This is a genomic window from Geopseudomonas aromaticivorans (assembly GCF_019097855.1).
GTDB classification, from domain to species: Bacteria; Pseudomonadota; Gammaproteobacteria; order Pseudomonadales; family Pseudomonadaceae; genus Geopseudomonas; species Geopseudomonas aromaticivorans.
The window spans coordinates 109,616-218,527 of the sequence record NZ_JAHRGL010000057.1 but is presented as its reverse complement, the minus strand read 5'-3'; the positions used below and the strand labels follow the sequence as shown (position 1 = coordinate 218,527).

Sequence of the window (108,912 nt, the reverse complement as noted above, 5' to 3'; positions counted from 1 at the left end):
TTGCGTCGCTCGGAAATATCCATGGCCGACATCACCTTAAGGCGCGCGGCGATGCGGCTGGCCAGCTGCAGTGGAGGCTTGGCGACCTCGAAGAGAATGCCGTCGGTACGGAAGCGCACTCGGTAGCTTTTTTCGTAGGGCTCGAAGTGCAGGTCGGAGGCGCCGCCGCGGATCGCGTCCAGCAGCATCTTGTGGACGAACTTGACCACCGGCGAGTCGTCGGCCTCGTTGGCCGCCGCTTCCTCCTTCTTTTCGCCGCCCTGCTCCATTTCGACGCCATCCAGATCGACATCGCTGAGCTCTTCCATGCCGCTGGCGCCGCTATCGAAGAACTTGTCGATGGCTTCGCCGAGCTTGTCGTCTTCCACCAGCAGGGTTTCCACCGTCAGCCCGGTGCTGAACTGGACGTCGCGGATGGCCTGCTGGTTGGTGGGGTCGGAGACGCCGACGAACAGCAGGTTGCCGCGGCGCAACAGCGGCAGCACCCGGTGCTGGCGGATCAGCTTCTCGCTGACCAGCTCCTTGGGTTGCTGCTCCTTGTCCAGCGCCTTCAGTTCCAGCAGCGGCAGGCCGAACTGCTCGGCGGCCATCTCGGCCAGCGCACGCGGCTTGACCAGCTTGTTCTGCACCAGATGGCTGACCAGCGGGATCTTGTTGCGCAGCGCTTCGGCCTGGGCCTGCTGCGCCGTCTTGGCATCGAGCAGCTCGGCGAATACCAGCTGGCGGGCCAGGCCGGTGAGGGCGATGGAGTCGTTCATGGAGAGGCAACCTGCTAATCCGGTGGCTGCCTTATAGCGTACTGACGCCTGGCTGCCAAATCCCTGCGTTTGGTGTGACAAAAAACGGCACATCCTGCCGCGGTGTCGACCTGTTGATCCGGTGTGGGCGTGCTGCAGCCCGCGGAATGGGCGGTTGCAAAAGTTGGCACGCCACCTGCATTGATCCATTCAGGTCCAACAGACCGACCCACTTTTCAAGGAGAGCCTCCCATGAAAGACCTGCAGAAAAAGGCCCAGAAGGGCTTCACCCTGATCGAACTGATGATCGTGGTTGCCATCATCGGCATCCTGGCTGCCGTGGCCATCCCACAGTTCCAAGACTACCAGGCCAAGGGCTACGACAAGTCGGCCCAGTCCGATGCCCGTAACATCCTGACCGGCGGCATCGCCAACTCCAACTAATTGAAGGGAATTCATGCGATGAAAAAGATTATTGCCGCGACCCTGTTCGCCAGCGCTTTTGTCTCTGCAGTTGCCAATGCTAGCGGCTCCGCCACTACTACCGACGTTCAGCTGGCTGCGGGAACTTACAAAGGGATCGGTAGTGTGACTACCGATATCAACTTGGCTCGCAAGATCAATATCTTGGCCATTGCCAGCCGTGCCGGTTTCGTCAAGAACGATTTCGAGGCCACCCTGTCGGCCAACGTGGTTGCCGGTGTAATTGACAGCGCTGCTACTAATAGCATGGGCGTGGCTGCCGGCTCCAACAAGGGCTATACCGTGTTCACCGGATCTTCCGTCGGTGGCAGCGTTGCCCAGTGTGGTGATCCGCTTCCCAAGACCACCGCGAATCTGGCAGCTGCCGCGATTAAAGCTGGCGTAATTAATTTGGCTGCAGCCAACGGCTGCGGTACTGTTTCTGGTGCTTGATTTACCAAAAAGTTGCTGTCCAGACAGGCCCCCATTTGGGGGCTTGTTTTTTGTGGAGAAAGGCATGTTCGAACTGACCCGCCTGGGGGTGCGCATGGGGCTGCGCGGCCTGGGCTTCCGCATCCTGCTGCTGGTGACCCTGGCACTGCTCGGCGCCGCCTTGCTGGCCGGCAACTTTTCCGGGCGCCAGCAACTGACGGTGACCCTCGACGTGGCCTTCAGTGGAATGCGCATCGTCCTGCTGCTGATGGTGCTGGTCTGGGTCCAGGACCTGCTGGCCCGCGACATCGAGCGCAAGTCGGTGTACTTCATGCTGGCCTACCCGATTTCCCGGCGCCAGTTCCTGCTGTCGCGCTTCTTTGCTGTGGCGCTGCTTGGCGGCGCCAGCCTGCTGTTCATCGGCGCGGTATTCTGGGGGCTGTTGTATTTCTTCGGCTCCGAATACCCGCAGCTGCGCCCGCCGGCGCTGGGCTGGCCCTACTGGCTGGTTCTGTTGGGCATCTGGCTTGACGTGCTGGTAGTGGCGGCCTTCGCCTTGCTGCTGGCGACCCTGTCGACCACGCCGTTCCTGCCGTTCCTGCTCGGCCTGGCCTTCGCGCTGGCGGCGCGCGGCCTGGGGCCGACCATCGATTACCTGCGCGGCGAACGTTCCGACCCGCTGCACCAGAGCCTGTTCGGGCCGTTACTGGAGCATGCCTACGTCTGGCTGCCCGATCTGTCCCGCCTGGACTGGCGCGTGCTGGCGCTCTACGGCCTGCCGGTTGAGCCAGCCGCGATGGGCCTGGCGCTACTCAATGCCTTGGCCTATATCGGCGCCCTGCTGGCGCTGGCCATCGTGATCTTCCAGCGGCGCAACTTCACATGAGAACCCTGCTCGCTCTGACGGTGATGCTGCTGGCCTGGGCGGGTTTCGCCGCGACCGGCCTGCTGCTGCGCGATCATCCCAGGCCGGATGCCGGCGCTGAGCTGCTGCGGGTGCGCCTGCCGATTCCGGTGCAACTGGCCTATTCGGCCGGCGATCCCTTCCTGGCCGCCAACCTCAATGTGTTCCGCAGCCTGATGGTGGAAGCGCGGGTGACCGAGCAGGAAACCTACCGGGTGCAGGGCCAGCTGCAGGCCGATGCGGCCTTCTTCAACCCGCGGCATGAGGACAACTATTACGTCGCTGCGGCCATCCTGCCGTGGAACGGCCAGGTGGCAGCGGCTCAGACCGTATTGCTCAAGGCAGCGCAAAGCCGCGAGTGGGACATGTGGCCAGCGTTCTACTATGCCTTCAACGCCATGTACTTCGAGCACGACATGAACAAGGCTGGCCACTGGGCCGAGGTTGCCGCAGAGCGCCATCCGCGCAACGCCGCGGCCTTGCGCGACATGGCAGCTAAATGGTACGAGCGCGGCGACGATCCGGCGATCGCCCTGAACATCCTGGTTGCCATGTTCGAGCAGAGCAAGGACGAGAACTTCCGCGCCCTGCTGGCTGCGCGCATCGTGCGTCTGCAGGGCTTGCAGAAGTTGCGCGAGGCGGCCGGCGAATATCGCCAGCGCCAGGGCCGGGTGCCGTCGCGGCTGGAAGATCTGATCGGTCATGCCGGGCTTGAGGCATTGCCCGAGGATCCTCTGCAACTGGGCTATCTGTTGTCCGCCGAGGGCCAGCCGCAGCTGGCCGATCACGTGAAGAAGCAGGATTCGCAATGAAACCGATCGAGGTGCAAGGGCTGCACAAGTCCTTCAAGAGCAAGGGCAAGTCCATCAAGGCCCTGGATGATGTGAGTTTTACGGTCGAGGTCGGCCAGTCGGTAGGTTTCATCGGCCAGAACGGTGCCGGCAAGAGCACCAGCATCAAGATCCTGTTCGGCGCCTTGCGCGCCGATGCCGGCCAGGCCCTGCTGATGGGCTGCGCCGCGGAAGATCCGCGCTCGCGGCGGGGCGTCGGCTATGTGCCGGAAAACCCCTACCTGTACGAGCAACTGACCCCGCGCGAAGTGGTCAGCAGCGGCCTGCGCCTGCATGGCATCAAGGGGCCGGAGAACCATCGCCGCACCGAGCACTGGCTGGAGCGCCTGGACATCGCCTATGCGGCAGACAAGCGCATCCGCAATCTGTCCAAGGGCATGACCCAGCGCACCGCGCTGGCCCACGCCTTCGCCATCGAGCCGCAACTGCTGGTGCTGGACGAGCCGATGTCCGGTCTCGACCCCATCGGCCGCCGGCAGGTCGCCGACCTGATGCAGGAATACCGTCAGGGCGGTGGTACGCTGTTCTTCTGCACGCACATCCTGCACGACGTGGAGCGCTTGGCCGACCGTTTCGTGATGATCCACAAGGGCCGCCTCCGCGCCCAGCAGAGCATTGCCGACATGCTGGCCAGCCAGAACACCCTAGTGGTGCGCTACTACGGCGCCACCGGGTTGCCGGGCTTTGCTGAGGATGCTCGGATGATCTGGAAGGGCGCCTGTGAGCGCTCCCAGGTACCGGCGGTGTTGGCGACCATCGCCGCTGCGGGAGGTACCCTGCTCAATGCCCATCCGCAGAATTCCCTGGAGGAGTTGTTCGACAGTATCGCCAGCGAGGCGGTGTGAGTACGGCCAGGTCATTCCGGCTCTGGTCCAGTGATCCGAGGGAGAGATGTTGTGTCGGAACAGGGAGTGGCGGGCAAGGCTCGCGTTTTCGATTTTTCGGGAATTGCCTGGGCAGCCCTGCTGTTCCTGCTGCTTCCGAATGCGCTCTTCAGCATGCTGGCGTTCTTTGCCGGCGTGGGCCGCCCTTATGTCAATCTCGACTATTGCTTGCCGATTTTCCTGATGCTGGCCGGGCTCAGGAGGATCGGCGTCCTGGGTTTTCTGCTGCTCATGGTGGTCGATCTGCTGTTGATCTCCGGACAGATTTTTCCCGTGGTCCGGCTGGGCGACATACTCTACTTGAGCAAGTTTTTCCTGCTGTCTTCCGGTAATTATCAGGCGATTGCGCTGCTCGTCGTGCTGCTCGTCCTGTTGAAGTGCCTGGCGCTCTACAGATTCGGCGACAAGGTCAATGAACGATTCGCGGCCATGATCTTTGGGGCGATGGTGTTGCTCTACCTGATGGATGTACGAGCTGGGCCTTCTGATCAGCCGCACGATATCTGGAAGTTCTCCAGCGATTATCCTGTTGCCAGCCAGTTGCAGAACTTTCTGGACTATCGCAGCAGCAAGTTTCTCGAGAATGTCCAGCAGGATGGCGAACCTTTCACGTCAATCCCCGCGGATGCTAGCGCCGTATCTTCCTGGAGTGCCTTGCAGGGGGAGCAGGGTCCTGCCGATCGGTTGCTCCTGGTCGTTGTCGAGTCCTGGGGAGTGCCGCGCCAGCCGGAGATCCAGACGGCCTTGCTCAAGCCCTTGCGGGCGCTGGCTGGCGCCCGTTTCGGGCAGGGGGTATTGCCCTTCGATGGCGTCACCGTCGGCGGCGAGTTGCGCGAGCTTTGCCAGCTTGCACCGAATCACTTCAACCTAGCTCCCGTGCTGCATGGATTCGAGAACTGCCTGCCCAACCGGTTGAAGGCCCAGGATTATAGAACCTTAGCGATGCATGGGGCGGTGAGCCTGATGTACGATCGGCGCGACTGGTATCCGCGGGCAGGGTTCGAGGACAGCATCTTTTACGAAAGTCGGAACTGGCCTACTCGTTGCCATTCCTTCCCGGGCGCCTGCGACCTCGACATGATGGCAGAGGTTGCCGATTACTTTTCCGCAGATGGTAAGCGCTTCCTGTACTGGCTCACCCTGAATTCGCACTCCATGTATGACGCAAGGGATATCCGGGTTGATGCCTTCGATTGTGCGGAATTTTCCATTGCCGCCGATTCGCGGGCTTGCCGCCATCTCAAGTTGCAGGCGCAGTTCTTTGATGGGCTGGGGCGTTTGCTACGTGATGACTCGATGCGTGGCGTGCATGTCCTGCTGGTTGGTGATCACCGGCCGCTTATGATCGAAAGCCAGAATCATAAGGCCATGTTTGAATATGGACAGGTTCCGTGGCTCGCTGTCGTCGTCGATTGATGGATTGATGGCGTAGGGTTACTGGTCGGGCCGTTGGCAAGAGTGCCAGGTTTGCCAGCATTGAAGGCGTGACAGGAAGGAACGATAGCTATGCCCTATTGCGCGGCACTCGACGGCCTGCGGGCCGTCGCCATCCTGCTGGTGCTGTTGTTCCATGCGCAGGTGCCTATTTTCCCGGGGGCCAATGTCGGGGTGGACGTGTTCTTCGTCCTCAGCGGCTATCTGATTACCCGTATCTTGCTGGCTGAGCACCAAACCGGCGGGGCTCTTGATCTGCGACGTTTCTATCGCCAGCGGTTGCTGCGTCTGACTCCACCGTTATTGATTTTGCTGCTTCTCTATGCGGTTTTCGCACCGCTGCTGTGGCCGGACTACTACTTCCATGTTCGCGATTGGGTCACGGTACTGATTTACCAGGCCGATCTGGCACTGGTATTCGGCATGGGGCCGGAAAAGATGATTCATGCTTGGTCGCTGGGCATCGAGGAGCGCTTCTATCTACTCTGGCCGTTGGCTTTGCTCGGCTTGCTGGCGCTAAGGAGCCAGTGTGCGGCGTTGACGGTGTTGCTTGCCGGCGCCTTGCTGGTTGGGCTGTGGCGGTTAGCTGCCCTGCAACTGTGGAGCATGGATAGCAGCGAAGCTTACTACCGCTTCGACATGCGCATCAGCGGCCTGTTGCTCGGTGCCGGGCTGGGCATCTGGATCGGTCGTGGCCTGCCGGTGTCGGAGCGGTTGCTGCGACGCCGCTGGTTGGTGCTGGCTTGGCTGGCACTGGTTGCAGTTGTACTGTATCCGACCAATGATAAGGGCCGGTTGAGTTTCGGTCTGCCGCCGGTCGAGGCGGCCGTGCTGTTCACGCTGCTCTGGCTGCACTGCCGTCCGCAGGGATTGCTTGGCAGGACGCTCGCCTGGCGGCCCCTGGTGTATGTCGGCCAGCTGTCCTATGGCCTTTATCTGTTCCATTACCCGGCCATGGAGTACCTGAAGCTTCAGCAGCCGTGGTGGGTGGTCCTGCTGGGGGGGACGGGCGCGACGTTCATTCTTGCGGTATTCAGTCATCACTTGATCGAGCGGCCGATCCGCCGCTGGCGCAAGGCCGGGGGGAGGATTTGGGTTTCGGCAGCCGCTTAGTGCCAAGCCCGACTGCTGCGAGCTTGCCATGCCGTTTCCGCCTGTGGCCTGATTCTCTCATCCAAATTTCCGGGGGAGTCACCACTATGAAACCGCACTGGGCCGAGCGCTTGCGCCACGCCATGCACCACCAGGCCGATGCCTTGGGCAACCTACTGGTGGAGGGCTTCCACTATCTGGCGCTGTTCGCTATCGGCGGGGCGGTGGCCTGGGCGGCGGGGCATACCTTTCTCGGCATGTTCGAGCGCGGCCAGGCGACCATCGACGATATCCTGCTGCTGTTCATCTACCTCGAGCTGGGTGCGATGGTCGGTATCTACTTCAAGACCAACCACATGCCGGTGCGCTTCCTGATCTACGTGGCGATCACCGCGCTGACCCGGTTGCTGATCGGCGATATCCAGCACAACCACAAGCCGAACATGGGCATCGTCATGGTCTGCGGGGCGATCCTGTTGCTGGCGATTGCCACCCTGGTGGTGCGCTACGCCTCGACCAAGTTCCCCTCGCCGCCAGCGAATGTGCCGGGGCGCAGCAAGGTGGGCGATTCGGCGAGCTTGGGCGATCAGTCCTGAGTGGCAGCCGGCGAGTGATTCACTCGCCAAATCGCCCACGCAGCTGCTCGGCACGAAACTCCAGCGAGCTGGCGCGATAGCCCGGGCGCAGCGGCGGCAGCGGCAGGCACTCCTGCCAGCCGCTGCCGGGCAGGAGTGCCTGCGGGACGCGGTAGTGCGGGCTGTCGTAGTGCAGGGCAGCGAGGTTGATGCTGTCGCCAGGCTGGTAGGCGCCCACCTGCCAGCGCAGCTCGTGCAGCACGGCATCGCTGCCGTTGCGCAGCCTCGCGCGCAGCGGTAGGTCGGCGGGGCAGCTGGCGTCCAGCGCCAAGCTCAGTTCGAGATGTTCGAGGCGGCGCTGCTCGCGGCTGTCCTGCCAGAGCACAGCGAGCGCCAGCAGAGCGAGGCCGACTAGAGCAGCCAGCGAGATCGCCAGCGCACGGCTCGGGTAGCGGACCAGCAGAACCAGCCAGGTGAAGGTGAGCAGGGCGCCGATCAGCATGGGGGCTCCTCGTGCCAGTGTCAGTCTTCGGCACCGTCGCGCAGGAACACCAGTTTGTCCGGGCTCGACTGGGCTTGGGCGTAAGAGTAGCCGGCCAGATCGAAGTCCTTGAGCGCCTCGGGATCGCGCAGGCGGTTCTGGATTACGTAGCGGGCCATCAGGCCGCGGGCCTTCTTTGCGTAGAAGCTGATGATCTTGTACTGGCCGTTCTTCAGGTCCTTGAACTCAGTGTCGATGATCCGTGCCTTGAGCGCCTTGCGCTTGACCGCGCCGAAGTACTCGGTAGAGGCGAGGTTTAGCAGGATGTCGTCGCCCTGCTCGGCCAGGGCCTGGTTCAGCCAGCCGCTGATGCGTTCGCCCCAGAAGGCGTAGAGGTCCTTGCCGCGGGCGTTGGCCAGCTTGGTGCCCATTTCCAGGCGGTAGGGCTGCATCAGGTCGAGCGGGCGCAGCACGCCGTACAGGCCGGAGAGAATGCGCAGGTGCTGTTGGGCGAAGTCGAAGTCGTCTTCACCGAAGCTTTCGGCATCCAGCCCGGTGTAGACGTCGCCCTTGAAGGCGAGCAGGGCCTGCTTGGCGTTCTCCGGAGTGAATTCCGGCGACCACTGCGCAAAGCGCGCGGCATTGAGGCCGGCGAGCTTGTCGGAGAGGCTCATCAGCTCGGCGATCTGCGCCGGGGTCAGTTCGCGCAGCTGGGCGATCAGTTCGACGGAGTGTGCGAGGTGCTCGGGCAGGGTGTGCCGTGTGGTCACCGGCGCGGTGGTGTAGTCGAGCGTCTTGGCGGGGGAAATCACCATCAGCATTGCGGGTCTCCTCTGGCTGTCGCGCGATTCTAGCAGTAGGCTCAAGGTGCATGGCCGTTCAGGCACTGCACTCAGAGGGCAGGCGGGCGACTAGACTCAAATCGGCAACACTTCACGAGGGGGGAGCAGCAGTTCGGTGGTGGTAACTTGGTTGTAATCGTTGGGACGCTATGTGGGGGACAGGTCGCCGCGAGTTGTTGCAGCACAACGGGACGGCGGCCCCTGATGGCGGAGCGCCTGCGGGCATTCCGTCGCATGACCGACAGGATTGAGGTGACCGACCATGGATAAACGCGCCAGCAAGACCACGCATCCCCGGCTGTATGTGCTCGATACCAATGTCCTGATTCACGATCCGAATGCCCTGCTGAACTTCCAGGAGCATCACGTGGCCATCCCGATGACCGTGCTCGAGGAGCTCGATCATCTGAAGACCGGCAAGCACAGCGTGGCGGCCGAGTGTCGCCAGGCCATCCGCCTGATCGATCAGCTGCTCGGCGAGGCTTCGCCCGAGCAGGTCGAGCAGGGCGTGCCGATCCAGCGTGGCAAGAGTGCGCCGCGCGGCAGTCTGTCGATCCTCATGAGCCGGCTGGATACCGCTCTCAGTGGCCTGCCGGAGCACCTCAACGACAACAAGATCATCAACCAGCTGGTGGAGCTGCAGGGCCGGCGCCCGGACGTGGGCGTGGTGCTGGTCAGCAAGGACATCAACATGCGCCTGAAGGCGCGCGCCTGCGGCGTGGCGGCCGAGGACTACCACACCGACCAGCTGGTGGATGACGTGGCGCTGCTGCCACACGGCTATCACGAGGTCAGCGGCTCGTTCTGGCAGAAGGTCGGCAAGGTCGAGACCTACCAGGAGATCGGTCGTACCCTGCACCGCGTGCAGCTCAACGGCAGCCTGCCGAACGTGCACGTCAACGAGTTCATCCTCGACGAGCAGGGCTTCGTCGGCTGGGTCAAGGAGGTCGACAAGCGCCAGCTGCTGCTGCTCGACCTGCATCAGGAGCCGCTGCTGCACCAGGAAGCCTGGGGCCTCAAACCGCGCGACATCTACCAGGCGCTGGCGCTGTATGCGCTGCTCGATCCGGACATCCATCTGGTCAACCTGACCGGGGCGGCCGGTTCGGGCAAGACCATCCTGGCGCTGGCCGCGGCCATCGAGCAGACCATGGTCAGCAAGCGCTACCGGCGCATCATCGTCACCCGCAGCGTGCAGGGGCTGGACGAGGACATCGGCTTCCTGCCCGGCACCGAGACGGAGAAGATGGAGCCGTGGCTCGGCGCCATCACCGACAACCTGGAGGCGCTGCACATGGACGACGAGAGCGCCCATGGCAGCGTCGACTACATCCTGCAGCGGGTGCCGCTGCAGTTCAAATCGCTCAACTACATCCGCGGGCGCAGCTTCCAGCAGAGCCTGATCCTCATCGACGAGTGCCAGAACCTCACACCGCACCAGATGAAGACCATCATCACCCGCGCGGGCAACGGTTCCAAGGTGATCTGCCTGGGCAACCTGGCGCAGATCGATACGCCCTACCTGTCGGCCCCCAGCTCCGGGCTGACCTACCTGACCGAGCGCTTCAAGGACTTCCCGCAGGGGGTGCACATCACCCTGCAGGGCGTGCCGCGCTCGGTGCTGGCGGAGTATGCGGAGGCGCATCTGTAGCGCTGAGGGTGCGTAGGGTCGAAAACGCGCACAGCGATTTTCGACCAACTCCCTGCGCGGTGGCTGGATGGTAGGCAATCGCTGGTGCGAGTTGCCTACCCCACGCGCCGCCGCAACTGCACCGTAGGGTAGAAAACTCGTGCAGCGATTTTCTACCGATGCTTGTGCGTGGTCAGGGCAATTGCAGCTCGATAACGCCGTCGGCGTTGACCGCCAGTTCGCTGTTGCCGCCCTCGATCTGCGGCACTGGCGCGCGCTCCATGCTCATGTCCTTCATCGCCATGGTCGCGCGCATCAGCGGTGGTCGCGGTGCGCCGCTGGCGTTGAGGTCGAGGCGCACCAGCTTGTAGCTGTTGGCGCCCATGGCCTGGCTGACCAGTTGGGCGCGGGCCTTGAAGGCGGCCACGGCCTCCTTGATCAGTTGGTCCTCGTGCTGTTTGCGGCTGTCGCTGGACAGGCTGAAGTGCATGTCGGCCATTTGCAGCTCGTCGAGCAGTGCGCTGCTGAGCTGGGCCAGGGCGGCGAAGTCTGCGCTTTCCAGGCGTAGCTCAGCGCGTTCGCGCCAGGCGACGACCTTGCGCCCCTGGTCGTCGTAGACCGGGAAGCTCTGGCGGCTGCCGAGGCTGACCATGACTGGCTTGACCGTGCGGGCGCGAGCCATGGCGCGGTTGAGGGTGTCGGTGATCTGCATCGCCAGCTTCGCCGGGTCGCTGTGCTGTGCCTCGCGGTAGAGGATGACGTGCATGCGGTCGTGGGCCACCTCGCGGTTGACCTCGGCGCGCAGGCTGATCTGGTTGTAACGGGGTGGCTCATCGGCCAGGGCCGGAAGGATGCACAGGCTGGCGCCCAAGGCGAGCAGGGCGGAGACGCGGGGCAGGGTGGGCATGGGGGACTCCTGTCGGGGGCTGAGGCATTGCCGACAAGGATAGCCGGCCATGCAGCGGTGGACCGGAGTCGGCGGCCTGGGTTCCGTGGCGCAGGGCAGCGCGCGTATTTGCCGCAGCATCCACCCCCGGGCACTGGTTATACTTTTCCCCGGTCCTCGGAATCACTTATGCAAGCACCCGTCCAGTTACTCTCCGCCAGCCTGCAGAACCTCGGCCGGCTGGTCCTTATCCGTCTGCTCGTGCTGGCTGCCCAGGCCGGTTCGGTGGGCTTCGCCTGGTGGTCCGACCGCCTGCCTCTGCCGTGGACCGAGCTGGGCATCACCCTCGGCGTCTCCGGGCTGCTCAGCATCTTCACGGCGTTGCGCCTGCGCGCCTCCTGGCCGGTCACCGAGCTGGAGTATGCGGTGCAGCTGGGCTGCGACCTGGTCATCCACAGCGTGCTGCTGTACTACACCGGCGGCTCGAGCAATCCCTTCGTCTCCTACTATCTGGTGCCGCTGACCATCGCCGCAGCGACCCTGCCCTGGCTGCATACCCTGACCCTGGCGGGGCTGGCGCTGGCCAGCTACACCCTGCTGCTGGTCTGGTCGCATCCGCTGGATCTGCCGGCCGGGCCGCAGGAAAGCCTGCTGGTCTATGGCATGTGGCTGAGCTTTGCCCTGGCGGCGGCGCTGGTGACTTTCTTCGTCGCCAAGATGGCCGAGGAGCTGCGTCGCCAGGAGCAGTTGCGCGCCCAGCGCCGCGAGGAGGGCATGCGCGATCAGCAGCTGCTGGCCGTGGCCACCCAGGCCGCCGGCGCGGCCCATGAGCTGGGTACGCCGCTGTCGACCATGAGCGTGCTGCTCAAGGAGCTGCGCCAGGAAAACCGCGACCAGCCGGCGCTGCAGGAGGACCTGGCCCTGCTGCAGGAGCAGGTCAAGCTGTGCAAGGAGACGCTGCAGCAGCTGGTGCGCGCGGCCGAGGCCGAGCGCCGCCAGTCGGTCAGCGAACAGACCGCCCGCGAATGGCTGGAGGCGGTGCTGCAGCGCTGGCACCTGATGCGTCCGGAGGCGACCTATCGCTACCAGTGCGTGGGGGTCGGCACGCCGCCGCGGCTGATGCCGCCGACCGACCTCAGCCAGGCGCTGCTCAACCTGCTGAACAATGCCGCGGATGCCTGTCCGGACCAGCTCGACATCCGCCTGGACTGGGATGCGCGGGAGATCTGCCTGAGCATTCGCGACCATGGCGTCGGCGTACCGCTGGCGATCGCCGAGCAGCTCGGCAAGCCGTTCTTCACCACCAAGGGCAAGGGCTTCGGTCTCGGCCTGTTCCTCAGCCAAGCCAGCGTGACCCGCGTCGGTGGTACAGTGAAGCTCTACAACCACGAAGAGGGCGGCACGCTGACCGAGTTGCGACTGCCGCGCAATTACGGCGTCGCCTGAACGCCGATCCTGCCCTGCGAGGAATGAAATGAGCGAAGAAGCCCTGTTCGATACGGAAGAACAGCCGCATCTGCTGCTGGTGGACGACGACGAGACCTTCACCCGCGTGCTGGCGCGCGCCATGAGCCGGCGCGGCCTGCGCGTGTCGGTGGCCAACTCGGCGGAAGAGGGGTTGCTGCTGGCCGAACGCGACATCCCCGACTATGCAGTGCTGGACCTGAAGATGGACGGCGACTCCGGCCTGGTCCTGCTGCCCAAGCTGCTGGAGCTGGACGCCGAGATGCGCGTGGTGATCCTCACCGGCTACTCGAGCATCGCCACCGCCGTGGAGGCGATCAAGCGCGGTGCCTGCAACTACCTGTGCAAGCCGGCGGACGCCGACGACGTGCTGGCGGCGCTGCTCTCCGAGCATGCCGACCTCGACAGCCTGGTGCCGGACAATCCGATGTCGGTGGATCGCCTGCAGTGGGAGCACATCCAGCGCGTGCTGACCGAGCACGACGGCAACATCTCCGCCACCGCCCGCGCCCTGGGCATGCACCGGCGCACCCTGCAGCGCAAACTGCAGAAGCGCCCGGTGCGGCGCTGAGCCAGATGCGCTGATGGGGGGCGGTGGCGGACGGCACCCAGCCGCCGCGCCCAGCCTGCGGGTGATGCCTTGGCGCCGTGCCGGCTCGCCAGTGCACGGCCTCCTGCCGGCGCGGCGCTCTAGCCGCTAGCCGCTAGCCGAAGCGGCGCCCTGCTGGCGCTGGCCAAGCAAATCGTCCGGCAGTGCCTGTTAAGATGGCGTCCTCTCGCGCCATCCGGATGCCCCCATGCTTGCCCAGTTCCACGCAACCCTCGGCGTCACCGCGCCGGTGTTCGCCATGCTGTTTCTCGGTGTGCTGCTCAAGCGCCTTGGCTGGATCGACGACGCCTTCATCAATACCGCCTCGGCGCTGGTGTTCAAAGCCACCATGCCGACCCTGCTGTTTCTCGGCATCCTCCGCGCCGACCTGTCCACGGCCCTGCAGCCCGTATTGCTCGGCTATTTCGTCCTGGCGACCTTGGGCAGTTTCCTGCTGGTCTGGGGCTGGGCGGTGTGGCGCGTGCCGTATGCCGAACGCGGGGTGTTCACTCAGGGGGGCTTTCGCGGCAACTGCGGGATCGTCGGCCTGGCCCTGGCCGCCAGCCTCTACGGCGATTACGGCCTGTCGCTCGGCAGCGTGCTGGCCGGGGTGGTGATCCTCTCCTACAACGTGCTGTCGGTGATCGTGCTGGCGCTCTACAGTCCGGGCGTCAAGTCCGACCCCTGGAGTTTGCTTAAGGGCGTGTTGAGCAATCCGCTGATCATCAGCGTGCTGGCGGCGCTGCCGCTGGCCGGGTTCGAGATAGCCCTGCCGCACTGGCTGCTGACCTCCGGCGGCTACTTCGCGCAGATGACCCTGCCGCTGGCACTGATCTGCATCGGCGGCACCCTGTCGTTGGCCTCGATTCGCGAGGGCAGCGCGCTGGCGCTGGGCTCCAGCCTGTTCAAGCTGGTCTGGCTGCCGCTGCTGTGTACCCTCGGCGCCTGGCTGTGCGGCTTCAGCGGACGCGAGCTGGGCATCCTGTTCCTCTACTTCGCCAGCCCGACAGCCGCGGCGAGCTTCGTCATGGCCCGTGCGGTGGGCGCTAATCACCAGCTGGCGGCGTCGATCATCGTGCTGACCACGCTGGGCGCGGTGTTGAGCATCAACCTCGGCCTGTTCGTATTGGCCGCGCTGGGCTGGATCTGAGGACGATGGTGCCGCTGGGGTGCGCATGACGCACCCGGCAGGGAGGGCGCTGGCTAGCGCTGCTGTTGCCATGCCCTCCCGCCGATCACCAGCAGGGTGACGAGCGTCAGCGGCAAGACGAACCAGGCCATCGCTTGGCTGAACATCGCCAGGCCCGGCGCATCGGTGCTGTGCATCACCAGCCAGGCGGTGTAGATCAGGTAGTAGGCGAAGAACAGCGCGCCTTCCCAGCGGCGGATGCAGTAGCCGGCGAAGAACACCGGCAGGCAGGCCATGGCCACGGCGATCATCACCGGGTAGTCGAAGGCGATGGCGTTGGCCGACACGCCGAGCGGCGTCGGCGACACCAGCGAGGCCAGGCCGAGCACGGCCAGCAGGTTGAAGATGTTGCTGCCAACCACGTTGCCCACGGCGATGTCGCGTTCGCCCTTGAGGGCAGCGATCACCGAGGTGGCCACCTCCGGCAGCGAGGTGCCGGCGGCGATGATGGTCAGGCCGATCACCAGTTCCGACAGGCCCAGCGCCTTGGCCAGGCTCACCGCGCCGTCCACCAGCAGCCCGGAGCCGTACACCAGCAGGGCCAGGCCGACGGCGATGAACGCCAAGTGCCTGAGGCTGGCGAAGCGCCCGGCCGGCGCCTGGAGGCCGTATTCATCCTCGAACTCCTCGCTGGCGCCGTGGTTGCGCGCGCGCAGGCTGCCGACGATCAGGAAGCCGGTGTAGGCCAGCACGCCGCCGAACAGCAGCACGCCATCGAGACGTCCATAGTGCTGGTCCATGGCCAGGAACCAGGCCAGCAGGCTGGCGCCGATCATGATCGGCACGTCGAAGCGGATCAGCTGGCGCGATACCAGCATCGGCGTGATCAGCGCCGACAGGCCGAGGATGAACAGTACGTTGAAGATGTTGCTGCCGACCACGTTGCCGACGGCGATGTCGCCCTGGCCGGCGAAGGCCGACTGCACGCTGACTGCCATTTCCGGGGCGCTGGTGCCGAAGGCGACCACGGTCAGGCCGATGATCAGCGGAGGAATGCCGAACTGGGCGGCCAGGCGCGCGGCGCCGCGTACCAGTACTTCGGCGCCGGCGACCAGCAGGATCAGGCCGGCGAGCAGCTGGACGAAGGTCATCAGGGTCATGGCGGGGATGCTCTGGACAAGTTTTGCGCCAGCTTAGCGTTTTGCCACCGCGCTGCCAGCCCCGGGTCAGCGCCGATTGTTACCGCGTGCTGCGTTGCCGGTTCAGTCGGGCAGGCGCTCCAGGCGTACCTGCGTCACGCCGCTGCCCAGCATGCCCAGGCGTTCGGCCGCCTTGCGCGAGACATCGATGATCCGCCCGTGGGCGTAGGGGCCGCGGTCGTTGATGCGCACCACCACGCTGCGCTGGTTGTTCAGATTGGTGACCTTGACCTGGCTGCCGAACGGCAGGCTGCGATGGGCAGCGGTCAGTGCGTGCATGTTGAAGCGTTCGCCGCTGGCGGTGCGCCGGCCATGGTGGCGGCTGCTGTAGTACGAGGCCTGCCCTTCGGCGCGGTAGTCGCCGGGGGCGGGGGCCTGGTCGCGGCTGGCACAGCCGGCCAGCAGGACGAGGAGGAGGGTGGGCAGTGCTCGGCGCATGTGTCGGGGCTCCGGAAAATCCGCCGCCGGGTGAATCCGGCGGCGGGGGAGTTTCGGGGTGGAGCGGACATCCGTGCCGCGACATCGTACCTGTCGGCAGCTCCGGCCCGGCCATGCCTGGCCGGGCGCTTGCGAGGGCAACCCGGAGGTTGCCCGTTGGCTCAGCCTTCGAGCTTCTTCTTCAGCAGCTCGTTGACCTGGCCGGGGTTGGCCTTGCCCTTCGAGGCCTTCATCGCCTGGCCGACGAAGAAGCCGAACATCTTGGCGCGCTTGGCTTCGTCGCTGGCGCGGTACTGCTCGACCTGACCGGCGTTGGCGGCCAGCACCTCATCCAGCATGGCCTCGATGGCGCCCGAGTCGGTAACCTGCTTGAGGCCCTTCTTCTCGATCACCTCGTCGGCACTGGCGCCTTCGCCGGCGGCCAGCGCCTCGAACACCATCTTGGCGATCTTGCCGCTGATGGTGTTGTCCTTGATGCGCAGGATCATCCCGCCCAACTGGGCGGCGGAGACCGGCGACTGCTCGATTTCCAGGTTGTCCTTGTTGAGCAGGCTGGACAGCTCGCCCATCACCCAGTTGGCCGCCAGCTTGGCGTCGCCGCAGACCTGCTGGACCTGCTCGAAGTAGTCGGCCAGCTCGCGGCTGGCCGACAGCACGCTGGCGTCGTAGGCGGACAGGCCATGTTCGCTCTCGAAGCGCGCGCGTTTCTCGTTGGGCAGTTCCGGCAGGCTGGCACGCACGGCCTCGATGAAGTCGTCCTCCAGCACCACCGGCAGCAGGTCGGGGCAGGGGAAGTAGCGATAGTCGTTGGCTTCTTCCTTGCTGCGCATCGAGCGCGTTTCGTCCTTGTTCGGGTCGTACAGGCGGGTTTCCTGCACCACCTTGCCGCCATCCTCGATCAGCTCGATCTGCCGCTGCACCTCGTGGTTGATCGCCTTCTCGATGAAGCGGAACGAGTTGACGTTCTTGATCTCGGCGCGGGTACCGAACTCGGTCTGGCCCTTGGGGCGCACCGACACGTTGCAGTCGCAGCGCAGCGAGCCCTCAGCCATGTTGCCGTCACAGATGCCCAGATAACGCACCAGCGCATGGATGGCCTTGACGTAGGCGACCGCCTCCTTGGCCGAGCGGATGTCCGGCTCGGAAACGATCTCCAGCAGCGGGGTGCCGGCGCGGTTGAGGTCGATGCCGCTCATGCCGTGAAAGTCTTCGTGCAGGCTCTTGCCGGCGTCCTCTTCCAGGTGCGCGCGGGTGATGCCGATGCGCTTGACCGTGCCGTCTTCCAGGGTGATGTCGAGGAAGCCCTTGCCGACCACCGGGTGGTCCATCTGGCTGGTCTGGTAGCCCTTGGGCAGGTCGGGGTAGAAGTAGTTCTTGCGCGCGAACACGTTGGTGCGGCCCAGCTCGGCGTCGATCGCCAGGCCGAACTTCACCGCCATGCGCACCGCCTCTTCATTGAGCACCGGCAGGGTGCCGGGCATGCCGAGGTCGACCAGGCTGGCCTGGGTGTTCGGCTCGGCGCCGAAGGTAGTGGCGCTGCCGGAGAAGATCTTCGATTGGGTGCTGAGCTGGGCGTGGATTTCCAGCCCGATCACGGTTTCCCATTGCATGTGTGTCGTCCTCAGAATCCGGCCGGGGTGCGGGTGTGCCAGTCGCTCACCTGCTGGTACTGGTGTGCCACGTTGAGTAGGCGCGCTTCCTGGAAGTACGGCGCCAGCAGCTGCACGCCCACCGGCAGGCCGTCGACGAAGCCGGCCGGCATGGACAGGCCGGGGATGCCGGCGAGGTTGGCGGTGATGGTGTAGATGTCTTCCAGGTAGGCGGAGACCGGATCGCCGCTCTTTTCGCCGAGCTTCCACGCCGGGTTGGGCGTGGTCGGGCCGAGGATCACGTCGACCTCGTTGAACGCGGCGACGAAGTCGTTCTTGATCAGCCGGCGGATCTTCTGCGCCTTCAGGTAGTAGGCGTCGTAGTAGCCGGCGGACAGTGCATAGGTGCCGACCATGATGCGGCGCTTCACTTCCGCGCCGAAGCCCTCGCCGCGCGAGCGCTTGTACAGGTCCTCGAGGTTGACCGGGTTCTCGCAGCGATAGCCGAAGCGCACGCCGTCGAAGCGCGACAGGTTGGAGCTGGCCTCGGCCGGGGCGATCACGTAGTAGGCCGGGATGGCGTGCTGTATGTTCGGCAGGCTGATCTCTTTCACCGTGGCGCCGAGCTTCTTCAGCTCCTCGACCACCGCCAGCACCTTCTCGGCGATGCGGGCGTCGAGGCCGGCGCCGAAATATTCCCTGGGCAGGCCGATGCGCAGGCCGGCCAGCGGCTGGCTCAGCGCCGCCAGATAGTCGTCCAGCGGGGCGTCGACGCAGGTGGAGTCCTTGGCGTCGAAACCGGCCATGGCGCCGAGCAGCAGGGCGCAGTCCTCGGCGGTGCGCGCCAGCGGCCCGCCCTGGTCGAGGCTGGAGGCGTAGGCGATCATGCCCCATCGCGATACGCGACCGTAGGTGGGCTTGAGGCCGGTGAGGTTGGTCAGCGCCGCCGGCTGGCGGATCGAGCCGCCGGTGTCGGTGCCGGTGGCGGCCGGGATCAGCCCGGCCGCCACGGCGGCGGCGGAACCGCCGGAGGAACCGCCCGGTACGCGGGACAGGTCCCAGGGGTTCTTCACCGCGCCGAAGTGGCTGGACTCGTTGGCCGAGCCCATGGCGAACTCGTCCATGTTCAGCTTGCCGAGGCTGACCGCGCCGGCGCTCGCCAGCTTGGCGACCACGGTGGCGTCGTAGGGCGCCTTGAAGTTGTGCAGGATCTTCGAGGCGCAGGTGGTCAGCACATCCTTCGTGCAGAACAGGTCCTTGTGCGCGATCGGCGCGCCGAGCAGGGCGCCGTTCTCGCCGCTTGCGCGGCGGGCATCGGCGGCCGCCGCCTGGGCGCGGGCCGGCTCGGCGGTGACGGTGATGAAGCTGTTCAGTTGCGGGTCGAGCTGGGCGATGCGCGCCAGCAGGGTGTCGGTCAGCTCCGTGGAGGAGAAGTCCTTGGCGGCCAGGCCGCGGGCGATTTGCGCCAGAGTCAGTCGATGCATCACTCGATCACCTTGGGAACCAGATACAGGCCGTTTTCCACAGCCGGGGCGATGGCCTGGTAGGCGTCGCGCTGATTGGTTTCGCTCACCACGTCGGCGCGCAGGCGCTGGGTGGCTTCCAGGGGATGGGCCAGCGGCTCGATGCCGTCGGTATCGACCGCCTGCATCTGGTCGATCAGGCCAAGAATATTGTTGAGGGTCTCGGTGGTACGCGGAATTTCCGCCTCGTCCAGACCCAGGCGGGCCAGGTGGGCGATCTTTTCCACGTCGGAGCGTTCGAGCGCCATCGGGTGTCTCCAGCGGAAAAAGCGACGAATGACCGGCAGGTGATGGCAGGGGAACGAAGGCCGCCAGACGGCGGTCAAAGGCCGCGATGAAGGGCCTTTGCGGCCCGGAAAAGCGACCAATCTAACATATGTGCGCCTTGCCCAAAATCCCTGCCGTTGTTAGAGTTCGCCGCACTTTTAGCCACGCGTTCCCCTAGGGTTTTCTATCCCATGTTGAAAAAACTGCGCGGCATGTTTTCCAGCGATCTGTCGATCGACCTGGGTACTGCCAACACCCTTATTTATGTGCGTGAGCGCGGGATTGTGCTGAACGAGCCCTCCGTCGTCGCGATTCGCACCAGCGCCAACAACCAGAAAAGCGTGGTCGCCGTCGGTACCGAAGCCAAGCGCATGCTGGGACGTACCCCGGGCAACATTTCTGCGATCCGCCCGATGAAGGACGGCGTGATCGCCGACTTCAGCGTCTGCGAGAAGATGCTGCAGTACTTCATCAACAAGGTGCACGAGAGCAGCTTCCTGCAGCCCAGCCCGCGTGTGCTGATCTGCGTGCCGTGCAAGTCGACCCAGGTCGAGCGTCGCGCCATTCGCGAGTCGGCCCTCGGCGCCGGCGCCCGCGAGGTGTTCCTGATCGAGGAGCCGATGGCGGCGGCCATCGGTGCCGGCCTGCCGGTGGAAGAGGCGCGCGGTTCGATGGTGGTCGACATCGGCGGCGGCACCACCGAGATCGCCCTGATCTCCCTCAACGGCGTGGTCTATGCCGAGTCGGTGCGCGTCGGTGGCGACCGCTTCGACGAGGCCATCGTTACCTACGTGCGCCGCAACTACGGCAGCCTGATCGGTGAAGCCACTGCCGAACGGGTGAAGCAGGAAATCGGTTCGGCCTTCCCGGGCAGCGAAGTACGCGAGATCGACGTGCGCGGCCGCAACCTGGCCGAAGGCGTGCCGCGCAGCTTCACCCTCAATTCCAACGAGGTGCTGGAAGCGCTGCAGGAGTCGCTGGCCACCATCGTCCAGGCGGTGAAGAGCGCGCTGGAGCAGTCGCCGCCGGAGCTGGCCTCGGACATCGCCGAGCGCGGCCTGGTGCTGACCGGCGGCGGTGCGCTGCTGCGCGATCTGGACAAGCTGCTGGCCCAGGAAACCGGCCTGCCGGTGATCGTCGCCGAGGATCCGCTGACCTGCGTCGCCCGTGGCGGCGGTCGCGCCCTGGAAATGATCGATCGTCACGCCATGGACCTGCTCTCCACCGAATAAGGCTGGAGCGGCACCTGACTCGGGGTGAGCCATCAAACCGCTTTTTGCCAAGGGACCCTCGCTGGGTGTTCGTCTGCTGGTGCTGACCGTGTTCTCGGTCGCGCTGATGGTGGTCGACGCCCGCTTCGAGGTCCTCAAGCCGTTGCGCAGCCATCTGGCTCAGGTGCTCTCCCCCTTCTACTGGCTGGCCGAGCGGCCGGTGCATCTGTGGGAGAGCGTCAGTCAGCAGTTCAGCAGTCGTGACGAACTGCTGGCCGAGAACGAGAAGCTCAAGGCCGAGGCGCTGCTGCTGCAGCGGCGCCTGCAGAAGCTGGCCACTCTCACCGAGCAGAACGTGCGCCTGCGCGAGCTGCTCAACTCGGCGGCGCTGGTTGACGACAAGGTGCTGGTCAGCGAGCTGATCGGCATCGATCCCAATCCCTTCACCCACCGCATTCTCATCGACAAGGGCGAGAAGGACGGCGTGTACCTCGGTCAGCCGGTACTCGACGCCTTGGGCCTGATGGGCCAGGTGGTGGAGGTGATGCCGTATGCCGCGCGGGTGCTGCTGCTCACCGACAGTACCCACAGCATCCCCGTGCAGGTCAACCGCAACGGCCTGCGCGCCATTGCCATCGGCACCGGCAACCCGGAACGCCTCGAGCTGCGCCATGTCGCCGACACCGCTGACATCAAGGAGGGCGACCTGCTGGTCAGCTCCGGTCTCGGCCAGCGCTTCCCGGCCGGCTACCCGGTGGCGACGGTGAAGGAAGTGATCCACGACAGCGGTCAGCCGTTTGCCGTGGTGCGTGCCGTGCCCACCGCCCGGCTCAACCGAAGTCGTTACCTGCTGCTGGTGTTCAGCGATCAGCGTACCCCGGAGCAGCGCGCCGTCGATGCGGCGCTGGCCCAGGAAGCGGTCGATCGCGAGGCGACCGGCTCGGCAGGCGGGGCGGCGGCTCCCGGCGCCACGCCCGCAGCGCCGGCCGCTCCGGCTGCCGCCAAGGTGCCTCCCGCGGCCCCGAGAGTCGCGCCCGCCCCGGCCCCGGCGCCGGCGCCGGCTGCCGGCAGGGAGGCTCGCTGATGGTGGTGGCTCCTCGTCCCCGCAATGGCTGGTTCGTCTGGTTCAGCCTGATCGTCGCCCTGCTGCTGAGTGTGGCGCCGATGCCCGAATTCATGCAGGTCGGCCGACCGCTGTGGCTGGCGCTGATGCTGGGCTACTGGTCGCTGGCGGCGCCGCAGCGGGTTGGCATGACCCGCGTCTGGCTGCTCGGCCTGGCCGCCGATGTGCTCTACGGCACCCCGCTGGGCCAGAATGCGCTGGTGCTGGCGCTGCTGGTGTTCATGCTGATGTCGCTGCACCAGCGCCTGCGCATGTTCCCGGTCTGGCAGCAGAGCCTGGTGTTGCTGGTGGTGTTCGGCCTGACCCAGCTGGTCCAGCTGTGGCTCAATACCCTGGCCGGCAGCCGTCCGCCGACCCTGCTGTTCCTCTTCCCCGCCCTGGTCAGCGCCCTGCTGTGGCCGTGGGTATTCACCGTCATGCGCTTGTTCAGCCGCCGGCTGAACGTCTACTGACGTCCGGCGAGGCCCGGCGCCCATCACATTCCAGGAGGGATCTCGCCCGTGAGCCTGCTCTACCTTGCTTCTGCCTCGCCGCGTCGACGCGAACTGCTGCTGCAGATCGGCGTGCCACACCGGCGCGTCGACGCGCCCATTGACGAGAGTGCTCTGCCCGGCGAAAGCCCGGCTGCCTATGTCGAGCGCCTGGCACGGGCCAAGGCGGCCGCCGGGTTGGCGGCGCTGGGCGGCAGCGCTGCGGCCGGTGCGCATGGCGCACCCTGCGGCTCGGGCGGGGCCTGCGTACTGGGCGCCGATACCGCGGTGGTGCTCGATGGGCGGATTCTCGGCAAGCCGCAGGATCGTGCCGATGGCCTGGCCATGCTCGCCGCCCTGTCCGGGCGCAGTCACGAGGTGCTTACCGCGGTGGCGGTGAGCGACGGCTCGCGCTGCGCGGCCCGGGTCGTGAGCAGTCGTGTGCACTTCCGCGCGCTTGCCGAGGCCGAACAACAGGCATACTGGGACACCGGCGAACCGCTGGACAAGGCTGGCGGCTATGCCATCCAGGGCCTGGCGGCGATTTTCGTCGACCGCCTGGAGGGCAGCTATTCTGCCGTGGTCGGTCTGCCGCTGGCCGAAACCGCCGCGCTGCTGGCCGAATTCGGCATGGCCTGCTGGCAGCCTGAGGCGCGCCCCTGACGGGCGACGCATGGACGATCCCCCGCGACGAGAATGACGAGATGAGCGAAGAAATCCTGATCAACATCACCCCCATGGAGTCGCGCGTGGCGGTGGTGGAAAACGGCGTGCTGCAGGAGGTGCATGTCGAGCGCACGCAGAAGCGCGGCATCGTCGGCAACATCTACAAGGGCAAGGTGGTGCGGGTGCTGCCCGGCATGCAGGCGGCCTTCATCGACATCGGCCTGGAGCGTGCAGCCTTCATCCATGCCTCGGAAATCTCCACCCGCGAAGGCAGTGCCGTGGAGAACATCAGCGCGCTGGTCCACGAGGGGCAGAGCCTGGTGGTGCAAGTGACCAAAGATCCGATCGGCAGCAAGGGCGCGCGGCTGACCACCCAGCTGTCGATCCCCTCGCGCTATCTGGTGTACATGCCGCGCACCCGCCACGTCGGCATCTCGCTGAAGATCGAGGGCGAGGGCGAGCGCGAGCGGCTCAAGCAGGTGGTGGCCGAGTGCGTGGCCGCCGAGGGCATCGAGAACCAGGGCGGCTTCATCCTGCGCACCGCGGCCGAAGGGGCCGGCGCCGACGAAATCCTCGCCGACATCCGCTACCTGCGCCGCCTGTGGGAGCAGATCGGCGCGCAGATGCAGAGCGCCCCGGCGCCCTCGGTGATCTACGAGGACCTGTCGCTGGCCCTGCGCACCCTGCGCGATCTGGTCAGCCCGCGCACCGAGAAGATCCGCATCGATTCGCGGGAAACCTTCCAGAAGGTCGGGCTGTTCGTCGGCGAGCTGATGCCGGAAGTCTCCGACCGCCTCGAGCACTACCCCGGCGAGCGGCCGATCTTCGACCTGTACGGGGTCGAGGACGAGATCCAGAAGGCCCTGGAGCGCAAGGTGCTGCTGAAGTCCGGCGGCTACCTGATCGTCGATCCGGCCGAGGCGATGACCACCATCGACGTCAACACCGGCGCCTTCGTCGGTCATCGCAACCTCGAGGAAACCATCTTCAAGACCAACCTCGAGGCGGCCACCTCGATCGCCCGCCAGCTGCGCCTGCGCAACCTGGGCGGGATCATCATCATCGACTTCATCGACATGGAAGACGAGGAGCACCAGCGCCAGGTGCTGCGTACCCTGGAGAAGATGCTCGAGCGCGACCACGCCAAGACCAACATCATCGGCATCACCGAACTGGGACTGGTGCAGATGACCCGCAAGCGTACCCGCGAGAGCCTGCAGCAGGTGCTCTGCGAGCCGTGCGCGAGCTGCCAGGGGCGTGGCCAGCTGAAGACCGCGGAAACCATCTGCTACGAGATCTTCCGCGAGATCCTCCGCGAGGCGCGCGCCTACCAGGCCAGCTCCTATCTGGTGCTGGCCAACCAGGTGGTGATCGAGCGTCTGCTGGACGAGGAGTCGGGCAACGTCGCCGATCTGGAGGCCTTCATCGGCCGTTCGCTGCGCTTCCAGGTGGAGGCCAAGTACTCCCAGGAACTCTATGATGTGGTGCCGCTCTGAGGTCGGAGGCTGACATGGCCGTCCCCGGCCGCCTGTTTGCCCGCGTCCTGGATGGGCTGTACGGACTGGCGGCCCTGTTGCTGCTGCTGACCGCCCTGTACGTCAGCCTCGGGCGGCTGCTGGTGCCGCTGGTGGCCGAATATCGCGCCGAGCTGCAGGGCCGCGCCAGTGCGTTGCTCGGCCAGCCGCTGCACGTCGGTGCGCTGGAAGGGCGCTGGCGAGGCTTCGCGCCACAGCTGGAGCTGCGCGACCTGCAGCTGGAGGCGGACGGTGAGGTGCTGCATGTGGACCGGCTGCGCCTGGTGCCGGACGTTTTCGACAGCCTGCGCACACGCAGCCTGCGCATCGCCAGCCTGGAGGTGCAGGGGCTGCAGCTGGGCCTGCGCCAGGAGGCGGATGGCAGCTGGCGCGCCAAGGGACTGGTGCGTCCCGCGCAACCGCGCGCACCGCTCGATCCGGCGCGCATCCTCGCGCTGCTGCTGGCCCCGGGTCAGCTGGTGCTGCTCGACAGCCGGCTGAGCATCGAGACGCGCACGGGCGAATTGCTCGGCTTCAACTATGTCGGTCTGACCCTCGACAATCGGCGCGGCGGCCAGCGCCTGGATGGCCGCCTGCTGCTGCCGGACGGCCAGCCGCTGAGCTGGCAGCTGCAGGGCGAGCTGCACGCCGAGACCTGGCGGGAGGCACGGGCGCAGCTCTATCTCAGCCTGCCGCAGAGCGAGTGGGGGAGCTGGCTGGGTCAGCTGCTGCCGGGGAGCTGGCAGGTCGAACGCCTGCAGGCCGGCGGCGAGGTCTGGCTGGACTGGGCGGCGGGCCGCGTGCAGCGCGCCGTGGCGCGCCTGCATGCGCCGCAGCTGGCGCTGGCCCGCGGGGCGAGCGCGCGGGCCGCGTTCGCCGACCTGGCACTGACCACCTATTTCGATCGCGAACCACAAGGCTGGCGCCTGCTGGTGGAGGAGGTGGCCGGCAACTTCGGCAGCGATCGCCTCAATCCCGGCCAGCTGCAGCTGCGCTACCACGCCGGTGAGCAGGCCTGGTGGAGCCTGCAGGCCGAGCGTCTCAACCTGGCGCCGTTGAGCGCGCTGACCCGCGCCCTGGCGCCACTGCCGCCGGCGGCGGCGGAAATTCTCGCCAGCCTGGCGCCCCATGGCCGGCTGCGCGACCTGAGCGCCGAGATCCGCCCGCGCGGCGAGGGACTGCCGGAGGTCGAGTACGACCTGCGTCTGGACCGGGTCGGCGTCAGCGCCTGGCATGCGGTGCCGGCGTTGGACAACATCAGCGGCAGTCTCAGCGGCAGCCTCGAGGGCGGCGAGCTGCGTCTGGATGCCAATGACTTCATGCTGCACCTGACCACCCTGTTCCCCGAGCCGTGGCGCTACCGCACGGCGCGGGCGCGACTGAACTGGCGCCTGGATGGCGAGGCGTTCACCCTGTCCAGCCCGCTGATGCGTCTGTCCGGCGAGGAGGGCGAGCTGGCCGGCAACATGCTGATCCGCCTGCGCCGCGATCCGGCTGCCGAGGACTACATGGACCTGCAGGTCGGCCTGCACAAGGGCCAGGCGCGCTACACCGCGCGCTACCTGCCGACCCTGTCGCCGGGCCTCAGTCCGCAACTGGCCGACTGGCTGAAGACGGCGATCCAGGGCGGCGAGATCGACCAGGGCCTGTTCCTCTACCAGGGCTCGCTGAACAAGGGCGCGCCGCCCGAGTCGCGGGCGCTGGGGCTGTATTTCAAGGTGCACGATGCCGAGCTGGCCTACCAGCCGGATTGGCCGCCGCTGCGCCAGTTGCGCGGCGAGGTGTTCGTCGAGCACAGCGGCGTGCGTGTCCATGCGCCGGAGGCGCAGGTGCTGGAGAGCCGGCTGCACGAGGTGCGCGCCGAGGTGGCGTTGAATCGGACGGGGCAGCTGCCGCGCCTCAAGGTCGATGGCGAGGTGCGCAGCAGCGTCGGCGACGGCCTGAAGATTCTCCAGGACACCCCGCTGGGGCGCAGCAAGACCTTCGCCGGCTGGCGGGGCGAGGGGCCGCTGGACGGCCGCCTGCAACTGGATATCCCGCTGGCGCGCAAGGGTGGCGAGGTCAAGGCGGTGGTCGATTTCGCCACCGAGAATGCCCGCCTGCAGCTGCCGCAGCCGGCACTGGAGTTGCAGGCGCTCACGGGCGCCTTCCGCTACGACAGCGCCCGCGGCCTGAGTGCCAGCGATATCCGCGCCCGCGCCTTCGAGCGGCCGCTGCGCGCGGTGGCCAGCGCCGAGGGGCAGGGCGGCCAGGCCAAGACCCGGCTGGATGTGCGCGGCAGCATCGCGGTGGCGCGGCTGATCGGCTGGCTGGGAGCGAATCCGGCGCAGATTCCGGCCAGCGGCGAGCTGCCTTACCGCTTGTGGCTGGATCTGGACGGCGCGGCCAGCCGGCTGCGCGTCCGCTCCGACCTGCAGGGGACGCGCATCGACCTGCCGGCGCCGCTGGGCAAGGCGGCGGAGGAGGTGCGCAGCGCCAGCTGGCGCATGACGCTCGGCGGAGCCGAACGACGTTACGGGCTGAACTATGCCGGCCTGGCCAGTCTGAGCTTCGCCGCCGCGCCGGGGGCGCTGGCCGCCGGCCGCGGCGAGCTGCGCCTGGGTGGCGCGGCGGCCGTGCTGCCGCGCGAGCCGGGCCTGCGCATTCGCGGCGCACTGAGCGAGTTCGACTGGGGGGCTTGGCAGGCCGCGCAGGCACGTTATGCCGACGGCAGCCAGCGGGCGGGGCTGGGCGGCCTGTTGCAGTCGCTCGAGCTGGGTGTCGGGCGCTTCAGCTCGGGCGGTCTGGCCCTGGAGCAGCTACAGGTAGGGCTGCAGCGGGCTGGATCGAACTGGCGGCTGCAGCTGGACAACCCGCAGCTCAAGGGCTTCGCCGTGCTGCCGCAGGACAAGGCGGCGCCGCTGCACATCGAGCTGGAACACCTGCGCCTGCCGGCGCGCGAGTCGGCTGCCGTCCGCGAGCAGCGCGCAGCCGCTGGCGGCCAGGCGGAGGATCCGCTGGCACAGGTCGATCCGCGCACCTTGCCGGCCATGGATGTCAGCATCCGCGCGCTCTATCTGGGCGAGGAGCGTCTCGGCCGCTGGAGTTTCCGCAGTCGGCCGAGCACGCTGGGCGCGCGTTTCGATCAGCTCGATCTGGATCTCAAGGGGCTGCGCCTGAACGGCGCGCTGGACTGGCAGGGTAGCGGCGCCAGCGCGCAGACCCGCTATCGCGGGCGCCTGTACGGCAACGACCTGGCTGAGGTGCTGCTCGCCTGGGGGTACGCCCCGAGCGTGACCAGCGAGGACTTCCGCGTCGACGTCGATGGCAGCTGGGTCGGCTCGCCGGCCATGGCCGGGCTCCGGCACTTCAGTGGCACCCTCGACACCCGGGTACGCCAGGGCCAGCTGGTCGAGGTGGAGGGCAGTGCCACGGCGCTGCGGGTGTTCGGCCTGCTCAACTTCAATGCCCTCAGTCGCCGCCTGCGCCTGGATTTTTCCGATCTGTTCGGCAGGGGGCTGGGCTATGACAGCATCGAGGGGCTGCTGGTGGGCACCGACGGCGTGCTGCTGACCCGGGGGCCGCTGGTGCTGGATGGTCCATCCACCCGCCTGGAGCTGGATGGCCAGCTGGACATGGCTCATGACCGCATCGCCGCCAAGCTGCGGGTGACCCTGCCGCTATCCAACAACCTGCCGCTGGCTGCCTTGCTGGCCGGCGCGGCGCCGGTGGCGGGGGCGCTGTTGATCGTCGATCAGTTGGTGGGCAAGCACCTGTCGCGGGTAGCCAGCGTCGAGTATCGCGTCGACGGGCCCTGGCAGGATCCTAAGATCAGCCTGTTCGGCAGGCCGTCGGGGGGCGCACGCTAAGCCCATCCGGGTTAGGATGAGATTGTTGCGCTGCAGGAGATAGCAATGGGCACGGTGGCAGTCATCCAGATGGTCAGTCAGTCCGACGTCCTCGCCAATCTGGCGCGGGCGCGGGTGCTGCTCGAGCAGGCCGCCGCGGGCGGGGCGCAACTGGCCGTCCTGCCGGAAAACTTCGCGGCCATGGGGCGGCGCGACCTGGCCGTCCTCGGCATGGCCGAGGCTGCCGGCGAGGGGCCGCTGCTGCCTTGGCTGGAGGCCGCGGCGCGCGAGCTGGGCCTGTGGATCGTCGCCGGCACCCTGCCGCTGCCGCCGCGCGGGCAACGCGACGGCAAGCCCTGCGCCTGCTCGCTGCTGTTTGACAGCGCAGGTCAGGTGGCGGCGCGCTACGACAAGCTGCACCTGTTCGATGTCGAGGTGGCCGACAGCCGCGGCAGCTACCGCGAGTCCGATGATTTCGCCCACGGCGAGCACCTGGTGCTGGCCGATACGCCGGTCGGACGCCTGGGTCTGACGGTCTGCTACGATCTGCGTTTTGCCGAGCTGTACAGCGCCCTGCGCGAAGCCGGCGCCGAGCTGATCAGCGCGCCTTCGGCGTTCACTGCGGTGACCGGCGCGGCGCACTGGGAGGTGCTGGTGCGTGCGCGGGCCATTGAAACCCAGTGCTACCTGCTGGCCGCCAACCAGGGCGGCCAGCATCCCGGGCCGCGGGAAACCTTCGGCCATTCGCTGATCGTCGATCCCTGGGGCCAGCCGCTGGCCCGCGAGGCGCGTGGCGAAGCCGTGCTACTGGCACAGATCGACCGTCCGGCGCAGGCGGCGATTCGTCAGCGCATGCCGGTCAACGCCCATCGCCGTCTGCGCCCGGGCGCGCCGCAACCCTTGACCAAGGAGTCTTCATGAACACCCTGTCATCCGTCAGCGAGCAGTTGCTGACCCCCGGCGGCCTCGGCCTGGAGCGCCTGCCGGCGCTGCTCGGCGAGCTGGCCGGGCCCGGCATCGATGCCGCCGACCTGTATTTCCAGAGCCAGGTGTCCGAGTCGTGGATGCTCGAGGACGGCATCGTCAAGGAGGGCAGCTTCCATCTCGACCAGGGCGTCGGCGTGCGTGCGCAGTCCGGCGAGAAGACCGGCTTTGCCTACAGCAACAGCATCGAGGAGCACGCCCTGCGCCAGGCCATCGGCGCGGCGCGCTCGATCGCTCGCGCCGGCCAGCAGGGCCGCGTACACACCCCCGCGGTGCAGGTGCCGCTGCGCTTGTACGGCGCCGACAATCCGCTGGAGGTGCTCAGCCGGGCGGAGAAGGTCGAGCTGCTCAAGCGCATCGACCAGGCCACCCGCGCGCTGGACCCGCGCATCTCGCGGGTCACCGTGAGCCTCGCTGGGGTCTGGGAGCAGGTGCTGGTGGCAGCCACCGACGGCAGCCTGGGCGCCGACGTGCGCCCGCTGGTGCGCTTCAACGTCAGCGTGATCGTCGAGCATAACGGTCGCCGCGAGCGCGGTGCCCACGGCGGCGGCGGGCGTACCGACTACCGCTACTTCCTCGAGCACGACCGCGCCATGGACTACGCCCGCGAGGCGGTGCGCCAGGCGCTGCTCAACCTCGAAGCCATTCCGGCGCCGGCCGGCAGCATGCCGGTAGTGCTCGGCAACGGCTGGAGCGGCGTGCTGCTGCACGAGGCAGTCGGCCACGGCCTGGAGAGCGACTTCAACCGCAAGGGCAGCTCGGCCTACAGCGGCCGGGTCGGTCAGTCGGTGGCCTCGAGCCTGTGCACCATCGTCGACGACGGCACCCTGCCGGGGCGCCGTGGCTCGCTGAGCCTGGACGACGAGGGCACGCCGACCCAGTGCACCACGCTGATCGAGAACGGCGTGCTCAAGGGCTACATGCAGGACAAGCTCAACGCCCGCCTGATGGGCGTGCGCCCGACCGGCAACGGCCGGCGCGAGTCCTATGCACACCTGCCGATGCCGCGCATGACCAATACCTACATGCTGGCCGGGCAGAGCGAGCCGGAGGAGATCATCCGTTCGGTGAAGCGCGGCCTGTACTGCGCCAGCCTCGGCGGCGGCCAGGTGGACATCACCAGCGGCAAGTTCGTGTTCTCCACCAGCGAGGCCTACCTGATCGAGGACGGCCGGATCACCGCGCCGGTCAAGGGCGCCACGCTGATCGGCAACGGGCCGGAGGCGATGAGCCGGGTGTCGATGGTCGGCAACGATCTGGCGCTGGACAGCGGAGTCGGCACCTGCGGCAAGGATGGCCAGTCGGTGCCGGTGGGCGTCGGCCAGCCGACCCTGAAGATCGAGGCGATCACCGTCGGCGGGACCGGCGGCTGAGTGACGACGCGCGGCCGGCCAGGCTGCGGCACGAGGGATGGGTAGCAAGTCGCTGCACGAGTTTGTTACGGGGTGGCGATCCACCCGACGAGAGGTTGGCGGTCAGCGCAGGCCGCGGCGCAGTTCGTCCATCTCGCGCAGGTACTTGAATACCTTGCGCGAGGCGGCTGGCGGCTTGTCGCGGGCGGCTTCGAACTGGGCGTGGCGGATCAGCTGGCGCAGGTGCTGGACGTCGGCCTCGGGGTATTCGCCGAGCAGCGCTTCGAGGTCGGCGTCGCTGCCGTTGACCAGGCGGTCGCGCCAGCGCTCGAGGGCGTGGAAGCGTTCGTTGTACTGCCGGGTGGAGGAGTCCATCTGGTCGAGCAGGGCGACAATGGCGTCGATGTCCTGGTCGCGCATCAGCTTGCCGATGTACTGGAGGTGGCGCTTGCGCGCGGCGTGCGCCTTGTGTTTCGGCGCCTCGATCAGCGCCTTGAGCAGCGCATCGCTCAGCGGCAGGCGGTTGAGCATGTCCTGCTTGAGCGTGGTCAGGCGTTCACCCAGATCCTGCAGCGCATGCAGTTCGCGCTTGACCTGGGATTTGCTCTTCTCTCCGGAGAAGTCGTCTTCGAATTGTTCAGACATGGGGCGGGTCCGCTGGGAAACGCCGCCATGATAACCAGTCAGGGGCCGCTTGTCCGGCCCGGCCGGCGAGCCGGCGGGAAAACAGGAGCAGGACATGAAATCAGCCGTGGAAAGCGTGGGGCCGCAGGCCCTGGCGGGGTTGCAGGAGCAGGTCGAGGCGATTCTCGCCGAGGCGCGGCGCCAGGGCGCGAGCGACTGCGAGGTGGCGGTGTCGTTGGAGCAGGGACTGTCCACCAGCGTGCGTCAGGGCGAGGTGGAGACGGTGGAGTTCAACCGCGACCGCGGCTTCGGCATCACTCTCTATCTCGGCCAGTGCAAGGGCTCGGCGAGCACCTCGGCGCAGGGCGAGGAGGCCATCCGCGAAACCGTGGCGGCCGCGCTGGCGATCGCCCAGCATGCCTCCGCGGACGACTGCGCCGGGCTGGCCGATGCCGCGCTGATGGCGCGCGAGCTGCCGGATCTGGATCTCTACCATCCCTGGGCGATCACCCCGGAGCAGGCTATCGAGCAGGCGCTGGCCTGCGAGGCAGCGGCCTTCGCCCGTGATGCGCGCATCACCAAGGCCGATGGCACCACCCTCAATACCCATCTGGGCTGCCGGGTGTACGGCAACAGTCACGGCTTCGTCGGCGGCTATGCCTCCAGCCGGCACAGTCTGAGCTGCGTGATGATCGCCGAGGGGGAGGGGCAGATGCAGCGCGACTACTGGTACGACGTCAGCCGTATCGGCAGCGAGCTGGCCAGCGCCGAGTCGATCGGCCGGCGCGCCGCCGAACGTGCGGTCGGTCGGCTGGGCGCGCGCCCGGTGCCGACCTGCGAGGTGCCGGTGCTGTTCGCCGCCGAGCTGGCCACCGGCCTGTTCGGCCATCTGCTGGCGGCGATCTCCGGCGGCAACCTGTACCGCAAGTCCTCCTTTCTCGAGGGCGCGCTGGGCGAGCAGCTGTTCCCCGCCTGGCTGAGCCTCGACGAGCGACCGCACCTGCCGCGCGGCATGGGTAGTGCCAGCTTCGACGGCGACGGCCTGGCCACCTACGCCAAGCCCTTCGTCGAGAGCGGCAGGCTGGTGTCCTACGCGCTGGGGACCTATTCCGGGCGCAAACTGGGCCTGCCCAGCACGGCCAACGCCGGCGGCGTGCACAACCTGTTCGTCAGCCACGGCAGCGAGGACCAGGCCGCGCTGATCCGCCGCATGGACCGTGGCCTGCTGGTGACCGAGCTGATGGGGCAGGGACTGAATCTGGTCACTGGCGACTACTCGCGCGGTGCGGCGGGCTTCTGGGTGGAGAACGGGGTGATCCAGTTCCCGGTGCAGGAAGTCACCATCGCCGGCAACCTGCGCGACATGTTCAAGGGCATAGTCGCGGTGGGCAGCGATGTGGAGACGCGTGGCAACGTCCGCAGCGGCTCGGTGCTGATCGACAGGATGATGCTGGGCGGCAGCTGAGGGGCAGGACGGCGGAAAGCGGCCGCAGGCCCTTTGCCGCCGTTACGGGCTGGGTGGAAGGCCGCGGTTCGGGTTTTACATCCCTGCGACAACCCTTGGCGCGTCGGTGAGCTTATTCGCCTTCGTCGAAGTAGTTGCCGATCAGTTCGACCAGAGCCTGCAGGGCCTCCTGCTCCTGCTCGCCTTCGGTATGCAGGTGGATCGAGGTGCCCTTGCCGGCGGCGAGCATCATCACCGCCATGATGCTCTTGCCGTCCACCAGGCTATCCGCCGAGCGGCCGACGCGGACCCGGCAGGGGAAGCGGCCGGCCACGCCGACGAACTTGGCGGCGGCGCGGGCATGCAGGCCGAGCTTGTTGATGATGGTGATGTCGCAGGCTGGCATCGCGGTGGGGACTGTCCTGTCAGGGGAGGTCGCGGTGGCGGATCTGTACGTTGCCGAGGTTGGCGCGCAGAGCAGCACCAAGGCGCTCGGCCAGATACACCGAGCGGTGATGGCCACCGGTGCAGCCGATGGCCACGGTGACATAGGCACGGTTGCTGGCGGCAAAGCGCGGCAGCCACTTGTTCAGGTAGGTGAAGATGTCCTGGTACATCTCCTCGACGTCGTCCAGGGCATCCAGATAGTCGCGGACCGGTTGTTCCAGGCCGCTGTGCTCGCGCAGATCCGGTTTCCAGTAGGGGTTGGGCAGGCAGCGCACGTCGAACACCAGGTCGGCGTCTACGGGCATGCCACGCTTGAAACCGAAGGATTCGAGCAGGAAGGCGGTGCCGGCCTCAGGCTTGTCCAGCAGGCGCAGCTTGATGGTGTCGCGCAGCTGGTACAGGTTGAGGTTGGCGGTATCGATCTTCAGGTCGGCAAGGTCGGCAATCGGGCCGAGCAGGATGGTTTCGTCGTCGATCGCCTCGCTCAGCGAGCGGCTGGGGCTGCTCAGCGGGTGGCGGCGGCGGGTTTCCGAGAAGCGCTTGAGCAGGGTGGCATTGTCGGCATCGAGGTACAGCACGTCGCACTGGATGTTGTGCTGGCGCAGCTGTTCCAGCAGCTCGGGAAACCGCTTGAGCTGGCTGGGCAGGTTGCGCGCGTCGACCGACACGGCGACCTGCGGTTGCGACAGCTCGGTATGCAGCAGGGCGCGCTCGGCCAGATCCGGCAGCAGGCTGGCCGGCAGGTTGTCGATGCAGTAGAAGCCGTTGTCCTCGAGGACGGCCAGGGCGGTGCTTTTCCCCGACCCCGAGCGTCCGCTGACAATGATCAGGCGCATGGCTCAGCGCCCGTCCACGGTATCGAGCACCACCTGGTAGAGGTCGAAGCCATCCTTGGCCTGGCGCAGGCGCTCGCGCACGTCGGCGCGGTCGAGCAGGCCGGCGATCTGGCGCAGCAGCTCGAGGTGCTCCTCGGTGGCGGTTGCCGGCACCAGCAGGACGAACAGCAGGTCCACCGGCGCGCCGTCGAGGGCGTCGAAGTCCACCGGAACATCCAGGCGCAGCAGGGCGCATACCGGCACCGAACAGCCAGCCAGCCGGCAGTGGGGAATGGCGATGCCGTTGCCGAAGCCGGTGGAGCCGAGCTTTTCCCGGGCTACCAGATTTTCGAAGATGTCATGTGCGTCGAGCCCGGGAAGATCCCGGGCTACGAGGTTGGCGATCTGTTCGAGAACGCGCTTCTTGCTGCCTCCCGGCACGTTCACCTGGGAACGGCCGGGGGTCAGGATGTGCTCTAGTCGGATCATTGGGAAGGGATCAGCGGGTGGCAGTGCCCTGTCCGCGTTCGACCAGCTTTTCCTTGTGCTTGATCAGTTGGCGGTCCAGCTTGTCGGCCAGCAGGTCGATGGCGGCGTACATGTCGGTATGTTCGGCGTTGGCGACTACTTCGCCACCGGCTACGTGCAGGGTCGCCTCGATTTTCTGCTGCAGTTTTTCCACCTGCATGATCACCTGGACGTTGGTGATCTTGTCGAAGTGGCGCGCCAGGCGCTCCAGTTTCTCGTTGATGTAGTCGCGCAGAGTGTCAGTCACTTCCAGGTGTTGGCCACTGATGTTGACTTGCATGCTGCTTCTCCTTGTTACCTGCGAATACCGACAGGGACGTACCCGGTCAGTTGGAATGCTATGTTGTTTTGATCGAGCGTCACACCAGTCGCTTGCGTTCGCTCGAGGGGGCAATGCCCAAGGATTCCCGATACTTGGCGATGGTCCTGCGGGCCACCTGAATCCCTTGTGCCTCCAGTAAACCAGCGATCTTGCTGTCGCTCAATGGCTTTTTCGGGTTTTCCGCCGCGACCAGTTTCTTGATGATGGCGCGGATCGCCGTGGACGAGCACTCGCCGCCTTCAGACGTGCTGACGTGGCTGGAGAAAAAGTACTTGAGCTCGAAGATGCCGCGCGGGGTGTGCATGTATTTCTGCGTGGTCACCCGCGAGATGGTCGACTCGTGCATGCCCACCGCCTCGGCGATGTCGTGCAGCACCAGCGGCTTCATTGCCTCTTCGCCGTACTCGAGGAAGCCGCGCTGCAGTTCGACGATCTGCGTGGCGACCTTCATCAGCGTCTCGTTGCGGCTGAGCAGGCTCTTGATGAACCAGCGCGCCTCCTGCAACTGGTTGCGCATATAGGTGTTGTCGGCGCTGGTGTCGGCACGCCGCACCAGGCCGGCGTAGTGCGGGTTGACCCGCAGGCGCGGCATGGCGTCGGGGTTGAGCTCGACCAGCCAGCGCTCGTTGTCCTTGCGCACGATCACGTCGGGGACAACGTATTCCGCTTCGCTGGTCTCGATCTGCGAGCCGGGGCGCGGGTTGAGGCGCTGGATCAGCTCGACGATCTGGCGCAGGTCATCTTCCTTGACGCGCAGGCGCCGCATCAGCTGGCTGTAGTCGCGGCTGCCAAGCAGGTCGAGGTGGTCGCGCGCCACGCGGCGGGCTTCATCCAGCCAGGGCGTGCTGGCCGGCAGCTGGTTGAGCTGCAGCAGCAGGCACTCGCTGAGGTCGCGCGCGCCGATGCCCAGCGGCTCGAACTGCTGCACGCGATGCAGGACCATTTCCACTTCGTCCAGCTCGATGTCCAACTCGGGATCGAGGGAGGCGAGAATTTCCTCGAGGCTTTCGTCGAGGTAGCCGTCGTTGTTGATGGCATCGATGATCGACATGGCGATCAGCCGGTCGTGGTCGCTCATCGGCGCCAGGTTGAGCTGCCAGAGCAGGTGGCTGTGCAGGCTTTCGCCGGCGGAGGTGCGGGTGGTGAAGTCCCACTCGTCATCGTCGCTGACCGGCAGGCTGCTGGCGCTGGTCTGGTAGATGTCTTCCCAGGCGGTATCCACCGGCAGTTCGCTGGGGATGCGCTCGCCCCACTGGTCGGCCTCGTCCAGGCTGTCGGGGTTGCGTTCGCTGCTGGTGCTGACGGTGCTGTCGTGACTGGTCGCCGAGTGGGATGGCTCGCTTTCCGCCAGCGGGTCGCTGTTGTCGAAGTCGTCGCCCTCTTCCTGGCGCTCGAGCATCGGGTTGGAGTCGAGGGCTTCCTGGATTTCCTGCTGCAGATCGAGGGTCGACAGTTGGAGCAGACGAATGGCTTGCTGCAGCTGAGGAGTCATCGTCAGCTGCTGGCCCATTTTTAGGACTAGCGAGTGTTTCATGGCTGGGGAGTTGGCACCTTGGGGTCTGCCAGCGCCTGCGCGCTGTCCACTGCTGGGCGCCGGAGCGCCTCGTTTAGCAAATTATATGCCCGAGGCGCGCGGTTTTGCCTAGTCTCTTAAAGCCGGAACTCCTGGCCGAGGTAGACTTCCTTGACCAGCTCGTTGGCGAGGATGCTCTGGGCATCGCCTTCGGCGATCAGCTGGCCCGCGTTGACGATATAGGCCGTCTCGCAGATATCCAGGGTCTCGCGTACGTTGTGGTCGGTGATCAGCACACCGATGCCGCGGTTCTTGAGGTGGTGGATGATCTGCTTGATGTCGCCGACCGAGATCGGGTCGACGCCGGCAAAGGGTTCGTCGAGCAGGATGAACTTCGGATCGCTGGCCAGGGCGCGGGCGATTTCCACCCGTCGCCGTTCGCCGCCGGACAAGCTCATGCCGAGGTTGTCGCGGATGTGGCTGATATGGAACTCCTGCAGCAGGCCTTCCAGGGCCTCGCGGCGCGCACCGCGGTCGAGATCCTTGCGGGTCTCGAGGATTGCCATGATGTTGTCGGCTACCGTCAGCTTGCGGAAGATCGAAGCTTCCTGCGGCAGGTAGCCGATGCCGGCGCGGGCGCGGCCGTGCATCGGCAGGTGGGTGACGTCCTGCTCGTCGATCAGCACCCGTCCCTGGTCGGCGCGGACCAGGCCGACGATCATGTAGAAACAGGTGGTCTTGCCGGCGCCGTTGGGGCCGAGCAGGCCGACGATCTGGCCGCTGTCGATCGACAGGCTGACGTCGCGCACGACTTCGCGACCCTTGTAGCTCTTGGCCAGGTGCTGGGCAATCAGGGTGCTCATTGCGCGCCTTGCTCCGCCTGACCCTTCTTGCTGCGCGGCTGGATCATCATGTCGATACGCGGCCGCGGCGTGCTCACGTTGCTGCCCGTGGCGCGCCCGGCGTTGACGATCTGCCGCTGGGTGTCATAGACGATCTTCTCGCCCTCGAAGGTGTTGCCTTCCTGGACCACCTTGGCCTGGTCGATCAGCACGATGCGCTCGTTGACGGCGAAGTACTGGATGGTCAGGCCGTAGGCCTTGACCACCGGCTTGTCCTCGGCGGGTTTCTGCTCGTAGTAGGCTGGCTTGCCGACCGAGGTGAATACCTCGATATCGCCATTCTTGTCTTGGGTGATGGTCACGGTGTCGCCGGTGATCTTCAGCGTGCCCTGGGTGATGACCACGCCGCCGCGATACACGGCCACGCCCTTGGCATCGTCCAGTTCGGCGCTGTCGGCCTGCACGCGGATCGGTTGCTCGCGGTCGGTGGGCAGGGCCCAGGCCGGGATGGCGGCCAGCAGGGTGCTCAGACCAAACAGAAGGGGAAGGGGGTTAACGAACCTCATGCTGTCCTCGTACGTTGGACTGCAGGAGCATCCTGCCGTCGTTGAGATAGGCCTGCATACCGACAGCCGTGGTGACGCCATTGGCAGCCTCGATGCGCACGGGCTGGCTGGTCTCGGCATAATCCCGCTCCGGGAATACGGTCAGCCGGCTGCTGGTCAGGATGGTCGGGCGGCCCTTGGCGTCGGTGCGTGCCACACGCACGTCGTCGATCAGTTCGACCTGGGTGCCGCCGGGGGACACCTCGCCGCGTGCGCTCTGCACATGCCAAGGATAGTCGCTGCCGCGATGCAGCAGCAGGTCCGGGTGGGTGACCAGGGTGACGTCGCTGCGCTGGATGTGCTCGAGGTGCTCGGCGGTCATTCGGTAACGCAGCTTGCCATCGGCCTGGAACTGCACGCTGCGGGCGTTTTCGACGTAGAAGTCGATGGCGCTGTCGGCTCCCGAGGTTGCCGGAGACTGCATGAAGCCCTCCGGGCGGATGCCCCAGTAGCCGATGGCTACCAGCGTGGTGGCCGTGATGGCGAACAGCAAATAGGTGCGCAGCGTGCGATTCATGGATATCCCGTTACAGGTAGGCGGCCTGGGCCGCCTCCAGCGTGCCCTGGGCGCGCATGATCAGCTCGCAGAACTCGCGGGCGGCGCCCTCGCCGCCGCGGGCCTGGGTCACGCCGGCGGCATGCTGGCGGACGAAGGTGTCGGCGCTGGCTACTGCCATGCCTAGGCCGACCCGGCGGATCACCGGCAGGTCCGGCAGATCGTCGCCCAGATAGGCGACCTGTGCATATGAGAGTCCCAGTTCGGCCAGCAGTTCATCGAGCACCACCAACTTGTCCTCGCGGCCCTGGTAGAGGTGCTGGATGCCGAGGTTCTGCGCCCGGCGCTCCACCACCGGGGTCTTGCGCCCACTGATGATCGCGGTGCGCACGCCGGAGTTGATCAGCATCTTGATGCCGTGGCCGTCGAGGGTGTTGAAAGTCTTGAATTCGCCGCCTTCAGGCAGGAAATACAGCTTGCCGTCGGTCAGCACGCCGTCGACGTCGAAGATTGCCAGACGGATCAGGCGGGCACGTTGCTGCAGGTCGCTATTCATTCACATTACCCCGGCACGCAGCAGGTCGTGCATGTTCAGCGCGCCGATGGCGCGGTTGTCAGCACCGATCACCACCAGTGCGCTGATCTTGTGGTCCTCCATGATCTTCAGGGCTTCGGCCGCGAGCATGTCGGGGCGGGCGGTCTTGCCGCCGACGGTCATCAGCTCGTCGATGCGCGCCTCGCGCACGTCGACGCCGCGGTCGAGGGCGCGGCGCAGGTCGCCGTCGGTGAAGATGCCGGCCAGGTGGCCATTGGCGTCGGTGACCACGGTCATGCCCAGACCCTTGCGGGTCATTTCCAGCAGAGCCTCGCGCAGCGGGGTGCCATGCTGCACCTGCGGCAGGTCGGCGCCGCCATGCATGATGTTCTCCACCTTGAGCAGCAGGCGTCGCCCCAGCGCTCCGCCCGGGTGGGAGAAGGCGAAGTCTTCCGCCGTGAAGCCGCGGGCCTCCAGCAGGGCAATGGCCAGGGCATCGCCGAGCACCAGCGAGACGGTGGTGGAGGAGGTCGGTGCAAGGTTCAGCGGGCAGGCTTCCTGCCTGACGCTGGCATCCAGATTGACTGCGGCGGCCTGGGCCAGCGGCGAGTCGGGATTGCCGGTCATGCTGATCAGGGTGATGCCCATGCGCTTGATCAGTGGCAGCAGGGTGACGATCTCGGCGGTGCTGCCGGAGTTGGACAGCGCCAGCACCACGTCGTCGCGGGTGATCATGCCCATGTCGCCGTGGCTGGCCTCGGCCGGATGGACGAAAAACGCCGTGGTGCCGGTGCTGGCCAGGGTGGCGGCGATCTTGCGGCCGATGTGGCCGGACTTGCCCATGCCGACCACTACCACGCGGCCCTTGCAGGCCAGCAGCAGCTCGCAGGCGCGGATGAAGTCGCCGTTGATCCGGACCAGCAGATCGTTCACGGCCTCGATCTCCAGGCGGATGGTGTGCTGGGCCGATTGGATAAAGGAGGGCGACTGGGGCATGGAGGCAGGCATGGTCGGCTGAGTGGGCGGCCATTATAGCGACAAAGTGCCGATCACTCATCATCTGCGCTGGGCAGGGCGGCTGGCGCTTGGGTGCGTTCGGGCGGCGGTGCTATAGTGCGCGGCAATTCGGCTTATGCCCGGCGAGTGTCTCCAGCGTGGCGCGAGACGTCCATCCCGCAGGCCGACACGCAAGGAGTATCGATGAGTAGCGACAATGCGTTTGCCGTCGAACTGAAAGGTGTAACCTTCAAGCGCGGCGCGCGCACCATCTTCGACAATGTAGATCTGGTTTTCCCCCGCGGCAAGGTGACCGGCATCATGGGGCCTTCCGGTTGCGGCAAGACCACCCTGCTGCGCCTGATCGGCGCGCAATTGCGTCCGTCCAGCGGGGCGGTGGTGGTCAACGGCCAGAACCTCCCGTCCCTGTCGCGCAGCGAGCTGTTCGACATGCGCAAGCAGATGGGCGTGCTGTTCCAGAGTGGCGCCCTGTTCACCGACCTCAACGTGTTCGAGAACGTCGCCTTCCCGCTGCGGGTGCATACCCAGCTGCCGGAGGAGATGGTCCGCGACATCGTGCTGATGAAGCTGCAGGCGGTCGGCCTGCGTGGCGCCTTCGAGCTGATGCCCGACGAGCTGTCCGGCGGCATGAAGCGCCGCGTGGCCCTGGCGCGCGCCATCGCCCTCGATCCGCAGATTCTCATGTACGACGAGCCGTTCGTTGGCCAGGACCCCATCGCCATGGGCGTGCTGGTGCGGCTGATCCGCCTGCTCAACGATGCGCTCGGCCTGACCAGCATCGTGGTCTCCCACGACCTGGCGGAAACCGCCAGCATCGCCGACTACCTGTACGTGGTCGGCGACGGCCAGGTGCTGGGGCAGGGCACGCCGGATGAGTTGATGGCCTCCGACAATCCGCGCATCCGCCAGTTCATGAAGGGCATCGCCGACGGTCCGGTGCCTTTCCACTATCCTGCGGCCGACTATCGCCGCGACCTGCTGGGAGACGCCTGATGCGCAAGACTCCGCCACTCGAGCGGGTGCGCCTGCTGGGGCGTTCCGGTCTCGATGTGCTCGAGGCCCTCGGTCGCTCGACCCTGTTCCTCGTGCATGCCCTGTTCGGACGCAACGGCGCCGGCAGCTTCCTGCAGTTGCTGCTCAAGCAGCTGTATGCGGTCGGCGTGCTGTCGCTGGCGATCATCATCGTTTCCGGCATCTTCATCGGCATGGTGCTGGCCCTGCAGGGCTACAACATCCTGGTCGACTTCGCCTCCGAGGAGGCGGTCGGGCAGATGGTGGCGCTGACCCTGCTGCGCGAGCTGGGGCCGGTGGTGACCGCGCTGCTGTTCGCCGGCCGCGCCGGTTCGGCGCTGGCCGCCGAGATCGGCAACATGAAGTCCACCGAGCAGTTGTCCAGCCTGGAGATGATCGGCGTCGACCCGCTGAAGTACATCATCGCGCCACGCCTGTGGGCCGGCTTCATTTCCATGCCGCTGCTCTCGGCGATCTTCACCGTGGTCGGTATCTGGGGCGGGGCGATGGTCGCCGTCGACTGGCTCGGCGTTTACGAGGGCTCCTACTGGGGCAACATGCAGCGCAGCGTGGAGTTTCAGGGCGATGTGCTCAACGGCGTGATCAAAAGCATGGTGTTCGCCGTGGTGGTGACCTGGATCGCGGTGTTCCAGGGTTACGACTGCGAACCGACCTCCGAGGGTATCAGTCGTGCCACTACCCGCACCGTGGTGTATGCCTCGCTGGCCGTGCTCGGTCTTGACTTCATTCTTACCGCTCTGATGTTTGGAGATTTTTGATGCAATCGCGTTCTCTGGAAATCGGTGTTGGCCTGTTCCTGCTGGCCGGACTGCTGGCCCTGCTGCTGCTGGCCCTGCGCGTCAGCGGCCTGACTGTCGGTGCGGCGGAAACCACCTACCGGCTCTATGCCTATTTCGACAACACGGCCGGCATCAGTCCGCGCGCCAAGGTCACCATGGCCGGGGTGACCATCGGCAAGGTGGTGGCGGTGGACCTGGATCGCGACAGCTTCATGGGGCGGGTGACCATGGAGCTCGATCAGCGCGTCGACAATCTACCGCTTGATTCGACCGCGTCGATCCTCACGGCCGGCCTGCTCGGCGAAAAGTACATCGGCATCAGCATCGGTGGCGAAGAGGCGGTGCTGAAGGATGGCGGGGTGATCCGCGATACCCAGTCGGCACTGGTGCTGGAAGACCTGATCGGCAAGTTCCTGCTCAACTCCGTCAACAAAGAACCCGCCTCCGCCAAATAAACACGCAACCTAGGAAACCACCATGTACAAGTTCCTGCGTCGTGGCCTGCTCGTGCTGCTGGCCTGCCTACCCTTCATGGCTCACGCTGCGGCCACTCCGCAGCAAGTGGTGCAAGGCGCCACCGATCAAGTGCTGGGCGAACTGAACAGCAAGCGCGAGCAGTTCAAACAGGATCCCGAGGCCTTCTACCTGGCGCTCAACAGCATCCTCACTCCGGTGATCGATTTCGATGGTTTCGCTCGCGGCGTGATGACCGTGCGCTACAGCCGCCAGGCCTCGGCGGAGCAGATGCAGACCTTCCAGGAAAGCTTCAAGCGCAGTCTGGTGAAGTTCTACGGCAGCGCCCTGCTCGAGTACGACAACCAGGAGATCCGCATGCTGCCGGCCCCGGCCGCCCGCGAGCCGGGGCGGGCTTCGGTGAACATGGAAGTGGTCGGCCGTACCGGCGCCATCTACCCGCTGACCTACACCCTGGAGCAGAAGGACGGCGGCTGGAAGGTGCGTAACGTGATCATCAACGGCATCAATGTCGGCAAGCTGTTCCGCGACCAGTTCGCCGAGTCGATGCGCAGCAACGGCAACGATCTGGACAAGGTGATTGCCACCTGGGGTGACGCCGTGGCGCGTGCCCAGGAAACCGCCAATGCCCAGCAGGGCGGCAGCCAGCAATGAGTCGAGGCACGCTGCGCGAGGTGCAGTCGGGCGGACTGGCGCTGCAAGGGGTGATCGACATGCATGTCGGCGCCGAATTGCGCGCCGCCGGCCGCCGTCTGCTGGCCGGCAGCCGCACGCAGGACGTGTGGATCGACTGTGCAGCCATCACCCAGAGCAGCAGTGTCGGCCTGTCGCTGCTGCTGTGCCTGCTGCGGGATGCACAGGCGACCGGCAAGCGCCTGCAGATCCGCAACCTGCCGGAGGACATGCACCAGATCGCCGAGGTTTACGGGCTGCTGGAGCTGTTGCCTCTCGCCGACTGAGGCAGCTGCCGGGCGCCGTGGCGCGCGCGGGGTTCGCAGGTCGGGGGCTTTTTTGTATGATGACCGGCCAAATCATGCTGGTTCCCCATTGAGGTTGAGTTATGCAGGCGGAAGACGTCAAACAGCATCTGGAAGCGCAGCTGCCCGGCACCCGCGTGGAGGTCGAGGGGCAGGGTTGCGACTTCCAGCTGAACCTGATCAGCGACGAGCTGGCTGCCCTCAGCCCGGTCAAGCGTCAGCAGCAGGTATACGCTCATCTCAACGAGTGGATCGCCAATGGCAGCATCCACGCCGTGACCATGAAATTCTTCACCAGCACCGCCTGGGCCGAGCGCGCCTGAGCGCCGGCGACCGAGACTCCCAATGGACAAATTGATCATTACCGGCGGCGCCCCGCTCGACGGGGAAATCCGTATTTCCGGTGCGAAGAACTCGGCGCTGCCGATCCTCGCTGCCACCCTGCTGGCTTCCGAGCCGGTCACCGTGCGCAACCTGCCGCACCTGCACGACATCACCACCATGATCGAGCTGTTCGGTCGCATGGGCGTAGAGCCGGTGATCAACGAGAAGCTTGACGTTGAGGTTGATGCCACCACCATCAAGACCCTGGTGGCGCCCTACGAGCTGGTCAGGACCATGCGTGCCTCGATCCTGGTGCTCGGCCCGATGGTCGCCCGCTTCGGTCAGGCCGAAGTGGCGCTGCCCGGCGGCTGTGCCATCGGCACCCGTCCGGTCGACCTGCACATCCGCGGCCTCGAGGCTATGGGCGCGATCATCGATGTCGATGGCGGCTACATCAAGGCCCGCGCTCCGGAAGGCGGCCTGCGTGGCGCGCACTTCTGCTTCGATACCGTCAGCGTGACCGGCACCGAGAACATCCTGATGGCGGCCACCCTGGCCAACGGCCGCAGCGTGCTCGAGAACGCCGCGCGCGAGCCGGAAGTGGTCGACCTGGCCAACATGCTGATCGCCATGGGCGCGCAGATCCAGGGCGCCGGCACCTCGACCATCACCGTCGACGGCGTCAAGCGCCTGGGTGGCGCCAGCTACGCGGTGATGCCCGACCGCATCGAGACCGGCACCTACCTGGTGGCGGCCGCCGCCAGCCGCGGCCGGGTCAAGCTCAAGGACACCGATCCGACCATTCTCGAGGCCGTGCTGCTCAAGCTGCAGGAAGCGGGCGCCGAGATCACCACCGGCCGCGACTGGATCGAGCTGGACATGAAGGGCAAGCGGCCGAAGGCGGTCAACGTGCGCACCGCCCCCTATCCGGCGTTCCCCACCGACATGCAGGCGCAGTTCATCGCCATGAATGCGGTGGCCGAAGGCACCGGCACGGTGATCGAGACCATCTTCGAGAACCGCTTCATGCACGTGCTGGAGATGCAGCGCATGGGCGCGCAGATCCAGATCGAGGGCAACACCGCCATCGTCAGCGGCGTGCCGCGCCTCAAGGCCGCCCCGGTGATGGCCACCGACCTGCGTGCGTCGGCCAGCCTGGTGATTGCGGCGCTGGTCGCCGATGGCGACACGCTCATCGACCGCATCTACCACATCGATCGTGGCTACGAGTGCATCGAGGAAAAGCTGCAGCTCCTCGGCGCCAAGATTCGCCGCGTGCCGGGCTAGGAACCAGTCATGCTGACCATCGCGCTGTCCAAGGGCCGCATTCTCGACGATACCCTGCCGCTGCTGGCTGAAGCCGGCATCGTGCCGACCGAGAATCCGGACAAGAGCCGCAAGCTGATCATTCCGACCACCCAGGCCGATGTGCGCCTGCTGATCGTGCGCGCCACCGACGTGCCGACCTACGTCGAGCACGGCGCGGCCGATCTCGGCGTGGCCGGCAAGGATGTGCTGCTGGAGTACGGCGGCCAGGGGCTCTACGAGCCGCTGGATCTGCAGATCGCCCAGTGCAAGCTGATGACCGCCGGCAAGGTCGGCGCAGCGGAACCCACGGGTCGTCTGCGGGTGGCCACCAAGTTCGTCAACGTGGCCAAGCGCTACTATGCCGAGCAGGGCCGTCAGGTGGACATCATCAAGCTGTACGGCTCCATGGAGCTGGCGCCGCTGGTGGGCCTGGCCGACAAGATCATCGACGTGGTCGACACCGGCAACACCCTGCGCGCCAACGGTCTGGAGCCGCAGGAGCTGATCTGCCACGTCAGCTCGCGGCTGGTCGTCAACAAGGCCTCGATGAAGATGCAGCACGCGCGCATCCAGGCGCTGATCGATACCCTGCGCCAGGCCGTGGAGTCACGCCGGCACTGAGTGTCCTCTGCGGCGCCACGGATGGCGCCCGCATCGGTCAGCGCTCGCCGGCAGATGCCGAATATCCCGTATTGTCCTGCGACCACCGGTCGCGATCGCCTATCCGTGTCATAGCCACAATTGCCGGGTGCCCGCACGGAAGGCCTGCTAGTCTAGCGGCGCCCGATCCCGCTTACGCCAGAGAGGCTTTGCCATGACCGCACCAATCGCCATCCGCCGACTCGACGCCGCCGATCCGCAGTTTGCCAGCCATCTGGATCATCTGCTGAGCTGGGAAAGCGTGTCCGACGATGCGGTCAACCAGCGCGTGCTGGATATCATCAAGGGCGTGCGCGAGCGCGGCGATGCCGCGCTGGTCGAGTTCACCCGGCGCTTCGATGGCGTCGAGGCGACCTCGATGGCCGAGCTGATCCTGCCGCGCGAGCGTCTGGAACTGGCCCTGACCCGCATCAGTGTCGAGCAGCGCGAGGCGCTGGAAAAGGCCGCCGAGCGCGTGCGCCTGTACCACGAGCGGCAGAAGCAGGACTCCTGGACCTACACCGAGGCTGACGGCACCGTGCTCGGTCAGCAAGTCACCCCGCTGGATCGCGCCGGCCTGTATGTGCCGGGCGGCAAGGCCGCCTATCCGTCGTCGGTGCTGATGAACGCCATCCCGGCCAAGGTCGCCGGTGTCGCCGAGGTGGTCATGGTGGTGCCGACGCCGCGCGGCGAACTCAACGAGCTGGTGCTGGCCGCCGCCTGCGTGGCCGGTGTCGACCGCGTATTCACTATTGGCGGCGCCCAGGCCGTGGCCGCGCTGGCCTACGGTACCGAAAGCGTGCCACAGGTGGACAAGGTGGTCGGTCCGGGCAACATCTATGTGGCCACCGCCAAGCGCCACGTATTCGGCCAGGTCGGCATCGACATGATCGCCGGCCCCTCGGAGATCCTGGTGGTCTGCGACGGCCAGACCGATCCGGACTGGATCGCCATGGACCTGTTTTCCCAGGCCGAGCACGACGAGGACGCCCAGTCGATCCTGGTCAGTCCGGACGCCGCCTTCCTCGACCGGGTCGCCGAGAGCATCGCCCGTCTGCTGCCGACCATGGAGCGCGCCGAGATCATCCGCACCTCGCTGGAGGCCCGCGGTGCGCTGATCCAGGTCGCCGACATGGCGCAGGCCATCGCCGTGGCCAACCGTATTGCCCCGGAGCACCTGGAGCTGTCGGTGGCAGATCCGCAGCAGTGGCTGTCGCAGATCCGCCATGCCGGCGCGATCTTCATGGGCAGGTATACCGCGGAAGCACTGGGCGACTACTGCGCCGGGCCGAACCACGTGCTGCCGACCTCCGGCACCGCGCGCTTCTCCTCGCCGCTGGGGGTCTACGACTTCCAGAAGCGCTCGTCGATCATCTTCTGTTCGGCCGCCGGCGCCTCCGAGCTGGGCAAGACCGCCTCGGTACTGGCGCGCGGCGAGTCGCTGACCGCCCATGCGCGCAGCGCCGAGTTCCGCATCAAGTAAGCCGTAGGGTGCGCGGGGCCGCATAGGCCATGCGCACCCTCAACGATTCGGTGCGCACGGCGCACCCTACGCATTCGAGGAGAGAAGGGCGTGAGCAAATTCTGGAGCCCCTTCGTCAAGGACCTGGTGCCCTACGTGCCGGGTGAGCAGCCCAAGCTGGCCCGACTGGTCAAGCTCAACACCAACGAGAACCCCTACGGCCCGTCGCCCAAGGTGCTCGAGGCAATCCGCGCCGAGCTGGACGACAGCCTGCGCCTGTATCCAGACCCCAACGGCGAGCGCCTGAAGCAGGCCATCGCCGACTACTATGGTGTGCAGGCCGGCCAGGTGTTTCTCGGCAACGGCTCCGACGAGGTGCTGGCCCACGTGTTCCACGGCCTGTTCCAGCACGGCCGGCCGCTGCTGTTCCCCGACATCAGCTACAGCTTCTACCCGGTGTACTGTGGCCTGTACGGCATCCCGTTCGAGACCGTGGCGCTGGACGCGCAGTTCCGCATCAATGTGGCGGACTACGACCGGCCCAACGGCGGCATCATCTTCCCCAACCCGAATGCGCCGACCGGCTGCCTGCTGCCGCTGGCGGCGATCCGCCGGCTGCTGGAGGCCAACACCGAGTCGGTGGTGGTGGTGGATGAAGCCTACGTCGACTTCGGCGGCGAGAGCGCGATCAGCCTGGTCGACCAGTATCCGAACCTGCTGGTGACCCAGACCCTGTCCAAGTCGCGTTCCCTGGCCGGTCTGCGCGTCGGCCTGGCGGTCGGCAACGCCGAGTTGATCGAGGCGCTGGAGCGGATCAAGAACAGCTTCAACTCCTATCCGCTGGATCGTCTGGCGCTGGTCGGCGCGGTAGCGGCATTCGAGGATCAGGACTACTTCGAGCAGACCTGCCAGGCGGTGATCGCCAGCCGCGAGCAGCTGGTCAGCGAGCTGCAGGATCTGGGCTTCGAGGTGCTGCCGTCGGCGGCCAACTTCATCTTCGCCCGCCATCCACGGCATGACGCGGCGCAGCTGGCAGCCGCCCTGCGTGAGCAGGGGGTGATCGTGCGCCACTTCAAGCAGGAGCGGATCAATCAGTTCCTGCGCATCACCATCGGTACCGCCGAACAGAACATGGCTCTGCAGGAGGCGCTGACCGGCCTGGTACAGTGAGGTCGTGACATCGCAGAACAAAAACGGCGCCCCGCGGGGCGCCGTTTTTGTTCTGCCCGGCCGTCGCCTCACTCACTCACTCGCTGGCGACTGGCGGGCGCAGACCGACTTCGGCCTTGAGCGCGAGCTTTTCGCCGGCGCGCAGAACGTCGATGAGCAGTATGTCGCCGGGACGCTTGCGCGCCACCTGGTTCATCGCCCGGCGGCCGTCGCTGGCCGGCTCGCCGTCGATGGCCAGGATCACGTCGCCGGGTTGCAGGCCGGCATGCAAGGCCGGACTGTCGCGGTAGATGCCGGCGACGATGATGCCGGCCTGCCCTTGCAGGCCGATGGATTCGGCCAGCTCCGTGGTCAGTGGCTGCACCTCCAGTCCCAGCCAGCCGCGGATCACCTGGCCGTGGGCGATGATCGCCTCCATCACCTCCTGGGCCAGCTTGGTGGGGATGGCGAAGCCGATGCCCTGCGAGCCGCCGGAGCGGGAGAAGATGGCGGTGTTGATGCCGATCAGGTTGCCGTGGGCGTCGATCAGCGCGCCGCCGGAGTTGCCCGGGTTGATCGCCGCGTCGGTCTGGATGAAGTCCTCGTAGGTGTTGAGGCCGAGCTGGTTGCGCCCGGTGGCGCTGATAATGCCCATGGTCACGGTCTGGCCGACGCCGAACGGGTTGCCAATGGCCAGGGCGACGTCGCCGATGCGGATGTTGTCGGAGCGGCCGAGGGTGATCGCCGGCAGGTCGGGCAGGTCGATCTTGAGCACCGCCAGGTCGGTTTCCGGGTCGCTGCCGACGACCCGCGCCAGGGTCTCGCGGCCATCCTTGAGCGCCACGATGATCTGGTCGGCGCCGGCGGTGACGTGGTTGTTGGTCAGCAGGTAGCCCTTCGGGCTCATGATCACCGCCGAGCCGAGGCTGGATTCCATGCGTCGCTGGCGCGGCAGGTTGTCGCCGAAGAAGCGGCGAAACTGCGGGTCGCCGAACAGCGGGTGGTTCGGCTTGTCCACCACCTTGGTGGTGTACAGGTTGGCCACCGCCGGCGCGGCCAGCTCGACTGCGTCGCCGTAGGACACCGGCCCGAGGCTGGGCAGGCCGAGGGCCGGCGCCTGGCGCAGTTGCAGATCCGGCTGGCCGCGGCCGACCCATTGCGGGAAAAACTGGATCGCCAGCAGGGCCAGCAGGATGCCGGCGACAACCGGCCAGCCGAGGTAGCGCAGTGCCTTGTGCATCAGGGGTCCTTGGGCTTGCGGGGCGGGGTAGGGCCAATTAAGGTGGCCGCATTATACGAGTTCGGCGCCTGCGAAAGCAGTCGCCGACTGTTACGGAGAGTCTCATGGCTGTCGCCCTGCACACCCTGGTTACTGAAGTAGATCGTTATCTGGATGCCGCGCGCATTGTCGACTATTGCCCCAACGGCCTGCAGGTCGAGGGGCGTGCCGAGGTACGCCGCATCGTCAGCGGCGTGACCGCCAGCCAGGCGCTGCTGGATGCCGCGGTCGAAGCGCAGGCCGATCTGGTGCTGGTGCACCACGGCTATTTCTGGAAAAACGAGAATGCCTGCATCACCGGGATGAAGCGGCGCCGGCTGAAGACCCTGCTGGGCCATGACATCAGCCTGCTGGCCTACCACCTGCCGCTGGACCTGCACCCCGAGGTCGGTAACAACGTGCAACTGGCACAGCGCCTCGGCCTGCAGGTGGAGGGGCCGCTGGAGCCGGGTAATCCGCGCTCGGTCGGCCTGCTCGGCAGCCTGGCGCAGGCGCTCAGTCCGGCGGAGTTTGCGGCCCAGGTGGCGCGGGTACTCGGTCGCGAGCCGCTGCTGGTGCCGGGGTGCGGGCCGATTCGCCGGGTGGCCTGGTGCACCGGTGCGGCACAGGGCTATATCGAGCAGGCGATCGCAGCGGGCGCCGATGCCTATCTGAGCGGCGAGGTGTCCGAGTCCACCGTGCATAGCGCGCGCGAGAACGGCATCAGTTTTGTCGCTGCCGGCCATCACGCCACCGAGCGCTACGGGGTACAGGCGCTGGGCGAGTGGATCGCTCGTCGCTTTGCGGTGGAGCATCGCTTCATCGATTGCTCCAACCCGGTTTGAGCTGCTGCGCTTCGGTATATTAATAGAATGATTGAGTCTATGTTGGCGCCTTATTAGAAGAAGGTCAGCATGGTATCGTGCGCCAACGTCCGCGGCCCGCAGGCCGCCTTTGTTCTCTTGTGAGTAGCCATGGTCGACAAACTGACGCATCTGAAGCAGCTGGAGGCGGAAAGCATCCACATCATCCGCGAGGTGGCCGCCGAGTTCGATAACCCGGTGATGCTGTACTCCATCGGCAAGGACTCTGCCGTCATGCTGCATCTGGCCCGCAAGGCCTTCTTCCCCGGCAAGCTGCCGTTCCCGGTGATGCACGTCGATACCCAGTGGAAGTTCCAGGAAATGTACCGCTTCCGCGACCAGATGGTCACCGAGCTGGGCCTGGACCTGATCACCTACGTCAATCCGGAAGGCGTGGCGCAGGGCATCAACCCCTTCACCCACGGCAGCGCCAAGCACACCGACATCATGAAGACCGAGGGTCTCAAGCAGGCCCTGGACAAGTACGGCTTCGACGCCGCCTTCGGCGGTGCGCGCCGCGACGAGGAGAAGTCGCGGGCCAAGGAGCGCGTCTACTCGTTCCGCGACAGCAAGCACCGCTGGGACCCGAAGAACCAGCGTCCCGAGCTGTGGAACGTCTACAACGGCAAGGTGAAGAAGGGCGAATCGATTCGCGTGTTCCCGCTGTCCAACTGGACCGAACTGGACATCTGGCAGTACATCTACCTGGAAGGCATTCCGATCGTGCCGCTGTACTTCGCCGCCGAGCGCGAAGTGATCGAGAAGAACGGCACCCTGATCATGATCGACGACCAGCGCATCCTCGACCATCTCACCGATGACGAGAAGGCGCGCATCCAGAAGAAGATGGTGCGCTTCCGTACCCTCGGCTGCTACCCGCTGACCGGCGCGGTGGAGTCCACTGCCGCCAGCCTGCCCGAGATCATCCAGGAAATGCTCCTGACCCGCACTTCCGAGCGCCAGGGCCGCGTCATCGACCACGATGGCGCCGGTTCCATGGAAGAAAAGAAACGTCAGGGCTACTTCTAAGGTTTCCGCATCATGTCGCACCAATCCGAACTGATCAGCGAGGACATCCTCGCCTACCTGGCCCAGCACGAACGCAAGGAACTGCTGCGCTTCCTCACCTGCGGCAACGTCGACGACGGCAAGAGCACCCTGATCGGGCGCCTGCTGCACGACTCCAAGATGATCTACGAGGACCACCTCGAAGCGATCACCCGCGACTCGAAGAAGGTCGGCACCACCGGCGAGGAAGTCGATCTGGCGCTGCTGGTCGACGGCCTGCAGGCCGAGCGCGAGCAGGGCATCACCATCGACGTGGCCTATCGCTACTTCTCGACCGCCAAGCGCAAGTTCATCATCGCCGACACCCCCGGCCATGAGCAGTACACCCGCAATATGGCCACCGGCGCCTCGACCTGCGACCTGGCGATCATCCTGATCGACGCCCGCTACGGCGTGCAGACCCAGACCCGCCGGCACAGCTTCATCGCCTCGCTGCTGGGCATCAAGCACATCGTGGTCGCCATCAACAAGATGGACCTGATGGACTTCGACCAGGGCGTGTTCGACAGCATCAGCGCCGACTACCTGCAGTTCGCCGAGCGCATCGGCCTCAAGCCCAGCTCGCTGCACTTCGTACCGATGTCGGCGCTGAAGGGCGACAATGTGGTCAACAAGTGCGAGCGTGCGCCCTGGTACCAGGGGCCGACGCTGATGGAGATCCTCGAGACCGTCGAGATCGCCGCCGACCGCAACCTGACCGACATGCGCTTCCCGGTGCAGTACGTCAACCGGCCGAACCTGAACTTCCGCGGCTTCGCCGGCACCCTGGCCAGCGGCATCGTGCACAAGGGCGACGAGATCGCCGTGCTGCCGTCGGGCAAGACCAGCAAGGTGCGCTCCATCGTCACCTTCGACGGCGAGCTGGAGCAGGCGATTCCCGGCCAGGCCGTGACCCTGACCCTGGAAGACGAGATCGACGTGTCGCGCGGCGACATGCTGGTGCACGCCGACAACCGTCCGCAGGTCACCGACAGCTTCGACGCCATGCTGGTGTGGATGGCCGAGGAGCCGATGCTGCCGGGCAAGAAGTACGACATCAAGCGCGCCACCAGCTACGTGCCGGGCAACATCGTCGGCATCGCGCACCGCGTCGACGTCAACAGCCTCGAGCAGCTGGCTGCCAGCGAGCTCAAGCTCAACGAGATCGGCAAGGTGCGCGTCAGCCTGGATGCGCCCATCGCCCTCGACGGCTACGCGCACAATCGCACCACCGGCGCCTTCATCGTCATCGACCGCCTGACCAACGGCACCGTCGGTGCCGGCATGATCATCGCCGACCTGCTGGCCGGCCGGAACACCATCGGTCACCACGGCCAGCTGGCCCACGTGGCCGCCGAGGAGCGCGCCGCGCGCTTCGGCCAGCAACCGGCCACCGTGCTGTTCAGCGGCCTGTCCGGCGCCGGCAAGAGCACCCTGGCCTACGCCGTGGAGCGCAAGCTGTTCGACAGCGGTCGCGCGGTCTACGTGCTGGACGGGCAGAACCTGCGCCAAGACCTGAACAAGGGCCTGCCGCTGGATCGCGCCGGGCGTGCCGAGAACTGGCGCCGGGCGGCGCATGTCGCCCGCCAGTTCAACGAGGCCGGCCTGCTGACCCTGGCCGCCTTCGTTGCCCCGGATGCCGAGGGCCGCGCGCAGGCCAAGGCGGTCATCGGCAGCGAGCGACTGATCACCGTTTACGTGCAGGCTTCGCCGCAGGCCTGCCGCGAGCGCGATCCGCAGGGTCTGTACGCCGCCGGCGAGGACAACATCCCTGGCGAGTCCTTCGCCTACGATGTACCGCTGGATGCCGATCTGGTGATCGATACCCAGTCCACCGCGGTGGAGGAGGGTGTCAAGCAGGTGCTGGCGCTGCTGCGTTCGCGCGGCGCGATCTGATCCCTGGCTGAGAAGACAAGGCCCCGGCAGCGCTGCCGGGGCCTTGTCGTTTGTGGGGTAGCACAACGTCACCGGGACCGGGACTTTCCTGCGGACAAAAAGAAGCCCCGCCGGGGCGGGGCTTCTTGGCTGGCTGACGCATCAGGCCTTCTTCAGGACTTCCTCGTCGCTCAGGGCGCCCGAGCTGCCCGGGGCGTAGTCCTTCGGCGGCTCGGTGCTGGCCGGGCTGCTGATGCGCTCGCGAGCCGGTTGGGCGCTGTCGCTCAGGGCGGCGAGCAGGCGCTGGCGGGACAGTTCGTCCAGCGCCAGACGGTTGGCACCTTCGGCAAGGTGATCCTGGATGTCCTGATAGTTCTGCGCCACCTTCTGCATCAGGCTGGCGGAGGTATTGAAGTGGCTGACCACTTCGCTCTGGTAGGCCTCGAAGCGCTCCTGCATCTCGTCCAGCTGGTGCTGGACTTGGGTCGGGGCGGTGCCTGGCAGCAGGCGGGCCAGCAGGAAGCCGATGCCGACGCCGGCAATCAGGGCCAGGGCTGGCAGCAGCCAGGCAGTGAATGACTGTTCCACGAATCCTTCCTCTATACACGGGATTTGCATTACGTTAACGGGTCAGGCCGGCGCTGTATAGCTCCGGCAGTGTGCTAGACGAGTTGCCCCTTGCCGGGGTCACGGAGTTCCTGTGTCATTGACTGAAACCCCCTTGCTGCTCGACGGCCCCAGCGGCGCGCTTGAGGCGTTGTATCTGGATCGCGCCGACGCCCGTGGCCTGGCGCTGATCTGCCATCCCCATCCGCTGTTCGCCGGCAGCATGCACAACAAGGTGGTCGCCACCCTGCAGCGTGCGGCGCGCGATGCCGGCTACGCCACCCTGCGCTTCAACTTTCGCGGCGTTGGCCACAGCGTCGGCGAGCACGCCCATGGCGAAGGCGAGATCGACGACGGCGAAGCCGCCGCGCGCTGGCTGCTGGCGCAACACCCCGGCCTGCCGCTGTCCCTGCTCGGCTTCTCCTTCGGCTCCTGCGTGGCCGCTTGCCTGGGGAGGCGTCTGGAAGACCAGGGCGTCGAGGTCGAGCGTCTGTTCATGCTGGCCCCGCCGGTGGAGCGTTTCAGCGTGGACGGCCGCCTGCCGCAGCGCTGCCCGTTGACGGTGATCCAGCCGGAAGACGACGAGGTGGTCACGCCGGCGGCGGTGTATGCCTGGTCGGCGACACTGCAGCGTGCCCATGAGCTGCTCAAAGTGGCAGAATGCGGCCACTTCTTTCACGGCAAGCTGACCGAGCTGAAAGCGCTGGTGCTGCCGCGTCTCCAATCCTGATGCAGTCCGACAAGCGATAGATCATGACCACCCGTATTCTCACCGGCATCACCACCACCGGCACGCCGCACCTGGGCAACTATGCCGGCGCCATCCGTCCGGCGATCGTCGCCAGTCGCGCGGACAACGTGGACTCCTTCTACTTCCTCGCCGACTATCACGCGCTGATCAAGTGCGACGACCCGCTGCGCATCCAGCGCTCGCGCCTGGAAATCGCCGCGACCTGGCTGGCCTGCGGTCTCGACCCCGAGCGGGTGACCTTCTATCGCCAGTCGGATATCCCCGAGATCCCCGAGCTGACCTGGCTGCTCACCTGCGTGGCGGCCAAGGGCCTGCTCAACCGCGCGCATGCCTACAAGGCCTCGGTCGACCAGAACGTGGCCAAGGGCGAGGACCCGGATGCCGGGGTGACCATGGGCCTGTTCAGCTATCCGGTGCTGATGGCCGCCGACATCCTGATGTTCAACGCCCACCAGGTGCCGGTTGGTCGCGACCAGATCCAGCACGTGGAGATGGCGCGCGACATCGGTCAGCGCTTCAACCATCTGTTCGGCCGGGGCCGCGAATTCTTCGCCCTGCCCGAAGCGCTGATCGAGGAGAGCGTGGCGACCCTGCCGGGCCTCGACGGGCGCAAGATGTCGAAGAGCTACGACAACACCATTCCGCTGTTTGGCACCAGCAAGCAGCTCAAGGACGCGGTGGCGCGCATCGTCACCGACTCGAAGCTGCCGGGCGAGCCGAAGGATGCCGACAACGCGCACCTGTTCACCCTCTACCAGGCCTTTGCCGATGCCGGGCAGACGGCCGAGTTCCGCGCGGCGCTGGAGGGTGGCCTGGCCTGGGGCGAAGCCAAGCAGCGCCTGTACGAGTTGCTGGAGGGCGAGCTGGGCGAGGCGCGCGAGCGCTACAACGCGCTGATCGCCCGGCCGGCCGACCTCGAGGACATCCTCCTGGCCGGCGCGGCCAAGGCGCGCAGGATCGCCACGCCTTTCCTCGGCGAGCTGCGCGAGGCGGTGGGGCTGCGCTCATTCCGCAACGAGGTGCAGGTGGCCGCTGGCAGCAAGAAGAAGGCGAGCAAGGGTGCGCGCTTCGTCAGCTTCCGCGACGACGACGGCAGCTTCCGCTTCCGCCTGCTGGATGTCGACGGCAGCCAGCTGCTGCTGTCGGTGAGCTTTGCCGACGGCAAGAGCGCTGGTGCGGCGAGCAAGCGCCTGCAGGCTGGCGAGCTGGACCTGCGAGCGGAGGGTGAGGGTTTCGCGCTGTGGCTGGACGACCAGCTCGTGGCGCAGAGCCCGGACTACAGCGACGCCGGCGAGCGCGAGGCGGCCATGGCGCGGCTGGCCGAGGCGCTGGCGCCACAGGAAGCCTGAGGGTCGCCCGGCGGGTGGCATTGCGCTCGCCGGGTACCTGTCGATTGCCGGACGGCAGTTCCGAGCCTGGCGCCCCGTGACGAGGGCGGCAGACGTTGAACGATCTGCGTAAATTGCCAACAGGCGAGGGCGCCGTTAAAGTGACGGCCCCGTTTTCCAACCCCGACGCCGCCATGACTCCGCTCCAGCGCTACCAGGCCGATCTGAAACGCCCCGATTTCTTCCACGATGCCGCGCAGGAAAATGCCGTGCGGCATCTGCAGCGTCTCTACGACGACCTGGTCGCCGGGCAGCAGGATCCAGGCCTGCTGGGCAAGCTGTTCGGCCGCAAGAAGCCTCAGGGGCCGATCAAGGGCATCTACTTCTGGGGTGGCGTGGGCCGCGGCAAGACCTATCTGGTCGATACCTTCTTCGATGCGCTGCCGTTCAAGCAGAAGATGCGCACCCACTTCCACCGCTTCATGAAGCGCGTGCACGAGGAAATGAAGACTCTCAAGGGCGAAAAGAACCCGCTGACCATCATCGGCAAGCGCTTCGCCGACGAGGCGCGGGTGATCTGCTTCGACGAGTTCTTCGTCTCCGACATCACCGACGCGATGATCCTCGCCACCCTGCTCGAGGAGCTGTTCAAGAACGGCGTCAGCCTGGTGGCGACGTCCAATATCGTGCCGGACGGCCTGTACAAGGACGGCCTGCAGCGCGCGCGCTTCCTGCCGGCGATCGCCCTCCTCAAGCAGCACACCGAGATCGTCAACGTCGACAGCGGTATCGACTACCGCCTGCGTGCGCTGGAGCAGGCCGAGCTGTACCACTTCCCGCTGGATGCCGAGGCCGAGCTGAGCTTGGACAAGAGCTTCCGCAGCCTGCTCACGGAAAACTGCGTGGTGCAGGACAACGAGGCGCTGCTGATCGAGAATCGCGAGATCCGCGCCCGCAAGGTGGCCAACGACGTGGCCTGGTTCGAGTTCCGCGCGCTGTGCGACGGCCCGCGCAGCCAGAACGACTACATCGAGCTGGGCAAGATCTTCGAGGCCGTGCTGATCTCCAACGTCGAGCAGATGGGGGGGAGCAAGGACGACATGGCGCGGCGCTTCATCAACCTGGTGGACGAGTTCTACGACCGCAACGTCAAGCTGATCCTCTCCGCCGAGGTGGAGCTCAAGGACCTGTACACCGGCGGGCGCCTGGAGTTCGAGTTCCAGCGCACCCTCAGCCGCCTGCTGGAGATGCAGTCCCACGAATTCCTCAGCCGGCCGCACAAGCCGTAATCCTGCAAGGGCGCCCGATCGGGCGCCCTTGTCGTTTGTGGGGAACTGTGGGCGCTGCCGGCAGTCGCAAAGGCATGCCGCCGCTTGTCGCGGCGCTGGGTGCGGCTGGGTATACTGCCGGCCGTTTCCTGTTTTCCCCATCCAGTCCCCCGGAGAGATGAACATGCTGCCCCGTCTGCTGTTTGGCCTGATCGCTGCCGCCAGTCTGACCCTGGTGGGTTGCGCCCACAGCCCGCAACAACTCACCGTGCAACCCATGGTTACCGCACAGCTCGCGCCGGTCGGCCAGGGGCAGCCGGTGGTGGTGCGGGTGGTCGACGGCCGGCCCTCGCCGGTACTCGGCACGCGCGGCGGCCTCTATCCGGAAACCAGCGCCATCAGCGTGAGCAGTCAGAGCCTGGTGCCCCGCCTGCAAGGCCAGGCCGAGGCGGCCGTACGCCTGCTCGGCTTCACGCCGACGCCGAATGCCTACAATGCGCCGCAACTGACCTTGACGGTGACCGACATGAAGTACGTGTCGCCCAAGGACGGCTCCTATGTCACCGAGGCGAACATCAGCGCCAGCATCCGTGCCGACGTGCAGAACAGCGTGCGCCGCTACAGCGGTCGCTACGGCTCCTCGCTGAACCAGCGCTTCGGCATGGCACCCAACCAGCAGACCAACAGCAAGCTGGTCAGCGATGTGCTCAGCGATGCGCTGACCCGGGTGTTCAAGGATCCGACCATCGGCCAGTTGCTGAGCAATCAGTAAGCGCGTCGCGGTTCGCCAAAGGCGGTGGTGCTCCCACCGCCTTTTTTCTGCCTGGCGGTTGTTGCGCTGGTCGGAAACGCGGTGAAGGGCTGGTGGGCGAGCGTTAAAATTAACCGGTTTTGCCTGGCTGCCGTCCGCGTGGGTGGTGTGCCGGGCGGATGTGTCCGCGGTGCTGTTTTCTGGAGGGCGTCGATGTCGTTGCAGGTGGTGTGGTCGCTGTGCCTGGCTTATCCGTCCCAGGCGATCAATGGTCTGGCGCTGTTTCTGGCGCTGAGCGGAGGCTGGCTGCTGCTGGCCACGCGGTGGCGCGAGCAGCGGGCCGTGGCCCGGGTGCTGGCCGCTGGCGAGGGTGGGGCGCTGGATGTCGAAGGGCTGGCCAGCTACGCCCAGGTCGAGCGCTTGAATCGTTTCTTCTACGGCTTTGGCGGCCTGGGACTGGGCGCCGGCCTGCTGCTGTCCTGGCTCAGTACGCGGCTGCAGCCGGGCATCTGGTTCTGAGCGCCGGGCAGCGGCGGGCGGTGCCCGCCGCTGCCTTTTCCTTCCCGCCCTACAGCAGGCCGGCGCGGCAGCGGAACTGATTCCGCACCGGGTTGGCATACTGCATGATCAGGTACGGGCGCTGCTCAAGCGGGCAGGCCGTCAAGCGGCGCTGCCACTCGGCTTCCGCGCGGGCCAGTTCCGCGGCGTCGAACAGCTCGGTCGCCGCCGGGACCTGCAGTTGCGGGTCGCGCTCATCCCACATGGCATAAGCCAGATAGTTCACCGGGAACAGCCGGTAGTTGCCGAGAATTTCCTGGTCGATGCGCTGGGCCAGCTGCTTCGCGTCGGCGTCTGGCGCCGCCACTTCCGGGCCGAAACTGATGTGTACGCGGCCCTTGAAGCCGGTGATGCCCTGCGCGATGCTGGCGTCGTCCTCGCCCGGCGCCTTGCTGTAGCTGCCGGTGCTGGCGCGGATGTACAGCTCGCGCGCCTTGGCCAGGTCGCAGGGGTCGTATTCGTAGCTGATCGAGATCGGCACCAGGTGCAGATCGCGCATGGTGTCGGCGAAGGCCTCGTCCTTGCGGCTCATGTGGAACATCTTGAGGATCGCCGAGTCGGTGCGATCGTCACCGTCCTTGGCGCGACCTTCGGCCTGGGCGATCCAGATCGAAGTGCCTTCGCTGCGGATCGAGTGGTTGATGTAGGCGGAAAGGGTCTGGAATGCCGCCAGCTTCTCGCGCCGGCCGGTCAGCGAACGGTGCACGATGAAGCACTTGTTCAGGCGCATCAGATCGCTGACGAAGGGTTTCTGCAGCAGGTTGTCGCCGATGGCCAGGCGCGGGGTGGGCAGCTTGGCGTGGTATAGCGCATAGTTGACGAACGCCGGGTCCATCACGATGTCGCGGTGATTGCTGAGGAACAGGTAGGCGCGACCCTGTTGCAGGTGCTCCAGTCCCGAGTAGCTGATGCCGTCGCTAGCGCGCTCGATGCTGCGGTCTACATAGGGCTCGATCCGTTCCTGCAGAGCCGCAACGCTGTCGACACCGTGGATTTCCTTGCGCAGGTAGTGCGCGATGACCGGCTTGAGCAGCCAGCCCAGCGGGCCGGCCAGGCGCGGGAAGCGATAGCGGGTGAGGGTGGAGATAAACGCGTCGTCGTCGAGCAGGCGCTCGAGGACGGGACGCACTTCTGCGTCGGCATAGGGTCGGATGGCTTCGAACTCGCCCATTGTTGTCTCTTGGCCGGGTAATAGGTGGCGGCACGCCTGGAGTCGGTGTGCGGCGGGGCGGTGATTATAAACGAAGAGGCGTGGGAGGCGCGGATGCTGGAAGTCGAGTCCTGCTGCTGTCCCTGGTGCGGCGAGCCGATCGAGGCGGTGCTCGACCTCTCGGCTGGCGATCAGTGCTACGTCGAAGATTGCCCGGTGTGCTGTCGGCCGATCGTTTTCGATCTGCGCACCGATGGCGTCGACTGGACGCTCGAATTGCAGCGCGAGGGTGAATGATGCAGCGTATCCATGAGCCGCTGAGCCTGGGCGAGGGTGAGCTGCTGGTCGCCATGCTGGCCAGCGAGGGCGTGCGTGCGCACCTGCTTGGTCAGCACCTGCTGGGTGGGTTGGGCGAGCTGCCGGCGAGTGGCCTGCTGGCCATCCAGGTGGAAGACGAGGATGTCCTGCGGGCCGGGGCGCTGATTGCTGCGTACAATGCTGCACAGCCCCTGCCGGAGGAGCCTCCGGCCGATGATGAGCCCGGCGGCCCTCCGGGCGCGGGTGTGCTGTTGTGCTGAGCCCCTTCTGCTGCAGGTAACCCCCCTTTCATGTGCGGACGATTTGCCCTGTTTCGCTGGCCGCCGGCGCTGGCCGCGCTGCCTGGATTCCCGCCGCGGCTCGAGCCGCGCTGGAATATCGCTCCCGGCCAGCAGGTGCTGCTGCTGCGTGGCGGCGCCGCTGAGCGCGAGGCGGCGCTGGTGCACTGGGGGCTGACCCCGGCTTGGCTCAGTGACCTGTCGCGCGCACCAGCGCAGGCGCGCGCGGAAACCCTGGCCGAGCAACCCTTGTTTCGCGAGGCCTTCCGCGCCCGGCGCGGCCTGCTGCCAGCCAACGGCTTCTACGAGTGGCGCGGGCCGCGCCGGCGACCCTTCTGGATGAGTTCGGCGGAATTGCCGCTGCTGTCCATGGCGGCGCTGTGGGAGGCCTACCCGGTAGGCGAGCGGGTGTACCTGAGCGCCGCGGTGGTCACGGTGGCGGCCGGCAGCCAGCGCCGACCATTGCTGTTGGATGCTGCCGGCGAGGCGTTGTGGCTGGATCCGGCGGCTTCGGCCGAGGCTCTGCAGGCGCTCCTGGCGGCGGCGCCGCTGCCCCTGCGCGAACGCCTGCTGGCCGGACTCGGCAACAAGCCGCAGGAGGAGGGGCCGCAGTGCCTGACGCCGGCCTGAACTCGGCCTGCCGTCGATTGTCTGAAGGTGCATCGCTGTCTACGATGCAATCCATGCGTATTCGGGAGTGTTGTTCATGAGTCGTGCCCTTCGTCTTGTCGGTCTGGCGGGCGTTCTGCTGCTGGCCGGCTGCCAGGCGGTCAATACCACCAGCGGCGGTGCCGTGGGGGTCAATCGCCAGCAGTACATGTTCTCTGGCCTGTCCAGCCAGCAGCTGAATCAGATGTATGCGCAGTCCTACCAGCAGACCCTGAACAAGGCCGCCAGTGCCGGCAAGCTGGAGAAGAACAGCGCCCTGGCGCAGCGGGTGAACGGCATCACGCGCCGGCTGATCGCGCAGACCCCGGTGTTCCGTCCGGATGCCGCCGGCTGGAACTGGGAAACCAACCTGATCGCCAGCGACGAGCTGAATGCCAACGTCGGTCCAGGCGGCAAGATCATCGTCTACAGCGGCCTGATCGAGAAGCTGAGCCTGACCGACGACGAACTGGCCGCGGTGCTTGGCCACGAGATCTCTCACGCCCTGCGCGAGCACAGTCGCGAGGCCATGTCCAAGGCCTACGGCGCCGAGCTGGCCAAGCAGACTGCGGTGGCGCTGCTCGGCCTCGGTCAGGCCGGCGGCCAGCTGGCCGATGCCGCGGTGCAGTACGGCATGACCCTGCCGAACAGTCGCGGCAACGAGAACGAGGCCGATCTCATCGGTCTCGAGCTGGCTGCGCGCGCCGGCTATGACCCCAATGCGACCATCACCCTGTGGAACAAGATGGCTCGTGCCGCCAATGGCGCGCCGCCGGAGTTCCTGAGCACCCACCCGTCGTCTTCCACGCGCATGGCCAACCTCAAGGCGGCGATTCCGCGGGTGATGCCGCTGTACGAGCAGGCGCGCGGGCGGCGTTGAATCCGCTCGGTCAGCGCGGGGGCAGCGATTGCGGCTTGTTTTTTCTGGGCAGATCGGTAAAATTCGCCAGCTTTCGTGACGGGGGATGCCTAGCCCGTCCTGCTCGGTGGGAATGCCTAACCTGCCGATTTTGCCGAATGCAGACGCACTGACCCGAGCCCCCCCCGATTTAGTGTCTGCAGACGGCCGCGGTTGCCTTGTTGTAAAGGCAAGTACTGTCCAGTATGATTTGCTGCTTGATATTTCAGGTGGCCCCTGAGGCTATAACGAATGAAAACTTTCTCTGCGAAACCGGAAACCGTTAAGCGCGACTGGTACGTCGTCGACGCTGCTGGCAAGACCCTGGGTCGTCTTGCCACTGAAATCGCCAGCCGTCTGCGCGGTAAGCACAAGCCCGAGTACACCCCGCACGTTGATACCGGCGACTACATCGTCGTGATCAACGCCGAGCAGGTACGTGTGACCGGTGCCAAGAGCTCCGACAAGATGTACTACCATCACTCCGGTTTCCCGGGTGGCATCAAGTCGATCAACTTCGAGAAGCTGATCGCCAAGGCGCCCGAGCGCGTGCTCGAGACCGCGGTCAAAGGCATGCTGCCGAAGAACCCGCTGGGTCGCGACATGTATCGCAAGCTGAAGGTGTACGCTGGTGCCAACCACCCGCATACCGCTCAGCAGCCCCAAGAACTGAAGATTTAACGGAATAGGCTCAATATGTCGGCGACTCAAAACTACGGCACCGGCCGTCGCAAGACCGCTACCGCGCGTGTCTTCCTGCGTCCGGGTACTGGCAAGATCTCCATCAATAATCGCAGCCTGGATCAGTTCTTCGGCCGCGAAACCGCCCGCATGGTGGTGCGTCAGCCGCTCGAGCTGACCGCGAATGTCGAGAAGTTCGACATTTTCGTCACCGTTGCCGGTGGTGGTGTCAGCGGTCAAGCTGGTGCGATCCGTCACGGTATCACCCGCGCTCTGATCGAGTACGACGAAACCCTGCGCAGCCCGCTGCGTAAAGCCGGTTACGTCACTCGTGACGCCCGTGAGGTCGAGCGTAAGAAGATCGGTCTGCGCAAAGCTCGTAAGCGTCCGCAGTACTCGAAGCGTTAATCGACTACGCTTCAACAGAACGCCCAGTATCTTCGCGATCTGGGCGTTTTTTTATGCGTCGGGTTTGTCTGCGACAGACTGTCGCAGTCGTGAAAGGCTTGCGCTGCAGGGGTTGCCGGAGTTTGTTTCCAGTTATTGCCTTGTCAGAAAAGGGGCTTTTCATTACCATCTGGCGGATTTTTTGCGCAGCTGGTTTTAACTCATGTGCCCGCCTGTGCGGGTTGCAGAAAGCTGATGGGAGACGACTGAATGAGTAATGACGGCGTGAATGTGGGCCGACGTCGGTTCCTCGTCGCCGCCACTTCGGTGGTGGGGGCGGCTGGAGCTGTCGGTGCTGCGGTCCCGTTCGTGGGGTCATGGTTCCCCAGTGCCAAGGCCAAGGCGGCCGGTGCTCCGGTGAAGGTGAACGTGGGCAAGATCGAGCCGGGTCAGCAGATTGTTGCTGAGTGGCGCGGCAAGCCGGTGTTCATCATGCACCGCACCGACGAAATCCTGGCCAACCTGGCCAAGATCGAGGGTGCCGTCGCGGATCCGGAGTCCAAGGTTTCCGATCAACCGACCTATGTCGATCCGAAGGTCCGCTCGATCAAGCCCGGCCTGCTGGTCCTCGAGGGGCTGTGCACCCATCTGGGTTGCTCGCCGTCCTTCCGTCCGGAAGTCGCTCCGGCCGACCTCGGGGCCGAGTGGGTGGGTGGCTACTTCTGCCCCTGCCACGGCTCCCGTTACGACCTGGCCGGCCGAGTCTACAAGGCGCAGCCTGCGCCGCTGAACCTGCCGGTCCCGCCGCACTCCTATGAGTCCGATGATGTGATCATCATTGGTGTGGACCCGGAGAAAGCCTGATGAGCAAATTCATGGAATGGGTTGACGCCCGCTTCCCCGCCACCAAGATGTGGGAAGATCATCTGAGCAAGTACTACGCTCCGAAGAACTTCAACTTCTGGTACTTCTTCGGCTCGCTGGCGCTGTTGGTGCTGGTCAACCAGATCCTCACCGGTATCTGGCTGACCATGAGCTTCGAGCCGTCCGCCGAGGGCGCCTTCGCCTCGGTCGAGTACATCATGCGTGATGTGGAGTACGGCTGGATCCTGCGCTACATGCACTCCACCGGCGCTTCGGCGTTCTTCGTGGTGGTGTACCTGCACATGTTCCGCGGCCTGATGTACGGCTCCTACCAGAAGCCGCGCGAGCTGGTGTGGATCTTCGGCATGCTGATCTACCTGGCGCTGATGGCCGAAGCCTTCATGGGCTACCTGCTGCCGTGGGGCCAGATGTCCTACTGGGGTGCCCAGGTGATCATCTCGCTGTTCGGCGCGATCCCGGTAATCGGGGCCGATCTGACCCAGTGGATCCGTGGTGACTACCTGATCTCCGGCATCACTCTGAACCGCTTCTTCGCCCTGCACGTGATCGCCCTGCCGATCGTGATTCTGGGTCTGGTGGTCCTGCACATCCTGGCGCTGCACGAAGTCGGCTCCAACAACCCGGATGGCGTGGACATCAAGAAGAAGAAGGACGCCAACGGCATCCCGCTGGATGGCATCCCGTTCCACCCCTACTACACCGTGAAAGACATCGTCGGCGTGGTGGTGTTCCTGTTCGTGTTCTGCACCGTGATCTTCTTCTTCCCGGAAATGGGCGGCTACTTCCTCGAGAAGCCGAACTTTGAAACGGCCAACCCGTTCAAGACTCCGGCACACATCGCTCCGGTGTGGTACTTCACCCCGTTCTACGCGATCCTGCGCGCCGTTCCGGACAAGCTGCTCGGCGTCATCGCCATGGGTGGTGCGATTGCCGTACTGTTCGTCCTGCCGTGGCTGGACCGCAGCCCGGTACGTTCGATGCGCTACAAGGGCTGGCTGAGCAAGATCTGGCTGCTGGTGTTCTGCGTGTCCTTCGTGATTCTCGGCGTGCTGGGTGTGCTGGCGCCGACTCCGGGCCGTACCCTGCTGTCCCAGGTCTGCACCATTCTGTACTTCGCCTTCTTCATCCTGATGCCGTTCTACACCCGGATGGAGAAAACCAAACCGGTTCCGGAAAGGGTGACTGGCTGATGAAAAAGCATTTTGCTGCACTGATTCTCGCTGTTCTGCCAGCCTTTGCTTCGGCCCAAGCAGTACTTGAGTATCCGCTGGACAAGGCCAATGTCGACCTGACCGACAAGGCAGCCCTGCAGGATGGCGCGCGTACCTTCGCCAACTACTGCATGGGTTGCCACGGCGCGCAGTTCCAGCGTTACGAGCGGGTGGCCAAGGATCTTGGCATCCCGGAAAAAGTAATGATGGAAAACCTGGTGTTCACCGGTGCCAAGATCGGCGAGCACATGAAGACCGGCATGCAGCCGCAGGACGCCAAGGTCTGGTTCGGTGCTCCGCCGCCTGATCTGACTCTGGTGGCCCGCGTGCGTGGCGAGGACTGGGTTTACACCTACCTGCGCACCTTCTATGAAGATCCGGCACGTCCGTGGGGTGTGAACAACAAGGTGTTCCCGAACGTCGGCATGCCCAACGTGCTGGCCAGTCTGCAGGGTCGCCAGGTTATCGGCTGCAAGCAGGTCCAGGTGGTCGAGCACGGCAAGAAGGTGTTCGATCCGCTGACCGGCACCCCGGTGACCAAGGAAGGCTGCGATCAGCTGACCATCGTGCCGAAGACCGGCAAGCTGAGCGAGGCGGAGTTCGACGAGAAGATCAAGAACCTCGTCAGCTTCCTGAGCTACTCGGCCAACCCGGTCAAGCTGGAAAGCCAGCGTGTCGGTACCTATGTGCTGCTGTTCCTGGCGTTCTTCTTCGTGTTCGCCTACCTGCTGAAGCGTGAGTACTGGAAAGACGTACACTAATCCGTCCTCCTAGTCCTCATACATGCGCGCCCTCCGGGGCGCGCATGTGTTTCTGCGGTCCGAAAATATCCTGACTGGAGGGAGAGCCCATGGCTGCGATCAATCGCCTGGCCTGTTATTCCGATCCCGCCGATCATTATTCGCACCGGGTGCGCATCGTGCTGGCCGAGAAGGCGGTGAGTGCCCAGATCATCGAGGTGGCGTCCGGGCAGTGCCCGCCGCAACTGGCCGAGGTCAACCCCTACGGCAGCCTGCCGACCCTAGTGGATCGCGATCTGGCGCTGTACGAGCCGGCTGTGGTGATGGAGTATCTGGACGAGCGTTATCCGCATCCAGCCTTGTTGCCGGCCTACCCGGTGGCGCGCGGCAACAGCCGCCTGCTGATGCATCGCATCCAGCGCGACTGGTGCTCGCTGGTTGATCGCGTACTGGATGCACGCACTCCGGAGAGCGCTCGGGTCCAGGCGCGCAAGGAGTTGCGTGAGAGCCTGACTGGGGTGGCGGCACTGTTCGCCGACAAGCCGTTCTTTCTCAGCGAGGAGTTCAGCATGGTCGACTGCTGCCTGCTGCCGATTCTCTGGCGCCTGCCACAGCTGGGCATCGATCTGCCGCGCCAGGCCAAACCGTTGCTGGACTACATGGAGCGGCTGTTCGCTCGCGACAGCTTCCAGGCCAGTCTGAGCGCCACCGAGCGCGCGATGCGCTGAGGAATCCGATGATGAATTCGAGTCGTCCTTATCTGCTGCGAGCCCTCTACGAGTGGATCGTCGACAACAACTGCACGCCCCACATCCTGGTGGCGGCGGAGTATCCCGGTGCACGGGTGCCGGCCGGCTATGCCAAGGATGGGCAGGTCGTGCTCAACGTATCGCCGAGCGCGGTGCGCTACCTGGAGATGGGTAACGAGGCACTGACCTTCGAGGGGCGTTTTGGCGGGGTGGCGCAGAGCCTCTATGTGCCTGTCGCTGCCGTGCTGGCCATCTATGCCCGTGAGAATGGCGAGGGCATGGCCTTCGAGCTGGACGAGCCGGAAGAGGGGGAGTCGGGTGAAGGCCCGTCGGGCGACGACGAGCCGCCGCGCCCCAGTGGTCGCCCCAGCTTGAAGGTGGTCAAGTAGGGCTGCTCGGTCAGAAGCAACAAAAAAGGCGGTCCCTAGGGATCGCCTTTTTTGTTGCGGCCTGGCGCAGGGTCAGTCGACGTACTCGAACAGGCGCACGATACCTTGCACGCCGCCGACGCCCTGGACCACCGCGGTGGCGCGATTGGCTTCGGCGCGGGTGACCACGCCCAGCAGGTAGACGATGCCGTTCTCGGTGACCACCTTGATCTTCGAGCCGGGCACGGTGTTGTCGGCGAGCATGGCGGTCTTGATCTGGGTGGTCAGCGCGGCGTCGGTGCTGCGTGCCAGTGGCGACGAGGGTTGCAGGACCTGCAGGTGGTTATGCACGAGCTTCACCCCTTGGGCGCGCCGGGCAGCCTGTTCGGCGAGGGCTTTCAGGTCGGCGCGCGGGGTCTGGCCAGCGAGCAGGACCACGCCGTTGTAGCTGGTCACCACGATGTGCGAGGTGGTGTCGTTGAGATCGGCATGGCTGCTGTGGATCTCGCTGGCGACCCGGCCAGGGATGAACTGGTCGTCGATCTTGTTGCCGATGCTGCGGGCGCCGCAGCCGGCCAGCAGCAGGCTCAGGCCGAGGGTGGCAAGGAGCAGGGTGGGTCGTTTCATTCTTCACTCCCGAACAGTTGGCGGTCGATCAGGTCGCACAGGCAGTGGATGGCCAGCAGGTGCACTTCCTGGATGCGCGCGGTGACGCGCGCCGGTACGCGGATCTCGACATCCTCCGGCAGCAGTAGCGAGGCCATGCCGCCGCCGTCGCGGCCGGTGAGGGCGACCACGGTCATCTCGCGGTCGTGGGCGGCCTGGATGGCCTGGATCACGTTGCCGGAGTTGCCGCTGGTGGAGATCGCCAGCAGCACGTCGCCGGGTTGGCCGAGGGCACGGATCTGCTTGGAAAAGATCTCGTTGTAGCTGTAGTCGTTGGCGATCGAGGTGATGGTCGAGCTGTCGGTGGTGAGGGCCACGGCCGGCAGGCTGGGGCGCTCGCGCTCGAAGCGGTTGAGCAGCTCGGAAGAAAAGTGCTGGGCGTCGCCGGCGGAGCCGCCGTTTCCGCAGGAGAGAATCTTGCCTTCGCTGAGCAAGGCATTGACCATCACCTGACTGGCCTGCTCGATGTGCGGGATGAGCACTTCCATGGCCTGGCGCTTGGTTTCGATGCTGTCCTGGAAAAGCTGGCGGATACGGGATTGCATGTCCATGGGTGACCTTCGGTTGGGCGGCGGTTCAGGCGTCGAACGCGCCGCGGATCCAGTTCAGCCGCGCAGGCGAGCTGTTGTCGGCGGGGGAGACCGCAACCACGTCGAAGCGGCAGGGGTGGCGCGCCCAACGCGATTGCTGTTGCAGGAAAACCTGAGCGGCGGCACTGACTCGGGCACGCTTGCGCGCGTCGACACTGGCTTCGGCGCCGCCCCAGGCGCTATGGCGCCGGTAGCGCACCTCCACAAATACTACGGTATCGCCGTCGAGCATGACCAGATCCAGCTCGCCGAGACGGCAGCGCCAGTTGCGGGTCAGCAGGCGCAGGCCGTGCTCCTCGAGATGGGTTTGTGCCCAGCCTTCGGCGGCCTGGCCAATAGCCTGGCGAGTGGGTGCGCTCACCGTGCGGCAGACTCCAGGCGCTGGATCTGGCCGTTGCGGTATTCCGCCCATGGCAGGCGGCGCACGATGCGCTGACCGGGGGCCAGGCTCAGGCTGCCGGACAGGCCGTCCAGGCGGGTACTCGGCAGGGCCTGCAATTGGCTCAGGCGCGGCGCCAGGCGATAGGCGTCGACGCCCATGGCGTACAGGCGGCCGAGGCTGCCGCCGGCGCTCGGCCATTCGCCGATCACCTGATTGCGCAGCGGGTCGCTGCTGTCCAGCAGCCAGGGCGTTTCGCAGAAGCGGATACCGTCCAGGTCGAGGTCCTGGCTGGGATCGCTGCTGCCGGTGAACAGGTGCGAGGTGGCATAGATCGGCAGGTCGCCGGCGTACTGAAAGGCCAGGGTGGGCTTGATCTGGCGGGCCTGTGCCGGGGTGGCGGCGAGGAACACGAAGTCGACGTCCTGGCGGCGGGCGGGCTGTGCCTCGACGGTGCTGCCAAGCGCGGTCTGCAAGCGCTTGGCGCGTGCTTCACTGTCGCGCAGCTTGAGCAGGTCGGCGATCTGCTGGGCCAGGCGTACCGGCTGGTCAACATGCTCGGTGGCGATCAGGCTGCCGCCGCGGGCTTCCCAGTCCTTGCGGAAGGCGGCCAGCACGCGGTTGCCCCATTCGCCGGTCGGTACCAGGGCCACGGCGCGGCGCATGCCGTCTTCCCAGGCGCGCTGGGCTACCTCGCGCGCTTCGTCCTCGGCGGCCAGGCCGAACTGGAACAGTTGGGCTGGCGCTTCGGCGCTGCCTTCGCTGTAGTTGAGGGCCAAGGTGGGGATCGGCAGCTGCTGGCGCTGGCTGAGCTGGTTGACCAGCGGCTTCTCCAGCGGGCCAACCACCAGCTGGACGCCATCGGCCTGGGCCTGGCGGTAGAAGGCGTCGAGGTCGGTCAGGCTGCTGCTGTCGTGCAGGCTGATGTTCAGGGCGCTGTCGCCGCTCTGGTAGTGGGCGGCGACAAAGCCGTCGCGCAGGGCCTTGCCGACGCTGGCGAGCTGGCCCTGCTCGGGCAGCAGCAGGGCGATGCGGGTCAGCGGACGGGTGGCGATTTCCTGCAGCTTGACCAGTGACTGCGGCAGCTGGCGGGCTGCCGGGTGTTGGGGGTTGCGTGCCTGCCATTCGGCGATGCTGGCGACCTGCTGCGCCGGGGTGGCGCTGCCGCGTGCCAGCCGGCTCAGTTCCAGCCAGCCGCTCAGGTCGTCGCCGGGGACGGCGGCGCTGCCCAGCTGGCTGCTGGGCAGTCCGGCGACCAGGGTCCAGATGGCTTCATGGTTGTTGGCGGATGGCTGGCCTTCCAGCAGCGGGGCGATGAACACCCGTTCGCGGGCCGCCGCCAGCGGCTGCTGGTCGGCTTGCAGGGCGTTGGCGCGAGCCAGCTGGCTGCGCACCTGCTGGCCGACCGGCAGTTCGCCGAGGCGCTGGAGGCTCGGATGCTGCAGGGCCTGCAACGCGGCCTTGGGCTTGTTGCGCGCCAGGGCCAGTTCTGCCGTGAGGGTGCTGGCGAAGATCTGCTGGGCCGGTAGCAGCTCGTCCAGCTTCAGCTGGTCGAGGATCTGCTGGGCCTGGGCCAGGTTGCGCTGGCCGAGCGCCTGGTCGGCGGCGCTCAGGCGCAGCAGGGCGGCCTGTTCCGGCTTGACCTGCTGCGCCTGCTGCAGCAGTTGCTCGGCGCTGGCCTGAGGCTTGCCCGGCAGTTCGCCGAGGCCGGAGGTTTGCTGGCCGGCACAGGCGCTCAGCAGGCCTGCCAGGCAGAGGACGGAAAGAGGGCGCAGTCTGGCAATCATGTCAGGGATTCCGATTCGCAGGCTTGAAAGGCGCAATTGTACCCAAGCCCCGGTATGGGTGCGATCTTGCTGCGGCCAAACCCGGTACAATGACGCACTTTGACTGACGACGGGATGGCGACGTGAACACTCCGGGTACTCTTTATGTGGTGGCCACGCCGATCGGCAATCTGGACGACATCAGTGCACGGGCGTTGCGCGTGCTGCGCGAGGTGAAGCTGATCGCTGCCGAGGACACCCGTCACAGTGCTCGTCTGCTGCAGCACTTCGGCATCGGTACGCCGCTGGTCGCCTGTCACGAGCACAACGAGCGCGAGCAGGGCTCGCGCCTGGTCCAGCGCCTGCTGGGCGGCGACGATCTGGCGCTGGTGTCGGATGCCGGCACACCGTTGATTTCCGACCCCGGCTATCACTTGGTGCGCAACGCGCGCGCGGCCGGCATTCGCGTGGTGCCGGTGCCCGGTGCCTGCGCGTTGATCGCCGGCCTGTCGGCCTCCGGGTTGCCGTCCGACCGCTTCGTCTTCGAGGGCTTTCTGCCTGCGCGCAGCACGGCACGCCGACAGCGGTTGCAGGCGGTGGCGCAGGAGCCGCGGACGTTGATCTTCTACGAGGCGCCGCACCGCGTGCTCGAATGTCTGGCCGACCTGCGCGAGCTGTTCGGTGCCGAGCGTCCGGCAGTCCTGGCGCGCGAGTTGAGCAAGACTTTCGAAACCATCAAGGGCGCGCCGCTCGGCGAGCTGCACGACTGGGTGGCGGCCGACAGCAACCAGCAGCGCGGCGAGTGCGTGCTGCTGGTCGAGGGTTGGCAGGAGCCGGTGGGCGAGGAGGCGCTGAGTGCCGAGGCGCTGCGCGTGCTCGACTTGCTGCTGGCGGAGCTGCCGCTCAAGCGGGCGGCGGCCGTGGCGGCGGAAATCACCGGAGTGCGCAAGAATCTGCTCTATCAGCAGGCGCTGTTGCGACAAAACGCCGAGGATTGAGCTTGTTATCCGCTGCCGCAGTGAGTACCCTGCGCGCCGGAGAGTCGGCTGGACAGTCGCCGCCCTGCTTGCAGGGGGGAGGAAAGTCCGGGCTCCATAGGGCAGAGTGCCAGGTAACGCCTGGGAGGCGCGAGCCTACGGAAAGTGCCACAGAAAATAACCGCCTAAGCGCGCAAGCGCCGGTAAGGGTGAAAAGGTGCGGTAAGAGCGCACCGCACGACTGGCAACAGTTCGTGGCTAGGTAAACCCCACTCGGAGCAAGACCAAATAGGGATCCATTGGCGTGGCCCGCGCTGGATCCGGGTAGGTTGCTTGAGGCCGTCAGTGATGGCGGTCCTAGAGGAATGACTGTCCTCGACAAAACCCGGCTTACAGGCCGGCTCTCCGCTTCCCCTCCCTTCTTTGTATAGTTAGTTCCCTCCGATTTTAATGTCGAAAAGTTATCGCTCTTAATAAAGAGCTTTAAGTTCGATGCGCTGCGCCTTGTCTCGTCTCGAATTTGTTTTTCGCATTGCCCTCTGTGTGTTCCTCGTCCGCCTGTCTTTTTCCTAAGTTGCGGTCCTGTAAGGGTTTTCCCGTCGGGAGCGCCTTGACTGGGTCGATGTGGCGTTTCTATAGTGTTCTACAGTGGGTAAAAGTGGGTAAAAGTGGATATTCCAGTCACAGAAGACTAACCACTACGGGGAAGTGCAGCCGTGTTTCGCGGAGCCAGTGCCATAACTCTTGACGCCAAGGGCCGTCTGACGATGCCGAGTCGGTATCGCGACGAGCTTATGGCGCGCTGTGCCGGCCAGCTCATTGTGACCATCGATGCGGTTGATTCCTGCCTGAGTGTTTATCCCCTGCCCGAATGGGAACTGATCGAGGCCAAGCTGCGCGAGCTGCCGTCCCTGCGTGAAGAGAACCGTCGCCTGCAGCGTCTGCTGATCGGCAATGCGGTGGATCTGGAGCTGGATGCGGCCGGGCGTTTTCTGGTGCCGCCGCGCCTGCGTGACCATGCCGGGCTGGACAGACGCGCGGTGCTGGTCGGCCAACTCAACAAGTTCCAGTTGTGGGACGAAAGCGGCTGGGATGCGCGCTGCGCGGCAGACCTCCAAGCCATCAAAGAACCCGGCGGCCTGCCGGACGAATTACGGAACCTGACGCTCTGACATGAATGCAGCCACTTTCAACCACGTGACCGTTCTGCTCCGCGAAGCCGTCGAGGCCCTCGCCGTGCGGGCGGGCGGCTGCTATCTGGATGGCACCTTCGGCCGTGGCGGCCACAGCCGCGAGATACTGGGCGAGCTGGGGGCGGAAGGGCGCCTGCTGGGCTTCGACAAGGATCCGCTGGCCATCGCCACCGGTCTCGAACTGGCCGCCGCGGACAGTCGCTTCCAGATCGTCCAGCGCAGCTTCGCCGAGCTCGGCGAGGAACTGGCCGCCCGTGGCCTGCAGGGCAAGGTCGACGGCGTTCTCCTCGATCTGGGCGTGTCTTCGCCGCAGCTGGACGATCCCGAGCGCGGCTTCAGCTTCATGAACGACGGCCCGCTGGATATGCGCATGAACCCGGATGCCGGCGTCAGCGCGGCCGAATGGATCGCCTCGGCCGCCGAAGAGGAAATCGCCCGGGTGTTCTACGAATATGGCGAAGAGCGTTTCTCCCGGCGCATGGCGCGGGCCATCGTGCAGCGTCGGGCCGAGCGGCCGTTCACCCGCACCGCCGATCTGGCCGAGGTGATCACCGTCGCCAACCCGGCCTGGGAGAAGGGCAAGAATCCCGCCACCCGTGCCTTCCAGGGGCTGCGCATCCATATCAACAACGAGCTGGGCGATCTCGAGCGTGGCCTCGAGGCGGCGCTGGAAGGCCTCGCCGTCGGCGGCCGACTGGTGGTGATCAGCTTCCACTCCCTGGAAGACCGCATCGTCAAGCAGTTCATGCGTCGTCAGGTCAAGGGCGAGGCCGACAACCTGCCACGCGGCCTGCCGGTTCAGGTGGCGAAGTTCGATCCTCGCCTGCGGCTGCTGGGCAAGCCGCAATACGCCTCGAGCGCTGAACTCAAGGCCAACCCGCGCGCGCGCAGCGCGGTGATGCGCGTGGCGGAGAAGCTGCGATGATCCGCCGCGCCCGCGACGGCATGCCCAGCGGCAGTCTGCTGATGCTGGTGCTGTTCGGCCTGGTGCTGGGCTCGTCCGTGGCGGTGTCGTGGAGCGCCCACTGGAATCGCAAGCTGCTCAACCAGCAGTACGCCGAGCTGAGCGTGCGCGACAAGGCGCAGGCCGAGTGGGGGCGGCTGATCCTCGAACAGAGCACCTGGACCGCGCACAGCCGGATCGAGACGCTGGCCAGCGAGCAGCTACAGATGCGCATCCCCGAGCCGGGTGAAGTGCGGATGGTGGCGCCATGATCAAGCTCGACGGTGCCCTCTACCCCTGGCGCTTCCGCCTGGTGATTGTGCTGCTGCTGGGAATGGTCGCGGTGATCAGCTGGCGCATCGTCGACCTGCACGTGTTCGATCATGACTTCCTCAAGGCCCATGGCGATGCCCGCAGCGTGCGGCACATTCCGATTCCCGCGCATCGCGGCCTGATCACTGACCGCAATGGTGAGCCACTGGCGGTCAGTACCCCGGTCACTACCGTGTGGGCCAACCCCAAAGAGCTGGCGGCGGCGCGCCAGCACTGGCCGGCCCTGGCTGTCGCCTTGGGGCAGGACCCGCAGGTGCTGAGCCAGAAGCTCGGCCAGAATGCCGAGCGCGAGTTCCTCTATCTGGCCCGCGGGCTCACTCCCGAACAGGGCGAGGCCGTGCTGGCGCTGAAGATTCCGGGGGTCTACAGCCTCGAGGAGTTCCGGCGCTTCTATCCGGCCGGCGAGGTCACCGCGCATCTGATCGGTTTCACCGACGTCGACGATCGCGGCCGCGAAGGCGTCGAGCTGGCCTTCGACCAGTGGTTGGCCGGCGTACCCGGCAGTCGCCAGGTGCTCAAGGACCGCCGCGGTCACCTGATCAAGGACGTCGGCGTGGCACGCAATGCCAAGCCTGGCAAGGCGCTGGCGCTGTCCATCGACCTGCGCCTGCAATATCTGGCCAGCCGCGAGCTGCGCAACGCCCTGGTGGAGAACAAGGCCAAGGCTGGCAGCCTGGTGATCCTCGACGTGCAGACCGGCGAAGTGCTGGCCATAGCCAATCAGCCTACCTACAACCCGAACAATCGCCGCAACCTGCAGCCGGCCGCGATGCGCAATCGCGCCATGATCGACGTTTTCGAGCCAGGCTCGACGGTGAAACCGATCTCGATGTTGGCGGCGCTGGAAAGTGGCCGCTGGAAGCCTAGCGATACCGTCGAGGTCTACCCACACAGCCTGCGCATCGGTCGCTTCACCATTCGCGACGTGTCCCGCGGCGGCGGCCCGGTGCTCGACCTGGCCGGTATCCTGATCCGCTCCAGCAACGTGGGCATCAGCAAGATTGCCTTCGACATCGGTGGCGAGTCGATCTATCGCGTCATGCAGCAGGTCGGCCTCGGTCAGGACACCGGCCTGGGCTTCCCGGGCGAGCAGGTCGGCAATCTGCCCAACCACCGCAAGTGGCCGCAGGCGGAAACCGCGACCCTCTCTTACGGCTACGGCCTGTCGGTGACGGCGATCCAGCTGGCGCATGCCTACGCCACGATCGCCAACAATGGCCGCCTCGTGCCGCTGAGTCTGGCACGGCTCGATCAGCCGGCGAACTCCACCCAGGTGGTTCCCGATGAGGTGGCCAGGACGGTGCAGGGCATGCTGCAGCAGGTCACCGAGGCCCCGGGCGGGGTCTACCGGGCCCAGGTGCCCGGCTATCACGTCGCCGGCAAGAGCGGTACCGCACGCAAGACCAGCGCGGGCAGCAAGGGTTACCAGCAGAATGCCTACCGCTCGCTGTTCGCCGGTTTCGCGCCGACCAACAACCCGCGCCTCGCCGCCGTCGTGGTGATCGACGAGCCGGGGGGCGAGGGTTACTACGGTGGCCTGGTTTCTGCCCCGGTATTCAGCAAGGTGATGGGCGGCGCCCTGCGCCTGATGAACATAGCTCCGGACAACCTGCCGCCGCTGCCAGAAGCGCAGCCGGCCGCCACGCTATCCGGCAATGGAGGACGCGGCTGATGCCGATGAGTCTGCTCAAGATGTTTCCCGAGGCGCGCCGTGACGCGCTGATTCGCGAGTTGAGCCTGGACAGCCGGACTTTGCGTCCGGGTGACCTGTTTCTCGCTGTTCCTGGCCACCACAGCGATGGCCGGGCCTATATCGGCGATGCCATCGCCCGCGGTGCGTCGGCGATCGCCTACGAGGTCGAAGGCGCGGAGGATGTGCCGCAGTCGGGCGCGGTGGTGATGGTTCCGGTCAAGGGCCTGGCAGCGCAGCTGTCGGCGATCGCCGGGCGTTTCTATGGCGATCCCAGCCACAATCTCGAGCTGGTCGGCGTCACCGGCACCAACGGCAAGACCAGCGTCAGCCAGCTGCTGGCCCAGGCGCTCGATCTGCTCGGCCAGCGCTGCGGCCTGATCGGCACCCTCGGCGTCGGTTTTCACGACAACCTGCAGTGCGGTCGTCACACCACTCCCGATCCGCTGGCGGTGCAGGCGCAACTGGCGCTGCTGAAGCAGGCTGGCGCCAAGGCGGTGGCGATGGAAGTGTCCTCCCACGGTCTGGACCAGGGCCGGGTCGAGGCGCTGGACTTCGACGTGGCGGTGTTCACCAATCTGTCGCGCGATCACCTCGACTACCACGGCGACATGCAGACCTATGGCGCGGCCAAGGCGCGCCTGTTCGCCTGGCCGGGCCTGTGCACCCGGGTGATCAACCTCGACGACCTGTTCGGTCGCGAGCTGGCCGCCCGCGAGGCGCCATCGCGGCTGATCAGCTACAGCCAGATCGATCCTGCGGCGACCCTGTACTGCACCGAAGCCGAATTCAGCGAGGAGGGCGTGCGTGCCCGCCTGATCACCGCCCAGGGCGACGGCCTGCTGGCCAGTCCGCTGCTCGGCCGCTTCAACCTGAGCAACCTGCTGGCCGTGGTCGGTGCGCTGATGGGCCTCAACCATCCGCTGGACGAGATCCTCCGCGTGTTGCCGCAGTTGCAGGGGCCGGTCGGGCGCATGCAGCGCCTCGGCGGCGGCAACCAGCCGCTGGTGGTGGTGGACTACGCCCACACCCCCGATGCCCTGGAAAAGGTCCTCGAGGCCCTGCGCCCGCATACCCGTGGCCGCCTGCTGTGCCTGTTCGGCTGCGGTGGCGATCGCGATCGCGGCAAGCGTCCGTTGATGGCGGCCGCCGTCGAGGGCCTGGCCGATGGCGTGTGGGTGACCGACGACAACCCGCGCAACGAACCGGCCGAGCAGATCGTCGCCGACATTCGCGCCGGTTTCCGCGAGCCCGCGCGGGTGACCTTCGTCGCCGGGCGCGGCGCGGCGATCCGGCAGTTGATCGCCAGTGCCGCCCCGGAGGACGTGATCCTGCTGGCCGGCAAGGGCCATGAGGACTACCAGGAAATCGCCGGGGTGCGTCAGCCCTTCTCCGATATCGAACAGGCCGCCAGTGCGCTGGCTGAGCGCGAGGTGCAGGATGCTTGAAGCCTGGATGCTGAGCAGTGTGCTGGGAGCACTGAAGGGAAAGCTGGTCGGGGCCGATGCCTTCTTCAATGGGGTGAGCATCGACAGCCGCTCGATCGAGCCCGGACAGCTGTTCGTCGCCCTCAGCGGCGAGCGCTTCGACGGCCACGACTATCTCGAGCAGGTGGCCAGCAAGAGTGCCGCCGCCGCGCTGGTGGAGCATGAGGTCGAGGAGGTCGAGCTGCCGCAATTGGTGGTGGCCGATACCCGCCTGGCGCTGGGTCAGCTGGGTGCGCTCAACCGCGCCGCCTTCCGCGGCCGGGTCGCGGCGGTCACCGGCTCCAGCGGCAAGACCACGGTCAAGGAGATGCTCGCCAGCATCCTGCGCGCCGACCATGGCGGCGATGCCGCGGCCGTGCTGGCCACCCGCGGCAATCTCAACAACGATCTGGGTGCGCCGCTGACCCTGCTCGAGCTGGCGCCGCAGCACCGCAGCGCGGTGATCGAGCTGGGCGCCTCGCACCTGGGCGAGATCGCCTACACCGTCGGCCTGACCCAGCCACAGGTGGCGGTGATCACCAACGCCGGCACCGCCCATGTCGGTGAGTTCGGCGGCCCGGAGAAGATCGTCGAGGCCAAGGGCGAGATTCTCGAGGGCCTGGCGGCCGACGGCGTGGCGGTGCTCAACCGCGACGATCCGGCCTTCGCCACCTGGCAACAGCGCGCCGCCGGTCGGCGGGTGCTGAGCTTCGCCCTGCACGCCGCTGCCGACTTCACCGCCCGCGAGCTGGTGCGCGATGCCCGCGGCTGCCCGGCCTTCACCCTGGCCGGCCCCGCTGGCGAGCAGCGTATCCAGCTCAACCTGTTGGGCGAGCACAACGTGAGCAACGCCCTGGCCGCCGCCGCCGCGGCCCATGCCCTCGGCGTGGGACTGGGGGCCATCCGTGCCGGGCTGGAAAGCCTGCAGCCGGTCAAGGGCCGTACCGTGGCGCAGCTGGCGCCCTCTGGAATGCGGGTTATCGACGACAGTTACAACGCCAATCCCGCGTCAATCAAGGCGGCGATTGATATACTGGCCGGCTTTTCCGGACGCACCGTCCTGGTGCTCGGCGACATGGGCGAACTGGGTGCGTGGGCCGAGGCGGGCCACCGCGAGGTGGGCGCCTATGCCCGCGGCAAGGTCGCGGCCCTGTATGCCGTCGGCGCGCAGATGGCCCATGCCGTCCATGCCTTCGGTGCCGGGGCACGGCATTTTGCCGATCAGGCTGAACTGATTGCCGCGCTGACTGCCGAACAGTCTCCGGAAACCACCCTGTTGATCAAAGGCTCGCGCAGCGCAGCGATGGAAAACGTCGTCGCTGCGTTCTGTGCCTGTGCTGGAGGACATTAAATGCTGCTGCTGTTGGCCGAGTATCTGCAACAGTTCTACAAGGGCTTCGCGGTCTTTCAGTACCTGACCCTGCGTGGAATCCTCGGCGTGCTCACTGCTCTGACCCTGTCCCTGTGGCTGGGGCCGTGGATGATCCGCACCCTGCGCAGCCGTCAGATCGGCCAGTCGGTGCGCGACGACGGCCCGCAATCGCACCTGTCGAAGAAGGGCACGCCGACCATGGGCGGCGCGCTGATCCTTTCCGCCATCGGCATCAGTACCCTGCTGTGGGCCGACCTGAGCAACCGCTATGTCTGGGTGGTGCTGGCGGTGACCCTGCTGTTCGGCGCCGTCGGCTGGGTCGATGACTACCGCAAGGTGATCGAGAAGAACTCGCGCGGCCTGCCGAGCCGCTGGAAATACTTCTGGCAGTCGGTGTTCGGTCTCGGCGCGGCGGTGTTCCTCTACGCGACCGCCACCACGCCGGTGGAAACCACCCTGATCCTGCCGCTGCTGAAGACCATCGAGATCCCTCTGGGGATCTTCTTCGTGGTGCTGACCTACTTCGTCATCGTCGGCTCGAGCAACGCGGTGAACCTCACCGACGGCCTCGACGGTCTGGCGATCATGCCGACGGTACTGGTTGGCGGCGCCCTGGGCATCTTCTGCTACCTGTCGGGCAACGCCAAGTTCGCCGAATACCTGCTGATTCCCTACGTGCCGGGCTCCGGCGAGCTGATCGTGTTCTGCGGCGCGCTGATCGGCGCCGGGCTGGGCTTCCTGTGGTTCAACACCTACCCGGCCCAGGTGTTCATGGGCGACGTCGGTGCGCTGGCCCTCGGCGCGGCGCTGGGCACCATCGCGGTGATCGTGCGCCAGGAAGTGGTGCTGTTCATCATGGGCGGGGTGTTCGTCATGGAAACCCTGTCGGTGGTGATCCAGGTCGCCTCGTTCAAGCTCACCGGCCGGCGCGTGTTCCGCATGGCGCCGATCCACCACCATTTCGAACTCAAGGGCTGGCCCGAGCCGCGAGTGATCGTGCGCTTCTGGATCATCACCGTGATCCTGGTGCTGATCGGCCTGTCCACCCTGAAGCTGAGGTAACCCGGATGACGCTGATCGCTTCCGACCAGTTCCGCATCGTTGTCGGCCTCGGCAAGAGCGGGATGTCGCTGGTGCGCTTCCTCGCCCGGCAGGGCGTGCCCTTTGCCGTCGCCGACACGCGCATGAGTCCGCCGGAGCTGGCTACCCTGCAGGCCGAGTATCCCCAGGTGGAGGTGCGCTGCGGCGCCCTGGACGTGGAGTTCCTCTGCCGCGCCAGCGAACTGTACGTCAGTCCCGGCCTGCCGTTGGCCACGCAGGCGCTGCAGGCGGCGGCCGCGCGCGGGGTCAAGCTGTCCGGCGACATCGACCTGTTCGTGCGCCATGCCAAGGCGCCGCTGGTCGCCATCACCGGCTCCAACGCCAAGAGTACCGTGACTACCCTGGTCGGCGAGATGGCCGCGGCGGCCGGCAAGAAGGTGGCGGTCGGTGGCAACCTCGGCACGCCGGCGCTGGATCTGCTGGCCGACGACGTCGAGCTGTACGTACTCGAGCTGTCCAGCTTCCAGCTGGAAAGCACCGAGCGGGTCAACGCCGAAGTGGCCACCTGCCTGAATGTCAGCGACGACCACATGGACCGCTACAGCGGCCTGCAGACCTATCACCTGGCCAAGCACCGCATCTTCCGCGGCGCGCGCCAGGTGGTGGTAAATCGCCAGGACCCGCTGTCGCGGCCGCTGATCGCCGATCAGGTGCCGTGCTGGAGCTTTGGTCTGGACAAGCCGGACTTCAAGTCGTTCGGCATCCTCGAGGACGGCGGCGAGAAGTACCTGGCCTTCCAGTTCGCCAAGCTGATGCCGGTGCGCGAGCTGAAGATCCGCGGTGCGCACAACCAGACCAACGCCCTGGCGGCGCTGGCGCTCGGCCATGCCGTCGGCTTGCCGCTGGCACCGATGCTGGACACCCTGCGCCGCTTCACCGGCCTGGCGCACCGTTGCCAGTGGGTGCGCGAGCGGGGCGGTGTGACCTACTACGACGACTCCAAGGCGACCAACGTCGGCGCCGCGCTGGCGGCCATCGACGGCCTGGGGGCGGAAATCGCCGGCAAGCTGCTGCTGATCGCCGGCGGCGACGGCAAGGGCGCCGACTTCGCACCGCTGCGCGCCAGCGTGGCCAGGCACTGCCGCACCGTGGTGCTGCTGGGGCGCGATGCCGAGCTGATCGCTGCCGCGCTCAAGGACTCGGCTGGGCGGGACGTGGTGCCACTGCTGCGCGTGGCGACCCTCGACGAGGCCGTGCAGCGCTGCGCCGAGCTGGCCGAGGCGGGCGATGCCGTGCTGCTGTCGCCGGCCTGCGCCAGCCTCGACATGTTCAAGAACTTCGAAGAGCGTGGCCGCCTGTTCGCCCAGGCCGTAGAGGAGCTGCCCTGATGTTCTCGCTGCTGCGCCTGTCGCCCTCACCGCTATTGAGCCGCCGCGGCGTCGATCTGGACTTCCCGTTGCTGGCGGGTTGTCTGGCGCTGCTCGGTCTCGGTTTCGTGATGGTGTCCTCGGCCTCGTCCGAGGTGGCCGCAGCGCAGTCGGGCAATTCGCTGTACTACATGATCCGCCACCTGATCTATCTGGCCATCGGCTTTGCTGCCGGTGGCCTGATCCTGCTGGTGCCGGTAGCCAGCTGGCAGAAGAACGGCGGCAAGCTGCTGATCGCCGCCTTCATCCTGCTGGTGCTGGTGCTGGTGCCGGGCATTGGTCGCGAGGTCAACGGTGCGCGGCGCTGGATCGGGTTCGGCATCTTCAACATCCAGCCGTCGGAGCTGGCCAAGCTGTTCACCGCGATCTATCTGGGCGGCTATCTGGTCCGTCGGCAGGCCGACGTGCGTTCGTCCTGGAAAGGCTTGTTCATGCCGCTGATCGTGCTCGGCCTGATGGCCGGCCTGCTGCTCTCCGAGCCGGACTTCGGCGCCACCGTGGTGCTGGTCGGCGCGGGCATCGTCATGCTGTTCCTCGGCGGCGTCAGCCTGTGGCGCTTCCTGCCGATGGTGGTCGGGGTGCTGATCATCGGCGGCGTGGTGATGACCAGCCAGGCCTACCGCCTCAAGCGCCTGACCAACTTCATCGACCCCTGGGCCGACCAGTTCGGTGCCGGCTACCAGCTGAGCCAGGCACTGATCGCCTTCGGCCGCGGCGAGTGGCTGGGGGTGGGGCTGGGCAACAGCGTGCAGAAGCAGTTCTACCTGCCCGAGGCGCACACCGACTTCGTGTTCGCCGTGCTGGCCGAGGAGCTGGGCATGGTCGGCGCGCTGCTGACGGTGCTGCTGTTCGTGGTGGTGACCCTGCGCTCGCTGCATATCGGTCTGTGCGCCGAGAGGGAGCAGCAGTATTTCTCCGCCTATGTGGCCTATGGCGTGGCGATTCAGTGGATCGGCCAGTTCCTGATCAACATCGGCGTGAACGTCGGCCTGTTGCCGACCAAGGGCCTGACCCTGCCATTCCTCAGTTATGGCGGCAGTTCGCTGGTGCTCTGCTGCGTCAGCCTGGCCCTGCTGCTGCGCATCGACTGGGAGCGGCGCAACCTGCTGGGAAATGCCGAGATGGAGTTTACCGAAGAGGATTTTGCCGAGGAGGAGCCGCGCCATGCCCGGTAACGTATTGATCATGGCTGGCGGCACCGGTGGCCATGTGTTCCCGGCGCTGGCCTGTGCCCGCGAGTTCCAGTCCCGTGGTTATAGCGTGCACTGGCTGGGTACGCCGCGTGGCATCGAGAACGAGCTGGTGCCGCAGGCCGGACTGCCGCTGCACCGTATCGAGATCAGCGGCCTGCGCGGCAAGGGTTTGCTGTCGCTGTTCAAGGCGCCGCTGCAGATCGCCAAGGCCCTGTGGCAGGCACGCAAGGTGCTGCGCGAGCTGCAGCCGGTGTGCGTGCTCGGCATGGGCGGCTTCGTCACCGGCCCCGGCGGCATCGCCGCGCGCCTGGCTGGCGTGCCGCTGATCATCCACGAGCAGAACGCCGTGGCCGGCACCGCCAACCGTGGCCTGGCCCCGTTCGCCAGCCGGGTCTGCGAGGCCTTCCCGGAGACCTTCGCGGCCAGCGCCAAGCGGCGCACCACCGGCAATCCGGTGCGTGAGGAACTGTTTCTCGCCACGCCGCGTCAAACCCTGGCCCGCCGTCAGGCCCGCCTGCTGGTGCTGGGCGGCAGTCTGGGCGCCGAGCCGCTGAACAAGCTGTTGCCGGCGGCGCTGGCGCAGGTGTCCGGCGAGCTGCGTCCGCAGGTCTACCACCAGGCTGGCAAGCAGCACGCCGAGGTGACCGCCGAGCGCTATCGCGCGGCCGCGGTCGATGCCGAGGTGGTGCCGTTCATCAAGGACATGGCCCGCGCCTACGCCTGGGCCGATCTGGTGATCTGTCGCGCTGGCGCGCTGACCGTCAGCGAACTGGCTGCCGCCGGCCTGCCGTCGCTGCTGGTGCCGCTGCCCCATGCGATCGACGACCACCAGACCCGCAATGCCGAATATCTGGCGAAGGCCGGCGCTGCCGTGCTTCTGCCGCAACATGCGACTGATGCGGCTGGTCTGGCCGCGCAGCTGACCGAGGTCCTGATGCACAGTGAAAAACTCGTGGCCATGGGTGCCACCGCCCGCCGCCTGGCCAAGCCCGACGCCACCCGCGTGGTGGTGGACATTTGCCTGGAGGTGGCCCATGGCTGAAGCGCCCCTCAACACTTCGGCGGAAATGCGCCGCATGCGCCGCATCCGCCGCATCCATTTCGTCGGCATCGGCGGGGTGGGCATGTGCGGCATCGCCGAGGTGCTGCTCAATCTCGGCTACCAGGTGTCCGGTTCCGATCTCAAGGCTTCGCCGGTGACCGAGCGCCTGGCCAGCTTCGGCGCGCAGATCTTCATCGGTCACCGTGCCGAGAACGCCGAGCAGGCCGACGTGCTGGTGGTGTCCAGCGCGATCAATCCGGCCAACCCTGAGGTCGCCAACGCGCTCGACCGGCGCATCCCGGTGGTGCCGCGCGCCGAGATGCTCGCCGAGCTGATGCGCTACCGCCACGGCATCGCGGTGGCCGGCACCCATGGCAAGACCACCACCACCAGCCTGCTCGCCTCGGTGTTCGCCGCCGCCGGTCTGGATCCGACCTTCGTCATTGGCGGTCGGCTGAATGCCGCCGGCACCAACGCCCAGCTTGGCGCCAGTCGCTACCTGATCGCCGAGGCCGACGAGAGCGACGCCAGCTTCCTGCACCTGCAGCCGATGGTCTCGGTGGTCACCAACATCGACGCCGACCACATGAGCACCTACGGCGGCGACTTCAACAAGCTGAAGAAGACCTTCGTCGAGTTCCTGCACAACCTGCCGTTCTACGGCCTGGCGGTGCTCTGCGTCGACGATCCGGTGGTGCGTGAAGTGCTCCCGCAGGTGGCTCGGCCGATCCTGACCTACGGCTTCGACGAGGGTGCCGACCTGCGCGCGATCGACGTGCGCCAGGAAGGCATGCGCACCTTCTTCACCGTGCTGCGCAAGGACCGTGAGCCGCTCGAGGTGTCGGTGAACATGCCGGGCAACCACAACGTGCTCAATGCGCTGGCCACCATCGCCATCGCCACCGACGAGGGCATCGACGATGCGGCCATCGTCGCCGGCCTGTCCGGCTTCCAGGGGGTCGGCCGGCGCTTCCAGGTCTACGGCGAACTGCCGGTCGAGGGTGGCAGCGTGATGCTGGTCGACGACTACGGCCACCATCCGCGCGAAGTGGCCGCGGTGATCAAGGCGGTGCGCGGTGGCTGGCCGGAGCGGCGTCTGGTGATGGTCTATCAGCCACACCGCTACAGCCGCACCCGCGACCTGTATGACGATTTCGTGCAAGTGCTTGGCGAGGCCAACGTGTTGTTGCTGCTGGAGGTCTACCCGGCCGGCGAGGAGCCGGTTCCCGGCGCCGACAGCCGCCAGCTTTGCCACAGCATCCGCCAGCGCGGCGTGCTCGATCCCATCTATGTCGAGCGTGGCACCGATCTGGCGCCGCTGCTCAAGCCGCTGCTGCGTGCCGGCGACATCCTGCTCTGCCAGGGGGCCGGCGACATCGGCAGCGTCGCGCCGCAATTGATCAAACACCCGTTGTTCGAGCTGCAAGGTGAGTCGAAATGAGTCTGCAAGCCAACCTGGATCCCGCGATCTTCGGCCGCGTCGCTGTGCTGTTCGGCGGCAAGAGCGCCGAGCGTGAGGTGTCGCTGAAGTCCGGGCAGGCCGTGCTGGCGGCGCTGCAGGGCGCCGGTGTGGATGCCTTCGGCATCGAGGTCGGCGACGACCTGCTGCAGCGTCTGGCCGGCGAGAAGATCGATCGTGCGTTCATCGTCCTGCATGGCCGCGGCGGTGAAGACGGCAGCATGCAGGGCCTGCTCGAGTGCCTGGGTATTCCCTACACCGGCAGCGGCGTGCTGGCCTCGGCACTGGCGATGGACAAGCTGCGCACCAAGCAGGTGTGGCAGAGCCTCGGCTTGCCGACCCCGCGCCATGCGGTGCTGGCCTCGGCCGCCGACTGCGAGCAGGCCGCCGCCGAGCTGGGCTTCCCGCTGATCGTCAAGCCGGCCCACGAGGGGTCGAGCATCGGTATGGCGCGGGTGGAGAGCCTCGAGCAGCTGCTTGCTGCCTGGCAGGACGCGCGGCGCTACGACCCGCAGGTGCTGGTCGAGCAGTGGATCAGCGGACCGGAATTCACCGTCGCCATGCTGCGCGGCGAGGTGCTGCCGCCGATCCGCCTGGGCACCACCCACAGCTTCTACGACTACGAGGCCAAGTACCTGGCCAACGATACCCGCTACCAGATCCCCTGCGGTCTGGACGCGGACAAGGAAGGCGAACTCAAGGCGCTCACCGCACGCGCCTGCGAAGCGGTCGGGGTCCGCGGCTGGGCCCGGGCCGACGTGATGCAGGATGCCGGTGGGCAATTCTGGCTGTTGGAGATCAACACCGTCCCCGGGATGACCGACCACAGCCTCGTACCGATGGCCGCGCGTGCTGCCGGCCGGGACTTCCAGCAACTGGTGCTGGAAGTGCTGGCCGACAGTCTCGAGGCAAGGAGCTGATCCCATGATCGCGCTGCTGCGTCACCAGCGTCCGGCCCCCGTGGGGCCGCTGCGCAAGCCGGTTCCCCGCGGGGCCAGCCGTCTGGTGGTGCGCGAACCTCTGCGCAAGCGCCTGCCGCGGCCATCGCTGAGTGGTCTCAAGCGTCTCGCCGCGCCGCTGCTGTTGCTCGGCCTGGGCTTCGGCGCCTACGAACTGGGGCAGCGTCTGTTGCCCTACGCCGACCAGCCGATCGCCCACGTCAACGTGCAGGGCGACCTGCAGTATGTCAGCCGCGCGGCAGTGGCGGCCAAGGTGGCGCCGTTCATCCACGCCAGCTTCTTCAATGTCGATCTGGCGTCGATGCGCAGCGAGCTGGAGCAGATGCCGTGGATCGCCGAGGCCGAGGTGCGCCGGGTCTGGCCGGATCAGGTGCTGATCCGTCTGGAGGAGCAGCTGCCGGTGGCGCGCTGGGGCGACGAGGCGCTGCTGAACAATCAGGGGCAGGCCTTCGCGGCCGGCGAGGCTGGCGGCTACGCTCATTTGCCGCAGCTGTGGGGCCCGCAGCGCGCGCAGCAGCAGATCATGCAGCAGTACCAGATGCTCAGCCAGCTGCTGCGCCCCCTGGAGTTCACCGTGGCGCGGCTGGAGCTGCGCGACCGTGGCAGCTGGTTTCTCACCACCGGGCAGGGGCTGGAGCTGCTGCTCGGGCGGGATCATGTAGTGGAAAAATTACGCCGTTTCGTCAGCGTCTACGAAAAGGCCTTGAAAGAACACAATACGAACATCGCGCGCGTCGACCTGCGCTACCCCAACGGCCTGGCCGTGGCGTGGCGCGAGCCACCGCCCGCGCCGGCTCCCGGTGCAACCGGGAACCCGCAGTGACTTGAGGAGATAACTGGGATCATGGCAAACGCGCAAAGCGGCAAGATGATCGTTGGCCTGGATGTCGGCACCTCCAAGGTGGTGGCGCTGGTCGGCGAAGTGGCGAGCGATGGCCAACTGGAAATCGTTGGCATCGGTACCCATCCCTCGCGGGGCCTGAAGAAGGGCGTGGTGGTCAATATCGAGTCCACCGTGCAGGCCATCCAGCACGCCATCGACGAGGCACAGCAGATGGCCGGCTGCCGGATCCACTCGGCGTTCGTCGGCGTGGCCGGCAGTCATATCCGCAGCCTGAACTCGCACGGCATCGTGGCCATCCGGGACCGCGAGGTCAGTCAGGCCGATATCGAGCGGGTGCTGGACGCCGCCCAGGCGGTGGCCATTCCGGCCGATCAGCGGGTGCTGCACACCCTGGCCCAGGATTACGTGATCGACAACCAGGAAGGCGTGCGCGAGCCGCTGGGGATGTCCGGCGTGCGCCTGGAAGCCAAGGTGCACGTGGTCACCTGCGCAGTGAACGCGGCGCAGAACATCGAGAAGTGCGTGCGCCGCTGCGGCCTCGAGGTGGACGACATCATCCTTGAGCAGCTGGCGTCTTCCAGCTCGGTGCTGACCGATGACGAGAAGGAGCTGGGCGTGTGCCTGGTGGATATCGGCGGCGGCACTACCGATATCGCCATCTTCACCGAAGGTGCGATTCGTCACAGTGCAGTCATCCCGATCGCCGGCGACCAGGTCACCAACGACATCGCCATGGCCCTGCGCACGCCGACTCAGTATGCTGAGGAAATCAAGATTCGCTATGCCTGCGCCCTGGCCAAGCTGGCCGGCGCCGGGCAGACCATCAAGGTGCCGAGTGTCGGCGACCGCCCGCCGCGCGAGCTGTCGCGCCAGGCGCTGGCGGAGGTGGTCGAGCCGCGCTACGAGGAGCTGTTCTGCCTGGTGCAGGGCGAGCTGCGCCGCAGTGGTTTCGAGGACCTGATCCCGGCCGGGATCGTGCTCACCGGTGGCACCGCGAAGATGGAAGGTGCGGTCGAGCTGGCCGAGGAAATTTTTCACATGCCGGTACGTCTGGGCCTGCCGCAGGGCGTCAGGGGTCTGGACGATGTCGTGCGCAACCCCGCCTACGCGACGGGGGTCGGATTGTTGCTGTATGGCCTGCGCAAGCAGGGCTCGGCAACCTTCGCCAGCGGTGTTGTCGAAGATAGCAAGCCGCCCATGTTCGAGCGCTTCAAGCGCTGGGTACAGGGCAGTTTTTGAGTTAAAAAGCGCCGCTGGCGGCAAAGCTGTAAAGAACAGGGGAAAGGAGAGGGAATATGTTCGAATTAGCGGATAACGTCCAATCGAGCGCAGTCATCAAGGTCATCGGTGTCGGCGGTGGCGGCGGCAACGCGGTCAACCACATGCTGCGCAGCAACATCGAAGACATCGATTTCATCTGTGCCAACACCGACGCCCAGGCCTTGAAGAAGGTCGAGGCCAAGACGGTCCTCCAGCTCGGCCAGGGCATCACCAAGGGCTTGGGTGCCGGGACCAATCCGGAAGTCGGTCGTCAGGCTGCGCTGGAGGATCGCGAGCGCATCGCCGAGATCCTCCAGGGCGCCAACATGGTGTTCATCACCACCGGCATGGGTGGCGGCACCGGTACCGGCGCCGCGCCGATCATCGCCGAGGTGGCCAAGGAAATGGGCATCCTCACCGTGGCCGTGGTCACCCGACCGTTCCCCTTCGAGGGCCGTCGCCGCATGCAGATCGCCGACGAGGGTATCCGCGCCCTGTCCGAGCATGTCGACTCGCTGATCACCATTCCCAACGAGAAGCTGCTGACCATCCTCGGCAAGGATGCCAGCCTGCTGTCCGCCTTCGCCAAGGCCGACGACGTGCTGGCCGGCGCCGTGCGCGGCATCTCCGACATCATGCAGCGTCCCGGCCTGATGAACGTCGACTTTGCCGACGTGCGTACCGTAATGAGCGAGATGGGCATGGCGATGATGGGCACCGGCCACGCCAGCGGCCCGAACCGCGCCCGCGAGGCCACCGAGGCGGCGATCCGCAACCCGCTGCTGGAGGACATCAACCTGCAGGGGGCCCGCGGTATCCTGGTCAACATCACCGCCGGTCTCGACCTGTCGCTGGGTGAGTACACCGAAGTCGGCAGCATCATCGAGCAGTTCACTTCCGACCATGCCACCGTCAAGATCGGTGCGGTCATCGATCCGGAAATGCGCGATGAGCTGCATGTCACCGTGGTCGCCACCGGTCTCGGTGCGCGCATGGAGAAGCCGGCCAAGGTGGTCGACAACGGCGTGCAGGCTGCTCCGTCCGTCGCCCCGTCGATGCCGCAGCAAAGTGCGGCGGTCAACTATCGGGACCTCGATCGTCCGACCGTGATGCGCAGCAACCCGAGCGCCGGTGGCGCCGCCCCGGCGGTCAAGCTCAATACCCAGGAGGATCTGGACTATCTGGATATCCCGGCCTTCCTGCGGCGCCAGGCTGATTGACTCGCTATATCAGGGGTATTGACGTGATTGGTTTTCAGCAAAGGCGGGCTCTGCTATTATCCCCGCCTACTGAGAACAGTTCACAACTTGTGCAGATACGGCCAAAGCCATGATCAAACAACGCACTTTGAAGAACATCATCCGGGCCACTGGCGTCGGTTTGCATTCGGGGGAGAAGGTCTACCTCACCCTGAAGCCGGCTCCTGTGGATACCGGGATCGTGTTCTGCCGCACCGATCTCGATCCGGTGGTGGAAATTCCGGCCCGGGCCGAGAACGTCGGTGATACCACCCTGTCGACCACGCTGGTCAAGGGTGATGTCAAGGTGGATACCGTTGAGCACCTGCTGTCGGCCATGGCTGGCCTGGGTATCGATAACGCCTTCATCGAGCTGTCGGCACCGGAAGTGCCGATCATGGATGGCAGCGCGGGTCCCTTCGTGTTCCTGATCCAGTCCGCGGGTCTGCAGGAGCAGGAAGCTGCGAAGAAGTTCATCCGCATCAAGCGCGAAGTGACCGTGCATGAGGGCGAGAAGAGCGCCACTTTCCTGCCGTTCGACGGCTTCAAGGTGAGCTTCGAGATCGACTTCGATCATCCGGTGTTCCGCGGTCGCACCCAGCATGCCTGCGTCGATTTCTCCAGCACCTCGTTCGTCAAGGAAGTCAGCCGCGCGCGCACCTTCGGTTTCATGCGCGACATCGAGTTCCTGCGCGCGCAGAACCTGGCGCTCGGCGGCAGCGTCGACAACGCCATCGTGGTCGACGAGTTCCGCGTGCTCAACGAAGACGGCCTGCGCTACGAGGACGAGTTCGTCAAGCACAAGATCCTGGACGCCATCGGCGACCTGTACCTGCTCGGCACCAGCCTGATCGGCGAATTCCGCGGCAACAAGTCCGGTCACGCCCTGAACAACCGCCTCCTGCGCACCCTGATCGCCGAGAAGGATGCCTGGGAAGTGGTGACTTTCGCAGACGCCAGCACCGCGCCCATTTCCTACATGCGCCCGGCCGCGGCGGTCTGAAGCAAGACTCTCCCTTTCTCTTGAGGCCACCCCTGGGGTGGCCTTTTTTTTGTCCGCGGTTTTTGCGCGGGTCAGTCGGAGGGGCGAGTGTGACTGGCCAGGCGCTCGAGGGCAGCGCGCAGGCGCGGGTCGTCGATGCCGCTGGCGGCCGTGCGCAGGGTGTCGGCGGCGCTGGCGGAGAGGGTCGGATTTCGACCGGTGGCATGCCTTTCGGCGGTTGTCGGTTGAACCTTGAACAGGATGTTCGCTAAGTTCGCGAACTCCTTGAAGTTCCGTAGCTGGCGTAGCAGACGTTTCTGCTGATAGCGCAGGTGGGTGGCCCACTGGCCGTCGGTGACGATCAGCAGCAGGCTGTCGTCGCGGAAGGCGGCGACCCGGCAGTGCGGTCGTGCGGCCGGTTGCAGCTGGCTTTCCAGCAGTTGCTGCAGATGGCCGAGGCGCAGCGCTTCGCCAAACAGATGCTTGAGTGTTTTCGTTCCGCGCAGCAGGGTGGCGGGCGCGCGGGCCGGCAGGGGACGAAAAGTCATGGCAGGACGCCTAGAGAAAAAACCGAGCGGCCATCTTAGCAAACGGCTGCGCTGATTCCTTGAGCGGGATGCGCCATGCATATCATCTTCATGAGTCGCCGCCACGGCGCGGCACGTTCGCTGACTCTCGCCCCCCGTCAGGGGCTGGCGCTGGCCGCACTACTGCTCGGCTGCACGCTGGCCGCCGGTGTCGCACTGGGTTCCTGGGTGAGACCCCAGCCCTTGCCGATGGTTCCCGCCGAGTCGGTCGGCGCCGCGAGCGGGATCCTCCCACAGGAACTGGCGGAGGCCCGCGCCGCGGCCCAGCGGCAGCTGGACGCCCTGGGCGTGCATCTGGCCGAGCTGCAGGCGCGCATGACCCGCCTCGACGCCTTGGGTGAGCGCCTGGCCGAGCTGAGCGAGCTGGGCGGCGGTGAGTTCGATTTCTCCCAGCCGGTCGGGCAGGGCGGTCCGGACGAGTTGCTGGATGCCGAGCCCTTCAGCGGCAACGAGGTGCTCGGCAGTCTCGATGCCCTGGCGGCGCGCCTCGACAATCGTGAGCAGCAGCTGGAGGTGATGGAGCAGGTGCTCGCCGGGCGCCGGCTGGATGACTCGCGGCTGATTGCCGGACGGCCGGTGGCCAGCGGTTACCAGTCCTCGGAGTTCGGCCGCCGCCGCGATCCGTTCCACGGCGGTGCGCGCATGCACAAAGGCGTGGACTTCGCCGCCCGGCGCGGCACCGAGATTGTCGCAGTGGCTGCCGGCGTGGTCACCTGGGCCGGGCGCAAGTCCGGCTACGGCTGGGTCGTCGAAGTCAGTCATGCCGACGGCTATGTCACCCTGTACGGGCACAACCAGCGCAACCTGGTGCAGGTCGGCGAGCTGGTGCAGCGCGGCCAGACCATTGCCCTGGTCGGCAGCAGCGGACGATCCACCGGCCCGCACGTGCATTTCGAGGTGCAAAAAGACGGCCTGCAGATCGATCCCGCCACTTATATCGCGCGTGCTGCCAGTGATGAGTGAGGCGTCTTTTCTCGCCGCCGTTTCCGAGTAGAATGCCCCCTTCGCTGCCGTAGTGACGGCACTGGGCACTCCCCGGGAGTGCCCTCCATTTCCACAGATGGAAGACCCTCCCGATATGTTTGCGCCTTTGTTGAGAAAACTCTTTGGAAGCAAGAACGAGCGTGAAGTCAAGCGCATGGCCAAGGCTGTCCAGGCGGTCAACGTCCTGGAAGAGCAGATGGTCGCGCTGTCCGACGAGCAGCTCAAAGCCAAGACTGAAGAGTTCAAGGCGCGTCTGACTCGGGGCGAGACCCTCGACAAACTGCTGCCGGAAGCCTTCGCCGTGGCTCGCGAGGCCGGCAAGCGGGTGATGGGCATGCGTCACTTCGACGTGCAGCTGATCGGCGGCATGACCCTGCACGAGGGCAAGATCGCCGAGATGCGTACCGGCGAAGGCAAAACCCTGGTGGGCACCCTGGCGGTGTACCTCAACGCCCTCGAAGGCAAGGGCGTGCACGTGGTCACGGTCAACGATTACCTCGCTCGCCGCGACGGTAACTGGATGCGCCCGCTGTACGAATTCCTCGGTCTGACGGTGGGCATCGTCAGCCCGTTCCAGGATCCGGACGAGAAGCGCGCGGCCTACGCCGCCGACATCACCTACGGCACCAACAACGAATTCGGCTTCGACTACCTGCGTGACAACATGGCCTTCAGCCTGGAGGACAAGTTCCAGCGCGAGCTGAACTTCGCCGTGGTCGACGAGGTGGACTCGATCCTCATCGACGAGGCGCGTACTCCGCTGATCATCTCCGGGCCGGCCGAGGACAGCTCGCGCCTGTACACCCAGATGAACCAGCTGATTCCCCAACTCAAGCGTCATGTCGAGACGGAAGAGGGTGTGGTCGAGCAGGAGGGCCACTACAGCATCGACGAGAAGGCCCGCCAGGTCGAAATAAACGAGCAGGGCCACCAGTTCATCGAGGACATGCTGACCCAGAGTGGTTTGCTCGGTGAGGGCGAGAGCCTCTATGCGCCGCACAACATCAGCCTGCTGACCCATGTGTATGCGGCACTGCGCGCGCATACCCTGTTCCACCGCGACGTCGAATACATCGTGCAGAACAACCAGGTGGTGCTGATCGACGAGCACACCGGCCGCACCATGCAGGGCCGTCGTCTGTCCGAGGGTCTGCACCAGGCCATCGAGGCGAAGGAGGGCGTACAGATCCAGGCCGAGAGCCAGACCCTGGCTTCGACCACCTTCCAGAACTACTTCCGCCTGTACAACAAGCTGGCCGGCATGACCGGCACCGCCGATACCGAGGCCTTCGAGTTCCGCCAGATCTACGGCCTCGACGTGGTGGTGATCCCGACCCACCGGCCGATTGCGCGCAAGGACTTCAACGACCTGGTCTATCTGACCCAGGCGGAGAAGTACGCGGCGATCATCGAGGACGTCAAGGCCTGCCAGGCCCAGGGCCGCCCAGCGCTGGTCGGTACCGCCTCGGTCGAGGGTTCCGAATACCTGTCGCAGCTGCTGGTGCAGGCCGGTATCGAGCACAAGGTGCTCAATGCCAAGTACCACGACAAGGAAGCCGAGATCATCGCCCAGGCCGGCCGTCCCGGCGCGGTGACCATCGCTACCAACATGGCCGGTCGCGGCACCGACATCCTGCTCGGCGGCAACTGGGAAGTGGAAGTCGCGGCGCTGGAGAATCCTACCGACGAGCAGATCGCCCAGATCAAGGCCGAGTGGCAGAAGCGCCACCAGCAGGTGATCGAGGCCGGCGGCCTGCACGTGATCGCTTCCGAGCGCCACGAGTCGCGGCGCATCGACAACCAGCTGCGCGGCCGTGCCGGTCGCCAGGGCGATCCGGGTTCGAGCCGCTTCTACCTGTCGCTGGAAGACAACCTAATGCGCATCTTCGCCTCCGACCGGGTGAAGAACTTCATGAAGGCCCTCGGCATGCAGGCCGGCGAGGCTATCGAGCACCGCATGGTGACCAACGCCATCGAGAAGGCGCAGCGCAAGGTCGAGGGTCGCAACTTCGACATCCGCAAGCAGCTGCTCGAGTTCGACGACGTGGCCAACGAGCAGCGCAAGGTGATCTACCACATGCGCAACAGCCTGCTGGCCGCCGACGATCTGGGCGAGACCATCGCCGAATTCCGCGCCGAAGTGCTGGCGCGGGCCATCGATGCGCACATCCCGCCGCAGTCGCTGCCCGAGCAGTGGGACGTCGCCGGGCTGGAGGCCGCGTTGCAGAGCGACTTCGGTATCAAGCTGCCGGTGCAGCAGTGGCTCGACGAGGACGACAAGCTCTACGAGGAAACCCTGCGCGAGCGCATCCTCGCCGAGCTGGTCAAAGCCTATGCCGAGAAGGAAGAGCTGGCCGGTGCCGAGGCGCTGCGCACCTTCGAGAAGCAGATCCTCCTGCGCGTGCTCGACGACCTGTGGAAGGATCACCTGTCGACCATGGACCACCTGCGCCACGGCATTCACCTGCGCGGTTACGCGCAGAAGAATCCGAAGCAGGAGTACAAGCGCGAGTCGTTCGCGCTGTTCCGCGAGCTTCTGGACAACATCAAGCGCGACGCCATCCGCGTGCTGTCCTACGTGCAGGTCCGCCAGGAAGATCCGGCGGAAGAAGAGGAGCGCCTGCGCCGCGAGGCCGAGGCGCTGGCTTCGCGCATGCAGTTCCAGCACGATGCCGCGCCGGCGTTGGACCAGCCGCTGGAGGCTGAAGAGTTCGAGGCCGAGCCCGGCCAGGCGGCGACCGTCACCGCGCTGCGCCAGGAGCCGAAGGTCGGTCGCAACGAGCCCTGCCCGTGCGGTTCCGGCAAGAAGTACAAGCACTGCCACGGTCAGGTAAGCTGATCGTCGGCTAGCTTGAACGCGCCGCGACCGGCCCAGCCGCTCGCGGCGTTTTCCATATTGACCCCATCATTTTCGCGTCTTGCGCACCTCAAGGAGTTTCCCATGGCTGTCGGTCTTGGCCCCCTGCCCACCCTGCATCCGGTCCCCGGCTTCGAACTTGGCATCGCTTCGGCCGGCATCAAGCGTGTCGGGCGCAAGGACGTGGTGGTGATGCGCTGCGCCGAGGGTTCGACCATCGCCGGCGTGACCACCACCAACGCCTTCTGCGCCGCGCCGGTGCTGATCACCCGCGAGCGCCTGGCGGGCGAGGTTCGCTATCTGCTGACCAACACCGGCAACGCCAACGCCGGTACCGGCCCGGACGGTCTGGTCCGCGCTCGCCGCGCCTGTGCCAGGCTCGCCGAGCTGGCCGGCGTGGCCGAGAGCGCCGTGCTGCCGTTCTCCACCGGGGTGATCGGCGAACCGCTGCCGGTGGAGAAGATCGAGGGCGCCCTGCAGGCCGCGCTGACCGACCTCAAGGTCGACAACTGGGCGCTGGCTGCCGAGGGCATCATGACCACCGACACCCTGCCCAAGGGTGCCAGCCGGCAGTTCCAGCACGACGGCGTGACCGTCACCGTCACTGGCATCAGCAAGGGTGCCGGGATGATCCGCCCGAACATGGCGACCATGCTCGGCTACATCGCCACCGACGCCAAGGTTGCCCGCGACGTACTGCAGGATCTGGTTCGCGACGCCGCCAACAAGTCGTTCAACCGCATCACCATCGACGGCGACACCTCGACCAACGACTGCTGCATGCTGATCGCCACCGGCCAGGCCGCCCTGCCGGAGATCACCGAGAAGGCCGGCGAGCTGTACGCCAAGCTCAAGCAGGCGGTGTTCGAGGTGTTCATGGAGGTGGCCCAGGCCATCGTCCGCGACGGCGAGGGTGCGACCAAGTTCGTCACCGTGCAGGTCAACGGCGGCGGCAATGCCCAGGAGTGCCTGGACGTGGCCTACGCCGTGGCCCACTCGCCGTTGATCAAGACCGCGCTGTTCGCCTCCGACCCCAACTGGGGGCGCATCCTCGCCGCAGTCGGCTATGCCGGCGTGCCGCAGCTGGACGTCAGCCTGATCGACGTGTTCCTCGGCGACGTGTGCATCGCCAGCCAGGGCGGGCGTGCCGCCAGCTACACCGAGGAGCAGGGCGCGGCAGTCATGGCCCAGGCCGAGATCGGTATTCGCATCGAGCTGGGCCGTGGTGCGTTCAGCGAGACCATCTGGACCACCGACCTGTCCCACGAGTACGTGCGCATCAACGCCGAGTACCGTTCCTGACGTAATGACGGTCTGCGGCAGGCAGGCTGAGCCTTGCCTGCCGCGGGCCGCTCTGTGGAGTCCGAATCGATGAAACGACTGCACGTAGCCGCGGCGGTGATCCGCGGCGCCGATGGCCGGGTGCTGATCGCCCGGCGTCCCGAGCACAAGCACCAGGGCGGGCTGTGGGAGTTTCCCGGCGGCAAGGTCGAGGCCGGCGAGGCGGTGGAAAGCGCGCTGGCGCGTGAGCTGCATGAGGAGTTGGGCATTCGCGTGACGGCCTCCCGGCCGCTGATTCAGGTGCGCCACGACTATGCCGACCTCGCCGTGCTGCTTGACGTCCACGAGGTGAGCGCCTTCAGTGGCGAGCCCCATGGCGCCGAAGGCCAGCCGCTGGCTTGGGTGGCGCCGCGCGAGCTGCCGCACTACGAGTTTCCTGAGGCCAACCGGCCGATCGTCGCCGCGGCGCGGTTGCCGGCGCAGTACCTGATCACCCCCGACAACCTCGAGCCTGCCGAGCTGTTGCGCGGCATCCGCCAGGCGCTGGCCGATGGCGCCCGTCTGCTGCAGCTGCGTGCGCCGAACATGTACAGCGCCGAATACCGCGACCTGGCGGTGGACATCCAGGGCCTGTGCGCCGGCAAGGCGCAGCTGATGCTCAAGGGGCCGCTGGAGTGGCTGGGCGACTTTCCTGCCGCCGGCTGGCATCTGACCGCCGCGCAACTGCGCAAGTACGCGGCCAACGGCCGACCGTTCCCGGCCGAGCGCTGGCTGGCGGCTTCCTGCCACAGCGCCGAGGAGCTGGCGCTGGCGGCGCAGATGGGCGTGGACTTCGTCACCCTGTCACCGCTGCAGGCCACCCAGACCCATGCCGAGGCAGCGCCGCTGGGCTGGGACGCGGCCGCCGAGCTGATCCGCGGCTTCAATCAGCCGGTGTACCTGCTGGGCGGCGTGGGGCCGGCCGAGCAGGCGCAGGCCTGGCAGGTCGGCGCCCAGGGCGTGGCCGGGATTCGAGCGTTCTGGCCGGCCTGAAGCGCGTGCCCGCGCCGGCTCAACGCCGGCGCAGCGGCTCGAGCAGGGCGCGCAGGCCGTTGTGGTCGATCTCGTGCATCAGTGCCAGCAACCGACCGATCTCGCCCGGCGGAAAGCCGCTGCGGGCGAACCAGGCCAGGTAGTGGCCGGGCAGGTCGCTGATCAGCCGCCCCTGGTACTTGCCGAACGGCATCTCCCGTCTGACCAGGAGCAGCAGATCCTCGGGCTTCACGCGGGCTGTCCCGGCTCCGCTGCCGCCTGCCACAGCACCTCGTTGATCTGCTGGCGGCGGGCGATCAGCCGAGCGCCGACGAACAGCAGGTCGGACAGGCGGTTGAGATAGGCCAGGCATTCGCCGCGCAGCGGCTCCACCGCGTTGAGGTGCTGGCAGCGGCGCTCGGCGCTGCGGGCGAAGCTGCGGCAGACGTGCGCCTGGGCCACCAGATGCGAGCCGCCGGGCAGGATGAAGTTCTTCAGCGGGCCGACTTCCTCGTTCCAGGCATCGATGGCCTGCTCCAGACGCGCGACTTCCGGCTGCTGCAGGGCCTGGTAGACGGGCATCGCCAGTTCGCCGCCGAGATCGAACAGGCGGTGCTGGCAAGGCGCCAGGACTTCGATGACAGCCGTCAGGCCGGGCCACTGGGCCTCCTGTTCGGCCAGTTCGGCGAGCAGCAGGCCGAGCTGGCTGTTCAGCGTATCGACCTCGCCCATCGCCTCGATGCGCGGGTGGTCCTTGGTGACCCGGCGGCCATCGGCCAGGCCGGTTTCGCCGGCATCGCCGGTGCGGGTATAGATCTTCGACAGGCGGTAACCCATGTGCAGCTCCTGTGGCGCGGGAAGCGGCAGGGTAGCGGCTGGTCAGTCCTGCGGCAATCCGCGGCTGGCCAGATGGCTGCGCAGGCGCCCTTCGAGGGTTTGCAGATGCGGTAGTGCGAGCTGCCTGCGCGCGGCCTCGCGGCAGGCGTGGCCGAGCAGGTAGGCGATCTCGGTACGGCGGCCGGCGGCGACGTCTTGATACATGGAGGAGTAGTTGGCGGCCGTGGCGGCGATGACCTGCGCCACTTCCGCCTGCAGGCCGCTGGCGGCACTCGCCTGGCCGCAGGCGACCAGCAGTTCGGCCAGCTCGCGGCACAGCGCCGCCACTTCATCGGCATGCGCCTGCAGGCCGCCGTTGCGACAGCCATAGAGCACGGTCAGCGGGTTGATCGCGCAGTTCAGGGCCAGCTTGCGCCACAGGCGGGCCAGGATGTCCGCAGTCCAGCTGACGGGGATCTGGGCCTGCGCCAGCTCGTCCAGCCAGTCCGGAGCCGGCGTTGCCGGTACGCTGCCGAGCCAGGTGTGCCCGGTACCGGCGAACACCACGTGGAAGTCGGCGCGCCGGAACGCGCCTTCGGTGCTGGAGGCAAACAGGCAGCGCGCCTGCGGCAGCAGGGCGGCGACCTCGTCCTGGCTGCCCAGGCCGTTCTGCAGCAGGATCACCTCGGCGTCCGCGGCCAGGCGCGGGCGCAGGGCGCGGGCGACCGCGGCGGCATCGTAGGCCTTGCTGGCCAGCAGCAGGCGGCGGATGGGCGTGGTTGCGGCGAGGGTTTCGGCGGCTATCGGCAGGGTCTGGCAGCGGCCGTCCTGCTCGAAGGTCAGGCCACCGGCGGCTTGAAACTGGGCGAGACGACGCTCGTCGCGCAGCAGCAGAGATAGCGGCAGGCCGGCCAGGGCCAGGCGGGCGGCCCAGATTCCGCCGAGACTGCCGGCGCCGAGCACGTGCCAGGTCATGGCGCGGAGGCTTGGGTGCGTTTGACCCGGTGGCTGGCGATGCGCCCGCTGCTGCGTGCCTCGTCGAGCTGCTCGGCAGCCTGGCGGAGCAGGTCGTCGATGCGCAGCGGAGCGTCGCTGGCGTCGACACAGACCATGGCCACGGCGGCGTTGACCTGCAGAAAGCCCTCGCTGGTCTTCAGCGCCTTGAGGTTGAGGCCATCGTGCAGGCGGCGGAAACTGCTGGGGCTGCACTCGCGGAGGTCGTTGACCATGGCGACCACGGCGAATTGACGGTCGTCCAGGCGCACCAGCACATCCAGCGGGCGCACCATGTTGCGCAGGCGGCGCGCGATGTTGTACAGCAACTCGCGCTGGAAGCCCTCGCCGTGCCGGCTGCGCAGATCCTCCAGGCTGATCAGCAGATAGCACAGAGCGCCGCCGCGCGACTCGAGTTGGCGCAGGGCATCGCCGAGGCGCTGGCGCAGGTAGCGCAGGTTGCCCAGGCCGGTCAGCGCATCGACGACGTTGCGCTGCTCGAGGTTGGCGATGTTGTGCGCCAGCAGGCGTTTTTCCTGCAGCAGACGTTGCATGGTGCCGCACAGGCGGTCGGCGGCCAGTACCCGCGGCACCAGCTGCTCGTTGACCGTGGCCTTGTTGACGAAGTCGTCGACGCCGCGGTCGAAGGCCTCGCTCAGCAGGTTGTCGCCATCACCGCCGGTGAGCAGGATGATGTAGGTGTAGTGCTCGCCGAATTCCTCAAGCAGGCGGACCTGCGTGGTCAGTTCCAGCCCGTCCATTTCCGGCATCATCCAGTCGGCCAGCAGCACGCTGGCCGGGCGCCGGTCGAGTTCGGCGAGCGCCTCGCTGGCGCTGCCGGCGTAGCGGATGTCGCGGTAGCCGGCCTGCTGCAGGGCGCGGCCGATCAGCGCGCTGGAAAACCGGGCGTCGTCCACCACCATGATGCTGAGGTTGGGATCGGGCATGGGCATGGGCTCGGCGAAGGGGAAGGAGGTGGCGGGGGCGGCACCATTGAGGCGCTCAGTTATAATGAGGGCTCATTTTTACCGCAAGCCAGGCGCGATGCATCCGTGAACCGGGTCGCGCCGTCCATCTGGAGAGTCCCCATGCCCTCGTTCGACGTGGTGTCCGAACTGGACAAACACGAACTGACCAACGCTGTCGACAACGCCATCAAGGAACTGGATCGCCGCTATGACCTGCGCGGCAAGGGCAGTTTCGAGTTCAAGGAGAAGACCGTCACCCTGACGGCCGAGGCCGACTTCATGCTCGAGCAGATGATCGAGATCCTCAAGCTGTCACTGGTCAAACGCAAGATCGATGTCCAGTGCCTGGAGTACAAGGACCCCTATGCGTCCGGCAAGGTGGTCAAGCAGGAGGTGACGCTGCGCGAAGGCATCGACAAGGAGTTGGCGAAGAAGATCGTCGCCCTGATCAAGGATAACAAGCTCAAGGTCCAGGCCGCGATCCAGGGCGAGCAGGTCCGCGTCACCGGCAAGAAGCGTGACGACCTGCAGGAAGCCATTGCCCTGCTGCGTACCCAGGATCTGGGCATGCCGCTGCAGTACAACAACTTCCGCGACTGATCGTCCTCCGCGCCCGCGGGCCGCTCACTCGAATAGACAAAGGCCAGCCCCTCGAGGCTGGCCTTTGCCGTTCTGCAGTCTGCTCAGTCAGGACGACTGCGGCGGTTTGCTCAGCTCGCTGCCGTTGGGCTGTTGGCGCTCGCGGCCCCACTGCAGGCCGATCAGCAGCAGGGTCGGAATGCCGATCAGCGCGGTGACCAGGAAAAAGTCGGCATAGCCGAGGCTCTCCACCATCACCCCTGAGTAGCCGCCCATCAGGCGCGGCAGCAGCAGCATGATCGAGCTGAGCAGGGCGTACTGGGTGGCGGAGAACTGCAGGTTGGTCAGGCTCGACAGATAGGCGACGAAGGCGGCGGTGGCCAGGCCACCGCTGAAGTTGTCCGCCGAGATGGTGATCACCAGCATCTCGAGGTTCGGCCCCATGCCGGAGAGCATGGCGAACAGCAGATTGGTCGCCGCCGAGGCCAGGCCACCGAGGAACAGGATCGGCAGGATGCCGAAGCGCACGATCAGCAGGCCGCCCACGCCGGCGCCGAGCAGGGTCATGACCAGGCCGAACAGCTTGCTGACGCTGGCGATCTGGTCCTTGCTGAAGCCGAGGTCGACGTAGAACACGTTGGCCATCACGCCCATCACTGTGTCCGACATGCGGTAGGTGGCGATCAGGCCGAGCAGCACCAGGGCCTGCCAGCGATAGCGCTGGATGAAGTCGCTGATCGGCGTCAGCACCGGTGCCAGGCCGCGGCGGCCGAAGGACGACAGGCACAGCAGGGTGAGGATGACGTAGAGGGTGAAGCGCAGGAAGGCGCGGTCGTCGCGGAACAGATCGAGCAGGGTCGTGCGGCTGGCCAGCATGCCCTGCACGTCGCTGTAGTAGAGCTGGGTGAACATCGCCGGCACCGACACCAGCAGGACGATCAGCACCAGGACCGAAATCAGCTGGTGAGTCAGGCCGTAGCGGGAGGCAGCCTGCTGGATCGGTTGCGGTACCGGCGGTTCACCCATCCACAGGGTGGTCAGTAGGCCGGGCAGCATCAGCAGGGCGAACAGCAGGTAGGTGCTGGCCCAGGCCGGATACAGGTAGTCACTGCCGGTCGAGCCGAAGCCCTCGGCGACGAACAGCGCGCCGGCGGTGGCCAGCAGCATGGCCACCCGGTAGCCGGTGGTATAGCAGGCGGCCAGGGCAGCCTGCTGGGTGTCCTCGGCGATCTCCAGGCGGTAGGCGTCGAGGGCGATGTCCTGGGTGGCCGAGGCGAAGGCCACCAACACCGCCACGGCGATCAGCCAGGCGAGGTGGGTCTGCGGGTCGAACAGCGCCATGCCGGCCAGACCTGCGGCCACCAGCAACTGCGCCAGAACCAGCCAGGAGCGGCGTCGGCCGAGGCGGCCGAGCAGCGGCAGTCGCCACTGGTCGAGTAGCGGCGACCACACCCACTTGAAGGCGTAGGCCAGGCCGATCAGGCTGGCGTAACCAATGGTCTCGCGCGCCACGCCGGCTTCGCGCAGCCACACCGACAGGGTGGAGAACACCAGCACCATCGGCAGGCCGGCGGCAAAGCCGAGCAGCAGGAGGGCGAGGGCTGAGGGGCTGGCATAGGTGGCGAACGCTTCGCGCCAGGTTCGACGGGGCATGGAGTGCGGCAGGATCCGTGACAAAGTATGCACTCTAACTGCTCTGATGCCCGGGATGCCAGCCGTGACGACGGATGTCCACCCGGTTGCCCGTCAGCGCCACGCCCTCGGCGGCGAGGCGGCGGCGCTGCTCGGCGCCGGCAGCCGAGTCGACGGGCAGGCTCAGGCGGCCGCCAGCGGCAAGCACGCGATGCCAGGGCAGGGCGGTATCGTCCGGCAGCTGGCTCAGGCAGCGGCCGACCCAGCGCGCCGCGCGAGCGAGGCCGGCCAGCTCGCCGAGCTGGCCGTAGCTGACGACCTTGCCGCTGGGCACCTGGGCCAGTACGGCATACAGGGCGCTGCGGCGATCGTCCGCCGCACGGCTGGTTGAGGACGATGAAGGGGGCATGCTGGGGCTCGCGGCGGAAACGGACGCCCCAGCATAGCGCTGCGGCGCGGTTACAGGCGGATGCCGCCGTCCACTTCCAGCACGCGACCGGTGAAGTAGTCGTTCTCGAAGATGAACGCCGCGGCGCTGGCGATCTCCTCCGGATGGCCCAGGCGCTTGGTCGGGATGCCCGCCGCCAGTTTCTCCAGGGCCTCGGGCTTCATGCTGGCCACCATGTCGGTGGCGATGAAGCCGGGGGCGATGGCGCCGACACGGATGCCGTAGCGCGCCAGCTCCTTGGCCCAGACCACGGTGAGCGAAGCCACCGCGGCCTTGGCCGCGCTGTAGTTGCTCTGCCCCATGTTGCCGGCGCGGGAGACCGACGAGATGTTGACGAGCGCGCCCTGGCACTGCAGCTCGATCATCTTCGCTGCCACTTCGCGGGTACAGAGGAATACCCCGGTCAGGTTGACGTCGATCACCGCCTGCCACTGCGCCAGGCTGAGTTTCTGGATTTCGCCGTCCTTGACCTTGAGCAGCAGGCCGTCGCGCAGGATGCCGGCATTGTTGATCAGGCCGTGGATGGCGCCGAAGTCGCCGGCCACCTGCTGTACCATCCGCTCGACCTGGACCTCGTCGGCGACGTTGCACACGTAGGCGCGTGCCTCGACGTCGTTGTCCCGGCAGGCACTCACCGCTTGCTCCAGTTTTTCCGGGTTGAGGTCGACCAGCGCCAGTTTTGCACCGCGGCGGGAGAGGTGTTCGGCCATGGCGCGGCCGAGGCCCTGGCCCCCGCCGGTGACGATGATGACTTTGTCTTTCAGTTCCATGCAGGGAGCCCCGTGCCGTGGTTGTTTTCTGGCCGTGCTGCGGGTGCGGCAGCAGCCCGTTGCGCCGATTGGCAGCGCTGGATTCTGTGCGAAGCGTCACTGTTGGTGCTTCGTTGTGCAGTGCAGCATTTAGGGGGGTGGTCGTCAAGCGGTTTATCGGCGTGCTGTGTCCGGCGACGTGCGGGGCGGGCGACGGGTGGCGGCAGGCCGGCTTGAATTTCCCTGACGCGAGCGCCATCTAATGTCACATTGGGGTGTCATGCCCGTTCAGGAAAATCGATTCGATGCGCCTTCTGCTGTTGGTCTTCATCCTCTTCCCGTTGCTTGAGTTGGCCCTGCTGATCCAGGTCGGCAGCAGCATCGGCGTCCTGGCGACCCTGCTGCTGATCATCGCCGGCGCCTTGGTCGGCGGCTTCCTGCTGCGTATCGCCGGTCCGGCTACCGCGTGGCGTGCGCGTGCCCGGCTGCTCGGCGGCGAGATGCCGGAGCAGGAAATGCTCGACGGCCTGCTGATGGCCTTGGGCGGTTTCCTGCTGCTGCTGCCGGGCTTCATCAGCGACCTGCTTGGCCTGTTCTGCCTGCTGCCGTTCACCCGCCACCTGCTCAAGCGCCGTCTGGGTCGCCGCGCCGCGCAGCACTCGGCTCGCGCCGCGCAGGCCGGCCAGCAGGGGCCGTCGCCGTCGCGTCCGCAGATCATCGAAGGCGAATGGAAACGCCACGACGACTGAAACTTTTTTACTCCTCCCCCCCTTGAAATACCGAGGCCAGCCCCGATAAAGCGGGGAGCGCAAGATTGCTGTTGCAATCGCCGCCCAGACTTTCGCGATGTGCCCGTCACATTGCCTCCGGCAACGCCGGAATCCGCCAACCCGCCGGTGAATATCACCGGTCGCTGGAAACAACCTGTTAGGAGAGATCGACAATGAAGCTTCGTCCTCTGCATGACCGCGTCGTGATTCGTCGCAGCGAAGAAGAAACCAAGACCGCAGGCGGCATCGTGCTGCCGGGTTCCGCTGCCGAGAAGCCGAACCAAGGCGAAGTGCTCGCCGTCGGCGCCGGCCGCGTGCTGGACAACGGCGAAGTGCGTCCGCTGGCAGTGAAAGTGGGTGACAAGGTGGTGTTCGGCCCGTACTCCGGCAGCAACACCATCAAGGTCGACGGTGAAGACCTGCTGGTGATGGCCGAGAGCGAAATCCTCGCCGTGCTGGAAGCCTGATCAACCGCTTCCTTTTCTGCGTCCACTGAATTCCATTTAAGGTAGAAAGAACATGGCTGCTAAAGAAGTTAAGTTCGGCGATTCCGCTCGCAAGAAGATGCTGGTCGGCGTAAACGTCCTGGCTGATGCCGTCAAGGCCACCCTCGGCCCGAAAGGCCGCAACGTGGTGCTGGAAAAGAGCTTCGGCGCGCCGCTGATCACCAAGGACGGCGTTTCCGTCGCCAAGGAAATCGAGCTGAAGGATCGCTTCGAGAACATGGGCGCCCAGCTGGTCAAGGACGTGGCGTCCAAGGCCAACGACCAGGCCGGTGACGGCACCACCACCGCGACCGTACTGGCCCAGGCCATCGTCAACGAAGGCCTGAAGGCCGTTGCTGCCGGCATGAACCCGATGGACCTGAAGCGCGGCATCGACAAGGCGACCATCGCCATCGTCGCCGAGCTGAAGAACCTGTCCAAGCCGTGCACCGACACCAAGGCCATCGCCCAGGTCGGCACCATCTCCGCCAACTCCGACAACTCCATCGGCGACATCATTGCCGAAGCCATGGAAAAGGTCGGCAAGGAAGGCGTGATCACCGTTGAAGAAGGCTCGGGCCTGGAAAACGAACTGTCGGTCGTCGAAGGCATGCAGTTCGACCGCGGCTACCTGTCCCCGTACTTCATCAACAAGCCGGACACCATGGTGGCCGAGCTGGACAGCCCGCTGCTGCTGCTGGTCGACAAGAAGATCTCCAACATCCGCGAAATGCTGCCGGTGCTGGAAGCCGTTGCCAAGGCCGGTCGTCCGCTGCTGATCGTCGCCGAAGACGTCGAAGGCGAAGCGCTGGCCACCCTGGTGGTCAACAACATGCGCGGCATCGTCAAGGTCGCTGCGGTCAAGGCGCCGGGCTTCGGCGATCGCCGCAAGGCCATGCTGCAGGACATCGCCATCCTCACCGGCGGCACCGTGATTTCCGAGGAAGTCGGCCTGTCGCTGGAAGGCGCCGGTCTGGAGCACCTCGGCAACGCCAAGCGCGTCGTGCTGAACAAGGAAAACACCACCATCATCGACGGTGCCGGCGCTCAGGCCGACATCGAAGCCCGTGTGGCGCAGATCCGCAAGCAGGTCGAAGAAACTTCGTCCGACTACGACAAAGAGAAGCTGCAAGAGCGTCTGGCCAAGCTGGCCGGCGGTGTTGCCGTGATCAAGGTCGGTGCCGGCACCGAAGTCGAGATGAAAGAGAAGAAGGCCCGCGTCGAAGACGCCCTGCACGCCACCCGCGCTGCCGTGGAAGAAGGCGTGGTGCCTGGCGGCGGCGTTGCCCTGGTGCGTGCCCTGCAGGCCATCGAAGCCCTGAAGGGCGACAACGAAGACCAGAACGTCGGTATCGCCCTGCTGCGTCGCGCCGTTGAAGCGCCGCTGCGCCAGATCGTCGCCAACGCCGGCGGCGAGCCGAGCGTGGTGGTCGACAAGGTCAAGCAAGGCAACGGCAACTTCGGCTTCAACGCCGCTACCGATGTCTATGGCGACATGATCGAGATGGGTATCCTCGATCCGGCCAAGGTCACCCGTACTGCCCTGCAGGCCGCAGCCTCCATCGGCAGCCTGATGATCACCACCGAAGCCATGGTTGCCGACATCGTCGACGACAAGGCTGCTCCGGCCATGCCGGACATGGGTGGCATGGGCGGCATGGGCGGCATGATGTAAGCCTCCCGGCTTCTGCCTCCAAGCATAAAAAAACCCGCGCTTAGCGCGGGTTTTTTTATGCCCCAGCTTTTCGCTCCGGGGCGCAAAGCTGGGGTGTCGAGAGACCTCAGCTGCGGCTTTCCAGCGGCAGCGTGGCCAGGGCGGGCGCCGTGGTCTGGGCCTGGCGATAAAGGATCAGGCGATAAAAGCCGAGACAGATCAGCCAGTCGAACAGCGCCGTCCAGACGTTGTGCGAGAGAAAGTGCGCGCCCTGCATGACTCGGCCCACGGAGAACACCGTACCTAGGGTCAGCGCGAACAGCAGTGCGGCGCGTGCCAGGCGCGGTTTGCGGTCGCGCAGGACGAAGTACAGGGCGAACAGGGTGAAGCCGCTGCTGGCGTGGCCGCCGGGCCAGCAGCGCCCGGCCTTGTCCACGACCGGCGCCCGCTCGCCGAGCAGCGGGCTGTAGGTTTCTTCCCCGCCGTACTGGGTCAGGCTCCACGGACAGTGCACCCCGGTCAGGGTCTTCACCGGATTGACGATGGCGGTGGACAGCGCCATGGCCAGCACCAGGTAACCGAATGGCCGGCGCAGCGCCGCCCACGGGCGGTACAGCCAGCTCGCCAGCAGGCCGGCGATGGCCAGCACGCCGATGACGATCACGCCCTGCTTAGCGCGGTCATGCAGGAAGTCTTCGAGAAACGCGCTGTGCCCGCCGCTGAAGCCCACTCCCGGCTGGTAGAACAGGTCGCTCAGAGCGAAGTCGAGGCGAGTGGGCTCGAACACCAGCAGCAACACGATCAGTGCCAGTGGCAGTCCCAGCGCCAGCCAGGTGCGCAGCGGGCGCGAGGCGCCCGGAATCGAGGGGGGCATCAGTTTGTCGTCTCCGCAGCCAGGCCGAGGGTCGTTCCAGCCGGCAGCTTGCCGCGCCAGGTCAGCAGGCCGTGGCTGAAGGCGTAGCTGGCGCTCTGGTAGTAGGCGATGTCGCGGTCGATCAGCGCATCGTCGCGGTTGGCGGTGTGTTCGCGGCTGGCGCCGAGGGCGTCGTCATGCCGACGCATCAGCCGGTTCGGGCTGAGGATCGCCAGGTTCTGTCCGTCGAACAGTCCCAGGTGCTGGTAGTTGCCGATCAGTACCCGCGGCGGATTGCTGTGCGGCTGCAACAGGTCGCGACCGAAGAAGGTCGATTCGTAGTCCGCCCCGAGCAGGCCGAGCAGGGTCGGCGCCAGGTCGATCTGGCTGGCCAGTTGGCCGTCCTCGCGGGCCTGGATCCACTTCGGCGCATAGACGAACAGCGGGATGTGGTAGTTGTCCACTGGCAGGTCCTCCATCCCGGCGCTGCCGGCGCAGTGGTCGGCGACGAAGACGAACACGGTGTCGTCGAACCAGGGCTTCTGGCGCGCCTTGGCGAGGAAGTCGCCGATCGCCCAGTCGGTGTACTTCACTGCGCCTTCGCGCCCGTCGCCGGAAGCGATGTCGATGCGCCCGTCCGGGTAGGTGTAGGGGCGGTGGTTGGAGGTGGTCATCAGCTGCAGCAGGAACGGCTTGCCGGCGGCATGGTCGGCGTCGGCCACCTTCATCGCCTGGGCATAGAGGTCCTCGTCGGCCATGCCCCAGGCATTGGCGAAGTGAATGTCCTGCTCCGGTACGCTGCTCTGGTCGACGATGCGGTAGCCGTTGCCGCCGAAGAAGGCGTTCATGTTGTCGAAGTAGCCGCGCCCGCCGTAGACGAACACGCTGTCGTAACCCTGCACCGCGAGCTGCTGGCCGAGGCTGGCGTAGCCGCTCTCGCGGCCGATGCGCTTGACGATGGAGCGCCCCGGAGTCGGCGGCACGGACAGGGTGATGGCTTCCAGGCCGCGGTCGGTACGGGTGCCGGTGGCGTAGACGTTGTTGAAGAACAGGCTTTCCTGGCGCAGGCGGTCGAGGTTGGGGGTCAAACCGCGGCTGTCGCCGAAGCTGCCGAGGTACTTGGCCGACAGGCTCTCGATGGTGACCAGCACCACGTTGAGCTTGGCCGGCGGGCCGGGGTTGTCGATCTGCCGGCGGATATTCAGCGGCTCGCCGTCGTTGAAGCGGGCATTGGGCTCCTGCAACTCCTGGCGCAGGATGCCGGCAACCTTGCTCATCTCCAGGGTCGGGTAGAACTGCTGGTAGTCCAGTTCGTTGTTGCGGAAGGCGGCGAAGAACTGGTAGGGGCCGTTGCTGGCCAGTTCGTGCTGGTAGGCGTTGCCGCCGAGGCCGCGCGGATGCTGCTGGTCGAGCAGGGCGAAGCCGAGACCGCAGCCGGCGGCGAGCAGGGCGAAACCGGCCAGGCGCTGGCGCAGGGGCGGCAGCTCGGCGTCCAGGGCGCGGCGCACCAGCGGGCGCAGGGCGAGAGTCAGGCCGATGGCGAGCACGGCGATGGCGCCGAGCAGGCGGAACACCGGGTAGGACTCGAGGATGTTGTGGATCACCTCCTCCGAGTAGACCAGGTAGTCGACGGCGATGAAGTTGAAGCGCACGCCGAACTCGTCCCAGAACAGCCATTCGGAGAGGGCGCTGAACAGCATGGCGAACAGGCTGACGGCGAGCAGAGCGTGCAGCCACACCCGGTGGCCACGACGGCGCCACAGGCCGGCCGGGCAGAGCAACAGGTACAGGCCCAGCGGCATGGCAGCGTAGGCGAGGAAGCCGAGGTCGTAGGCCAGTCCGGTCAGGAACAGCGCGGGCAGGTCGCTCAGGGCCAGTGCGGCCTCCGACCAGTGGCCGATCAGCAGGACGCTGCGGGTCAGGGCGAACAGGGCGAGCCAACAGGTCAGGACGAGTAACAGGTAACGCAGTGGAGCGGAGCGCAACAGGGGCATGGCGAAGGATCCGGGCAGTTCGATGCGCGCAGCTTGCTCCCGGCACTGTCGCGGCTTTGTGAGCCTAGGGTGAAAAATGTGTCAAACCTCGACGCGGTTGAGTACCTTGGCAGTACTTAAGAATCCCCTAAACCTGCCGCAGCAAGATGACGGCAGGAGGTACTTGCATGCGTATTCTGCTGGTCGAAGACAATCGTGACATCCTGGCCAACCTGGCCGATTACCTGACGCTCAAGGGCTACACGGTCGACTGTGCGCAGGACGGCCTGTCCGGCCTGCACCTGGCGACCAGTGGCCACTACGACCTGCTGGTGCTCGACGTGATGTTGCCCGGCCTGGACGGCTACAGCCTGTGCCAGCGCCTGCGCGACGAGGCGCGCAGCGAGATCCCGGTGATCATGCTCACCGCCCGCGACCAGCTCGACGACCGCCTGCAAGGGTTCCGGGCCGGCGCCGACGACTATCTGGTCAAGCCGTTTGCGCTGTCCGAACTGGCGGCGCGCATCGAGGCGGTGCTGCGCCGCACCCAGGGCGGCGGCCGGCGGCTGCTGCAGGTGGCCGACCTCGCCTACGATCTCGACACCCTGGAAGTCAGCCGCGGCGGTCGCCGCCTCAAGCTCAACCCGCTGGGGCTCAAGCTGCTGGCCCTGCTGATGCAGAAAAGCCCGCACGTGCTGCGCCGCGAGGCGCTCGAGGAGGCGCTGTGGGGCGACAACTGCCCGGACAGCGACAGCCTGCGCAGCCACATCCACCAGCTGCGCCAGGTGATCGACAAACCGTTCCCGCGGCCGCTGCTACACACCGTGCATGGCCTGGGCTACCGCCTGGCGGAGAGCGACGATGGCGTTTAGGCAGAGCCTGTCGCAGCGGATCGTCACCGCTTTCGTGCTGATGAGCCTGCTGGTGGCCGGCGCCTTCGCCGTGGG

At 66.3% G+C, this 108,912-nt stretch carries 114 protein-coding genes and 1 other RNA gene (2 of these 115 only partly in view); 78 read left to right on the top strand and 37 right to left on the bottom strand.

The annotated features are described in order from the left end of the window. Nucleotides 1-758 carry the beginning of a type IV-A pilus assembly ATPase PilB gene (gene pilB / locus KRX52_RS17035; RefSeq protein WP_217682924.1) on the bottom strand. The gene continues 943 nt to the left of window position 1, outside the view, so only the first 758 of its 1,701 coding nucleotides appear in the window; the start codon lies at nt 756-758; its stop codon lies off the left edge, out of view. A gap of 231 nt (nt 759-989) precedes the next feature. Here pilB and KRX52_RS21020 point away from each other — a divergent pair, with 231 nt between their 5' ends. From KRX52_RS21020 to KRX52_RS16995, 8 genes are all read left to right on the top strand, one after another. Further along, on the top strand, nt 990-1,181 hold the full coding sequence (locus KRX52_RS21020) for a type IV pilin protein (RefSeq protein ID WP_217682923.1): 192 nt from the start codon (nt 990-992) through the stop codon (nt 1,179-1,181). Nucleotides 1,182-1,199: 18 nt separating this feature from the next. Continuing rightward, nucleotides 1,200-1,652 carry a hypothetical protein gene (locus KRX52_RS17025; protein WP_217682922.1) on the top strand — a complete coding sequence of 151 codons (453 nt, stop codon included), beginning with the start codon at nt 1,200-1,202 and terminating at the stop codon, nt 1,650-1,652. A 64-nt stretch (nt 1,653-1,716) separates the two neighbouring features. After that, nucleotides 1,717-2,517, top strand: coding sequence for an ABC-2 transporter permease (locus KRX52_RS17020; protein ID WP_217682921.1), 801 nt, complete (start codon nt 1,717-1,719; stop codon nt 2,515-2,517). Next, the gene (locus KRX52_RS17015) at nt 2,514-3,347 is read left to right on the top strand and encodes a hypothetical protein (protein WP_217682920.1); all 834 of its coding nucleotides are present in this window, start codon (nt 2,514-2,516) and stop codon (nt 3,345-3,347) included. The genes KRX52_RS17020 and KRX52_RS17015 overlap by 4 nt, the downstream gene beginning before the upstream one ends. Then, the gene (locus KRX52_RS17010) at nt 3,344-4,231 is read left to right on the top strand and encodes an ABC transporter ATP-binding protein (RefSeq protein WP_217682919.1); all 888 of its coding nucleotides are present in this window, start codon (nt 3,344-3,346) and stop codon (nt 4,229-4,231) included. The genes KRX52_RS17015 and KRX52_RS17010 overlap by 4 nt, the downstream gene beginning before the upstream one ends. Nucleotides 4,232-4,282: 51 nt before the next feature. Next, nucleotides 4,283-5,686, top strand: coding sequence for a sulfatase-like hydrolase/transferase (locus KRX52_RS17005; protein WP_217682918.1), 1,404 nt, complete (start codon nt 4,283-4,285; stop codon nt 5,684-5,686). 90 nt (nt 5,687-5,776) lie between these two features. Next, the gene (locus KRX52_RS17000; protein WP_217682917.1) at nt 5,777-6,817 is read left to right on the top strand and encodes an acyltransferase family protein; all 1,041 of its coding nucleotides are present in this window, start codon (nt 5,777-5,779) and stop codon (nt 6,815-6,817) included. A gap of 86 nt (nt 6,818-6,903) precedes the next feature. Next, nucleotides 6,904-7,392: a phosphate-starvation-inducible protein PsiE gene (locus KRX52_RS16995; RefSeq protein ID WP_217682916.1), complete on the top strand. Its 489-nt coding sequence runs from the start codon at nt 6,904-6,906 to the stop codon at nt 7,390-7,392. A gap of 19 nt (nt 7,393-7,411) precedes the next feature. Here KRX52_RS16995 and KRX52_RS16990 read toward each other — a convergent pair whose 3' ends face one another. Beyond that, entirely contained in the window at nt 7,412-7,873 is a 462-nt protein-coding gene (locus KRX52_RS16990) for a multidrug transporter (protein WP_217682915.1), read from the bottom strand. Between the two features lie 20 nt (nt 7,874-7,893). Continuing rightward, complete coding sequence (yaaA, locus tag KRX52_RS16985) at nt 7,894-8,673, bottom strand: peroxide stress protein YaaA (protein ID WP_217682914.1); 780 nt, start codon at nt 8,671-8,673, stop codon at nt 7,894-7,896. 283 nt (nt 8,674-8,956) lie between these two features. On the opposite strand from yaaA, the gene KRX52_RS16980 reads away from it, so the two are divergent. After that, nucleotides 8,957-10,345: a PhoH family protein gene (locus KRX52_RS16980; protein ID WP_217682913.1), complete on the top strand. Its 1,389-nt coding sequence runs from the start codon at nt 8,957-8,959 to the stop codon at nt 10,343-10,345. 172 nt (nt 10,346-10,517) lie between these two features. On the opposite strand, the gene KRX52_RS16975 is transcribed toward KRX52_RS16980, so the two are convergent. Next, on the bottom strand, nt 10,518-11,231 hold the full coding sequence (locus KRX52_RS16975) for an SIMPL domain-containing protein (RefSeq protein WP_217682912.1): 714 nt from the start codon (nt 11,229-11,231) through the stop codon (nt 10,518-10,520). Between the two features lie 168 nt (nt 11,232-11,399). Here KRX52_RS16975 and KRX52_RS16970 point away from each other — a divergent pair, with 168 nt between their 5' ends. The 3 genes from KRX52_RS16970 to KRX52_RS16960 all read left to right on the top strand — a co-directional run bounded on the left by KRX52_RS16970 (nt 11,400) and on the right by KRX52_RS16960 (nt 14,413). Next, entirely contained in the window at nt 11,400-12,656 is a 1,257-nt protein-coding gene (locus tag KRX52_RS16970; protein ID WP_217682911.1) for an ATP-binding protein, read from the top strand. 28 nt (nt 12,657-12,684) lie between these two features. Next, nucleotides 12,685-13,245 (top strand): response regulator transcription factor, encoded by a 561-nt coding sequence (locus KRX52_RS16965; protein ID WP_217682910.1) that lies wholly within the window; start codon nt 12,685-12,687, stop codon nt 13,243-13,245. A 226-nt stretch (nt 13,246-13,471) separates the two neighbouring features. Then, complete coding sequence (locus KRX52_RS16960; RefSeq protein ID WP_217682909.1) at nt 13,472-14,413, top strand: AEC family transporter; 942 nt, start codon at nt 13,472-13,474, stop codon at nt 14,411-14,413. Between the two features lie 53 nt (nt 14,414-14,466). Here KRX52_RS16960 and KRX52_RS16955 read toward each other — a convergent pair whose 3' ends face one another. The 5 genes from KRX52_RS16955 to gatC form a co-directional block, all read right to left on the bottom strand. Next, nucleotides 14,467-15,552, bottom strand: coding sequence for a calcium/sodium antiporter (locus KRX52_RS16955; protein WP_217682908.1), 1,086 nt, complete (start codon nt 15,550-15,552; stop codon nt 14,467-14,469). Nucleotides 15,553-15,654: 102 nt separating this feature from the next. Next, nucleotides 15,655-16,029 carry a septal ring lytic transglycosylase RlpA family protein gene (locus tag KRX52_RS16950; protein WP_217682907.1) on the bottom strand — a complete coding sequence of 125 codons (375 nt, stop codon included), beginning with the start codon at nt 16,027-16,029 and terminating at the stop codon, nt 15,655-15,657. 161 nt (nt 16,030-16,190) lie between these two features. Continuing rightward, the gene (gatB, locus tag KRX52_RS16945) at nt 16,191-17,639 is read right to left on the bottom strand and encodes an Asp-tRNA(Asn)/Glu-tRNA(Gln) amidotransferase subunit GatB (protein WP_217682906.1); all 1,449 of its coding nucleotides are present in this window, start codon (nt 17,637-17,639) and stop codon (nt 16,191-16,193) included. 11 nt (nt 17,640-17,650) lie between these two features. Beyond that, the gene (gatA, locus tag KRX52_RS16940; protein WP_217682905.1) at nt 17,651-19,105 is read right to left on the bottom strand and encodes an Asp-tRNA(Asn)/Glu-tRNA(Gln) amidotransferase subunit GatA; all 1,455 of its coding nucleotides are present in this window, start codon (nt 19,103-19,105) and stop codon (nt 17,651-17,653) included. Further along, nucleotides 19,102-19,389: an Asp-tRNA(Asn)/Glu-tRNA(Gln) amidotransferase subunit GatC gene (gene gatC / locus KRX52_RS16935; RefSeq protein WP_217682904.1), complete on the bottom strand. Its 288-nt coding sequence runs from the start codon at nt 19,387-19,389 to the stop codon at nt 19,102-19,104. Before gatC ends, gatA begins: the two co-directional genes overlap by 4 nt. Before the next feature lie 210 nt (nt 19,390-19,599). Here gatC and mreB point away from each other — a divergent pair, with 210 nt between their 5' ends. From mreB to tldD, 8 genes are all read left to right on the top strand, one after another. Further along, nucleotides 19,600-20,640 (top strand): rod shape-determining protein MreB, encoded by a 1,041-nt coding sequence (mreB, locus tag KRX52_RS16930; RefSeq protein WP_217682903.1) that lies wholly within the window; start codon nt 19,600-19,602, stop codon nt 20,638-20,640. 79 nt (nt 20,641-20,719) lie between these two features. After that, entirely contained in the window at nt 20,720-21,703 is a 984-nt protein-coding gene (gene mreC / locus KRX52_RS16925; RefSeq protein ID WP_437439711.1) for a rod shape-determining protein MreC, read from the top strand. A gap of 2 nt (nt 21,704-21,705) precedes the next feature. Continuing rightward, the gene (gene mreD / locus KRX52_RS16920; RefSeq protein ID WP_217682966.1) at nt 21,706-22,194 is read left to right on the top strand and encodes a rod shape-determining protein MreD; all 489 of its coding nucleotides are present in this window, start codon (nt 21,706-21,708) and stop codon (nt 22,192-22,194) included. 48 nt (nt 22,195-22,242) lie between these two features. After that, nucleotides 22,243-22,875: a Maf family protein gene (locus KRX52_RS16915; RefSeq protein WP_217682902.1), complete on the top strand. Its 633-nt coding sequence runs from the start codon at nt 22,243-22,245 to the stop codon at nt 22,873-22,875. Between the two features lie 41 nt (nt 22,876-22,916). After that, the gene (rng, locus tag KRX52_RS16910; RefSeq protein WP_217682901.1) at nt 22,917-24,374 is read left to right on the top strand and encodes a ribonuclease G; all 1,458 of its coding nucleotides are present in this window, start codon (nt 22,917-22,919) and stop codon (nt 24,372-24,374) included. A gap of 14 nt (nt 24,375-24,388) precedes the next feature. Further along, nucleotides 24,389-28,240, top strand: coding sequence for a YhdP family protein (locus KRX52_RS16905; RefSeq protein WP_217682900.1), 3,852 nt, complete (start codon nt 24,389-24,391; stop codon nt 28,238-28,240). Nucleotides 28,241-28,285: 45 nt separating this feature from the next. Continuing rightward, the gene (locus KRX52_RS16900) at nt 28,286-29,140 is read left to right on the top strand and encodes a carbon-nitrogen hydrolase family protein (RefSeq protein WP_217682899.1); all 855 of its coding nucleotides are present in this window, start codon (nt 28,286-28,288) and stop codon (nt 29,138-29,140) included. Further along, nucleotides 29,137-30,576 carry a metalloprotease TldD gene (gene tldD, locus KRX52_RS16895; RefSeq protein WP_217682898.1) on the top strand — a complete coding sequence of 480 codons (1,440 nt, stop codon included), beginning with the start codon at nt 29,137-29,139 and terminating at the stop codon, nt 30,574-30,576. Before KRX52_RS16900 ends, tldD begins: the two co-directional genes overlap by 4 nt. Nucleotides 30,577-30,678: 102 nt before the next feature. Here tldD and yjgA read toward each other — a convergent pair whose 3' ends face one another. Further along, nucleotides 30,679-31,200 carry a ribosome biogenesis factor YjgA gene (gene yjgA / locus KRX52_RS16890; RefSeq protein ID WP_217682897.1) on the bottom strand — a complete coding sequence of 174 codons (522 nt, stop codon included), beginning with the start codon at nt 31,198-31,200 and terminating at the stop codon, nt 30,679-30,681. Between the two features lie 94 nt (nt 31,201-31,294). On the opposite strand from yjgA, the gene pmbA reads away from it, so the two are divergent. Further along, complete coding sequence (gene pmbA / locus KRX52_RS16885; RefSeq protein ID WP_217682896.1) at nt 31,295-32,644, top strand: metalloprotease PmbA; 1,350 nt, start codon at nt 31,295-31,297, stop codon at nt 32,642-32,644. Between the two features lie 112 nt (nt 32,645-32,756). On the opposite strand, the gene KRX52_RS16880 is transcribed toward pmbA, so the two are convergent. From KRX52_RS16880 to KRX52_RS16835, 10 genes are all read right to left on the bottom strand, one after another. Next, nucleotides 32,757-33,029, bottom strand: a complete 273-nt coding sequence (locus tag KRX52_RS16880) for an HPr family phosphocarrier protein (RefSeq protein WP_217682895.1) — start codon at nt 33,027-33,029, stop codon at nt 32,757-32,759. Between the two features lie 19 nt (nt 33,030-33,048). Next, entirely contained in the window at nt 33,049-33,906 is an 858-nt protein-coding gene (gene rapZ / locus KRX52_RS16875; RefSeq protein ID WP_217682894.1) for an RNase adapter RapZ, read from the bottom strand. 3 nt (nt 33,907-33,909) lie between these two features. Continuing rightward, nucleotides 33,910-34,374, bottom strand: a complete 465-nt coding sequence (gene ptsN, locus KRX52_RS16870; RefSeq protein ID WP_217682893.1) for a PTS IIA-like nitrogen regulatory protein PtsN — start codon at nt 34,372-34,374, stop codon at nt 33,910-33,912. Between the two features lie 10 nt (nt 34,375-34,384). Further along, nucleotides 34,385-34,693, bottom strand: a complete 309-nt coding sequence (gene hpf, locus KRX52_RS16865) for a ribosome hibernation-promoting factor, HPF/YfiA family (protein WP_217682892.1) — start codon at nt 34,691-34,693, stop codon at nt 34,385-34,387. Nucleotides 34,694-34,772: 79 nt separating this feature from the next. Then, nucleotides 34,773-36,269 (bottom strand): RNA polymerase factor sigma-54, encoded by a 1,497-nt coding sequence (locus KRX52_RS16860; protein ID WP_217682891.1) that lies wholly within the window; start codon nt 36,267-36,269, stop codon nt 34,773-34,775. Between the two features lie 116 nt (nt 36,270-36,385). Further along, nucleotides 36,386-37,111: an LPS export ABC transporter ATP-binding protein gene (gene lptB, locus KRX52_RS16855; protein WP_217682890.1), complete on the bottom strand. Its 726-nt coding sequence runs from the start codon at nt 37,109-37,111 to the stop codon at nt 36,386-36,388. Beyond that, nucleotides 37,108-37,656: a lipopolysaccharide transport periplasmic protein LptA gene (gene lptA / locus KRX52_RS16850; protein WP_217682889.1), complete on the bottom strand. Its 549-nt coding sequence runs from the start codon at nt 37,654-37,656 to the stop codon at nt 37,108-37,110. Before lptA ends, lptB begins: the two co-directional genes overlap by 4 nt. Further along, nucleotides 37,643-38,212 carry an LPS export ABC transporter periplasmic protein LptC gene (lptC, locus tag KRX52_RS16845; protein ID WP_217682888.1) on the bottom strand — a complete coding sequence of 190 codons (570 nt, stop codon included), beginning with the start codon at nt 38,210-38,212 and terminating at the stop codon, nt 37,643-37,645. The genes lptA and lptC overlap by 14 nt, the downstream gene beginning before the upstream one ends. A 10-nt stretch (nt 38,213-38,222) precedes the next feature. Continuing rightward, nucleotides 38,223-38,747 (bottom strand): KdsC family phosphatase, encoded by a 525-nt coding sequence (locus KRX52_RS16840; protein ID WP_217682887.1) that lies wholly within the window; start codon nt 38,745-38,747, stop codon nt 38,223-38,225. Then, on the bottom strand, nt 38,748-39,722 hold the full coding sequence (locus KRX52_RS16835) for a KpsF/GutQ family sugar-phosphate isomerase (RefSeq protein WP_437439710.1): 975 nt from the start codon (nt 39,720-39,722) through the stop codon (nt 38,748-38,750). Between the two features lie 204 nt (nt 39,723-39,926). Here KRX52_RS16835 and KRX52_RS16830 point away from each other — a divergent pair, with 204 nt between their 5' ends. The 10 genes from KRX52_RS16830 (at nt 39,927) to hisC (ending at nt 47,908) form a co-directional block, all read left to right on the top strand. Beyond that, nucleotides 39,927-40,736, top strand: coding sequence for an ATP-binding cassette domain-containing protein (locus tag KRX52_RS16830; protein ID WP_217682885.1), 810 nt, complete (start codon nt 39,927-39,929; stop codon nt 40,734-40,736). Continuing rightward, a complete protein-coding gene (gene mlaE, locus KRX52_RS16825) occupies nt 40,736-41,533 on the top strand; it encodes a lipid asymmetry maintenance ABC transporter permease subunit MlaE (protein WP_217682884.1) in 798 nt (265 codons plus the stop codon). Before KRX52_RS16830 ends, mlaE begins: the two co-directional genes overlap by 1 nt. Further along, nucleotides 41,533-42,009, top strand: a complete 477-nt coding sequence (mlaD, locus tag KRX52_RS16820; RefSeq protein ID WP_217682883.1) for an outer membrane lipid asymmetry maintenance protein MlaD — start codon at nt 41,533-41,535, stop codon at nt 42,007-42,009. The genes mlaE and mlaD overlap by 1 nt, the downstream gene beginning before the upstream one ends. 22 nt (nt 42,010-42,031) lie before the next feature. Then, nucleotides 42,032-42,682: an MlaC/ttg2D family ABC transporter substrate-binding protein gene (locus KRX52_RS16815; RefSeq protein ID WP_217682882.1), complete on the top strand. Its 651-nt coding sequence runs from the start codon at nt 42,032-42,034 to the stop codon at nt 42,680-42,682. Beyond that, entirely contained in the window at nt 42,679-42,987 is a 309-nt protein-coding gene (locus tag KRX52_RS16810) for an STAS domain-containing protein (RefSeq protein ID WP_217682881.1), read from the top strand. Before KRX52_RS16815 ends, KRX52_RS16810 begins: the two co-directional genes overlap by 4 nt. Before the next feature lie 101 nt (nt 42,988-43,088). Then, a complete protein-coding gene (locus KRX52_RS16805; RefSeq protein ID WP_217682880.1) occupies nt 43,089-43,328 on the top strand; it encodes a BolA family protein in 240 nt (79 codons plus the stop codon). A gap of 22 nt (nt 43,329-43,350) precedes the next feature. Further along, on the top strand, nt 43,351-44,616 hold the full coding sequence (murA, locus tag KRX52_RS16800) for a UDP-N-acetylglucosamine 1-carboxyvinyltransferase (protein ID WP_217682879.1): 1,266 nt from the start codon (nt 43,351-43,353) through the stop codon (nt 44,614-44,616). A gap of 9 nt (nt 44,617-44,625) precedes the next feature. After that, nucleotides 44,626-45,258 (top strand): ATP phosphoribosyltransferase, encoded by a 633-nt coding sequence (gene hisG / locus KRX52_RS16795; protein WP_217682878.1) that lies wholly within the window; start codon nt 44,626-44,628, stop codon nt 45,256-45,258. Between the two features lie 193 nt (nt 45,259-45,451). Continuing rightward, a complete protein-coding gene (hisD, locus tag KRX52_RS16790; protein WP_217682877.1) occupies nt 45,452-46,759 on the top strand; it encodes a histidinol dehydrogenase in 1,308 nt (435 codons plus the stop codon). 90 nt (nt 46,760-46,849) lie between these two features. Further along, nucleotides 46,850-47,908 (top strand): histidinol-phosphate transaminase, encoded by a 1,059-nt coding sequence (hisC, locus tag KRX52_RS16785; protein ID WP_217682876.1) that lies wholly within the window; start codon nt 46,850-46,852, stop codon nt 47,906-47,908. A gap of 76 nt (nt 47,909-47,984) precedes the next feature. Here the strand turns inward: hisC and algW are convergent, their stop codons facing one another. Beyond that, nucleotides 47,985-49,127: a Do family serine endopeptidase AlgW gene (gene algW, locus KRX52_RS16780; RefSeq protein ID WP_217682875.1), complete on the bottom strand. Its 1,143-nt coding sequence runs from the start codon at nt 49,125-49,127 to the stop codon at nt 47,985-47,987. 104 nt (nt 49,128-49,231) lie between these two features. Here algW and KRX52_RS16775 point away from each other — a divergent pair, with 104 nt between their 5' ends. The 3 genes from KRX52_RS16775 (at nt 49,232) to cysN (ending at nt 52,951) form a co-directional block, all read left to right on the top strand. Continuing rightward, nucleotides 49,232-49,990 carry a Nif3-like dinuclear metal center hexameric protein gene (locus tag KRX52_RS16775; RefSeq protein ID WP_217682874.1) on the top strand — a complete coding sequence of 253 codons (759 nt, stop codon included), beginning with the start codon at nt 49,232-49,234 and terminating at the stop codon, nt 49,988-49,990. 129 nt (nt 49,991-50,119) lie between these two features. Next, entirely contained in the window at nt 50,120-51,037 is a 918-nt protein-coding gene (gene cysD, locus KRX52_RS16770) for a sulfate adenylyltransferase subunit CysD (RefSeq protein ID WP_217682873.1), read from the top strand. A gap of 12 nt (nt 51,038-51,049) precedes the next feature. After that, nucleotides 51,050-52,951, top strand: a complete 1,902-nt coding sequence (gene cysN / locus KRX52_RS16765) for a sulfate adenylyltransferase subunit CysN (protein ID WP_217682872.1) — start codon at nt 51,050-51,052, stop codon at nt 52,949-52,951. Between the two features lie 141 nt (nt 52,952-53,092). Here the strand turns inward: cysN and KRX52_RS16760 are convergent, their stop codons facing one another. After that, nucleotides 53,093-53,518, bottom strand: coding sequence for a Z-ring associated ZapG family protein (locus KRX52_RS16760; protein WP_217682871.1), 426 nt, complete (start codon nt 53,516-53,518; stop codon nt 53,093-53,095). Nucleotides 53,519-53,630: 112 nt separating this feature from the next. Between KRX52_RS16760 and KRX52_RS16755 the strand changes: the two genes are divergently transcribed. The 5 genes from KRX52_RS16755 (at nt 53,631) to KRX52_RS16735 (ending at nt 58,153) form a co-directional block, all read left to right on the top strand. Continuing rightward, the gene (locus tag KRX52_RS16755; protein WP_217682870.1) at nt 53,631-54,266 is read left to right on the top strand and encodes an alpha/beta hydrolase; all 636 of its coding nucleotides are present in this window, start codon (nt 53,631-53,633) and stop codon (nt 54,264-54,266) included. Nucleotides 54,267-54,289: 23 nt separating this feature from the next. Next, nucleotides 54,290-55,636 carry a tryptophan--tRNA ligase gene (locus KRX52_RS16750; RefSeq protein ID WP_217682869.1) on the top strand — a complete coding sequence of 449 codons (1,347 nt, stop codon included), beginning with the start codon at nt 54,290-54,292 and terminating at the stop codon, nt 55,634-55,636. Nucleotides 55,637-55,809: 173 nt separating this feature from the next. Next, on the top strand, nt 55,810-56,904 hold the full coding sequence (gene zapE, locus KRX52_RS16745) for a cell division protein ZapE (RefSeq protein ID WP_217682868.1): 1,095 nt from the start codon (nt 55,810-55,812) through the stop codon (nt 56,902-56,904). A gap of 163 nt (nt 56,905-57,067) precedes the next feature. Then, a complete protein-coding gene (locus KRX52_RS16740; RefSeq protein ID WP_217682867.1) occupies nt 57,068-57,655 on the top strand; it encodes a YajG family lipoprotein in 588 nt (195 codons plus the stop codon). A 192-nt stretch (nt 57,656-57,847) separates the two neighbouring features. Continuing rightward, complete coding sequence (locus KRX52_RS16735) at nt 57,848-58,153, top strand: hypothetical protein (protein WP_217682866.1); 306 nt, start codon at nt 57,848-57,850, stop codon at nt 58,151-58,153. A gap of 49 nt (nt 58,154-58,202) precedes the next feature. On the opposite strand, the gene KRX52_RS16730 is transcribed toward KRX52_RS16735, so the two are convergent. Continuing rightward, a complete protein-coding gene (locus KRX52_RS16730) occupies nt 58,203-59,363 on the bottom strand; it encodes a 1-acyl-sn-glycerol-3-phosphate acyltransferase (protein WP_217682865.1) in 1,161 nt (386 codons plus the stop codon). Between the two features lie 93 nt (nt 59,364-59,456). Here KRX52_RS16730 and KRX52_RS16725 point away from each other — a divergent pair, with 93 nt between their 5' ends. The 11 genes from KRX52_RS16725 to KRX52_RS16675 all read left to right on the top strand — a co-directional run bounded on the left by KRX52_RS16725 (nt 59,457) and on the right by KRX52_RS16675 (nt 66,526). Next, the gene (locus tag KRX52_RS16725) at nt 59,457-59,639 is read left to right on the top strand and encodes a CPXCG motif-containing cysteine-rich protein (protein ID WP_217682864.1); all 183 of its coding nucleotides are present in this window, start codon (nt 59,457-59,459) and stop codon (nt 59,637-59,639) included. After that, on the top strand, nt 59,639-59,920 hold the full coding sequence (locus KRX52_RS16720; RefSeq protein WP_217682965.1) for a putative signal transducing protein: 282 nt from the start codon (nt 59,639-59,641) through the stop codon (nt 59,918-59,920). The genes KRX52_RS16725 and KRX52_RS16720 overlap by 1 nt, the downstream gene beginning before the upstream one ends. A 30-nt stretch (nt 59,921-59,950) precedes the next feature. After that, nucleotides 59,951-60,568: an SOS response-associated peptidase gene (locus KRX52_RS16715; RefSeq protein WP_217682863.1), complete on the top strand. Its 618-nt coding sequence runs from the start codon at nt 59,951-59,953 to the stop codon at nt 60,566-60,568. Between the two features lie 76 nt (nt 60,569-60,644). Then, the gene (locus tag KRX52_RS16710; RefSeq protein ID WP_217682862.1) at nt 60,645-61,466 is read left to right on the top strand and encodes a M48 family metallopeptidase; all 822 of its coding nucleotides are present in this window, start codon (nt 60,645-60,647) and stop codon (nt 61,464-61,466) included. Between the two features lie 270 nt (nt 61,467-61,736). Continuing rightward, nucleotides 61,737-62,165, top strand: a complete 429-nt coding sequence (gene rplM, locus KRX52_RS16705) for a 50S ribosomal protein L13 (protein WP_217682861.1) — start codon at nt 61,737-61,739, stop codon at nt 62,163-62,165. 15 nt (nt 62,166-62,180) lie between these two features. Continuing rightward, entirely contained in the window at nt 62,181-62,573 is a 393-nt protein-coding gene (rpsI, locus tag KRX52_RS16700; RefSeq protein ID WP_217682860.1) for a 30S ribosomal protein S9, read from the top strand. Between the two features lie 249 nt (nt 62,574-62,822). Next, nucleotides 62,823-63,416, top strand: coding sequence for a ubiquinol-cytochrome c reductase iron-sulfur subunit (gene petA, locus KRX52_RS16695; protein ID WP_217682859.1), 594 nt, complete (start codon nt 62,823-62,825; stop codon nt 63,414-63,416). Beyond that, nucleotides 63,416-64,627: a cytochrome b gene (locus tag KRX52_RS16690; RefSeq protein ID WP_217682858.1), complete on the top strand. Its 1,212-nt coding sequence runs from the start codon at nt 63,416-63,418 to the stop codon at nt 64,625-64,627. The genes petA and KRX52_RS16690 overlap by 1 nt, the downstream gene beginning before the upstream one ends. After that, nucleotides 64,627-65,409, top strand: a complete 783-nt coding sequence (locus KRX52_RS16685; RefSeq protein WP_217682857.1) for a cytochrome c1 — start codon at nt 64,627-64,629, stop codon at nt 65,407-65,409. The genes KRX52_RS16690 and KRX52_RS16685 overlap by 1 nt, the downstream gene beginning before the upstream one ends. 89 nt (nt 65,410-65,498) lie before the next feature. Next, the gene (locus KRX52_RS16680; protein ID WP_217682856.1) at nt 65,499-66,116 is read left to right on the top strand and encodes a glutathione S-transferase N-terminal domain-containing protein; all 618 of its coding nucleotides are present in this window, start codon (nt 65,499-65,501) and stop codon (nt 66,114-66,116) included. An 11-nt stretch (nt 66,117-66,127) separates the two neighbouring features. Next, a complete protein-coding gene (locus KRX52_RS16675) occupies nt 66,128-66,526 on the top strand; it encodes a ClpXP protease specificity-enhancing factor (RefSeq protein ID WP_217682964.1) in 399 nt (132 codons plus the stop codon). 72 nt (nt 66,527-66,598) lie between these two features. Here KRX52_RS16675 and KRX52_RS16670 read toward each other — a convergent pair whose 3' ends face one another. From KRX52_RS16670 to KRX52_RS16655, 4 genes are read right to left on the bottom strand one after another with little or no spacing between them, the layout of a single operon-like run. Beyond that, nucleotides 66,599-67,132: a BON domain-containing protein gene (locus tag KRX52_RS16670; protein ID WP_217682855.1), complete on the bottom strand. Its 534-nt coding sequence runs from the start codon at nt 67,130-67,132 to the stop codon at nt 66,599-66,601. Beyond that, a complete protein-coding gene (locus KRX52_RS16665) occupies nt 67,129-67,722 on the bottom strand; it encodes a phosphoheptose isomerase (RefSeq protein ID WP_090305933.1) in 594 nt (197 codons plus the stop codon). Before KRX52_RS16665 ends, KRX52_RS16670 begins: the two co-directional genes overlap by 4 nt. Before the next feature lie 25 nt (nt 67,723-67,747). After that, a complete protein-coding gene (locus tag KRX52_RS16660) occupies nt 67,748-68,122 on the bottom strand; it encodes a YraN family protein (RefSeq protein ID WP_367890556.1) in 375 nt (124 codons plus the stop codon). Beyond that, complete coding sequence (locus KRX52_RS16655; RefSeq protein WP_217682853.1) at nt 68,119-69,927, bottom strand: penicillin-binding protein activator; 1,809 nt, start codon at nt 69,925-69,927, stop codon at nt 68,119-68,121. Before KRX52_RS16655 ends, KRX52_RS16660 begins: the two co-directional genes overlap by 4 nt. A 122-nt stretch (nt 69,928-70,049) precedes the next feature. On the opposite strand from KRX52_RS16655, the gene rsmI reads away from it, so the two are divergent. From rsmI to lpxC, 18 genes are all read left to right on the top strand, one after another. Next, nucleotides 70,050-70,904 (top strand): 16S rRNA (cytidine(1402)-2'-O)-methyltransferase, encoded by an 855-nt coding sequence (rsmI, locus tag KRX52_RS16650; RefSeq protein ID WP_217682852.1) that lies wholly within the window; start codon nt 70,050-70,052, stop codon nt 70,902-70,904. 40 nt (nt 70,905-70,944) lie between these two features. Next, nucleotides 70,945-71,292: RNase P RNA component class A (gene rnpB, locus KRX52_RS16645), an RNA gene on the top strand. 307 nt (nt 71,293-71,599) lie between these two features. Next, nucleotides 71,600-72,055 (top strand): division/cell wall cluster transcriptional repressor MraZ, encoded by a 456-nt coding sequence (gene mraZ, locus KRX52_RS16640; RefSeq protein WP_217682851.1) that lies wholly within the window; start codon nt 71,600-71,602, stop codon nt 72,053-72,055. A 1-nt stretch (nt 72,056) separates the two neighbouring features. Beyond that, nucleotides 72,057-73,001: a 16S rRNA (cytosine(1402)-N(4))-methyltransferase RsmH gene (gene rsmH / locus KRX52_RS16635; protein ID WP_217682850.1), complete on the top strand. Its 945-nt coding sequence runs from the start codon at nt 72,057-72,059 to the stop codon at nt 72,999-73,001. Then, a complete protein-coding gene (gene ftsL, locus KRX52_RS16630; RefSeq protein ID WP_217682849.1) occupies nt 72,998-73,291 on the top strand; it encodes a cell division protein FtsL in 294 nt (97 codons plus the stop codon). Before rsmH ends, ftsL begins: the two co-directional genes overlap by 4 nt. Next, on the top strand, nt 73,291-75,024 hold the full coding sequence (locus KRX52_RS16625) for a peptidoglycan D,D-transpeptidase FtsI family protein (protein ID WP_217682963.1): 1,734 nt from the start codon (nt 73,291-73,293) through the stop codon (nt 75,022-75,024). Before ftsL ends, KRX52_RS16625 begins: the two co-directional genes overlap by 1 nt. Beyond that, entirely contained in the window at nt 75,024-76,490 is a 1,467-nt protein-coding gene (locus tag KRX52_RS16620) for a UDP-N-acetylmuramoyl-L-alanyl-D-glutamate--2,6-diaminopimelate ligase (protein WP_217682848.1), read from the top strand. Before KRX52_RS16625 ends, KRX52_RS16620 begins: the two co-directional genes overlap by 1 nt. Continuing rightward, nucleotides 76,483-77,859 carry a UDP-N-acetylmuramoyl-tripeptide--D-alanyl-D-alanine ligase gene (locus KRX52_RS16615; RefSeq protein ID WP_217682847.1) on the top strand — a complete coding sequence of 459 codons (1,377 nt, stop codon included), beginning with the start codon at nt 76,483-76,485 and terminating at the stop codon, nt 77,857-77,859. Before KRX52_RS16620 ends, KRX52_RS16615 begins: the two co-directional genes overlap by 8 nt. Further along, nucleotides 77,860-78,942, top strand: a complete 1,083-nt coding sequence (mraY, locus tag KRX52_RS16610) for a phospho-N-acetylmuramoyl-pentapeptide-transferase (protein ID WP_217682846.1) — start codon at nt 77,860-77,862, stop codon at nt 78,940-78,942. It begins immediately after the preceding gene. A 5-nt stretch (nt 78,943-78,947) separates the two neighbouring features. Further along, the gene (gene murD / locus KRX52_RS16605; protein WP_217682845.1) at nt 78,948-80,309 is read left to right on the top strand and encodes a UDP-N-acetylmuramoyl-L-alanine--D-glutamate ligase; all 1,362 of its coding nucleotides are present in this window, start codon (nt 78,948-78,950) and stop codon (nt 80,307-80,309) included. Continuing rightward, entirely contained in the window at nt 80,309-81,523 is a 1,215-nt protein-coding gene (gene ftsW, locus KRX52_RS16600) for a putative lipid II flippase FtsW (RefSeq protein WP_217682844.1), read from the top strand. The genes murD and ftsW overlap by 1 nt, the downstream gene beginning before the upstream one ends. After that, nucleotides 81,513-82,583 (top strand): undecaprenyldiphospho-muramoylpentapeptide beta-N-acetylglucosaminyltransferase, encoded by a 1,071-nt coding sequence (murG, locus tag KRX52_RS16595; protein ID WP_217682843.1) that lies wholly within the window; start codon nt 81,513-81,515, stop codon nt 82,581-82,583. Before ftsW ends, murG begins: the two co-directional genes overlap by 11 nt. Next, a complete protein-coding gene (gene murC, locus KRX52_RS16590) occupies nt 82,576-84,024 on the top strand; it encodes a UDP-N-acetylmuramate--L-alanine ligase (RefSeq protein ID WP_217682842.1) in 1,449 nt (482 codons plus the stop codon). The genes murG and murC overlap by 8 nt, the downstream gene beginning before the upstream one ends. After that, nucleotides 84,021-84,962, top strand: coding sequence for a D-alanine--D-alanine ligase (locus tag KRX52_RS16585; protein WP_217682841.1), 942 nt, complete (start codon nt 84,021-84,023; stop codon nt 84,960-84,962). The genes murC and KRX52_RS16585 overlap by 4 nt, the downstream gene beginning before the upstream one ends. A 4-nt stretch (nt 84,963-84,966) precedes the next feature. Next, nucleotides 84,967-85,824: a cell division protein FtsQ/DivIB gene (locus KRX52_RS16580; protein WP_217682840.1), complete on the top strand. Its 858-nt coding sequence runs from the start codon at nt 84,967-84,969 to the stop codon at nt 85,822-85,824. A gap of 21 nt (nt 85,825-85,845) precedes the next feature. Next, complete coding sequence (gene ftsA, locus KRX52_RS16575; protein ID WP_217682839.1) at nt 85,846-87,084, top strand: cell division protein FtsA; 1,239 nt, start codon at nt 85,846-85,848, stop codon at nt 87,082-87,084. 56 nt (nt 87,085-87,140) lie between these two features. Then, on the top strand, nt 87,141-88,325 hold the full coding sequence (gene ftsZ, locus KRX52_RS16570; protein WP_217682838.1) for a cell division protein FtsZ: 1,185 nt from the start codon (nt 87,141-87,143) through the stop codon (nt 88,323-88,325). A gap of 109 nt (nt 88,326-88,434) precedes the next feature. Further along, nucleotides 88,435-89,346 (top strand): UDP-3-O-acyl-N-acetylglucosamine deacetylase, encoded by a 912-nt coding sequence (gene lpxC / locus KRX52_RS16565; RefSeq protein ID WP_217682837.1) that lies wholly within the window; start codon nt 88,435-88,437, stop codon nt 89,344-89,346. Between the two features lie 71 nt (nt 89,347-89,417). Here the strand turns inward: lpxC and KRX52_RS16560 are convergent, their stop codons facing one another. After that, nucleotides 89,418-89,873, bottom strand: coding sequence for a DUF721 domain-containing protein (locus tag KRX52_RS16560; RefSeq protein WP_217682836.1), 456 nt, complete (start codon nt 89,871-89,873; stop codon nt 89,418-89,420). 75 nt (nt 89,874-89,948) lie between these two features. Between KRX52_RS16560 and KRX52_RS16555 the strand changes: the two genes are divergently transcribed. The 4 genes from KRX52_RS16555 (at nt 89,949) to KRX52_RS16540 (ending at nt 96,066) form a co-directional block, all read left to right on the top strand. Further along, nucleotides 89,949-90,875, top strand: a complete 927-nt coding sequence (locus KRX52_RS16555; RefSeq protein WP_217682835.1) for a M23 family metallopeptidase — start codon at nt 89,949-89,951, stop codon at nt 90,873-90,875. A 115-nt stretch (nt 90,876-90,990) separates the two neighbouring features. Continuing rightward, nucleotides 90,991-93,735, top strand: coding sequence for a preprotein translocase subunit SecA (secA, locus tag KRX52_RS16550; protein WP_217682834.1), 2,745 nt, complete (start codon nt 90,991-90,993; stop codon nt 93,733-93,735). Between the two features lie 102 nt (nt 93,736-93,837). Then, a complete protein-coding gene (gene argJ, locus KRX52_RS16545; protein ID WP_217682833.1) occupies nt 93,838-95,055 on the top strand; it encodes a bifunctional glutamate N-acetyltransferase/amino-acid acetyltransferase ArgJ in 1,218 nt (405 codons plus the stop codon). A 69-nt stretch (nt 95,056-95,124) separates the two neighbouring features. Then, entirely contained in the window at nt 95,125-96,066 is a 942-nt protein-coding gene (locus KRX52_RS16540) for a Nudix family hydrolase (protein ID WP_217682832.1), read from the top strand. Nucleotides 96,067-96,085: 19 nt separating this feature from the next. Here KRX52_RS16540 and KRX52_RS16535 read toward each other — a convergent pair whose 3' ends face one another. From KRX52_RS16535 to KRX52_RS16520, 4 genes are read right to left on the bottom strand one after another with little or no spacing between them, the layout of a single operon-like run. Next, nucleotides 96,086-96,298, bottom strand: coding sequence for a DUF3820 family protein (locus tag KRX52_RS16535; protein WP_217682831.1), 213 nt, complete (start codon nt 96,296-96,298; stop codon nt 96,086-96,088). Then, nucleotides 96,295-96,882, bottom strand: a complete 588-nt coding sequence (locus KRX52_RS16530) for a cob(I)yrinic acid a,c-diamide adenosyltransferase (protein ID WP_217682830.1) — start codon at nt 96,880-96,882, stop codon at nt 96,295-96,297. Before KRX52_RS16530 ends, KRX52_RS16535 begins: the two co-directional genes overlap by 4 nt. A gap of 42 nt (nt 96,883-96,924) precedes the next feature. Then, on the bottom strand, nt 96,925-97,836 hold the full coding sequence (locus tag KRX52_RS16525) for a putative 2-dehydropantoate 2-reductase (RefSeq protein ID WP_217682829.1): 912 nt from the start codon (nt 97,834-97,836) through the stop codon (nt 96,925-96,927). Then, entirely contained in the window at nt 97,833-98,801 is a 969-nt protein-coding gene (locus KRX52_RS16520) for a GGDEF domain-containing response regulator (RefSeq protein WP_217682828.1), read from the bottom strand. The genes KRX52_RS16525 and KRX52_RS16520 overlap by 4 nt, the downstream gene beginning before the upstream one ends. Nucleotides 98,802-98,942: 141 nt before the next feature. Here KRX52_RS16520 and KRX52_RS16515 point away from each other — a divergent pair, with 141 nt between their 5' ends. Continuing rightward, on the top strand, nt 98,943-99,422 hold the full coding sequence (locus KRX52_RS16515; protein ID WP_217682827.1) for a YajQ family cyclic di-GMP-binding protein: 480 nt from the start codon (nt 98,943-98,945) through the stop codon (nt 99,420-99,422). An 87-nt stretch (nt 99,423-99,509) separates the two neighbouring features. On the opposite strand, the gene KRX52_RS16510 is transcribed toward KRX52_RS16515, so the two are convergent. From KRX52_RS16510 to KRX52_RS16500, 3 genes are read right to left on the bottom strand one after another with little or no spacing between them, the layout of a single operon-like run. Then, nucleotides 99,510-101,054 (bottom strand): AmpG family muropeptide MFS transporter, encoded by a 1,545-nt coding sequence (locus KRX52_RS16510; protein WP_217682826.1) that lies wholly within the window; start codon nt 101,052-101,054, stop codon nt 99,510-99,512. 34 nt (nt 101,055-101,088) lie between these two features. Continuing rightward, nucleotides 101,089-101,442 carry an MGMT family protein gene (locus KRX52_RS16505; RefSeq protein ID WP_217682825.1) on the bottom strand — a complete coding sequence of 118 codons (354 nt, stop codon included), beginning with the start codon at nt 101,440-101,442 and terminating at the stop codon, nt 101,089-101,091. Nucleotides 101,443-101,492: 50 nt separating this feature from the next. Continuing rightward, the gene (locus tag KRX52_RS16500; RefSeq protein ID WP_217682824.1) at nt 101,493-102,251 is read right to left on the bottom strand and encodes an SDR family oxidoreductase; all 759 of its coding nucleotides are present in this window, start codon (nt 102,249-102,251) and stop codon (nt 101,493-101,495) included. A 284-nt stretch (nt 102,252-102,535) separates the two neighbouring features. On the opposite strand from KRX52_RS16500, the gene KRX52_RS16495 reads away from it, so the two are divergent. From KRX52_RS16495 to groL, 3 genes are all read left to right on the top strand, one after another. Further along, nucleotides 102,536-102,979, top strand: coding sequence for an FxsA family protein (locus KRX52_RS16495; protein WP_217682823.1), 444 nt, complete (start codon nt 102,536-102,538; stop codon nt 102,977-102,979). Nucleotides 102,980-103,173: 194 nt separating this feature from the next. Continuing rightward, nucleotides 103,174-103,467, top strand: a complete 294-nt coding sequence (locus KRX52_RS16490) for a co-chaperone GroES (protein ID WP_217682822.1) — start codon at nt 103,174-103,176, stop codon at nt 103,465-103,467. Between the two features lie 52 nt (nt 103,468-103,519). Beyond that, the gene (gene groL / locus KRX52_RS16485) at nt 103,520-105,160 is read left to right on the top strand and encodes a chaperonin GroEL (RefSeq protein WP_217682821.1); all 1,641 of its coding nucleotides are present in this window, start codon (nt 103,520-103,522) and stop codon (nt 105,158-105,160) included. 106 nt (nt 105,161-105,266) lie between these two features. Here the strand turns inward: groL and KRX52_RS16480 are convergent, their stop codons facing one another. Next, the gene (locus KRX52_RS16480; RefSeq protein WP_437439712.1) at nt 105,267-106,016 is read right to left on the bottom strand and encodes a phosphatase PAP2 family protein; all 750 of its coding nucleotides are present in this window, start codon (nt 106,014-106,016) and stop codon (nt 105,267-105,269) included. Continuing rightward, the gene (locus KRX52_RS16475) at nt 106,013-107,986 is read right to left on the bottom strand and encodes an LTA synthase family protein (protein WP_217682819.1); all 1,974 of its coding nucleotides are present in this window, start codon (nt 107,984-107,986) and stop codon (nt 106,013-106,015) included. The genes KRX52_RS16480 and KRX52_RS16475 overlap by 4 nt, the downstream gene beginning before the upstream one ends. A gap of 167 nt (nt 107,987-108,153) precedes the next feature. On the opposite strand from KRX52_RS16475, the gene KRX52_RS16470 reads away from it, so the two are divergent. Both KRX52_RS16470 and KRX52_RS16465 read left to right on the top strand, forming a co-directional pair. Beyond that, on the top strand, nt 108,154-108,837 hold the full coding sequence (locus tag KRX52_RS16470; protein WP_217682818.1) for a response regulator transcription factor: 684 nt from the start codon (nt 108,154-108,156) through the stop codon (nt 108,835-108,837). After that, nucleotides 108,827-108,912 carry the beginning of a sensor histidine kinase gene (locus tag KRX52_RS16465; RefSeq protein WP_217682817.1) on the top strand. It continues 1,189 nt past the right edge of the window, so 86 of the gene's 1,275 nt are visible here — the first part of the coding sequence; its start codon is at nt 108,827-108,829; its stop codon lies beyond the right edge, outside the window. The genes KRX52_RS16470 and KRX52_RS16465 overlap by 11 nt, the downstream gene beginning before the upstream one ends.

Excerpts from the sequence above, each read along its gene's own strand:
- yjgA (WP_217682897.1), bottom strand. The coding sequence starts at position 31,200 with ATGTCTGAACAATTCGAAGACGACTTCTCCGGAGAGAAGAGCAAATCC.
- KRX52_RS17020 (WP_217682921.1), top strand. The coding sequence starts at position 1,717 with ATGTTCGAACTGACCCGCCTGGGGGTGCGCATGGGGCTGCGCGGCCTG.
- KRX52_RS21020 (WP_217682923.1), top strand. The coding sequence starts at position 990 with ATGAAAGACCTGCAGAAAAAGGCCCAGAAGGGCTTCACCCTGATCGAA.
- ftsW (WP_217682844.1), top strand. The coding sequence starts at position 80,309 with ATGTTCTCGCTGCTGCGCCTGTCGCCCTCACCGCTATTGAGCCGCCGC.
- KRX52_RS16710 (WP_217682862.1), top strand. The coding sequence starts at position 60,645 with ATGAGTCGTGCCCTTCGTCTTGTCGGTCTGGCGGGCGTTCTGCTGCTG.
- KRX52_RS16840 (WP_217682887.1), bottom strand. The coding sequence starts at position 38,747 with ATGAATAGCGACCTGCAGCAACGTGCCCGCCTGATCCGTCTGGCAATC.
- KRX52_RS16965 (WP_217682910.1), top strand. The coding sequence starts at position 12,685 with ATGAGCGAAGAAGCCCTGTTCGATACGGAAGAACAGCCGCATCTGCTG.
- KRX52_RS16750 (WP_217682869.1), top strand. The coding sequence starts at position 54,290 with ATGACCACCCGTATTCTCACCGGCATCACCACCACCGGCACGCCGCAC.
- mlaE (WP_217682884.1), top strand. The coding sequence starts at position 40,736 with ATGCGCAAGACTCCGCCACTCGAGCGGGTGCGCCTGCTGGGGCGTTCC.
- KRX52_RS16980 (WP_217682913.1), top strand. The coding sequence starts at position 8,957 with ATGGATAAACGCGCCAGCAAGACCACGCATCCCCGGCTGTATGTGCTC.
- KRX52_RS16515 (WP_217682827.1), top strand. The coding sequence starts at position 98,943 with ATGCCCTCGTTCGACGTGGTGTCCGAACTGGACAAACACGAACTGACC.
- KRX52_RS17000 (WP_217682917.1), top strand. The coding sequence starts at position 5,777 with ATGCCCTATTGCGCGGCACTCGACGGCCTGCGGGCCGTCGCCATCCTG.
- murC (WP_217682842.1), top strand. The coding sequence starts at position 82,576 with ATGGCTGAAGCGCCCCTCAACACTTCGGCGGAAATGCGCCGCATGCGC.
- groL (WP_217682821.1), top strand. The coding sequence starts at position 103,520 with ATGGCTGCTAAAGAAGTTAAGTTCGGCGATTCCGCTCGCAAGAAGATG.
- KRX52_RS17025 (WP_217682922.1), top strand. The coding sequence starts at position 1,200 with ATGAAAAAGATTATTGCCGCGACCCTGTTCGCCAGCGCTTTTGTCTCT.
- pmbA (WP_217682896.1), top strand. The coding sequence starts at position 31,295 with ATGAAATCAGCCGTGGAAAGCGTGGGGCCGCAGGCCCTGGCGGGGTTG.
- KRX52_RS16580 (WP_217682840.1), top strand. The coding sequence starts at position 84,967 with ATGATCGCGCTGCTGCGTCACCAGCGTCCGGCCCCCGTGGGGCCGCTG.
- gatC (WP_217682904.1), bottom strand. The coding sequence starts at position 19,389 with ATGGCGCTCGAACGCTCCGACGTGGAAAAGATCGCCCACCTGGCCCGC.
- KRX52_RS16830 (WP_217682885.1), top strand. The coding sequence starts at position 39,927 with ATGAGTAGCGACAATGCGTTTGCCGTCGAACTGAAAGGTGTAACCTTC.
- mreB (WP_217682903.1), top strand. The coding sequence starts at position 19,600 with ATGTTGAAAAAACTGCGCGGCATGTTTTCCAGCGATCTGTCGATCGAC.
- KRX52_RS16960 (WP_217682909.1), top strand. The coding sequence starts at position 13,472 with ATGCTTGCCCAGTTCCACGCAACCCTCGGCGTCACCGCGCCGGTGTTC.
- murG (WP_217682843.1), top strand. The coding sequence starts at position 81,513 with ATGCCCGGTAACGTATTGATCATGGCTGGCGGCACCGGTGGCCATGTG.
- hisD (WP_217682877.1), top strand. The coding sequence starts at position 45,452 with ATGACCGCACCAATCGCCATCCGCCGACTCGACGCCGCCGATCCGCAG.
- KRX52_RS16520 (WP_217682828.1), bottom strand. The coding sequence starts at position 98,801 with ATGCCCGATCCCAACCTCAGCATCATGGTGGTGGACGACGCCCGGTTT.
- KRX52_RS16860 (WP_217682891.1), bottom strand. The coding sequence starts at position 36,269 with ATGAAACACTCGCTAGTCCTAAAAATGGGCCAGCAGCTGACGATGACT.
- KRX52_RS16730 (WP_217682865.1), bottom strand. The coding sequence starts at position 59,363 with ATGGGCGAGTTCGAAGCCATCCGACCCTATGCCGACGCAGAAGTGCGT.
- KRX52_RS16560 (WP_217682836.1), bottom strand. The coding sequence starts at position 89,873 with ATGACTTTTCGTCCCCTGCCGGCCCGCGCGCCCGCCACCCTGCTGCGC.
- KRX52_RS16970 (WP_217682911.1), top strand. The coding sequence starts at position 11,400 with ATGCAAGCACCCGTCCAGTTACTCTCCGCCAGCCTGCAGAACCTCGGC.
- KRX52_RS16880 (WP_217682895.1), bottom strand. The coding sequence starts at position 33,029 with ATGCCAGCCTGCGACATCACCATCATCAACAAGCTCGGCCTGCATGCC.
- murD (WP_217682845.1), top strand. The coding sequence starts at position 78,948 with ATGACGCTGATCGCTTCCGACCAGTTCCGCATCGTTGTCGGCCTCGGC.
- KRX52_RS16470 (WP_217682818.1), top strand. The coding sequence starts at position 108,154 with ATGCGTATTCTGCTGGTCGAAGACAATCGTGACATCCTGGCCAACCTG.
- KRX52_RS16990 (WP_217682915.1), bottom strand. The coding sequence starts at position 7,873 with ATGCTGATCGGCGCCCTGCTCACCTTCACCTGGCTGGTTCTGCTGGTC.
- KRX52_RS16585 (WP_217682841.1), top strand. The coding sequence starts at position 84,021 with ATGAGTCTGCAAGCCAACCTGGATCCCGCGATCTTCGGCCGCGTCGCT.
- rpsI (WP_217682860.1), top strand. The coding sequence starts at position 62,181 with ATGTCGGCGACTCAAAACTACGGCACCGGCCGTCGCAAGACCGCTACC.
- KRX52_RS16810 (WP_217682881.1), top strand. The coding sequence starts at position 42,679 with ATGAGTCGAGGCACGCTGCGCGAGGTGCAGTCGGGCGGACTGGCGCTG.
- ftsL (WP_217682849.1), top strand. The coding sequence starts at position 72,998 with ATGATCCGCCGCGCCCGCGACGGCATGCCCAGCGGCAGTCTGCTGATG.
- murA (WP_217682879.1), top strand. The coding sequence starts at position 43,351 with ATGGACAAATTGATCATTACCGGCGGCGCCCCGCTCGACGGGGAAATC.
- KRX52_RS16905 (WP_217682900.1), top strand. The coding sequence starts at position 24,389 with ATGGCCGTCCCCGGCCGCCTGTTTGCCCGCGTCCTGGATGGGCTGTAC.
- KRX52_RS17010 (WP_217682919.1), top strand. The coding sequence starts at position 3,344 with ATGAAACCGATCGAGGTGCAAGGGCTGCACAAGTCCTTCAAGAGCAAG.
- KRX52_RS16955 (WP_217682908.1), bottom strand. The coding sequence starts at position 15,552 with ATGACCCTGATGACCTTCGTCCAGCTGCTCGCCGGCCTGATCCTGCTG.
- KRX52_RS16655 (WP_217682853.1), bottom strand. The coding sequence starts at position 69,927 with ATGATTGCCAGACTGCGCCCTCTTTCCGTCCTCTGCCTGGCAGGCCTG.
- rsmH (WP_217682850.1), top strand. The coding sequence starts at position 72,057 with ATGAATGCAGCCACTTTCAACCACGTGACCGTTCTGCTCCGCGAAGCC.
- mlaD (WP_217682883.1), top strand. The coding sequence starts at position 41,533 with ATGCAATCGCGTTCTCTGGAAATCGGTGTTGGCCTGTTCCTGCTGGCC.
- gatB (WP_217682906.1), bottom strand. The coding sequence starts at position 17,639 with ATGCAATGGGAAACCGTGATCGGGCTGGAAATCCACGCCCAGCTCAGC.
- KRX52_RS16500 (WP_217682824.1), bottom strand. The coding sequence starts at position 102,251 with ATGGAACTGAAAGACAAAGTCATCATCGTCACCGGCGGGGGCCAGGGC.
- KRX52_RS16555 (WP_217682835.1), top strand. The coding sequence starts at position 89,949 with ATGCATATCATCTTCATGAGTCGCCGCCACGGCGCGGCACGTTCGCTG.
- KRX52_RS16490 (WP_217682822.1), top strand. The coding sequence starts at position 103,174 with ATGAAGCTTCGTCCTCTGCATGACCGCGTCGTGATTCGTCGCAGCGAA.
- KRX52_RS16510 (WP_217682826.1), bottom strand. The coding sequence starts at position 101,054 with ATGCCCCGTCGAACCTGGCGCGAAGCGTTCGCCACCTATGCCAGCCCC.
- KRX52_RS16835 (WP_437439710.1), bottom strand. The coding sequence starts at position 39,722 with ATGCCCCAGTCGCCCTCCTTTATCCAATCGGCCCAGCACACCATCCGC.
- KRX52_RS16775 (WP_217682874.1), top strand. The coding sequence starts at position 49,232 with ATGGCTGTCGCCCTGCACACCCTGGTTACTGAAGTAGATCGTTATCTG.
- KRX52_RS16950 (WP_217682907.1), bottom strand. The coding sequence starts at position 16,029 with ATGCGCCGAGCACTGCCCACCCTCCTCCTCGTCCTGCTGGCCGGCTGT.
- tldD (WP_217682898.1), top strand. The coding sequence starts at position 29,137 with ATGAACACCCTGTCATCCGTCAGCGAGCAGTTGCTGACCCCCGGCGGC.
- KRX52_RS16475 (WP_217682819.1), bottom strand. The coding sequence starts at position 107,986 with ATGCCCCTGTTGCGCTCCGCTCCACTGCGTTACCTGTTACTCGTCCTG.
- KRX52_RS16680 (WP_217682856.1), top strand. The coding sequence starts at position 65,499 with ATGGCTGCGATCAATCGCCTGGCCTGTTATTCCGATCCCGCCGATCAT.
- KRX52_RS16615 (WP_217682847.1), top strand. The coding sequence starts at position 76,483 with ATGCTTGAAGCCTGGATGCTGAGCAGTGTGCTGGGAGCACTGAAGGGA.
- KRX52_RS16495 (WP_217682823.1), top strand. The coding sequence starts at position 102,536 with ATGCGCCTTCTGCTGTTGGTCTTCATCCTCTTCCCGTTGCTTGAGTTG.
- KRX52_RS17015 (WP_217682920.1), top strand. The coding sequence starts at position 2,514 with ATGAGAACCCTGCTCGCTCTGACGGTGATGCTGCTGGCCTGGGCGGGT.
- mraY (WP_217682846.1), top strand. The coding sequence starts at position 77,860 with ATGCTGCTGCTGTTGGCCGAGTATCTGCAACAGTTCTACAAGGGCTTC.
- KRX52_RS16670 (WP_217682855.1), bottom strand. The coding sequence starts at position 67,132 with ATGAAACGACCCACCCTGCTCCTTGCCACCCTCGGCCTGAGCCTGCTG.
- rapZ (WP_217682894.1), bottom strand. The coding sequence starts at position 33,906 with ATGCGCCTGATCATTGTCAGCGGACGCTCGGGGTCGGGGAAAAGCACC.
- cysN (WP_217682872.1), top strand. The coding sequence starts at position 51,050 with ATGTCGCACCAATCCGAACTGATCAGCGAGGACATCCTCGCCTACCTG.
- ptsN (WP_217682893.1), bottom strand. The coding sequence starts at position 34,374 with ATGATCCGACTAGAGCACATCCTGACCCCCGGCCGTTCCCAGGTGAAC.
- KRX52_RS16675 (WP_217682964.1), top strand. The coding sequence starts at position 66,128 with ATGAATTCGAGTCGTCCTTATCTGCTGCGAGCCCTCTACGAGTGGATC.
- ftsZ (WP_217682838.1), top strand. The coding sequence starts at position 87,141 with ATGTTCGAATTAGCGGATAACGTCCAATCGAGCGCAGTCATCAAGGTC.
- cysD (WP_217682873.1), top strand. The coding sequence starts at position 50,120 with ATGGTCGACAAACTGACGCATCTGAAGCAGCTGGAGGCGGAAAGCATC.
- yaaA (WP_217682914.1), bottom strand. The coding sequence starts at position 8,673 with ATGCTGATGGTGATTTCCCCCGCCAAGACGCTCGACTACACCACCGCG.
- argJ (WP_217682833.1), top strand. The coding sequence starts at position 93,838 with ATGGCTGTCGGTCTTGGCCCCCTGCCCACCCTGCATCCGGTCCCCGGC.
- KRX52_RS16725 (WP_217682864.1), top strand. The coding sequence starts at position 59,457 with ATGCTGGAAGTCGAGTCCTGCTGCTGTCCCTGGTGCGGCGAGCCGATC.
- lpxC (WP_217682837.1), top strand. The coding sequence starts at position 88,435 with ATGATCAAACAACGCACTTTGAAGAACATCATCCGGGCCACTGGCGTC.
- KRX52_RS16815 (WP_217682882.1), top strand. The coding sequence starts at position 42,032 with ATGTACAAGTTCCTGCGTCGTGGCCTGCTCGTGCTGCTGGCCTGCCTA.
- hpf (WP_217682892.1), bottom strand. The coding sequence starts at position 34,693 with ATGCAAGTCAACATCAGTGGCCAACACCTGGAAGTGACTGACACTCTG.
- rng (WP_217682901.1), top strand. The coding sequence starts at position 22,917 with ATGAGCGAAGAAATCCTGATCAACATCACCCCCATGGAGTCGCGCGTG.
- algW (WP_217682875.1), bottom strand. The coding sequence starts at position 49,127 with ATGCACAAGGCACTGCGCTACCTCGGCTGGCCGGTTGTCGCCGGCATC.
- KRX52_RS16715 (WP_217682863.1), top strand. The coding sequence starts at position 59,951 with ATGTGCGGACGATTTGCCCTGTTTCGCTGGCCGCCGGCGCTGGCCGCG.
- KRX52_RS16665 (WP_090305933.1), bottom strand. The coding sequence starts at position 67,722 with ATGGACATGCAATCCCGTATCCGCCAGCTTTTCCAGGACAGCATCGAA.
- ftsA (WP_217682839.1), top strand. The coding sequence starts at position 85,846 with ATGGCAAACGCGCAAAGCGGCAAGATGATCGTTGGCCTGGATGTCGGC.
- hisG (WP_217682878.1), top strand. The coding sequence starts at position 44,626 with ATGCTGACCATCGCGCTGTCCAAGGGCCGCATTCTCGACGATACCCTG.
- lptB (WP_217682890.1), bottom strand. The coding sequence starts at position 37,111 with ATGAGCACCCTGATTGCCCAGCACCTGGCCAAGAGCTACAAGGGTCGC.
- KRX52_RS16690 (WP_217682858.1), top strand. The coding sequence starts at position 63,416 with ATGAGCAAATTCATGGAATGGGTTGACGCCCGCTTCCCCGCCACCAAG.
- KRX52_RS16900 (WP_217682899.1), top strand. The coding sequence starts at position 28,286 with ATGGGCACGGTGGCAGTCATCCAGATGGTCAGTCAGTCCGACGTCCTC.
- KRX52_RS16530 (WP_217682830.1), bottom strand. The coding sequence starts at position 96,882 with ATGGGTTACCGCCTGTCGAAGATCTATACCCGCACCGGCGATGCCGGC.
- KRX52_RS16685 (WP_217682857.1), top strand. The coding sequence starts at position 64,627 with ATGAAAAAGCATTTTGCTGCACTGATTCTCGCTGTTCTGCCAGCCTTT.
- zapE (WP_217682868.1), top strand. The coding sequence starts at position 55,810 with ATGACTCCGCTCCAGCGCTACCAGGCCGATCTGAAACGCCCCGATTTC.
- KRX52_RS16505 (WP_217682825.1), bottom strand. The coding sequence starts at position 101,442 with ATGCCCCCTTCATCGTCCTCAACCAGCCGTGCGGCGGACGATCGCCGC.
- KRX52_RS16540 (WP_217682832.1), top strand. The coding sequence starts at position 95,125 with ATGAAACGACTGCACGTAGCCGCGGCGGTGATCCGCGGCGCCGATGGC.
- KRX52_RS16620 (WP_217682848.1), top strand. The coding sequence starts at position 75,024 with ATGCCGATGAGTCTGCTCAAGATGTTTCCCGAGGCGCGCCGTGACGCG.
- KRX52_RS16525 (WP_217682829.1), bottom strand. The coding sequence starts at position 97,836 with ATGACCTGGCACGTGCTCGGCGCCGGCAGTCTCGGCGGAATCTGGGCC.
- KRX52_RS16975 (WP_217682912.1), bottom strand. The coding sequence starts at position 11,231 with ATGCCCACCCTGCCCCGCGTCTCCGCCCTGCTCGCCTTGGGCGCCAGC.
- KRX52_RS16805 (WP_217682880.1), top strand. The coding sequence starts at position 43,089 with ATGCAGGCGGAAGACGTCAAACAGCATCTGGAAGCGCAGCTGCCCGGC.
- KRX52_RS16995 (WP_217682916.1), top strand. The coding sequence starts at position 6,904 with ATGAAACCGCACTGGGCCGAGCGCTTGCGCCACGCCATGCACCACCAG.
- lptA (WP_217682889.1), bottom strand. The coding sequence starts at position 37,656 with ATGAGGTTCGTTAACCCCCTTCCCCTTCTGTTTGGTCTGAGCACCCTG.
- lptC (WP_217682888.1), bottom strand. The coding sequence starts at position 38,212 with ATGAATCGCACGCTGCGCACCTATTTGCTGTTCGCCATCACGGCCACC.
- rplM (WP_217682861.1), top strand. The coding sequence starts at position 61,737 with ATGAAAACTTTCTCTGCGAAACCGGAAACCGTTAAGCGCGACTGGTAC.
- KRX52_RS16720 (WP_217682965.1), top strand. The coding sequence starts at position 59,639 with ATGCAGCGTATCCATGAGCCGCTGAGCCTGGGCGAGGGTGAGCTGCTG.
- petA (WP_217682859.1), top strand. The coding sequence starts at position 62,823 with ATGAGTAATGACGGCGTGAATGTGGGCCGACGTCGGTTCCTCGTCGCC.
- secA (WP_217682834.1), top strand. The coding sequence starts at position 90,991 with ATGTTTGCGCCTTTGTTGAGAAAACTCTTTGGAAGCAAGAACGAGCGT.
- KRX52_RS16735 (WP_217682866.1), top strand. The coding sequence starts at position 57,848 with ATGTCGTTGCAGGTGGTGTGGTCGCTGTGCCTGGCTTATCCGTCCCAG.
- KRX52_RS16740 (WP_217682867.1), top strand. The coding sequence starts at position 57,068 with ATGCTGCCCCGTCTGCTGTTTGGCCTGATCGCTGCCGCCAGTCTGACC.